The following is a 114,447-nucleotide window of genomic DNA, read 5'->3' as shown; positions in this document are numbered from 1 at the left end:
CGAACGACTGTCGCAAGGCGCCGGCCGCCGCTTCGCCGCCGCCGACGTCGAACACCGGCGAGCGGAACACCTGGATCGCGACGTAGCCGAGATAGAGCGCGCCGCCGTAGCGGATCACTTCGTACAGCCACGGCGCGCTGCGGATCAGCGCCGCGACGCCGCACGCGGACAGCGTCACGTGCGCGCTGCGCGACAGCGACAACCCGGCCGCCGCGGCGATCCCGGGCCGCACGCCGCGCCCGATGCTGGTCTGCAGCACGAGCGCCATGTCGGGCCCCGGCACCGCATAGATGGCCGCCAGCGCGGCGAGATAAATCAACAGCAAATGCGTGGAAATCATGGCTTGCCCCCGTCCGTCAACGACGATAGTTTGCCGCTGACGAACGAGGGATTATTGGCTATCTTCGACCCAAAACTGGCGATCGATAGCGGAATCCTCCACAATCACGCCATCAAAACATGGAATCCGCCAACATGACCGAGCTCGACAAAACCGACCGCGCGATCCTTGCCGCCGTGCAGCGCGACGGCCGCCTGCCGATCGCGCGCCTCGCCGACAGCGTCGGCCTGTCCGAAACGCCGTGCGCGCGGCGCCTGAAGCGCCTCGAGAACGACGGCTACATCGAGCGCTACCGCGCGCAGCTGTCGCGCCAGGCGCTCGGTTTTGGCGTCGTCGCGTTCGTGCTGGTGCGGTTCGCGACGCACGACCGCAAGGTCGCCGACCGCTTCGAGCGCGAGGTGCTCGGCATCGAGCGGATCCTGTCGTGCCACAACGTGGCCGGCACCGCCGACTATCTGCTGCAGGTCGTCGCGCGCGACCTCGACGACTACGGCACGTTCCTGCGCGATTCGCTGCGGATGCTGCCGGGCGTGACGTCGATCGAGTCGGCGCTGTCGCTGCGCGAGATCAAGCACGATGCGGGCCTGCCGGTGCCGTGAAGCGGCCCGCGCCCGAGCCGGCGGCCCACGGGCTGTCGCGCCCGCGCGTCACATCGTTGGCGGTCGATGCGTGACGCCGCTCCCCGCCGTGTGACAGTTGCTGACGCTGTCGGCCCTAGACGGCGTCGGGCGCCTGGTGCGCGTGTTCGAGATCCTCGAGGAACGCCTCGACGAGCGGATTGCCGCGCCCGTTGCGCGCGACGACCATGTGGAACGTCACGTCGTAGTGCAGCCGCTCGGGATTGAGCGGCGCGAGCAGCCCCTGCGCGACGTACGGCGCCGCGAAGTGCTGCGGCAGGTAGCCGAGGTGGTGACCGGACAGGATCAGCAGCGCGACGGCCTCCATGTTGTCGGCGGTCGCGGTCACGCGGTCGGGCGTGGTCGACATCTGCGCCTCCGGCAGCGGATACGAGCGCCACGCCCATTCGAAGCCGGCCACGTCGGCCGGCGTCAGCGCGCCGGCGCGCTCGAACAGCGGATGGCCGCGGCCGCAATACGCGACCTGCCGCTCGATGAAGAGCGGCGTGTAATGCAGCGACGGCACGCGATGCCAGAAATAGCCGACCGCAATCTGGATCTCGTCGCTCAGCAGCTTTTCCTCGAGATCGCCGGGCGCGCGCACCGAGATCGAGAAGCGCACCGCCTCGTCGCGCGTGCGGAACGCGGCGATCGCCTCGGCGATCCGCGCGTTCTGGCTGACCGGCGTGTGCCCGATCAGCCCGATATGCAGCGTGCCGACGAGCTGGCGGTCCATGTGCCGCGCGGCCATCCCGAATTCGTCGAGCGCGGCGAGCAGCTTGCGGCTCATCGCATGGAACCGCTCGCCCTTCGGCGTGAGCCGGAAGCCGCTGCGGCCGCGCTCGCAGAGCCGGTAGCCGAGCCGCGTCTCGAGCGACGACAGCTGCGCGCTGATCGTCGACTGGCCGACGTTCAGCACGGCCTGCGCGGCCGACACGCCGCCCGCGTCGGTGACCGCGAGAAACACGCGGATCAACCGCAGATCGAGGGTCGACAGATTCCCCAGCACGCTATTCCCCTTGCATACATCGATGGAAATCGATGTTTACGTCGATATCTTCGCATTCTTCTTTGCAGCCGGAGCGCGTAAAACTGTGCGCCACGCCGCGTCGAATGATACGGCAACCCCACATCGGAAGAGACACCCCATGAACGACACCCCCCGCTTCCAGCCGCTCGGCGGCAACGAAATGCCGCGCTGCGGCGGCATCGCCACGATGATGCGCCTGCCGCACGTGCCGAGCGCCGAAGGCCTCGACGCGTGCTTCGTCGGCGTGCCGTTCGACCTCGGCACCTCGAACCGCACCGGCGCGCGCTTCGGTCCGCGCCAGATCCGCACCGAGTCCGTGCTGCTGCGCCCGTACAACATGGCCACGCGCGCCGCGCCGTTCGACTCGCTGCAGGTCGCCGACATCGGCGACGTCGCGATCAACCCGTACAACCTGCACGATTCCATCGCGCGCATCGAGGACGCGTACGACGCGATCCTGAAGCACGACTGCAAGCCGATCACGCTCGGCGGCGACCACACGATCGCGCTGCCGATCCTGCGCGCGATCCACCGCAAGCACGGCAAGGTCGCATTGATCCACGTCGATGCACACGCCGACGTCAACGACACGATGATGGGCGAAAAGATCGCGCACGGCACGCCGTTCCGCCGCGCGGTCGAGGAAGGCCTGCTGCACGGCGACAAGGTCACGCAGATCGGCCTGCGCGGCACCGGCTACGCGGCCGAGGATTTCGACTGGTGCCGCGAGCAGGGCTTCCGCGTCGTGCAGGCCGAGGAATGCTGGAACCAGTCGCTCGCGCCGCTGATGGAGGAAGTGCGCGCCCGCGTCGGCGACACGCCGGTCTACATCAGCTTCGACATCGACGGCATCGACCCGGCCTACGCGCCGGGCACCGGCACGCCGGAAATCGCCGGCCTCACGGTGCCGCAGGCGCTCGAGATCATCCGCGGCGCGAAGGGGTTGAACATCGTCGGCTGCGACCTCGTCGAAGTCGCGCCGCCGTACGACCCGTTCGGCACCACCGCGCTGCTCGGCGCAAACCTCGCGTACGAGCTGCTGTGCGTGCTGCCGGGCGTCGCGTACCGCGACTGAGCCCGGCGCCGCCACCCATTCCAAATCAGAGGATTCCAGAGGAGCACACGCAAGATGGGGACTTCCGTCAAGCAACCGAAGCGCGCGGCGCTCGCGTCGTTCGTCGGCACCACGATCGAGTGGTACGACTTCTATAGCTACGCGACCGCCGCCGCCATCGTGTTCGGGCCGCTGTTCTTTCCCGGCGAAAACCGCTTCATCAGCCTGCTCGCGTCGTTCGGCTCGTTCGCGGTCGGCTTCTTCGCGCGGCCGCTCGGCGGCGTGATGTTCGGCTATCTCGGCGACCGCTTCGGCCGCAAGCGCTCGCTGCTCGCGACGCTGATGCTGATGGCCGTGTCGACGGTCGCGATCGGCCTGCTGCCGACCCACGCGCAGGCCGGCGTGATCGCGCCGATCCTGCTGGTGCTGATGCGCGTGCTGCAAGGCATCGCGGTCGGCGGCGAATGGGGCGGCGCGGTGCTGCTGGCGGGCGAGCATGCGCCCGAAGGCAAGCGCACCTTCTTCGCGTCGTTCGCACAGCTCGGCAGCGCTAGCGGCCTGATCCTGTCGATGCTCGCGTTCGGCGCGATCAGCACGCTGCCGAAGGAAGACCTGATGAGCTGGGGCTGGCGCCTGCCGTTCCTCGCGAGCGCGGTGCTGCTGGCGGTCGGCTTCGTGATCCGTGCCAGCGTGTCGGAATCGCCCGAGTTCGAGGAAGTGCGTGCGCGCGGCGACACCGCACGCAACCCGGTGCGCGAGGCGCTGAAGTACTGGCCGCTGCTGCTGCTCGCGATCGGCGCGAACGTGTACGGGATCGCCGGCGTGTATTTCAGCAACATCTTCATGATCAGCTACGCGACGCAGTTCCTGTCGCTCGACCGGTCGATGGTGCTGCAGTGCATGACGATCGTCGCCGTGCTGCAGTTCGTCGTGCAGCTCGCGGCCGCGTTCTTCGCGCAGCGCTTCGGCACGACGCGCGTGCTGCTGATCACCGGCGCGTGGGCCGCGATCGTTCCGTTCGTGATGCTGCCGCTCGTGCACATGGGCACGCCGCTGTCGATCACGGTCGGCGTCGGCCTCGCGACGCTCGCGGAATCGGGCTACTACTCGGTCGTCGCGGGCTTCGTCAGCGGCATCTTCGTCGCGCGCATCCGCTACACGGCGATCTCGATCGCCTACCAGGTGTGCGGCGCGCTCGCCGGCGGCCTCACGCCGCTCGTCGCGACCGTCATCGCGCAGAACACCGCGCCGCAATGGTGGCCGCTCGCGATCCAGTACACCAGCGCGGCGCTGCTGTCGTCGCTGTGCGTGTGGCTGATCTCGCGCCGCGTCGGCATCGACGACGCCGGTGCGCCGCGCGACACGTCCGACGCGCTGCCGCGCACCGCACGCACCGCGTAACACGCGGCGCCACGGGCAGGCAGCGCGCCTGCCCGGTCGCCCGGCGGCGCGCCGCGCCGCCCTTTTCGTCACCACACAAACATTCATCGCCTGCCGCGCGAGCATCGCGGCGGGCCGGCGCGCGCGGTCGCATCGGCGAACCGCGCGCGACCCAGGAGACATTGCGTCATGAACCGCCCCGACACCCTTGGTCTCGGCCACGCCGAATCGGCCGGCCTCGCGATCGAGCATCACTCGATCGACTACATCCCCGAAAACGAACGCCACGCGAAACTCGCGAGCCAGGGCCCGTTCTGGTTTCTCGGCAACTTCCATTTCTTCACGATCTCGATCGGCTTCGTCGGGCCCGGCATGGGGCTGTCCGCGGGCTGGACGACGCTCGCCGGCGCGCTCGGCATCATGTTCGGCACGATCTTCATGGCATTTCACGGATCGCAGGGGCCGGAGATGGGCCTGCCGCAGATGATCCAGTCGCGCGCACAGTTCGGCTATCGCGGCGTGATCGTCGCGCTGCTCGCGACGCTGTTCGTGTTCGTCGGCTTCAACGTCGTCAACGTGTCGCTGATGGTCGACGGCGTGCATAACGTATTCGGGATCGACGGCGGCTTCGTCGCGATCGCGGCCGTCGCGGTCGGCGCGCTGCTCGCGATCTATGGCCACGACCTGATGCATCGCACCTTCAAGTGGGCGCTGATCGCGACGCTGCCGCTCTATGCGCTCGTCACGCTCGCACTCGCGTTCGGCCATGCGGCGCCCGCGAGCGCCGCCGCCGCGCCCGCCGCTGCGCCGGGCTTCAACTGGATCGGCTTTGCGACGCAGTTCGCGATCGCCGCAAGCTACAACATTTCGTATGCGCCCTACGTGTCCGACTACTCGCGCTACCTGCCGAAGCATACGAGCCGCGCGAAACTGATCGCGGTGATCTTCGCCGGCGCGTCGCTGTCGGGCACGTGGATGATCGGACTCGGCGCATGGCTCGCGCAGAAGCTGCATGCGGCCGACGCGCTGGTCGCGATGAACGACGTCGGCGCGTCGCTGGTGCCGGGCCTCGGCAAGCTGATCGCGATCGTGTCGCTGGTCGGCTTCCTGCCGATCATCGCGCTCAACGCGTACAGCGCGATGCTGACCGTGCTGACCGGCATCGACTCGATCGTGCCCATCCAGCCGACGCGTCGTGCGCGCATTGCCTCGATCGTCGCGATCAGCGCGTTCGTGCTCGCCTGCGTGTTCGCGATCCGCGGCAACGGCATCGCGCTGCTGCAGACGTTCCTGACGCTGATGCTGTACTTCCTCGTGCCGTGGACCGCCGTCAACCTCGTCGACTATTTCTTCGTGCGACGCGGCCACTATGCGATCGCGCATTTCTTCACGCCCGACGGGCTCTACGGCGCATGGCAACCGCGCGGCATCGTCGCGTACCTGGTGGGCTTCGCGGCGATGGTGCCGTTCTTCTACATCTTCGATGCGGAAGCGAACCGCGAGGTGTTCGTCGGCCCGTTCGCGCGGATGCTCGGCGGCGTCGACCTCGCATGGCTCGTCGGGCTGATCGTCGCAGGCGCCGTGTATGCCCTGCTGTCGCGCTCGCTCGATCTCGAACGCGAGCGCCGCGTGATTGCGCAGACGCCGTCGCCGGAGGCCGCAGCCGGCATCGCGCGACCGGAACGCGTGTAACGCAGCGAATTCCCGCAATCGGCGCGGCGCGCCCGCGGCCGATTGCACGCACCTGTGCGGCGCGGCGCGCCTTTGCCGTTGCGGCAGTTCAGGCGCGCGGCGCCCGCGTTACTGCAGCTGGCTGCGCAGCGTCTTCGCAGCGGCGACCATGTTGGTCAGCGCCGGAATCACCTCCGCCCACTGGCGCGTCTTCAGCCCGCAGTCCGGGTTCACCCACAGACGTTCCGCCGGGATCCGTTCGGCCGCCTTCTTCATCAGCCCGACGATGTGATCCTGCGTCGGGATGTTCGGCGAGTGGATGTCGTACACGCCCGGCCCGATTTCGTTCGGATACCTGAAGTCGTCGAATGCGTCGAGCAGCTCCATGTCCGAGCGCGACGTCTCGATCGTGATCACGTCGGCATCCATGTCGGCGATCGACGCGATGATGTCGTTGAACTCCGAATAGCACATGTGCGTGTGGATCTGCGTATCGTCCTGCACGCCGTTCGCGGTGATGCGGAACGATTCGACCGCCCACTCCAGGTATTCGCCCCATTGTGCGCGGCGCAGCGGCAGCCCTTCGCGCAGCGCGGCCTCGTCGATCTGGATCACGCGCACGCCGGCCTTCTCGAGATCGAGCACTTCTTCGCGAATCGCGAGCGCGAGCTGGTAGCACGACACCGAGCGAGGCTGGTCGTCACGCACGAACGACCAGTTCAGGATCGTCACGGGGCCGGTCAGCATGCCCTTCATCGGCTTGTTCGTCAGCGACTGCGCGTACGTGATCCACTCGACCGTCATCGCCTTCGGACGGCTGATGTCGCCGAACAGGATCGGCGGCTTCACGCAGCGCGAACCGTACGACTGCACCCAGCCGAACTGGCTGAACGCGTAGCCGTCGAGCTGCTCGCCGAAGTATTCGACCATGTCGTTGCGCTCGGCTTCGCCGTGCACGAGCACGTCGAGCTCCAGCGCTTCCTGCTCGCGCACGCTGCGTTCGATCTCGGCCTGCATCGCGGCGCGGTAGCCCGCTTCGTCCAGCGCGCCGGCCTTGAACTGGCTGCGTGCGTGGCGGATTTCGCCGGTCTGCGGGAACGAGCCGATCGTCGTCGTCGGGAACGCGGGCAGGTTCAGGCGCGCCGACTGCTTGCGCGCGCGCTGCGGGTACGGGCTCACGCGCTTGCCGAGCCGCGCATCGATGCCGGCGAGCGCGGCCTTCACGGCCGGATTGTTGACGCGCGGCGAGCTGCGGCGCGACGCGATCGCCGCGGCATTCGCGGCGAGCGCGTCGGCCGCCTTGTCGCGGCCTTCGTTCAGCCCGGTCGCCAGCACCTTCAGCTCGTCGAGCTTCTGCAGCGCGAACGCCAGCCACGAGCGAATCTCCGCGTCGAGCTTCTGTTCGCTCGCGAGATCGACCGGTACGTGCAGCAGCGAGCACGACGGCGCAAGCCACAGACGATCGCCGAGCTGATTCGCGAGCGGCTCCAGCCAGTCGAGCGCGGCGCCCAGGTCGGTCTTCCAGATATTCCGGCCGTTGATCGCGCCGACCGACAGCACGCGCCCGGCCGGCAGCTCGCGAGCCAGCGCGTCGACCTCGTCGCGCGCGTTGATCGCGTCGACATGCAGGCCGTCGACCGACAGCGACGCGGCAAGCGCCAGATTGTCCTGAAGCTGGCCGAAGTACGTCGCCAGCAGCACCTTGATGCGGCGCGTCTCGAGCGCGGCGTACGCGGTCCTGAATGCCGCCTGCCATTCGGCATCGAGCTCGGTGACGAGGATCGGTTCATCGATCTGCACCCATTCGACACCCTGCGCGGTCAGCGTGTCGAGCAGCGCGCCGTATACCGGCAGCAGCTTCGGCAGCAGCGCGAGGCGGTCCGAGTCGTCCTTCGACTTGCCGAGCCATAGGTAGGTGACCGGCCCGATGATCACGGGCTTCGCGTTCACGCCCTGCGCCTGCGCTTCTGCCAGTTGCTGCAGCAGGCGCGACGGATCGAGCGAGAAGTTCGTGTCGGCATGGAATTCCGGGACGATGTAGTGATAGTTCGTGTCGAACCACTTCGTCATTTCGCCGGCCGCGACGCCGCCGCAGCAGCCGGCCTGCGCTTCGGCGGACTGCGCTTCGGCGGACTGCGCCGAGCGGCCGCGCGCCACGCGGAAATAGTTGTCGAGCGTGTCGCCGTGGAAGCCCTGCACGCGCTTCGGCAGGTTGCCGAGCGTGAAGCTCATGTCGAGCACCTGGTCGTAGAACGCGAAATCGCCGATCGGTGCGAGATCCAGGTCGCGCTGGTCGTGCCAGTGACGCCGGCGCAGCTCGGCGCCGAGCGCCTTCAGCTCGTCGCGCGACGACTCGCCCTTCCAGTAGCGTTCGAGACCGAACTTGAGTTCGCGCCGGGCGCCGATGCGCGGGAAGCCGAGATTGTGGGTCGTAACCATGAAGCTGCCGTCCAGAAGAATTGAATGAGTCGGCAGCCATGATAGGGATTTCAACCCATGAAATAAAATGGCATTATTTCATTCATCCATTAAATCTGTTCATATATCTGCGAAGCGGGCGAAATCCATGCTGGAGCGATTCCATCTCGTCGTGATCCGCGAAGTCGAGCGCCAGGGCTCGCTGACCGCGGCCGCCAATGCGCTGTGCGTGACGCAGTCGGCGCTCAGCCATACCGTGAAGAAGATCGAGCAGCAGCTCGGCACCGCCATCTGGGATCGCGAGGGGCGCGGGCTGCGACTCACGCAGGCCGGGCAATATCTGCTGAAGCTGGCGAACCGGCTGCTGCCGCAGTTCGAGCTGGCCGAGGAGCGGATGAAGCAGTATGCGAAGGGCGAGCGCGGCACGCTGCGCATCGGGATGGAATGCCATCCGTGCTACCAGTGGCTGCTGAAGGTCGTGTCGCCGTACCTGTCGCGCTGGCCGGACGTCGACGTGGACGTCAAGCAGCGCTTCCAGTTCGGCGGCATCGGCGCGCTGTTCGGCTACGACATCGACGTGCTCGTGACGCCCGATCCGCTGAACAAGCCGGGGCTGCGCTTCGATCCCGTGTTCGACTACGAGCAGGTGCTGGTGGTCGCGGACGCGCACCGGTTCGCGACGGCCGACTACGTGACGCCCGACCAGCTCGTCAACGAAATCCTGATCACCTATCCGGTCGAAACGGATCGGCTCGACATCTACAACCAGTTCCTGACGCCGGCCGGCATCGTGCCGAAGCGGCACAAGTCGATCGAGACGACCGACATCATGCTGCAGATGGTCGCGAGCGGGCGCGGCGTGGCCGCGCTGCCCAGATGGCTCGCCGACGAATATGCGGACCGGATGCCGGTCGTGCCGGTCAAGCTCGGCAGGAAGGGAATCGCGAAGCAGATCTTCCTCGGCATCCGAGAAGCGGACGCGTCGATCGACTACCTGGCCGCGTTCGTCGCGCTGGCGCGCGAATCGACGTGGAACGCGCCGCGCATGCTGCGATAGGCGCGCGCGGTCGGCCGAGGCGGCCCGGCGTCAGGCCGCGCGCACCGCGCTGCGTTCGCCGCGCTCGACCCATGCGCCGAACAGCAGGCCGATCGTCGTCCACAGGATCGCCTGCATGCCGATCGCCGCGACGCGGAACTTCCACAGCAGCACCGCCGGGAACGCCGCCGGCACTTCGTCGATCGACGGCAGGCCGAACTGCACGGCCGCGATGATCGCGACGAACACGAGCGCCGCGGCGATCGACGCGTTCCAGTGGCCCAGTTTCGCGAGCAGATGACGACGCACGCTGACCGAGAACACCATCGTCGCGATCGAGATCGCGATCATCAGGAAGAACAGGCCGGTGCGATAGCCGATCGTATCCGGGTCGCCGATCGACGGCGGATTGGCCGGGTACTTCAGGTTCGGCACGATCACGAGCGCGACGAACGCGCCGAGCGCGAGCCACGCGGCGAGCGGTCGCGCGGCGATGCGGCCGACGCGGCCGTATGCATACGCGAAGGTCAGCGCGAACAGTCCGCCGAAGGCCGCGCCGTACGTGACGACGCCCGTCAGCAGGCCGATGCCGGCCTGCGTGTCGCGGCTGACCAGTTCGGGTTCCGGCGCATCGCCGTGGGCGGCATCGAGTTTCTCTTCGAAGGCGATCGCCTGATCGACTTGCGGTTCGCCGACGATCTTCGCGAAACCGAACGTGAGGAGACCCGCGGCGATGCCTGCGAGCATCCCCCGCATGAGCAGCTTTCCAACCATCGTGAACTCCGCGTCAGTGGCAGGGAAAGCCGAGCAGATGGCGGCCGTCGTGCACGAACTCGTGCACGTACATGCCGGGCACGAGCGAGGTCGCGCCCTGTTCCGCGCCGACGAAGTAAAGCGCGAGCAACAGGATCAGGCCGACGAACACGGCCCACGGCAACAGTTCGCGGACGGGAATGGGCACCGGCGCGACGGCCGGCTTCAGGACTGCTTCGCTCATGGATGCACCTCAGGGGAATCGCGCCCCGGTCAATGAATGGACGGTCAACGAAGGCAGGTCTGACTTCCGGGATGCGGGATCCGCGGTTACAGTGGCGCGACCGCGCCGGATTCTCACCGGCTTCCGCGCTTCGTATCGGGCGCATTGTACGCGCGAACGTCCGGGCCATGAAGCCCATGCCCGCCCGCCGCGCCATCCGGAGACCGACACCGACATGCCCGCGCTGCTGCGCCTGATTGCACACGCATCGACCCGCGCGATGCGCACCGGCACGTTTCCCGACGACGAGCCGCTCGATGCGCGCGGCCTGGCCGAAGCGGCCGCGCACCGCGAGCGGCGCGCAGGCATCGCAGACGCGCGCGTGCTGTGCAGTCCCGCCCGCTGCGCGCGGCAGACCGCCGACGCACTCGGGCTGCATCCCGACATCGACGCGATGCTGCGCGAGGTCGACTATGGAGGCTGGCGCGGCAAGCGGCTGCAGGATCTCGGTCGCGATTGCCCGAACGAGCTTCGCGCATGGATCGGCGATCCGTCCGCATCGCCGCACGGCGGCGAATCGTTCGACGAGGCGATGCGACGGGCCGGCGCATGGTTGAACCGTCTGCCGCATGAGCGCGACATCGTCGCGATCACGCACGCGACGATCGTGCGGGCCGTGATCGCGAACGTACTGCGCGCCGATGCGAGGACCGTGTCGGGCATCGACATCGCGCCGCTGTCGTGCACGACGTTCGCGCACACGCCGGAGGGCTGGATGCCGATCGCGGACGACGACCGCTCCGATCGCCGTTCAGGGTGAGCTCGAACGCGACAACCGGCGGATTGCGTTCGACACGTCGCGGACGCCGTGTGCAAAGGCGTCGAAAGCGGGAAAAGCGCCTCATGCCAGTTCTTTCGTTTTGCCAACGAAATCTCTCGCACCGAAACCTTTCATTCGTGTAAAGAACGTGGTCGCGCGCCGCGGCTGTCATCAAAGTGACTGAATGCCGAGGCTAGGATCGGACGCGGTTCCCTTACGAGATGCCGTCATGAATCAGCCCGCTTCGTCCACCGCCCGTTCCGGCTCCCCCGAACGCACCCGGCAGCTCGGCTATGCCGTATTCCTGCTGGTGCTCGCGATCGGCGCCGTCTATATCGCCACTCACCTGTTCGCGGATCTCGCGCCGGTTCGCGAAGGCTCGCTGTTCCCGTACCTGATGCTCGGCGCCGCGCTGCTGATCGCGCTCGGCTTCGAGTTCGTCAACGGCTTTCACGACACCGCGAACGCAGTCGCGACCGTGATCTACACGCACTCGCTGACGCCGAACGTCGCGGTGATCTGGTCGGGGATGTGGAATTTCCTCGGCGTGATGATTTCGAGCGGCGCGGTCGCGTTCGGCATCCTGCAGCTGCTGCCGGTCGAACTGATCCTGCAGGTCGGCAGCGGCGCCGGCTTTGCGATGGTGTTCGCGCTGCTGATTGCCGCGATCGTCTGGAATCTCGCGACGTGGTATTTCGGACTGCCGTCGTCGAGCTCGCATACGCTGATCGGCTCGATCATCGGCGTCGGGCTGATGAACCAGCTGATGCACGGGCCGTCCGGCACGAGCGGTGTCGACTGGGGCCAGGCGCTCGGCGTCGGCAAGTCGCTGCTGTTCTCGCCGATCGTCGGCTTCCTGTGCGCGGCGCTGTTGCTGCTCGTGCTGAAGGCCGCGGTGCGGATCCCCGAACTGTACAAGGAGCCGCCGAAGGACCAGCCGCCGCCGTTCTGGATTCGCTGCCTGCTGATCCTGACCTGCACGGGCGTGTCGTTCGCGCACGGTTCGAACGACGGCCAGAAGGGCATGGGCCTGATCATGCTGATCCTGATCGGCACCGTGCCGACCGCCTATGCGCTGAACAAGGCCGTTACGCCGGCCGAGTCGCAGACCTTCGTCGCGGTGGCGAACCAGGCCGCCGCCACGTTCGGGAAGTACGCGAACGGCGTCGCACCGTCCGCGAATCCGCGCGCCGACGTCGAACGTTACGTCCAGCACCGCGAGCTGACGCCGGCCGTGATTCCCGCCGTCCAGCAACTGTCCACGTCGCTCGCGAGCGCGGTCGGCACCTCGGGTTCGATGGCGGCCGTGCCGCAGGGCGACGTCGACAACGTGCGCAACACGATGTACCTCGTATCCGAAGCGATTCGCCTGCTGGAGAAGGCCGGCCAACCGGCGTTCGCCGCCGACGACAAGCTCGCGATCGACAACTATCGCAAGCAGCTCGACCATGCGACGAAGTTCATTCCGACCTGGGTGAAGGTGGCGGTCGCGATCGCGCTGGGTCTCGGCACGATGGTCGGCTGGAAGCGGATCGTCGTGACCGTCGGCGAAAAAATCGGCAAGCAGCATCTGACATACGGACAAGGCGCATCGGCCGAACTCGTCGCGATGCTGACGATCGGCGCGGCCGATGCCTACGGCTTGCCGGTGTCGACGACGCACGTGCTGTCGTCGGGCGTGGCCGGCACGATGGCCGCGAACGGATCCGGGCTGCAATGGAGCACGGTGCGCAGTCTCGTGCTGGCGTGGGTGCTGACGCTGCCGGCCTCGATCGTGCTCGCCGGCGCGCTCTACTGGCTGTTCCGGTCGCTGGCCTGATCGCTGAGCGCGGCGGCTTCGCTGCGCCTCCGGCTCCGATGCGGCCTTCGCCGATTATGCCGGCGCGTATTTCGTGAAACCCTTGCGTTCACCGCTGGGCCGCCCGGACGCCTTTTACACGCGCGAACGCACGCCAGCTTACCCGCGCGCGGCGCTCGCCCGCAGCCGGTCCCCTGCGTTAGTCGCAAGCCGCGCGTAGCCCGGCAGCGTCAGCAACGCGAGCACGCCGGCGGCGACGAACGCCCAGCGAAAATCGTCGAGCACGTAGTGCACGCCCGTCGCATCGCCGCGCAACAATGCCGCCACGCGCAGCGACAGCGCACCGAACGCGATGCCCATCCCGATCGTCATCTGCTGCGCGGCGCTCCACAGCGTGCTGGCGGCGCTCGTCTGTTGCGCGGGGATGTCCGCATAGGCGAGCGTCGCCAGCGTCGTGAACTGCATCGAGCGCGTGAGTCCGTAGACGAATACGACGAGCAGCGTGATCGTCAGCGGCGTCGAAGCGGTCAGCCAGCCGCATGCGATCGTGAAAAGGCCGGCGATCGTGACGTCGACGAGCGCGACGCGCCGGAAGCCGAATCGATCGAGTATCCACGACGTCCCCGCCTTCATGCCGAGATTGCCGAGCGCGCTCGCGAGCAGCAGCAGGCCGGACTGGAACGGCGACAGGCCGAAGCCGATCTGGAACAGCAGCGGCAGCAGATACGGCACCGCGTTGATCGCGATCCGCGTGATCGAGCCGGTGATCACCGTGACCGAGAATGTCGGCACCTTCAGCGTCGTGAAGTCGAGCAACGGATGGTCGCAACGCCGCGCATGCAGCCACGCGGCAATGCCGAACAGCACGCTCGCGCCGACGAGCATGCCCGCGCGCGCGAACTGCGCGTCCTGTTGGCCCGCGGTTTCCGTGCCGATCAGCAGGCAGGTCAGTGCGCCTCCCGCCAGCACGAAGCCGCCCCAGTCGAGCGGCCGCTGCTCGTCGGCGCGTGTGTTCCGGACGATCAGCCACGTACAGACGAGCGCGGCGATGCCGAACGGCACGTTCAACAGGAAGATCCATCGCCATGACGCGTAGGTCGTGATGAAGCCGCCGATCGGCGGCCCGACGACAGGCGCGACGATCCCGGGCCACGTGATCGTCGCGATCGCGCGCATCAGCCGCGCCTTCTCGGTGCTGCGCACGACGATCATCCGCCCGACCGGCACCATCATCGCCCCGCCGACGCCCTGCAGCAGCCGCGCGGCCGTAAACGCGGTCACGCCGTTGGAGAGTCCGCACAGTACGGAAGCGCCGGTAAAGATGACGATCGCGCTACCGAACACCGTACGCGAGCCATATCGGTCCGCGACCCAGCCACTGATCGGGATGAATACCGCGAGCGCGAGCATGTAGGCCGTCATCCCGAGGCTCAGCGCATTCGGCCCGACGCCGAAGGTGTGGGCCATCTGCGGCAGCGCGGTCGCGATCACGGTCGTGTCGAGATACTCCATGAAGAAGGTCGCGGCGACGAGATACGGCAGGAAGTCGGTCGTCCGATCACCTGGGGCGGGACTGGCAGTCATGAACGGGGCAGTAGACGGAATGCAGGGACGCCGATCCGATCGCTGCGACAAAAGAGCGCGGGATCGGCACGAATCGCGATATTACCCCGAAGCGTCGATTCTTCGCTTTGCCGGCCTTCGTTGGGCGCAAGCGTGTCGCTGCGCGCGAAACTTCGTGCGGATGGATTCAATTCGGTAGTGCGCGGGCCGCGACTGCGAAGATAGCAGTAGATGCACGATGATCGCGCGCGTTGAAACTGAATTAAAAGCGGCGCTGCTGCGCCCTTTTCCGTCGCACAAATGCAAAAACCCCCGCCTGATCGGGCGGGGGTTTCTGGCTTAGGGAGCCTGACGATTACCTACTTTCACACGGGAATCCGCACTATCATCGGCGTGGAGTCGTTTCACGGTCCTGTTCGGGATGGGAAGGGGTGGGACCGACTCGCTATGGTCATCAGGCAAAGAGGGTTGTTGCGTTGCTTCGCAGCGCAACCAATCTTGGAAGAAGCAGTAATTTGGTTGGGTTGTGAGGTTGTATCTCACACATACGCGGTACTTCAACCGCAGTACGTCGAGTGCCTCGCACTCGACGCTCGATATCCGTAAGCGCTGAAGCGCTAACGGCTATCGAGACAGACTTGTTATAGGATCAAGCCTTACGGGCAATTAGTATCGGTTAGCTGAACGCATTACTGCGCTTACACACCCGACCTATCAACGTCCTGGTCTCGAACGACCCTTCAAGGAGGTCAAGCCTCCAGGGATATCTCATCTTAAGGCGAGTTTCCCGCTTAGATGCTTTCAGCGGTTATCTCTTCCGAACATAGCTACCCGGCGATGCGACTGGCGTCACAACCGGTACACCAGAGGTTCGTCCACTCCGGTCCTCTCGTACTAGGAGCAGCCCCCTTCAAATATCCAACGCCCACGGCAGATAGGGACCAAACTGTCTCACGACGTTTTAAACCCAGCTCACGTACCTCTTTAAATGGCGAACAGCCATACCCTTGGGACCGGCTACAGCCCCAGGATGAGATGAGCCGACATCGAGGTGCCAAACACCGCCGTCGATATGAACTCTTGGGCGGTATCAGCCTGTTATCCCCAGAGTACCTTTTATCCGTTGAGCGATGGCCCTTCCATACAGAACCACCGGATCACTATGACCTGCTTTCGCACCTGCTCGACTTGTCGGTCTCGCAGTTAAGCACGCTTATGCCATTGCACTATCAGCACGATTTCCGACCGTACCTAGCGTACCTTCGTACTCCTCCGTTACCCTTTGGGAGGAGACCGCCCCAGTCAAACTGCCTACCATGCACTGTCCCCGATCCGGATCACGGACCAAGGTTAGAACCTCAAACAAACCAGGGTGGTATTTCAAGGACGGCTCCACCGAAACTAGCGTTCCGGTTTCATAGCCTCCCACCTATCCTACACAGATCGGTTCAAAGTCCAATGCAAAGCTACAGTAAAGGTTCATGGGGTCTTTCCGTCTAGCCGCGGGTAGATTGCATCATCACAAACACTTCAACTTCGCTGAGTCTCGGGAGGAGACAGTGTGGCCATCGTTACGCCATTCGTGCAGGTCGGAACTTACCCGACAAGGAATTTCGCTACCTTAGGACCGTTATAGTTACGGCCGCCGTTTACCGGGACTTCAATCAAGAGCTTGCACCCCATCATTTAATCTTCCGGCACCGGGCAGGCGTCACACCCTATACGTCCACTTTCGTGTTTGCAGAGTGCTGTGTTTTTATTAAACAGTCGCAGCCACCAGTTTATTGCAACCCCTTCACCCTCCTGGCGCAGGCCAGTCAAGCTACAAGGGCGTACCTTATCCCGAAGTTACGGTACCAATTTGCCGAGTTCCTTCTCCCGAGTTCTCTCAAGCGCCTTAGAATACTCATCTCGCCCACCTGTGTCGGTTTGCGGTACGGTCATCGTTAGACTGAAGCTTAGAGGCTTTTCTTGGAACCACTTCCAATTGCTTCGCTCCCGAAGGAGCTCGCGCCACACCCTTGAATTCCGCGCCCGGATTTGCCTAAGCGCCTTCTCCAATGCAGCGACCGGGACTTCCAACACCCGGACAACCTTCCGCGATCCGTCCCCCCATCGCATCTAACGACGGTGCAGGAATATTGACCTGCTTCCCATCAGCTACGCATTTCTGCCTCGCCTTAGGGGCCGACTCACCCTACGCCGATGAACGTTGCGTAGGAAACCTTGGGCTTACGGCGAGGGGGCCTTTCACCCCCTTTATCGCTACTCATGTCAGCATTCGCACTTCCGATACCTCCAGCATCCTTTACAAGACACCTTCGCAGGCTTACGGAACGCTCTCCTACCATGCGTGCAAGCACGCATCCGCAGCTTCGGTATATGGCTTAGCCCCGTTACATCTTCCGCGCAGGACGACTCGATCAGTGAGCTATTACGCTTTCTTTAAAGGGTGGCTGCTTCTAAGCCAACCTCCTGACTGTTTTAGCCTTCCCACTTCGTTTCCCACTTAGCCATATTTGGGGACCTTAGCTGGCGGTCTGGGTTGTTTCCCTCTTGACACCGGACGTTAGCACCCGATGTCTGTCTCCCGTGATTGCACTCTTCGGTATTCGGAGTTTGCTATGGCGGGGTAATCTGCAATAGACCCCCCAACCATGACAGTGCTCTACCCCCGAAGGTGAGACACGAGGCACTACCTAAATAGTTTTCGGAGAGAACCAGCTATTTCCAGGTTTGTTTAGCCTTTCACCCCTATCCACAGCTCATCCCCTAACTTTTCAACGTTAGTGGGTTCGGACCTCCAGTACGTGTTACCGCACCTTCATCCTGGCCATGGATAGATCACCTGGTTTCGGGTCTACGCCCAGCAACTGAACGCCCTATTCGGACTCGCTTTCGCTACGCCTGCCCTATACGGTTAAGCTTGCTACTGAACGTAAGTCGCTGACCCATTATACAAAAGGTACGCCGTCACCCCTTGCGAGGCTCCGACTGTTTGTATGCATGCGGTTTCAGGATCTATTTCACTCCCCTCCCGGGGTTCTTTTCGCCTTTCCCTCACGGTACTGGTTCACTATCGGTCGATCACGAGTATTTAGCCTTGGAGGATGGTCCCCCCATCTTCAGACAGGATTTCACGTGTCCCGCCCTACTTGTCGTACACCTAGTTCTTTCATACTGTTTTCGCCTACAGGGCTATCACCTGCTATGGCCGCACTTTCCAGAGCGTTCGGCTAACAATACAAATAAAGAGTACAAGGCTCATCCCATTTCGCTCGCCACTACTTTGGGAATCTCGGTTGATTTCTTTTCCTGCGGTTACTTAGATGTTTCAGTTCACCGCGTTCGCTTCACATGGCCTATGTATTCAGCCATGGATACTCCATAAGGAGTGGGTTTCCCCATTCGGACATCCCCGGATCAAAGCTTGTTTGCCAGCTCCCCGGGGCTTTTCGCAGGCTACCGCGTCCTTCATCGCCTGTGATCGCCAAGGCATCCACCACATGCACTTGTTCGCTTGACCCTATAACGAGTCTGTCTCGTTACAGGTTGAGTTCTCGCGTTGTGCCGTATTCCAAATTGAGTCGAACAATGAAGTTCGAATCATCTTGAGATACATCGATACAATCACAACCCGGATAGTTTCCACGTCCATCTCAAAGACGCTTCCGCTATCCAAATTACTTACTTCTTCCAGATTGTTAAAGAACGACAGCCGATACAGTTTCCTGCATCACTCTGACTGGCTCAATCGCCAATGCCAAATCCTCGGTTCGCTTTCGAACCAAGCACTTCGCATTGAAGATTGTGGTGGAGGCAGACGGGATCGAACCGACGACCCCCTGCTTGCAAAGCAGGTGCTCTCCCAGCTGAGCTATGCCCCCATACAGAGACGCCCCAGGTTTCCTTACGCCAGACAACTTGGTGGGTCTGGTTGGATTCGAACCAACGACCCCCGCCTTATCAAGACGGTGCTCTAACCGACTGAGCTACAGACCCCTGAGTCTGTCTTGATTTACAGCCGATAAGCGTGAGCGCTCAACTTCGCGAGCTAGCTCTGGAAAGGAGGTGATCCAGCCGCACCTTCCGATACGGCTACCTTGTTACGACTTCACCCCAGTCATGAATCCTACCGTGGTGACCGTCCTCCTTGCGGTTAGACTAGCCACTTCTGGTAAAACCCACTCCCATGGTGTGACGGGCGGTGTGTACAAGACCCGGGAACGTATTCACCGCGGCATGCTGATCCGCGATTACTAGCGATTCCAGCTTCATGCACTCGAGTTGCAGAGTGCAATCCGGACTACGATCGGTTTTCTGGGATTAGCTCCCCCTCGCGGGTTGGCAACCCTCTGTTCCGACCATTGTATGACGTGTGAAGCCCTACCCATAAGGGCCATGAGGACTTGACGTCATCCCCACCTTCCTCCGGTTTGTCACCGGCAGTCTCCTTAGAGTGCTCTTGCGTAGCAACTAAGGACAAGGGTTGCGCTCGTTGCGGGACTTAACCCAACATCTCACGACACGAGCTGACGACAGCCATGCAGCACCTGTGCGCCGGTTCTCTTTCGAGCACTCCCGAATCTCTTCAGGATTCCGACCATGTCAAGGGTAGGTAAGGTTTTTCGCGTTGCATCGAATTAATCCACATCATCCACCGCTTGTGCGGGTCCCCGTCAATTCCTTTGAGTTTTAATCTTGCGACCGTACTCCCCAGGCGGTCAACTTCACGCGTTAGCTACGTTACTAAGGAAATGAATCCCCAACAACTAGTTGACATCGTTTAGGGCGTGGACTACCAGGGTATCTAATCCTGTTTGCTCCCCACGCTTTCGTGCATGAGCGTCAGTATTGGCCCAGGGGGCTGCCTTCGCCATCGGTATTCCTCCACATCTCTACGCATTTCACTGCTACACGTGGAATTCTACCCCCCTCTGCCATACTCTAGCCTGCCAGTCACAAATGCAGTTCCCAGGTTGAGCCCGGGGATTTCACATCTGTCTTAACAGACCGCCTGCGCACGCTTTACGCCCAGTAATTCCGATTAACGCTTGCACCCTACGTATTACCGCGGCTGCTGGCACGTAGTTAGCCGGTGCTTATTCTTCCGGTACCGTCATCCCCCGACTGTATTAGAGCCAAGGATTTCTTTCCGGACAAAAGTGCTTTACAACCCGAAGGCCTTCTTCACACACGCGGCATTGCTGGATCAGGCTTTCGCCCATTGTCCAAAATTCCCCACTGCTGCCTCCCGTAGGAGTCTGGGCCGTGTCTCAGTCCCAGTGTGGCTGGTCGTCCTCTCAGACCAGCTACTGATCGTCGCCTTGGTAGGCCTTTACCCCACCAACTAGCTAATCAGCCATCGGCCAACCCTATAGCGCGAGGCCCGAAGGTCCCCCGCTTTCATCCGTGGATCGTATGCGGTATTAATCCGGCTTTCGCCGGGCTATCCCCCACTACAGGACATGTTCCGATGTATTACTCACCCGTTCGCCACTCGCCACCAGGTGCAAGCACCCGTGCTGCCGTTCGACTTGCATGTGTAAGGCATGCCGCCAGCGTTCAATCTGAGCCAGGATCAAACTCTTCAGTTCAAACCTGTTACTGTTTTCGGTTCTTTCGAACCGGTCGCTCACTCAAAGCTGACAGGTTATGAATTACTTCATAAACCTGACTTACTTTAGTGTGAGACTCTTGATACTTTTGCTATCCCGATCCGAGGATCGGGTCTCGCTCACATCAAGCGCCCACACTTATCGGCTGTTAGTTTTTAAAGAGCATTCTGCGAGAGGCATCAGGCCTTCCAGCAGCGCTGCGTTTTCAGCAGCAGAGAAGCGAGATTATGAACCGTGTTTCGCAGCGCGTCAACTACTTTTTGCTACATCGTTGCGACTGCGGGGTTCTTCTTCCTTCGCCGGCCGCGCGCCCAAGACTGCTGCACACCACCGACTCCGCTTCCCCTCTCGCGCCGCGTTGCCGTCAGCGCGAAAGAGGCGTGATTCTAGGCACCCCACTCCAATCGCGCAAGGGGTTTCGGAAAAAATATATGACCCCGCACGCTGCTGCGTGCGGGGTCATATATGCAGAACCTGCCCGGAACGGAACCGTCAGGCCACGCGCACCTGGCGCGCCACGATCTCCATATAGTGATCGAGATCCGGCGTCAGCTTGCCCGCCTCCTTCGCCGTATCGTCCCAGCGGCGCAGGCGCAGCGCGTCCTCCGCGAACGGACGCTGCAGGAACGTCATCGCCTCGTCGTCGCTGAAGATGCCGCCCTGCAGCGCGAGACTGCGGATCGAATCGGGCGACAGGCTCTCGAAGTAGCCGGCGTCGGTCCGGCACAGGCAACGCTTCGCGTCGACGTGCAGCCTGATCGGCTCGAGCACCGCATCCGAAAACAGCGGCCGCAAGAACGGCAGCACGAAATACTGATGCAGATCGTCGATGCCGCGCGCGCTCGGCGTCTCACCCTGGCGATTCAGCAAATGCCCGAGGTCGTGCAAAAACGCCGCCGCGACCAGCGCCTCGTCGGCGCCGGCCTGTTCCGCCAGCAGCCCGCTCTGCAGCGCATGCTCGAGCTGCGTGACCGGCTCCCCGCTATAGGCCACATGGCCGTGCTCGCGATACAAGCCGTCGATCTGTTCCACCGTCAGCGCCATCCGTCACTCCCAGGGCAAAGAGAAGGTCTTCAGGTTCGTGAAGCTCTTCATCGCCTCCTGAACGCCTTCCTTGTAACCGAGCCCCGAATCCTTGATCCCGCCGAACGGCGTCAGTTCGATCCGGTATCCGGGCACTTCCCATACGTTCACCGTGCCGACCTTCAACTCGTTGACGAACCGCACGACCGCCGCCGTGCTGTCCGTACAGACCCCCGACGACAGTCCGAACGCCGTACCGTTGCTGATCCGGATCGCGTCGTCGATGGTGTCGAACCGGATCACGGGCGACACCGGGCCGAAGGTCTCCTCGCGCACCAGCGTCATCGACGGATCGACATTGTCGAGCACGGTCGGCGCATACAGCGCGCCGCGCCGCAGGTTGCCGGCCAGCAGCCGCGCACCCCGCGCGACCGCGTCGCCGACCCGCGCCTCGAACAGCCGCGCCGCCGCCTCGTCGATCACGGTGCCCATTTCATTGGCGGGATCGAACGGGTCGCCGTAGGTCCACGCACGCGTCTTTTCGACCAGCGCCTCGGTGAACGCCGGCGCGATCGCGCGCTGCACGAGGATCCGCTTGACGGCCGTGCAGCGCTGCCCCGAATTCCGGTACGAACCGAGCGCCGCGAGCGTCGCCGCGCGTTCGGGATCGGCGTCGTCGAGCACGATCAGCGGATCGTTGCCGCCGAGCTCCAGCACGATGCGCCGGTAGCCGGCCTTCGCCGCGATCGCCTTGCCGATCGCGACGCCGCCGGTAAAGGTGATCAGCGATGCATGCGGATGCGTGACGAGCTCGTCCGCGATCTCGCGCGGATCGCCGGTCAATACCTGCAGCATCGGCTCCGGCAGCCCGGCCTCGTAAAGCAGGTCCGCCAGATAGAACGCCGACAGCGGCACCTTCTCCGACGGCTTCACGATCACGCGGTTGTTGGTCGCGATCGCCGGCGCGATCTTGTGCGCGACCTGGTTCATCGGATGATTGAACGGCGTGATCGCGACGATAACGCCGTCGAGCGGCTGCCGCTGCGAGAACACGCGGCGCGCCTTGCCGTGGGGCGTCAGGTCGCACGAGAAGCTCTGCGCATCGTCGCGCAGCGTCTCGACCGACGCGAACTTCAGCACGTCGGCGACGCGGCCGATCTCGTAGCGCGAATCGCGCTTCGACAGCCCCGACTCGAGCGAGATCAGGTCGGACGCTTCCTCGGTGCGTGCGCGCAGCAGCGCGGCCGCGCGTTCGAGGATCTGCGAGCGCTCGTAGCGCGTGAGGGCCGGCCGGTAGGCCAGCGCGTAGTCGAACGCGGCGCGCACGTCGTCGACGCTCGCGAGCGGCGCCGTGCCGACGCGGGCGCCCGTGTACGGATCGACGATGTCGAAGCTGCGTTCCCGCGTCGCGCGCGTCCCGCACCAGCGCAGCGCCTCTGCGCGAAACGCCGGATGATCCTGTCGCGGATGGGCCATCATGCTGCGATCCGGTTCAGCACGAAATCGAACACGTCGAAGTTCCGCGGACGACGTTCCGCATCGGTCCGCTCGATACGACGGTTGAACAGCAGCGGCACTTCCTGCTCCGACACGCCGCCATGCGAGCGCAGCGGCACGGTCAGGCCCGACAGGTCGTGCTCGCGCTCGCGCGTGCCGAGCGTCATGTCGCGACGCGCAATCACGACCAGATCGCCGATCCGGTCGGCCGGCAACTCGAAGCGCGCAGCGGCTTCCGCGTTGTCGAGCACGAGCTCGACGCCGTCGAGGCCGCCGATGCGCCAGATCGCGTCCGTGCGATCGACGCCGGGCGCCAGATACACGGTCGCGAACGAACCGAGCGCGCCGTGGTGCACGACGTACGGATCGGTGATCGGCAGGATCACGCGCGCGGACTGCGCGCCGAACCAGCCGTCGAACGCGTCCTGCAGATAGATCACGTTCGGCCGGCCCGTCGCGGGATCGTGCTTCGCATTCATCCCGTGATCGGCCGTGAGCCCGATCGCCCAGCCGAGCGCGTCGAGCTGCGCGAGATAGCCGTCCATCATCGCGTAGAACGCGTTCGCGCCGTCGGTGCCGGGCGCGCACTTGTGCTGCACGTAGTCGGTCGTCGACAGGTACATCAGGTCGATCTGGCGCGTCTGCGCGAGCCGCACGCCGGCCGCGAGCACGAATTCGGACAGCGCCGCGCTGTACACGTCCGGCGACGGCAGGCCGACCCAGTCGAGCACGTCGACGATGCCGTTCTCCGCGAGATTCGCCTGCGCGGCCTTCTCCGCGGAAAAGCACACGCCGTCCAGCTGCCAGCCGAGCAGCCGGCGCAGCTTGTCCTTCGCCGTCACGACCGCGACCCGCGCACCGGCATCGGACGCCGCCGCGAGCAGCGTGCCGGCCCGCAGGTAGGCCGGGTCGTTCATCATCACCTCGGCGCCGCGCCCGCCGTCGGCCGACGGATCCCAGAAGTAATTGCCGCAGATCCCGTGGACGGCCGGCGGCACGCCGCAGACGATCGACAGGTTGTTCGGGTTGGTGAAGGTCGGCACGACGCAGTCGGCGCGCCATGCCGTGCCTTCGGCGATCATCCGGCCGATGAACGGCGCGACACCGGCTTCGACGGCCCGTTCGAGATAGTCGTACTCGCAGCCGTCGACGCAGACGACCACCGTCGGCTCGACCGGCAGCCGGTAGCGGCGGCCGTTGACCTCGACCCAGCGGCCGGCGAGATCGGGCGCCGCACCGGCCGCCGCCGGTTGGCCCGGAACGCGCAACGCGAACGCGGCGTTCATGATGCCGCCCGCTTGCCGCGCGGCACGCGCGCAGCGATCAGCAGCAGCGCCGCGAGCGACGCGCCGAGCATCAGCAGCGACAGCGCCGACGCGGGCAGGTAGTAGCCGCGCTCGACCTGGCCGATCACGACGATCGGCACGGTCGCGAACCCGGGCGGATAAACCGTCAGCGTCGCGCCGAGCTCGCCGAGCGACAGCGCGAAGCCGAGCGCCAGGCTCGCGCGCAGCGCCGGCACGAGCTGCGGCAGCAGCACGCGGCGCAACACCATCGCGGGCGGCGCGCCGAGGCTCGCCGCGGCTTCGCGCAGCACGGTCAGTTCCGGGCGCAGCGCGGCGGCCGCGCAGCGATAGCAGAACGGCAGGATCAGCGCGAGCTGCACGAGCACGACGATCGCCGCCGAGCTCGACAGGTCGAGCGGCTTCTGGTGATACGCGATCAGCACCGCGAGCCCGAGCACGACGCTCGGCACGCCGTTCGGCACCATCACCAGCGCGTCGACGAGCGCGCCGAGCCCGCGCCGGTCGCGCCCTTCGAGCGCGAGGGCGAGCCACAGCCCGAGCATCGTGCCGAGCGCGGACACGCCGAAGCCGATCTCGAGGCTCGTCAGCAGCGCGTCGTACTCCGGCGACCCGAGCCGCTCGAACCAGCGCAGGCTGTAGCCGGCCGGCAGGATCGTGCCCGACCACTGCGTCGACACGCTCGACAGCGCGACCACGATGACCGGCAGCACGAACAACCAGAAGCACGCGAACGCGGCCAGCGCGAGCGCGACCCGCGACGCCTGCCTGAGCACCGCGTCGCGCCAGTCGATCGGGTGGCGCGGCACGGCCTGCCCGATACGAAATTCAGCGGACATCGTTTCCTCCCGTCGCACGCCGGTTCACCCGGCGATAAACCGCATACAGCGCCAGCGACAACGCCAGCATCACGACCGCGCCGGCCGATGCGGTCGGCAGGTCGAGGTCGACGGTCGCGCTGCTGTAGATCGCGACCGGCAGCGTCACGAGCTTCGCGCTGCCGAGCACGAGCAGGATCCCGAATTCGTTCAGCGTCAGCAGGAAGCACAGCACGGTGCCGGCGGCGATGCCCGGCCACGCGATCGGCAGCACCACGCGCCGCGCGAGCATCCAGCCGGACGCGCCGAGGCTGCGCGCCGCCTCGATCAGGCGCAGGTCGAGCGTCGCGAACGACGCGAGCGTCGGGCGCACGACGAACGGCGTATAGAACACCGTCTGCGCAAGAATCACGCCGCCGATGCCGAACAGGAAGTTCAGCGGCGGCTCGTCGAGATGGAACAGGTGCTGCAGCGCGATGCTGACCGAGCCTTGCGAGCCGTACAGGAAGATCAGCGTGAACGCGACGAGGAACGACGGAAACGCGACGTACAGTTCCAGGAAGCGCGTGACGAGCGAGGCGCCCGGGAACGGCTTGAAGAACAGCAGCGCGGCGAGCATCACGCCGAGCAGCGACGCGGTGCCGGCGCTCGCGAACAGCACGCCGAGCGTCGTCATCAGCACGTTGCGCGTGTCGGGATTGCCGAAGAAGGTCCGGTACGCGGCGAAGCTGAGCCCGTGATCGCCCGACACGCTCAACAGCACCAGCCTGACCAGCGGATAGACGACCAGCGGCCCGAGCACGACGATCGCCAGCCCGAGCAGGTGCAGGTCGCCCATGCGCCTGCGGCGCCGCGCGGCAGCGGCATGCGCGGCGGCCGACGCGAGCGCTTGCGGCGACAGGCCGGCTTCAGGGCTCGATAAGGACGACATCGTCTGCCTCGCAATGCAGGGAAACACGCGCACCGCGCTCGGGCGCCGCGGCGCGGCCGCGTTGCATCGTCACGCGCACGATTTCGTTGGGCGCCGCATCGAGCACGACCGTGATCGACAGGTCCGCGCCCTGCCATTCGACCGACGAAACGGCGCCGTGCATGCCGCCGGCGGCCGGCGGCATCAGCGTCAGGCGCTCGGGGCGCACGCACGCGACCTTGTCGCGCACCTCGTGGCGCGGATCGCCGAGCGGGAAAATCACGCGCGGCGGCAGCAGGTTCGCCGGGCCGAGATAGCGCGCGACATAGCCGTCGTTCGGCGCGTCGTACAGCTGCTGCGGCGTGCCGAGCTGCGCGATGCGGCCGTCGCGCATCAGCAGCGCGCGATCGGACAGCACCAGCGCGTCGTCGCGGTCGTGCGTCACGCAGACCACGGTCAGGTTCGGCAGGCGCTCGTGCAGCGCCTTCAGTTCGGTGCGCACCGACGCCCGCAGGTTCGCGTCGAGCGCGGACAGCGGCTCGTCGAGCAGCAGCACGTCGGGCTCGATCACGAGCGCGCGGGCCAGCGCGACACGCTGCTGCATCCCGCCCGACAGTTGCGCCGGCAGATGATGGCCCGCATCGCCGAGCTGCACGAGCTTCAGCGCGTCGGCGACGCGCCGCGTGACTTCGGCCGACGCCATCCCGCGCGCGCGCAGGCCGAAAGCGACGTTCTCGAACACCGACAGGTGCGGGAACAGCGCGTAATTCTGGAACAGCAGACCGAGATTGCGCTTGTGCGGCGGCGCATAGGTCAGGTCGCGACCGGCCACGGTCAGCGTACCGGTCAGGCCGTCGGCCTTCACGAAACCGGCGATGAAGCGCAGCAGCGTGGTCTTGCCGCAGCCGCTCTTGCCGAGCACGGTCAGAAATTCACCGGCGCCGATCGACAGCGACAGATCTTCCAGCACCGTGCGTGCGCCGTAGCGCACGCTCAGATGCTCGATCTGCACGCCGCCCGGCGCGCCGGACCGCTGCATCGCGCGCGGCTCGGCGGCGCCGAAAGCGCCGGGATGGTTCAGGGCGGTATCCACCGGGTTCATCCTCTTGCTCACTCACTACGGGCGGCGTGCGCCGATCACTTCGGCTTGACGACTTCGAGCTGCTTGCCCGAGCTGCCGATCACGTCCTTCTTCCAGCGCTCGATCCATACCGGCTTCTTCGCCATCACCTGGTTCCAGTCGACCGGAATCAGCTTCACGCCGGCGATCGCCTTCTTCACGGCCTCGCCGTTCTTGCCCGCCAGCGGCACGTCGGTGCGGCCCGGGATGCCGTACATGTCCGGCACCTTCGACTGCACTTCCGTCGACATCAGGTAGTCGATCAGCTTCTTGCCGGCGTCCTGGTTCGGGCCGCCCTTGATCAGGCCGATGCCGTACGGCAGCTGGAACGTGGTCGGCTGGTCGCCGTCCTTCGCCGCGAGGAAGATCGGCTTGACCGACAGCGCGCCGTGCTCGGCGTCGTCGAGGTCCATCTGCAGGTCGCCGTTCGCGACCGAGATCTCGTTGCGCGACAGCAGCACGTTCAGGTAGCCCGTGCCCTTGGTGTGGAACTTCACGCTCTGCGACAGCTTCGCGAGATAGTCGAACGCCTTGTCCTCGCCCATCAGCGTGGTCGTCAGGATCAGCACGGCCATCCCGTCGCCAGCCGTTGCCGGGTTCGAGTACGCGACCTTGCCGGCATAGCTCGGCGACAGCAGGTCGGCGAACGTCTTCGGCTGGTTCTTCACGACGTCGGGATTGATCGCGAACGAGAAGTAGTTGTTCACGAAGGTCGCCCACGTGCCGTCCTCGGCCTTCGCGATCGCCGGCACGTTCTTGTAGTTCACGCTCTGGTACGGCTGCAGCAGGCTCATCTGGCCGGCTTGCTGGATGAACGGCGGCAGCGTGACGATCACGTCCGCCTTCGGGGAATTCTTCTCGATGTTCGCGCGGTTCACGACCTCGCCGCTGCCCGCCGTCACGATGTTGACCTTCACGCCTTCCTTCTTCTCGAAGGCCGGCAACACGTCGCGATAGAGATTCTCGAGGCCGTCCGCCGTGTACAGCACGACGGCGTTCGCCGCGTGCGCCGGCAACGCGGGGCCCAGCAGAGCGGCGGCGCCGGCGGCCAGCGCAAGCTTGCGGAACGCGCCGGCAGCGGCGCGCGAGGAATTCTGCAGTGTCATCTCACTTCTCCGTAGGCGGAACACCAAACGGCCGGGGCACGGTCCGGCATCTTTATCCGGGCGAGCCGACAGCCGGCCCGCCTCGCCGCCGCGCAGCGGGTGGTCTTGCGCGGCAACCGAAGGATCACAGCCTTCGATGACAAACCCGTGACGAATGCCACAATTTCCAAAAAATGACACATTTTGCCAATATCATGCAAGTCATTCAGAAAGGCCGTCCGGCGTTTCCCATCCGATCATTGCTGGAGAAAAACCATGCCCCATCCGATTCTGCTTACCCCGGGCCCGCTCACCACGTCCGCCACAACACGCCACGCAATGCAACAGGACTGGGGCTCATGGGACACCGCTTTCAACCGGTTGACGGCCACCGTCTGCGCGGATCTCGTCGACATCGCGCGCGGCGGCGACCAGTACGTGTGCGTGCCGATGCAGGGCAGCGGTACGTTCGCGGTCGAGGCCGCACTGGGCACGCTGGTGCCGCGCGACGGCGTCGTGCTGGTGCCCGATAACGGCGCGTACTGCGCGCGCATCCTGAAAATACTGGGCCGGCTCGGCATCGACGCGATCGCGCTGCCGTTCGGCGAAGACGCCGCCGTCGATCCGGCCGCGGTCGAGGCCGCGTTGGCGCGCGAGCCGCGCATCACGCACGTCGCGCTCGTGCATCTGGAAACGAGCGCCGGCATCCTGAATCCGCTCGACGCGATCGCGGCCGCCTGCCGGCGGCACGGCAAGCGGCTGATCGTCGACGCAATGAGCTCGTTCGGCGCGCTGCCGATCGTGCTGGCGGACAGCGGCATCGACGCGCTGGTCTCGGCCAGCGGCAAGTGCCTCGAAGGCGTGCCGGGAATGGGGTTCGCGATCGTGCGGCGCGACGCGCTGGAGGCGAGCGAAGGCCACGCGCGGTCGCTCGCGCTCGATCTGCACGACCAGTATGTGTATCTGCGCAAGACCGGCCAGTGGCGCTTCACGCCGCCGACGCACGTGATCGCCGCGCTGCGCGCCGCGCTCGACCAGTACCTCGCCGAAGGCGGCCAGCCCGCGCGCGGCGCGCGCTACGCGGAGAATTGCCGGACGCTCGTCGACGCGATGCGCGCGCTCGGCTTCACGCCGTTTCTCGACGCGCGCGTGCAGGCGCCCGTGATCGTCACGTTCCACGCGCCCGCTCATCCGGCCTACGATTTCCGCCGCTTCTACGACGCGGTGCGCGACGCGGGCTTCATCCTGTATCCGGGCAAGCTCACGCAGCTCGAGACATTCCGCGTCGGCTGCATCGGCGCGATCGATTCGAACGACATCCGGCGCGCGGTCGCCGCGATCGCGCAGGCGGTCGAATCGCTCGGCATCGGGCTGCAGCCCGCGTAATCGGGATAGGGGCGGTCAGTTAACCTGACCGATCCCCTCCCACACCACCCGGCATGCGGGTCCGCACCGGGCGGTTGGAATGGTTGAGGTTGCCGGGCTTGTGTTGCTCCCGACCCGACACCCAGGTTCGCTGTTGTCTGCTTCACCGAAACTGATTCCTCGCTGCCTGGGCCTGTCGGGCTTCACCCTATCCACCGTTCGGCGAGCTTCACTTACGCGAACATCTGAGGCTATTCACTTCCGAGAACCAGAGGGCTTGCCCTCCCATTCCTTCGGCCCTTCGCTGGCAGCTTTAGCCTTCCCGGCCACACCACCTCACTACTACGGCCTCTGCTGACTTCTCGCTCCGGTCTGCACCGTCGCCCTTTCAGGCACAAGGCGAGATCTCCCCAGGTAAGAACGCACTCCTTCATCGCACAACCGCCGTATTTACGCCGCTTCGCTTTGGTCACGAGAGCTTTGCGGTTTGTTGCCCGCTCGCCCTACTCGGCAGCGCCTTCTATACGGTTCTTGTCCATCGGCTCGCGATTTACGCTCCACGCTTCCTCCCCACACTCGGTCGCCCTCATGCAGTTGCGCTTCACTTCATTCGCCATGACCAGCTTATGGCGGGACTTTCACCCGCAGGAGTGCGCCCATGCTGGGCGCACAACAAAAATGCCCGGCGGTCGGCGACCGCCGGGCGAACGCACGCGACGTGCGTGGAGAAGAGACTTACAGTTCGATCCGCTTGATGTCGCCGACGACGAAGATGTACGACAGCGCGCCGACCAGCGCGATCGCGCCGATGAACACGAGCGCACCGACGAACGACCCGGTCGACGCGACGATGAAGCCGACGACGAGCGGCGTGACGATGCCCGCCAGGTTCGCCGCGAGGTTGAAGATGCCGCCCGTGACGCCGAGCAGGCCGTCCGGCGCGATGTCCGACACGAGCGTCCAGCCGAGCGCGGCCATCCCCTGCGCGAAGAATGCGACCGACATGATCGCGATCACGGCCTCGTTGCTCTGCACGTAGTTCGCGAGAATGATCGTCGACGCGAGCAGCAGGCCTGCGATGATCGGCAGCTTGCGCGCGAGGTTCGCGGACTTGCCGCGACGCAGCAGCCAGTCCGAGAAGATCCCGCCGAACATCACGCCGATCGACGCCGCGATGAACGGCATCACCGCGAAGAAACCGATCTTCAGCCAGCCCATGTGGCGCTCGGTCGCGAGATAGGTCGGGAACCAGGTCAGGAAGAACACGAGCGTCGAGTTGCCGGCGAACTGGCCGAGGCAGATGCCCGCGAGCTGGCGCTTCTTCAGCAGCCGGCCGGCCATCGCCCAGCTGAACGGCTTGGGCGCGGGCCGGTCGTCCTTGCGCACGCCGTGCACGAGGCCGCCGCCCGCCTCGATGTAGGCGAGTTCCTCGGTATTTGCGCCCGGGTGGTTGCGCGGCTCGTGATAGAACTTCCACCAGACCAGGCCGAACGCGATGCCGATTGCGCCGACCACCCAGAACAGCGAGCGCCAGCCGAACGCGCCCATCAGTGCGAACAGCACGGGGCTGAAGAACGCGAGGCCGATGTATTCGCCGACGGTGTAGGTGCCGGTCGCCATCGCGCGTTCGTTCTGCGGGAACCACGTCGCGACGACGCGGCTGTTGGTCGGGAAGCACGGCGCTTCCGCGACGCCGAGGCCGAGACGGCACGCGAGCAGCGTCGCGACGCCGGGCACGAAGCCTTGCAGGAACGTGCACAGCGACCACAGCGTCATCGACCAGTAATAGGTCACCTTGCTGCCGAAACGGTCGAGAAAGAGGCCGCCGGGCACCTGCGCGACGACGTACGTCCACGAGAACGCCGAGAACATGATGCCCATCACGGCCGCGTTGATGCCCAGTTCCTTGGTGAGCTGCGGCGCAGCCACCCCGAGCACCGTGCGGTCGAGATAGTTGATCATCGTGCCGATCGCGAGCAGCGCGAGGATCTTGTAGCGCGCCGACGTGCGCCGGAGCGTGCCGGCCGCCTGCGCCGGCGCGGCGCTCGTGTGGGTGGTGTGCTGCATGGTCGTCTCCTGGTCTCTTTCTCGAATGGGTCAGCGCGCGATCAGCGACTGAAAGTGCTCGAACATCCGTTCGGCGTCGGGCGTGCGGCCGGTGAAGATCTCGAACGCATCGACGGCCTGGTAGACGGCCATCCCGCCGCCCGGCAGCGTCGCGCAGCCCGCCGCGCGGGCCGCACGGATCAGTTCGGTTTCGAGCGGGAAATACACGATGTCGGCCACCCACATGCCCGCGTGCAGCAGGTCGGCCGGCAGCGGCAGGCCCGGATGCTTGATCATGCCGGTCGGCGTCGCGTGGATCAGGCCCGTCGCGGCGCGCGTCGCGGCCGCGAGATCGCCGCCCGCCGCGACGCGCGCGGCCGGGAAGCGCTGCTGCAATTCATCGGCGAGTGCCGTGGCGCGCGTGCCGTCGACGTCGAAGATCGTCAGTTCGGCCGCGCCCATCTGCAGCGCCGCGTGTGCGACGGCCGCGCCGGCGCCGCCTGCGCCGAGCTGGACCACGCTTGCGAGCGACGCGCCGGGCAGCCCGCGGCGGAACGATTTCGCGAAGCCCGACCAGTCGGTGTTGTGGCCGGTGCGCTTGCCATCCTTGAACAGCACGGTGTTGACCGCGCCGAGCGCGCGCGCGTCGTCGGACAGCGCGTCGAGATGCTCGATCACGCGCTGCTTGCACGGATGCGTGATGTTCAGCCCGTTGAAGCCCATCCGCTGCGCGGCATCGAGCAGTTGCGGCAGCGCGTCGACGCCCACGCCGAGCACGTCGAGATCGATGCGCCGGTATACGTAGCCGAAGCCCTGCCGGAAACCCTCTTCCTCATGCATCGCCGGCGACAGCGAACCGCCGATGCCCTGGCCGATCAGGCCGATCAGAAACGACGGACGGCTCATCGCGCGGCTCCTTGCGCAAACAGGGTCGACAGGCGCTGCAGCGCGAATACGTAGCCTTCGGTGCCGCAGCCGCAGATCACGGCTTCGGCGATCGCCGATACATACGAATGGTGACGGAACGCCTCGCGGCGATGCACGTTCGAGATATGGACCTCGATCACCGGCTTCGCGATCGCCGACAGCGCGTCGGCCAGCGCGACCGACGTATGCGTATACGCGGCCGGGTTGATCACGATGCCGTGCGTGTCGTGGCGCGCGGCATGCAGCCAGTCGATCAGCTCGTGCTCGGCGTTGGACTGGCGGAACTCGACCTCCAGCCCGAGCGCTTCTCCGGCCGCGCGGCAGCGCTGCTCGACGTCGGCGAGCGTTTCCGCGCCGTAGATATGGGGCTCGCGCGTCCCCAGCAGATTCAGGTTGGGGCCGTTCAGCACCAGCACCTTGCGCTTGCTCATCGTGATTCCGCTCCAGAAACGAGGGGCGGATCGCTGCGTGCACCGCCCCGTGATAGTGGGATTCGGCGCTAGTGTGCGCCTGCACAACAACCTTGTCTTTTCGGGTTTTCGCTTATTTGTACCATCTAGTTAGTTTGTATAATTCCGCTTACCCACCCAGTAAACTCGGGATATCGCGCGTCCGATGAACTCAATGACTGGTTCATTTCGGGCCAAACCGGCCGGCGCCGCGCCCGCTTACCCGCAGGATTCGCTCATGCAGCGCTCGATCGCCACCGTGTCCCTGTCCGGCACGCTCGCCGAGAAACTCGCCGCCATCCAGGCGGCGGGCTTCGACGGCGTCGAAATCTTCGAGAACGACCTCGTCTACTTCGACGGCTCGCCCGCCGACGTCCGGCGCATGGCCGCCGATCTCGGCCTCGACATCGTGCTGTTCCAGCCGTTTCGCGACTTCGAGGGCGTGAGCGCCGCGCAACTGGCGCGCAATCTCGACCGCGTGCGCCGCAAGTTCGACGTGATGCACGCGCTCGGCACCGACCGCATCCTGGTCTGCAGCAACGTGTCGCCCGACACGATCGCGGACGATGCGCTGCTGATCGACCAGCTCGGCGCGCTCGCGGAGGCGGCCCGACAGGCCGGCGTCGTCGTCGCGTACGAAGCGCTCGCGTGGGGGCGCATCGTGAACCGGTACGGTCATGCGTGGCGACTCGTCGACGCGGTGAACAGCCCGCACCTCGGCCTCGCGCTCGACAGCTTCCACACGCTGTCGCTCGACGATTCGCCGGACGCGATCGCCGACATCCCCGGCGACCGGATCGCATTCGTGCAGATCGCCGACGCGCCGAAGCTCGCGATGGACGTGCTCGAATGGAGCCGCCATTACCGCTCGTTCCCCGGCCAGGGCGACTTCGACCTCGCCCGCTTCACCGCGCGCGTGATCGAGTCCGGCTATACGGGGCCGCTGTCGCTGGAAATCTTCAACGACGGCTTCCGCGCGGCGCCGACCGCGATCACGGCCGCCGACGGCCACCGCTCGCTGCTGTATCTGGAAGAACTGACGCGCGCCCGGCTCGCGCAGGACGGCCGCGCGCCGGGCGCCGACCAGCCGCTGTTCGCGCCGCCGGCGCCGCCCGCGCACGTCGGGTTCCAGTTCATCGAATTCGCGGTCGACGCGCAGGCGGCGGCCACCGTCGGCGAATGGCTGGGCCGGATGCGCTTCCGGCTCGCCGGCCGCCATCGGTCGAAGGACGTCACGCTGTTCCAGCACGGCGCCGCGTCGATCGTTCTGAACGCGGAGCGCGACTCGTTCGCCGATGCGTTCTTCCAGCAGCACGGGCTGTCGCTGTGCGCGTCGGCGTTCCGCGTCGACGACGCGAAAGTCGCGTTCGAACGCGCGGCCGGCTTCGGCTACGCGCCGTTCTCGGGCCGCGTCGGGCCGAACGAGCGCGTGCTGCCGAGCGTGCAGGCGCCGGACGGCAGCCTCGAATATTTCGTCGACGAGGCGCCGAACGCGCCGACGCTGTATGAATCGGATTTCGTGCTGACCGATATCGACGGTCCGGTCGAAGTCGGTCCGCTGACCGGTATCGACCACGTCTGCCTCGCGCTGCCGGCCGACGCGCTCGATACGTGGATCCTGTTCTTCAAGACGGCGTTCGGCTTCGAAGCCGAGCGCAGCTGGCTGGTGCCCGATCCGTACGGGCTGATGCGCAGCCGCGCGGTGCGCAGCGCGGACGGCTCGGTACGGATCGCGCTGAATGCGTCGGTCGACCGGCACACGGCCGTGGCCGAATCGCTCGACCGCTACCACGGCACGGGGCTGAACCATGTCGCGTTCCGCACCGACGACATCGTGAAGACGGTCGCCGCGTTCGCGGCCGACGGCGTGCCGTTCCTGCGCATCCCGGCCAACTACTACGACGACCTCGCCGCGCGCTATGCGCTGCCGGACGCGCTGATCGACACGCTGAGCGCCCACCATCTGCTGTACGACCGCGACGAGCGCGGCGGCGAATTCCTGCACGCGTATACGGAACTGGTCGACAACCGCTTTTCGCTCGAAATCGTCGAGCGGCGCGGCGGTTATGACGGGTACGGCGCCGCGAACGCGGCCGTGCGGCTGGCCGCGCAGGCGCAGCGCAGGAAATAGGGGAAGAACGGGAACTCCGAAGCGGAGCGGGGCCGGATCGTATCAACCGTCGCGACCGCGCGTTAAGGCCGGTGTTCGAACCGACGCTCCGGCTCCCTTCGGCTGTGCGCCCCGACCGCCGTCCCGGCCATCGAATCGAGGAGAATCGGGCCGCCGCGCCCCCGCCGACGCCCCAAACCGCAACAAAACTTCTTTCGGCCTTCCGTACGACGTTACATGCCGTAACTCGCCCGACGCCGCAGCATCGCGGGGCACCCCGCGGTTTTAAGAATCGCTTAAGTCTTGCTCGGCACCATCCGTCTCCAAACCCGAAGAATCTCTCGAAAACGGAGGATAGCGATGAGCGCCGTAGAAGCACCCGCGGGCCGCCCGGCCGCACCCCCAGTGAAAAAGACGATGCTGCGCCGCCTGCTCAGTCATCACGAAATCGCGACACTGCTCGTCCTGCTGCACGCGCCGATCGGCGCGAACGCCAAACCCGAGCTGCCGGCGCTGCAGGAAGCCGGTCTCGTCGAAATGGTCAAGCTCGACGCCGATACCGCACCGAGCTTCCGCCTGACCGAAAACGGCACGGCCGTCCTGAAGGGGCTCGGCTACCGCTGAGCGGCCGCCTTCTCCCTAGCATTTCCGCACTTCCCTACTTGCGCCGCGTCGGCTTCGCCGGCGCGGCATCCTACCCCGCCCGCTCCTGCAGCATCATCCGGTATTCCGTCGGCGTGACGCCGACCGTCGCCTTGAACTGGCGCGTAAACGCGCTGTGATCCGTGTAGCCGCATAGCGCCGCGACGTCGGTCACCTTGTCGTGCGTGACGAGCAGCGCGGTCGCCGCGTCGAGCCGCGTCTTCAGCAGCACCTGCCGCGGCGTCAGGTGAAACACCTTGTGGAAATAGCGCTCGAGCTGCGCGACCGACATCCCGGCCATCTGCGCGAGCTGCTTCAGGTTCAGCGGCTGCACGTAGTGATCCTGGATGTGCTGGACCACGTCCGCGAGCCGGCTGTATGCCGGATGCGACCCTTCGTGCGCGCGCAGGTCGCGCGAAATGCCCGCGAGGCCGACCACCTTGCCGGCCGCGTCGCGCAACGGCTCCTTGCAGGTCAGGCACCAGCCCGGCAGCCGCCCCGGATACAGGTGCAGTTCGAGCTGGTCGGTCAGTTGCTGGCCGGCGTTGATCGTCGCCATGTCCTGCTCGAAATAGCTGCGGCCGAAGCGGCGCGGAAACACTTCGTCGGTCGTCTTGCCGAGCAGCTCGCGCTTGTCCTTGTAGCCGCAGCGCATCGCGAGCGTGCGATTGACGAGCGCGTAGCGGCCGTCGGCGTCCTTCACGAAGAACGCGACGTCGGGCAGCGCGTCGAATACCGGCTCGAGCAGGCGGAAGTGCGCGAGCATCGCGTCGAGGTCGGCGTTGCCGGACGGGTGGCGCAGCGTGTCGGACAGGCTCATGGAAGGTGCGGCAAGCGTGGTCGTCATCCCGGCATCCGCGAAGCGAGTGGCTGATGGCGTCGATTATAGGGGCGCCGCGCCACCGCGCCGGTCGCGCACGCGCGCAGTGCCGTCGCGAATCCCGAAATCGCCATCGTAGAAACAGCACCGCATCGCGTCTTGGCCCGACTGCGCATTCGCGATGACGATTTCAGCATATACAGGGTTATCGACGATATGCCGATATCGTCGCCGCGCGCGCATCGAACGCGCAAGACGCGCGCATTTTCGCTACCTAGACTTCGCTCCACGGTCACGAGACGACATTCGGCCACCGCCGCAGCCGCGGCACCCGGCATCCAGCCGCAACCGCGGCGCAAGCCGATTCCGGCACAACCGGACAAGGCCCGCAAGCCGCGGCGCGCGGCCCCGCTGCACGGCTGTCGCGCCGGGCCGCCGCACGACGCGTCTCGCCCCGCTTACCGCCGCCGGCCGCAACCGGCGAGCCCAACCACGCCATCAAGGGGAAGTGAAAGTGAAGCTGAAGGTATCGCACGTCGCGCTGGCCGCTGCCTGCGCGTTCTCGGGCGCGCACGCCATCGCCGCCGAGGTCGTCAAGATCGGTTTTGCCGCGCCGCTCACGGGCCCGCAGTCGAACTACGGCACGGACATGCAGAAAGGCGTGCAGCTCGCGATCGCCGATTTCAACGCGACCGGGCCGACGATCGGCGGCAAGCCCGTCACGTTCCAGCTCGACTCGCAGGACGACCAGGCCGATCCGCGCACCGGCACGACGGTCGCGCAGCGCCTGATCGACGACAACGTACGCGGCATCGTCGGCCACTTCAACTCGGGCACCAGCATTCCGGCGTCCGACCTGTACGATCGCGCGGGCCTGCCGCAGGTGTCGATGGCGACGTCGCCGCAATACACGGCGCGCGGCTACAAGACGACCTACCGCCTGCTGACGAGCGACGCGCAGGCGGGCCGCATCGTCGGCACGTACGCGGTGAAGAACCTGCACTTCAAGCGCATCGCGATCATCGACGACCGCACGGCCTACGGCCAGGGCATCGCCGACGAATTCGCGAAGGCCGTGCAGGCCGCGGGCGGCACGATCGTCAAGCGCGACTTCACGAACGACAAGGCGCTCGACTTCTCGGCGATCCTGACCAACCTGAAGGGCATCAACCCGGATGCGATCTTCTACGGCGGCGGCGATGCACAGTCGTCGCCGATGATCCGCAAGATGCGCCAGCTCGGGATGAAGTCCGCATTCGTGACGGGCGAGATGTCGCGCTCGCCGACCTTCCTGAAGGTCGGCGGCGAAGCGGCCGAAGGCGCGATCGTCTACATGGGCGGGCTGCCGAAGGAAAAGATGCCCGGTTTCGCGGGCTACGCGGCGCGCTACAAGGCGCGTTTCAACGAAGACGTGATCACCTACTCGCCGTACGCCTACGACGGCACGATCGCGCTGCTCACCGCGATGAAGAACGCGAATTCGACCGATCCGAAGGTGTACACGCCGTATCTCGGCAAGGTGTCGATCAAGGGCGTGTCGGCGCCCAGCATCGCGTACGACGCGAAGGGCGACCTGAAGGACGCACCCGTGACGATCTACCGCGTCGAGCACGGCGCGTTCAAGCCGGTCGACACGATCGCCGGCAACTGAGCGCCGGCGGCGCGCACACGGCACGCCCGGCGCGCGCCTCTCCATGTGCCGCTTCCCGCCGAAGTCGAAGCCGCCCTCGACCTGCGCCGTCCGCGCGCATTTCGCGCTCCTGTAGAATCCCCCCACCCGCTTTGACGCTTCGTCTCCGCCGCGCCCCATCCCGGTGCGGCGGCGCGTGTGTCGCACGTCCATCCGACGCGCGACGCGCCTTCCGACGACGCAGGTTGCGCCCTCGCCAGTCCACGTCGATAGCGGGCCCCGGAGACGCAGCACCGACAACAACATTCGAAAACCGATCGTCCTGACCATGCAAGCTTCCGAATTGAGCGGCGTGCCTCGCGCCGCCGAACGCGCGCTCACGCGCAGCGACTACAAGACCCTCGGCCTCGCCGCACTCGGCGGCGCCCTCGAGTTCTACGACTTCATCATCTTCGTGTTCTTCGCGCCCGCGATCGGGCAGCTGTTCTTCCCGCACGACATTCCCGACTGGCTGCGCCAGCTGCAGACGTTCGGCATCTTCGCGGCCGGCTATCTCGCGCGTCCGCTCGGCGGCGTGATCATGGCGCACTTCGGCGACCTCGTCGGCCGCAAGCGGATGTTCACGCTGAGCGTGCTGATGATGTCCGTGCCGACGCTGCTGATGGGCCTGCTGCCGACCTACGACACGATCGGCATCCTCGCGCCGGTGTTGCTGCTGCTGTTCCGCATCCTGCAGGGCGCGGCGGTCGGCGGCGAAGTGCCAGGCGCATGGGTGTTCGTCTCCGAACACGTGCCGTCGCGGCACATCGGCTACGCGTGCGGCACGCTGACCTCGGGCCTGACGGCCGGCATCCTGCTCGGCTCGCTCGTCGCCGCCGGCATCAACAGCCGCTACTCGACAGCCGAAGTCGCCGCGTTCGCGTGGCGCATCCCGTTCCTGCTCGGCGGCGTATTCGGGCTGTTCTCGGTGTACCTGCGCCGCTGGCTGCACGAGACGCCGGTGTTCGCCGAGATGAAGGCGAAGAAGGCGCTCGCCGCCGAGATTCCGCTGAAGGCCGTGCTGCGCGACCACGGCCGCGCGGTGATCGTGTCGATGCTGCTCACGTGGATGCTGTCGGCCGCGATCGTCGTCGTGATCCTGATGACGCCCGCGCTGCTGCAGAAGCAGTTTCACCTGACGCCCGCGACGACGCTGTTCGCGAACAGCATCGCGACGCTGTGCCTGACGGCCGGCTGCATCTGCGCGGGTTCGCTCGCGGGCTGGATCGGCGCGAAGCGCGTGCTCGGCATCGGCGGCCTCGTGCTGGCCGCGTGCTACTACCTGCTGTTCGTGCAGGTCGCGGCCGACGCGTCGACGCTGCCGCTCTACTACGGCATCGCGGGCTTCATGGTCGGCACGATCGGCGCGGTGCCGTTCGTGATGGTCAAGAGCTTCCCGGCCGTCGTGCGCTTCTCGGGCATCTCGTTCTCGTACAACGTCGCCTATGCGATCTTCGGCGGCCTCACGCCGGTGATCGTGTCGCTGATGATGAAGTCGAATCCGCTGGCGCCGGTCGTGTACGTCGCGGCGATCTGCGTACTCGGCGCGATTGCCGCGCAGTTCGCGAAGGATGCGAAGGCGGATGCGCCGCACTGAGCGGCAGCACACCGGCCGTCCATGAACGAAGGGCCGAATCCCGCGGCGTGCGGGATTCGGCCCTTCTGCTTTATCCGGTGTGCCGACTCGGCGAGCGGCGTCGCGCGCTCAGCGCAGGCTGCCGTACGACGAGCTCGGCCGGCGCAGCGCATCGATGCTCGCGCCGCCCGCGCCCGTGACGAACAACAGCAGGAAGCCGCCGGCAATCGCGATGTTCTTCCAGAAGTGAATCACCATGTCGTGCTGGACCGCGGCGTCCGTCGCGTCCCAGAAATTGTGCCCGACCATCGCGGTCGCGACCGTGTAGAGCGCCATCAGCAGCGCGAGCGGCTTCACCTTGTAGCCGACGATCAGCAGCAGGCCGCCGAGCGCCTCGATCGCGACGACGACCGGCGCCAGGTACTGCGCAAACGGCACGTTCAGGCCACGCAGATAGCCGACGAAATCGCCATAGCCGAGCAGCTTCATCACGCCGCCCCACAAAAACAACGCCGCCAGCGCCAGGCGTGCGAAAAAAATGACGCCGGAATCGACGGAACGCGTCATGCCTCTCTCCTCGTAGGTCGTTCATCCGGCCGTCCGGGTGCGCCGGGACGGCCCGGGGGCCTGCGGGCCCCGGCAAATGGGCCAGAATAGAGGCTCTTTCCGCCGCATCCAAGCAAAAGGTTGTAGCAAATCTTTACACGATAGCGGCCGCGCGAACGACGCTGGCCGCCCGCGCGTTTAGTTCGCGTCGCTCAACAACACGCCTTTTTTGAAGATGAAACAGCCGTAGCCGCGCAGCTCGCCGGTGACGATCACCGCATACGCCTGCTGCGCGCGCTCGTAGAACGCGAAGCGATCGATGCCCGCCAGCGGCACCGCGCGTCCTTCCGCGCGGTCGATCTCGGCCTGCACTTCGCGCTGCACGGGCGGCACCGCCGCCGGATCGCCGACCACTCCCATCCGCCATGCGGGCGTATCGACGAAGGTGTCGAGCGGCAGCACCGACAGCACCGCGCGCACGACGCGCGCCGAATCGGCGCCGTCGATCCGCAGCGCGCGACCGACCACCGTATGCTGCGCGACGGATTCGGCCGGGAAGTTCGCGTCGCAGATCACCACTTCGTCTCCGTGGCCCATCGCGCGCAGCGCGTGGAGGATGTCGGCGTGCAGCAGCGGATCGAGATGCTTGAGCATGGGGGTAAGCCTCCGGTATCGGGAACGAACCGCGTAACGTTACCCGATCCCGGTCGCCGCGCCTACTTCGTGCGCGTCACGCCGCCGCGGCCGGCATTTCGTCGATGAAGCCCGTCACCGACTTCAGGCGGCCCGCCGCGTCGACGGTGCCGAAGTCCGAGCCTTTCACGATCGCCGCGCCGTCCGGCGATACCAGCGCCCACGAAAAGCGCAGGTGCTGGCCGAACGCATCGACGTCGGTCGTGCGGCGAAAGCGATACGCGGGAAAACGCGCCTGCACGGCCGCGATCATCGTGTCGATGCCCGCGTGGCCGTCGCCGGTCATCAGCGGATCGCGATACGTCGCGTCGCTTGCGTAGGTCGCGTCGATCAGCGCGCGCCGCCGCACGACGTCGGATTCGTTCCACGCGTCGAAGTAGCGGTCGATCAGGTCGGTGTGGGTGGACTGGACGGTGTTCATGCGAGGCTCCTGTGAGTGGATGACGGGACGACGTTGTCGCGAACGTTGCGAATCGCGTAACGTCATCGTCGCCGGCCTCGCGGCGGTGGTCGATTACGTCGCAGGTAAGCAATGTGCGGCGATGGGGGCGTCGCCGCGCGGGGTCGATGGTCTTGATGTCGCGCGTCAAGGTCGGGCTGTCGCTGCCGCTGGAATCCGCCTGACCGGCGCGCCGCCCGACACAGGCAAAACGGGCGCCCGCAGGCGCCCGTTCGCTCGCGCGTTGCGCCGGAACCGAACCGGCGACGCCGCGCGCGTCAGGTCACCGGCGCCGGATTGAACAACACGAGCGCATTCGCGAGCTTCCATTGCTCGGCCCACGTGCGACGCTTGCCGCTTGCGACGTCGAGCATCAGCCGGAACAGCTCCCAGCCGACGTCCTCGATCGTCGCGGCGCCGGTCGCGATCTGCCCCGCGTCGAGATCCATCAGGTCGTGCCAGCGGCGCGCGAGATCGCTGCGCGTCGCGACCTTGATCACCGGCACCTGCGCGAGCCCGTACGGCGTGCCGCGCCCCGTCGTGAACACGTGCAGGTTCATCCCGGCCGCGAGCTGCAGCGTGCCGCAGATGAAATCGCTCGCGGGCGTCGCCGTGTAGAGCAGCCCCTTTTGCCGGGCGCGCTCGCCCGGCCGCACGACGCCGGCGATCGGCGCGCTGCCCGACTTCACGATCGAGCCCATCGCCTTCTCGACGATGTTCGACAGCCCGCCCTTCTTGTTGCCGGGCGTCGTGTTCGCGCTGCGGTCGACACGGCCGCGCTGCAGATAGCGGTCGTACCAGTCCATCTCGCGGACGATCTCGCGCGCGACCTCCTCGCTCGCCGCGCGCGACGTCAGCTGCGCAACGCCGTCGCGCACTTCGGTCACCTCGGAGAACATGATCGTCGCGCCGGCGCGCACGAGCAGGTCGGCCGCGAAGCCGACCGCCGGATTGGCCGTCAATCCGGAGAACGCATCGCTGCCGCCGCACTGCACGCCGACCACCAGATCCGACGCGGGACACGTCTCGCGACGCCGGCGGTTCAGCCGTTCGAGATGCGATTCGGCCATCGTCATGATCGAATCGATCATCGACTGGAAGCCGACGTGCGCGGCGTCCTGCAGGCAGACGACGCCGCCGTTGTCCGGCTCGCCTTCGGCCGCGACGACCGGAATCGCGCCCGGCGGCAGCAGGCGGTCCGGCTGCAGCTTCTCGCAGCCGAGGCTGACCGTCATCACCTCGCCGCCGAAGTTCGGGTTCAGGCTGATGTTGCGCAGCGTGCGGATCGGGATGTCGGCGTCGGGTGCGTCGATCGCGACGCCGCAGCCGTACGTGTGCTCGAGCCCGACCACGTCGTCGACGTTCGGGTAGCGCGGCAGCAGTTCGGCCTTGATCCGCTTCACCGCGTGCTCGACGACGCCCGCCACGCACTGCACCGTCGTCGTGATCGCGAGGATGTTGCGCGTGCCGACCGAGCCGTCCGGATTGCGGAAACCTTCGAACGTAGAGCCTTCGAGCGGCGGCAGCGGCGGCGCGCGACGCGTCGCGAGCGGCAGGTTGTCGAGCCCCGGCGGCTCGGGCATCCGCATCGTGCGCTCGTTGACCCAGCTGCCGCGCCGCAGCTCGGTCAGCGCGTAGCCGATCACCACGTTGTAGCGGATAACCGGATCGCCGGCCGCGAGATCGGCGAGCGCGACCTTGTGCCCCTGCGGCACGCCTTCGCGCAGCGTCAGCCCGTCGGCGAACGTCGCGCCTTCGGGCAGGCCGCCGTCGTTGACTACGATCGCGACGTTGTCGTCCGGATGCACGCGGATATAGAGCGGGGAAGCAGTCATCGTCATTCCTGAAAGCACGTTTCGAATCGTTAGTCATCATACAACACAGCACGCGTACGACGCACAGTTCGTAAACCCTTATCCGGAAAGACCCTACCCATTTCCATCAAGCAAATCGCTTGCATGCGCTGTTTCCGTTGTTGTACGATGACATACAACGACATCGCCACCAAGGCTCGTATGCCGTTCCCGACGAACCCAGCACTCGCGCTAGACGGACGACCCAACCATGACTTCTCCGCAAGAACTCAAACAGATCATTTCCCACGGCCTGCTGTCGTTTCCGCTGACGGATTTCGACGCCGACGGCAACTTCCGCCCGACCACCTATGCCGAGCGCCTCGAATGGCTCGCGCCGTACGGCGCAAGCGCGCTGTTCGCCGCGGGCGGCACCGGTGAATTCTTCTCGCTCACGCAGCGCGAGTATTCGGACGTGATCCGCGTCGCGACCGAAACCTGCAAGGGCAAGGTGCCGATCCTCGCCGGCGCGGGCGGCGCAACGCGCGTCGCAATCGAATACGCGCAGGAAGCCGAGCGCCTCGGCGCGAGCGGCGTGCTGCTGATGCCGCACTACCTGACCGAGGCGAGCCAGGAAGGGATTGCCGAGCACGTCGAGCAGGTGTGCCGCGCGCTGAAGATCGGCGTGGTGGTCTACAACCGCGCGAACTCGAAGCTGAACGCCGACATGCTCGAACGCCTCGCCGACCGTTGCCCGAACCTAATCGGCTTCAAGGACGGCGTCGGCGACATCGAGAGCATGGTCACGATCCGCCGCCGCCTCGGCGACCGCTTCGCGTACCTCGGCGGGCTGCCGACCGCCGAAGTCTACGCGGCCGCCTACAAGGCGCTCGGCGTGCCGGTCTATTCGTCGGCCGTGTTCAACTTCATCCCGAAGACGGCGATGGCGTTCTACGAAGCGATCGCGAAGGACGACCACGCCACGGTCGGCCGCCTGATCGACGAATTCTTCCTGCCGTACCTGAACATCCGCAACCGCCGCGCGGGCTATGCGGTCAGCATCGTGAAGGCCGGCGCGAAGCTGGTCGGCCACGACGCGGGCCCGGTGCGCGCGCCGCTCGTCGATCTGACCGAAGAAGAAGTCGCGCAGCTCGATGTGCTGATCAGGAAGATGGGGCCGCAGTAAGCACGACGCGGCCGGTCGCGGCGCCATCGCGGCGCAGCGGCCGGCCTGCTTGCATCACCCGATGCCGCGCGGCTCGACGAGCCGGCGCGGCCGTCACATCCGCGCGATCGCGCCGATGATCCGGTAACGCGTATCGCGGAGCTTGTGCTCGGCGTCGTCGATTCCCTTTTGGTCCGACGGCGCGCGCCCGCGCATCGCCGGTCTCGCATCGAGAATCTGCTTCAGCACGTCGCGGTCGACGACCGCATCGAAGAGTCGGCCGACCGTGACCATCGCGTACTGCTTCGCGGTCGCGAGATGCGTGTTCGCCTGCGTGAGCGCTTCGGTGCGCTGCGCCGCGTCGCGCGCGTCGATGCTGCGGCGGTGCTTCAGCGCGAACACGACTGCCTGCATGTCGAGCCGGAAGCGCTCGACGACGACGCCGAAGACCAGCGAGTGTGCGTCGTGGCCCACGACGGGCCGCCCGCGATTGATCGTCAATTCGAATTCACTGCCGCCCAGTACGCGCTGCATCGCGAACAGCTCGTCGGCCAGCACGCGCCCTTCGCTGTATTCGCCGATCTGGGTGCGGACCAGTTTGGCGACGTCGCCGATCGTTTTCGGCAGCCCGGCCGCGAACAGGTGGTCGCCGCGTTTGCTGATGTTCATGAGTTCGGTTCCCTCGTTGTCATTTTGTCGATCTCTCAGGTTCGCCGGCGCGGTTTCGAATCGCGCGGCTTCGGTAATGTAGGGGAAAGTCGGCGCGCGGGGAAGATGGACGGTGCGATGGGGCCCGGGGGTGCCGCCTGCGAGGCATGGGCGTGGGGCGGCGTTGCACTGCGCCGGCGTGTGAGAGCGGGAGTTTCGGAGAGGGGTAACGGGTGTCGTTTATCGGCCCCGAGCGGCCGGTCGGCAAAGCGTCATGCAAGGCGCCTTCCAACGTGCACCGGCCGTTCGCGCGAGGCCTGCAGCGTAGCGGAATAGCCCGCATTCTCGTGCAAACGGATTTCATCGAGCCTTCGTGTCGTCGCTGAAAGCGCAATCCCGGCGCGGAGCGGGCTTCTTGAGCCGCGCCAAGGTGATCGATGTCAGGCCGAGGCCGCCGATGCATTGCGCCGCGCACCGCGCCGGTACAGTCCGAGCGTCGCGCAAAAACCGCAGAACGCTGCAAAACCCAGCCAGTAGCCGGGCGCCGCCCTGTCGTGGGTGACCTGGATCAAATACGTCGATACCGCGGGCGTGAAGCCGCCGAACAGCGCCGTTGCGAGACTGAACGCGAGCGAGAATCCGGCGACGCGCACTTCGACCGGCATCACTTCGGTGAGCGCGGCGACCATCGCGCCGTTGTACATGCCGAAGAAGAAAGAGAACCACAGCAGCACGATCAGCATGCGTGCGAAGCTCGGTGCATCGGTGAGCCATGAAAGCGCCGGATACGCCGTGAAAATCGCGAGCACGGTAATGCCGAGCAGCAGCGGCTTGCGGCCGACACGGTCGGAAATCGTGCCGCCGATCGGCAGCCACACGAAGTTCGACACCGCGACGAGCAGCGTCACCATCAGGCTGTCGGCGGTCGACAGCTTGAGCACCGATTTGCCGAACGTCGGCGTGTAGACGGTGATGAGATAGAACGTGGTGGTCGTCATCGCCGTGAGCAGCGCGCCGGCAACGACGACGCGCCAGTTGCGAAGCAGCATGCTGAACACCTCGCGCGCCTGCGGACGGTGACGACGCGCCTGGAATGCGGCGGTTTCCTGCAGAGAACGGCGCAGCAGGAACAGGAACGGCACGATCGCGCAGCCGATGAAAAACGGCACCCGCCAGCCCCATGCGCCGATCTGCTGCGCGGTGAGCCATTGGTTCAGGCCATAGCCGATGGCCGCCGCCATGAGGATGGCCACCTGCTGGCTGGCGGACTGCCAGCTCGTATAAAAGCCCTTTCTGCCGGGCGTCGCCATCTCGGCGAGATAGACCGACACGCCGCCCAGTTCCGCGCCGGCCGAAAAGCCCTGCAGCAAGCGCCCGACCAGCACGAGTACGGGCGCGAGCAGGCCGATCGTCGCGTAGCCCGGCACACCGGCGATCAGGATCGTGCCGCTCGCCATGATGGACAGCGTGACGATCAGCCCGGTGCGCCGCCCCACCTTGTCGATGTAGGCGCCCAGGAAGATCGCGCCGAGCGGACGCATCAGGAAGCCCGCGCCGAACACGGCGAAGGTAAGCATCAGCGACGCGAACTCGCTCGTCGACGGGAAGAAGACCTTCGAGATCGATGTCGCGTAGAAGCCGAACAGAAAGAAATCGAACTGTTCGAGGAAATTGCCGCTCGTGACGCGCAACACGGCGGCGGCGCGGGTCATGGGCGAGCCGCCGGACGTGCCGGCAATCGGTTCCGTGGGGATCATGCTGTCGTCTCCTGCTTGTCGTGTAATGAGGGGCGCACTCGGCGCCCTGTCGTTGCTAGTCGGAACCGAGGTTCAATGAATGGCGTTGCCGCTTGTCGATCGACGACTTGAGCAGCGCGGCCGAACGGAAAACGCCGTGCGCGAACTTGCCGTAGGGAAGCGTGGCAAAGAGCGCCATGACGATGCCCAGGTGGACTGCGAGCAATGACGGCATCGCGGCCGTCGCACGCAACGCGAGCAGCGCGAGACCGGATGCGCTCGTCAGCAGCAGCAGCGCGATGAAGCCGCGATCCATGGGACGCTGGCGCGTATCGCCGCGCTCGGGATTGCGCGTCAGATTCAGCCACAGGAGGCCTGCCGGCCCGACTATCAGCCCGATACCGCCCGCTGTACCCAGCAACACCGGCGCGCTCACGAACGGATACGGCGCTTCGCGCCCGAACAGGTAGTGATAGAGGGTTGCGACCGCCGTCGCCGCGAAGCAGAGCATGAAGCCGTAAAACGTCAGGTGATGAAAACGGCGCCGCGCGAGCGTGAACGCGTCGCTTGCTTCATTGCAGCCGTCGCCGTGGCCGCCATCGAGATATTTGAGCGTCAGCGCATGCTTCGCGGCCTCCCTGACGGCAGGCGCGCTCGCGCTCGCCGTTCCCGCCGCCGCGTCGCGCCAGAAGCGCGTGACGCCGACGCCGAGCGCGAGAATCGCGAACAGGAAGACCGCACCAAACATCGTCGCGAGCAGATTGTGCGGGAAGATCGCATAGAAGCTGCCCGACGGGACTTCCGCCGAAAGGCCGCCACGCAGCGCCGTGCCGAGCAGCAGAAAGAGTGCGAGCCCCGCCGCCAGTGCCACGGATAGCGTCAGCCCGTTGCGCTTGTACAGCGCGCCGAACGCGCGGGGAAACGCGTATTCCGTGTAGGTTTCGAGCCGCACTTGCGCCATTGCCTTCGGCACGTTCACGGCGAATTCGTGCGGCGGCGCGTACTGGCATGCGTGATAGCACGCGCCGCAGTTGTGGCAAAGATTCGCGAGATAGTGGACGTCCGCCTTGCCGAATTCGAGCCGGCGCGTCATCGCCGGAAACACGGCGCAGAAGCCTTCGCAATAGCGACACGCGTTGCAGATCTGCATCTGCCGCGCGACTTCGCTTTCGCTGTCGCTCATCGGCAGGATCGGGATCACGCGCGGGCTCGTGGCCGGCGCCGTTCGTTCCGCCTCGATCGACGCCGCCGTGCGCGTGCGTTCGGATACGAGCGCATCAAGCCGCTGCATGGCAAGCCTCCGTTGTATTGAGTGCGGCGCGTGCGGCTTCTGTACCGGCGATACGCCCGAACGCCGTGCCGATCGACATGCCCACGCCTGCCGTATAGCCCTTGCCGAGCACGTTGCCCGCCATCATTTCGCCGGCAACGAAAAGGTTCTCGCTCGGCTCGCCGCCGAAGTGAACCTGCGCGCGGTCGTTGGTCCTGAGACCGAGATAGGTGAAGGTGATGCCCGGTCGCAGCGCGTAACCGTAAAACGGCGGCGTATCGATGCGGCGCGCCCAATGGGTCTTGGGGGGCGCGAGGCCTTCGGTATGGCAGTCGTCGAGCGCCGTGTGATCGAAGGTGCCGACCCGGCATGCGTCGTTATAGCGTGTGAGGGTTTCCATGAAGCGCGCTTCGGGCAGCTTCAGCCTGCGCGCCAGTTCCGGCAGGCTGTCAGCCTTTTCGCCCGGAAACACCGGCGGCATGAAGCGGCCAATCGCTTTGGCGTCGATGATCGAATAGCCGATCTGCCCCGGCTGATGCGCGACGAGCCGGCCCCAGATCGCATAGCGCTTGGGCCAGAAATCCTCGCCTTCGTCGTAGAAACGCTCCGCCTCTCGATTGACCACGACACCGAGCGACACGCAGTCGATACGCGTGCAGATGCCGCCGTCATACAACGGCGCGCGCGCGTCGATGGCGACGCAATGCGACTGCGACGGATCACCGATCATGTCTGCGCCCGCGTCGATCATGTGCTTGATGAGCACGCCCGTATTGAAGCGCGTGCCACGAATCAGGAAGTTGTCGGCGGGCCATTCGCCCCGCTCGTTTTGCCCCCACGCCTGCCGCAACCATTCGCGGTTCGATTCGAAGCCGCCCGCCGCCAGTACGCAGGCGCGCGCTTCGAAACGCTGGCGGCCGCTGCGCGCCGCGATGAAACGTCCGCCGTCGAGTTCCAGCTTATCGACGGGCGTGTCGTAGCGGATGTCGACGCCGAGCGCTTCGGCGCTGCGGTAGTACGCGTTGACGAGCGCCTTGCCGCCGCCCATGAAGAATGCGTTCGTTCGGGCGACATGCAGCGCGCCGGACAGCGGCGGCTGAAAGCGCACGCCGTGCTTGTGCATCCACGGCCGGCAAGTGGACGACGCGCGAATCGTCAGCCGAGCCAGATGCTCGTTGGTGATGCCGCCGGTGACCTTCAGCAGGTCCTGCCAGAATTCCTCCTCCGGATAAGCGTCCACGAGGACATCCTGCGGCGCGTCGTGCATGCAGCGCAGATTGCGCGTGTGTTGCGAGTTGCCGCCGCGCCATTCGCGCGGCGCGGCTTCGAGAAGCAGGACCGACGCGCCCGCCTCGCGCGCCATCAATGCGGCGCATAGCGCGGCATTGCCTCCTCCGATTACGAGCACATCGACCATTAGAGCTGTCTCCTTTCGGATGCATCCTAAGGATCTCGTGCCCGTCGCGCCATCAGCGCGCCGTCAAGTGGTCTTCAGTTTTTGTGAACCCTGTGGCATGTGCAGCCGCGCGCCGGGCCAGCGGCCTTCGCTCACCAGTTGCCGGGCGACGTCGGCAAGCACCACGCGCGCGGCGAGACCGGCGGGAGACAGTTCGTCGTCGGAGATGCTGGCAATCATGTTGGGGCGCGTGGCGTATTTCTCCGCGACGGGCACGCTCTTGAGCATCGCGTTCTCGGCCCGCGCGAGTGCCGCGCCCGGCTGTATCGTGGCGCCGATTCCCTTGCGCACCGCATCCATCAGCAGTGCCAGCCCGTCCACTTCGGCGACGATGTTCGGCTCGTATGCGGCACGTGTGAACGCGGATGACAGCAGCGAGCGAAGCCCGTGCGTGCCGCTCGGGAGAATGAGCGGAAGCTTGCCGAGATTTTTCAGCCGGACGGACGCGCTTGTCGGCATCCCCTCGAGGTCGCCCGCACCGATGATGAACAGCCGCTCGTCCAGCAGCGACATCACACTCCAGCGTTGCGCGGGTTCGGCGCGAAACAGGACGGCGAGATCGATCTGGCGTGCGCTCAGCATGGAGGCGAGGTAACCCGAAAGACTTTCAACCAGGTGCAGCCGTACATCGGGATAACGCGCGCGCATCGCCTGCATGAACGCGACACCCAGCACGCTCGCCGTGCTCGGCGCCATGCCGACGCTCACATGGCCCGACAGACGGGCGGAGCGCGCAGCGAGCGCGGCCGCGTCGATATGACGTAGCGCCAGTTGCGCCTGGCGCCAGAAAGCGAGACCGGCGTCGGTCGGCACGACGCCGGCGGACGTACGTTGCAGCAGGCGTGTGGACAATTCGCCTTCGAGACGGCTGATCTGCTGGCTCAACGCCGAAGTGACCAGGCCGAGTTCCAGCGCGGCCTTGCCCATGCTTCCGTGTTCCACGACACTGAGGAAATAGCGTAGTTGTCTGAGTTCCATCCGACGATCGGCCAGGGAGAATCGGCAGCCATTTTCGCAGATCAGCCCTCGCAACGTCCTGGATCAAACGCGGATAAGCCCGGCGCGCTGACGATGGCGCCGCCGAAACCCCGCCGGTCAACGCCCTCCCGACCGCCGCGAGTCGGGCACGAAGTGCGCGAACGATCCGTCTCCATACGCTCGCTCGACCTTCGATACGACGACGTGATATCCGCCGTACCACTTACGGAATTGTCGCTTCGCGTCGAGATGCTGCGGCGCGGTCGCAAATGCCTTCAGCGATGCTTCGTCGCGCCAGTAGTAGCTGGCATTCACGAGCCGCCCGTCGGCCGACCGCCAGGATTCCGCGCCGACAAAGCCCGGCAGACTCGCCGCCACGCCGTCGATGATGGCGCTGAGGCGATGGAACTCCTCGTCGACTTCGCCGGGCTTGTAGATGAACGCTGCGATGTACATCCAGGATTCTCCATACGTTGGGAGTACGACTCGCCGTCTGCCGCTCAGACGGGACGAGACATCACCGCCAGCCGAACGGCCAGCAGCACGAGCAGCGCGGCCAGTCCGCGAGACTGCAGCTTCGCCGCGCGCGCATGGCGGCCGAGGAAGCGGCGCACCGTGCCGCCGACACTGCCGAGCAGCGCGTGAAACACCGTGCTGATCGCAGTCAGCACACAGCCGAGCACGATCAGCTGATGCCCGACCGCGCCCTTGCCGGGATCCGCGAACTGCGGCAGAAAAACCATGAAGAACAGCAACGCCTTCGGATTCAGCAGGCTGTTCAGCATGGCGCGCACGAACACCGCGCGCAGCGTCGCCTGGGAAGCAGCGACACGACCCAGTTCACCCGGTCGACGCATCGCCTTGTAGGCCATCCACAGCAGATAGGCCGCGCCCGCATAGCGGATCAGGTCGAACGACGGCGGCCATGCGGCGACCATCGCCGTCACGCCGGTCGCCGTCAGCAGCGTGAGGACCAGATCGGCGAGGCCGATACCGAGCGCCGCCGCCGCGCCGCCGCGAAGTCCGTAGGCCATGCCGTGCGCCATCACGAAGGCCATGTTGGGGCCCGGAGACAGCAGCAGCGCCATGACCGCGCCCGCGAAGATCAACAAGGTGGATGTCTCGATCATGCTGACAGGTATTTGCGTGAGTGGAAGTCGCAGCGTAATCTCTGCCAGCGATACAAACAAAAAATTGTTCTAGATACATGCCATGGCCGAGCCTCGATACAAATCCATCGTCGACGATATGGTCGGCCGCATTCGGGCCGGCGCACTGCCGCCCGGCACGCAGCTGCCCACCGTCCGCGCACTGATGAAGCAGCACGGCGTCGCGTTGGCCACCGCGTCGCGCGTGTATGGCGAACTCGAAGCGATGGGACTGGTGGTTGGCGAAGTGGGGAGAGGCACGTTCGTGCGCGACACCTCGCTGCCGCGCGGACTCGGGCTGGAGCAGAATCCCGCGCGATCCGGCGCAATCGACCTGACCTTCAACTACCCGTCGCTGCCCGGTCAGGTCGAACTGCTGCGCACGGGGCTGCGCGGTCTCGCCGCGTCCGGCGATCTCGATGCGCTGCTGCATTCCGCGCCGCAAGGTGGACGCAGGCACGAACGGCAAACCGTTGCGAAACATTTGCGCAACCGCGACATCCGCGTCCCCGGCGAACAGGTGCTGATCGTCAACGGAGCGCAACAGGGGCTGGCCGTGACGGTCATGGCGCTTCTCGAACCCGGCGACATTCTCGCCATCGACGCGCTGACCTACCCCGGCATGAAAGCGCTGGCGCAACTGCACCGGCTCGACCTGGCGCCGCTGCCGTCACGCGCGGGAGGCGGCCTGGATCTCGACCGGCTCGATGCACTCTGCCGGAGGCGCCCCGTGCGCGCGCTCTACACGATGCCCACGCTGCACAATCCGCTCGGCTGGGTGATGAGCGAGCCGGACCGGCTTCGCCTCGCCGAACTCGCCGAACGTCACGACTTTCTCGTCATCGAGGACGGCGCCTACGCATTCCTGGCCGAACCCGCGCCGAAGCCGGTCTTCACGCATGCGCCGGAGCGCACGGTCTACGTATCGGGGCTGTCGAAAAGCGTCGCGTCGGGCTTGAGAGTGGGCTTCGTTGCGGCGCCGGCGCGCCTGATACCGCAACTCGAGCGGGCGATCCGCGTGTCGACATGGAACACGCCGTCGCTCACCGTTGCCCTGGCGTGCCAGTGGATCGAAAGCGGAGTCGTCGACACGCTCGAGGACCGAAAGCGCAAGGATGCGCGGCGCAGACAGACGCTGGCGCGCCGCATTCTGCGCGGCGGATCGATCGTCGCGCACCCGACGTCCTACTACTTGTGGCTCGAAATGCCCGACGACCTGCGCGCCGACCGTGTCGCGGCCGATCTCGAGCGGGACGGTGTCCTCGTGACGACAGCCGAGCCGTTCTCGACGACGCCGAATACGCGTCACGCCCTTCGACTGGCGCTCGGCTCGCTGTCGCTCGATGCGCTCGGCGATGCGCTGCATAAAGTGCGCCGGGCCGTGATCGGCTGACAAGCGGAACCGACCACCCGGTCGATCCCGCCTCGTCGTTTCCAGCGCTCGTTTCGGCGCCCGACCGGCGCGCCGAAACGTCCCTTCATCGCATCACTCCGCCTTGCCGTCCCGCAGCCGCGGAATCGCAAGCGGATTGTCCTGCTGCAGCGCTTCCGGCAGCAGCTCGTCCGGGAAGTCCTGATAGCACACCGGCCGCAGGAACCGGTCGATCGCGGTCGCGCCGACCGACGTGACGGCCGGGTTCGACGTCGCCGGGAACGGGCCGCCGTGCACCATCGCGTCGCAGACCTCGACGCCGGTCGGGAAACCGTTGACGAGCAGACGCCCGGCCTTGCGCTCCAGGACCGGCAGCAGCCGGCGCGCAAGCGCCGTGTCGCCGGCATCCATCTGCAGCGTGGCCGTCAGCTGGCCTTCGAGCGCATCGAGCACGCGCGCGACTTCGTCGAGATCGCGGCAGCGCACGATCAGCGACGCCGGCCCGAACACCTCGTGGCCGAACGCAGGCTCGGCGAGGAACGCCTGCGCACCGACTTCGTACAGCGCGCCGCCCGCCTGACACTCGGTCTGCGCGGCTTCTCCCGCGCCGATTTCACGCACGCCCGGCAGTTCGGCCAGCTTGCCGCGACCGTTGCGGTACGCATCGGCGATGCCGCGCGTCAGCATCACGCCAGCCGGCTTCTTCGCGAGCGCCTGCGCCGCGGCCGCCTCGAAGCGATCGAGATCAGGGCCGTCGATCGCGAGCACGAGGCCCGGATTCGTGCAGAACTGGCCGACGCCGAGCGTCAGCGATTCGACGAAGCCGGTCGCGATCGCGTCGCCGCGCGCAGCCAGCGCGGCCGGGAACAGCACGACCGGGTTGATGCTGCTCATTTCCGCATAGACGGGAATCGGCTGCGGCCGCGCGTTCGCGAGCTGCACGAGCGCCATTCCGCCCTGCCGCGAACCGGTGAAGCCGACCGCCTGGATGGCCGGATGGCTGACGAGCGCCGCGCCGATCACGCGGCCGGGGCCGATCAGCAGCGAGAACACGCCCGCCGGCATCCCGCATTTCGCGACCGCGGCGCGGATCGCGCGGCCGACCAGTTCGGACGTGCCGAGGTGCGCTTCGTGCGCCTTCACGATCACCGGACAGCCGGCCGCGAGCGCCGACGCCGTGTCGCCGCCGGCCACCGAGAACGCGAGCGGGAAATTGCTCGCGCCGAACACGGCGACGGGCCCGAGCGCAATCTTCTGCAGCCGCAGGTCCGCGCGCGGCAACGGCGTGCGCGTCGGCTGCGCAGGGTCGATCGACGCGGCAAGGAAGCGGCCGTCGCGCACGACGCGTGCAAAAAGGCGCAACTGGCCGACGGTGCGCGCGCGCTCGCCCTGCAGCCGCGCGACGGGCAGGCCGGTTTCGGCATGCGCGCGCTCGATCAGCGCGTCGCCGAGCGCGACGATCTCGTCGGCGATCGTCTCCAGCAGCGCCGCGCGCGCCGCGAGCGGCTGCGAGCGGTAGGCATCGAACGCGTCGCGCGCGAGCGTGCACGCACGATCGACGTCGGCCTGCGTCGCGACGCCGAATGCCGGCGCATCGATCTGCGCGCCCTTCGACGGATCGAACGCGTACAAGGTACCGGCCGAGCCGGCCACCGCGTCGGCGCCGATCAGCATCTCTCCTGTCAGTTGCATGGGTGTGCTCCGTGGTTCGGGTAAGGTTCGGACATTGTAGCCCAACAGATACGATGTCTGCCGACATCATTTTACTCGGCCCGGGCGAGGCCAGCCGCCCCGGCCATCGTCTTGAAATCCTTATCGGGTCAATAATTTCACGGAATTCTTACCGTCTTGCGTCACCGGCCCAGAGGGAAAACCCGAGTTCCCCGTCGTCGACGGACACCCATAAACTTCGCCCATGTCATACGACGACGTACCTTAAAGTGTCCAATCAGTCCTCCTCTCGAGATCTTCCGGCCGATCTCGCGGCCACCGCGCGCCGAACCGCCGTCCGCTACTGGATCCTGGCGATGCTGTTCATCGTCACAACGCTCAACTACGCGGATCGCGCGACGCTGTCGATCACCGGCACGCCGATCCGCAAGGCGTTCGGCATCGATCCCGTGACGATGGGCTATATCTTCTCGGCGTTCAGCTGGGCCTACGTGCTCGCGCAATTGCCGAGCGGCTGGCTGCTCGACCGCTTCGGCGCGCGGCGCGTCTATGCGGCCAGCATCTTCCTGTGGTCGGCGTTCACGCTGCTGCAGAGCACGATCGGCCTCGGCGGCAGCGCCGCGTTCGCGGTGGCCGCGCTGTTCGCGATGCGCTTCGCGGTCGGCATCGCCGAGGCGCCTGCGTTCCCGGCCAACGCGAAGGTCGTCGCGAGCTGGTTCCCGACCGCCGAGCGCGGCACGGCGTCGGCGATCTTCAACGCCGCGCAGTATTTCGCGGCGGTCGTGTTCTCGCCGCTGATGGCGTGGCTCACGCACGCGTACGGCTGGCACCACGTCTACCTGTGGCTCGGGCTCGCCGGCATCGCGCTCGCGCTCCTGTGGCTGCGCGTCGTCCGGGATCCGGCCGATCATCCGGCCGTCAATCGCGCGGAACTCGAGCATATCGAACAGGGCGGCGGCCTCGTCCGGTCGGCGCCGCGCGGCCGCGGCGCGAAGCTGGAAGGCAATCGCGTCGCGGGCTGGTACTACGTGCGCCAGCTGCTGTCGAACCGGATGCTGATCGGCGTCTACCTCGGCCAGTACTGCGTGAACGTGCTCACCTACTTCTTCCTCACGTGGTTCCCGATCTATCTCGTGCAGGCGCGCGGCATGTCGCTGCTGAAGGCCGGCTTCATGACCTCGCTGCCCGCGATCTGCGGCTTCCTCGGCGGCGTGCTCGGCGGGATGCTGTCGGACGCGCTGATCCGCCGCGGCGTGTCGCTGACGCTTGCGCGCAAGATCCCGATCGTCGGCGGGATGCTGCTGTCGATGGTCATCATCGGCTGCAATTACGTCGACAGCGAAGCGCTGGTGATCGTGCTGATGGCCGTGTCGTTCTTCGGCAAGGGGATCGGCTCGCTCGGCTGGGCCGTCGTCGCGGACACCGCGCCGAAGGAAGCGATCGGCCTGTCGGGCAGCCTGTTCAACATGTTCGGCAACACGGCCGGCATCGTCGCGCCGATCGCGATCGGCTATCTGGTCGGCGCAAGCGGCTCGTTCAACGGCGCGCTCGTGTTCGTCGGGCTCAACGCGCTCGTGACCGTGTTCAGCTATCTCGTGATCGTGAAGGACATCCGGCGCGTCGAATTGCGCCATCGGGCGGGCTGAACGCGCGTCGCGCCAGGCGGCAGGCCGGCTGGCCGGCTGGCGCCAAACCATCGTTCGGCCGTCGCCCGCACGCCACCGCACCACACTGCGCCGCAACGCTTACCTCGCAGGTAATGCCCGACGCGCGCCGGATTGCTTATCATCCGGAGCATGAACTCGACTGCCGCCCTCCATGCGATTCCCCCGTCCGCCGGCCGCGCGTCCGGCGTCGGCCCGTTGCTGCGCACCTGGCGTCAGCGCCGGCGCCTGAGCCAGATGGCGCTCGCGCTCGACGCGGAGGTGTCCGCGCGCCATCTGAGCTTCGTCGAATCGGGCCGCGCGCAGCCGAGCCGCGAGATGGTGCTGCATCTGGCCGAGCGCCTCGACGTGCCGCTGCGCGAACGCAACGCGCTGCTCGTCGCGGCCGGCTATGCGCCGCTGTTTCGCGAGCGGCCGTTCTCCGATCCGCAGCTCGACGCCGCGCGCCACGCGGTCGAAGCCGTGCTGCGAGGTCACGAGCCCTATCCGGCGCTCGCGGTCGATCGACACTGGACGCTGCTCGCCGCCAACCGGATGCTCGGCGCGCTGGTCGCGCAGGCCGACCCGGCGCTGCTGCAACCGCCCGTCAACGTGCTGCGGCTGAGCCTTCATCCGGAAGGGCTCGCATCGCAGATCGTCAACTGGCACGAATGGCGCGCGCACATCCTGCATCGTCTGCAACGGCAGATCGACGCGAGCGGCGACCGCACGCTGCATGCGCTGCGCGACGAACTCGCCGCGTATCCGGCGCCGGCCGGCCAGCCCGACGACACGCACGCGCGCACCGACCACGCGGATATCGCGGTGCCGCTGCGACTGCGCACCGCCGCCGGCGAGCTGACGTTCTTCAGTACGACGACGGTGTTCGGCACGCCGGTCGACGTCACGCTGTCGGAACTGGCGATCGAGGCGTTTTTCCCGGCGAATCCGGAGACGGCGGAAGCGATGCGGGCGCTGGCGGACGCGCAGCAGGCGTAATAGCGGGCGCATATAGAGCGTGCGGAACGTCCGCCGAGACGAGCGCGAGGCAAGAGCAAACCGGCGCTAACGCGTCGCGTCCAGAAACGCGATCGCCTGCCCGCACGGGCGGCCGTTCAGCGCGCCATCGCGCACGACGACCTCGCCGCGTACGACCGTATGTATCGGCCACCCCATCACCGCGCAGCCGTCGTAAGGCGTCCAGCCGCTGACGCTCGCGATCCATTCGTCGCGGATGATGCGGCGCGCCTTCAGATCGACGATGCTGAAATCGGCATCGTAGCCCGCTGCGATACGCCCCTTGCCTTCGATGCCGAACACGCGCGCCGGCCCGCCGCTGGTCAGGTCGACCAGCCGCGCGAGGCTCAGCCGCCCCGCATGCACGTGATCGAGCATCAGCGGCAGCAGCGTCTGCACGCCCGTCATGCCGCTCGGCGACTGCGGATAGGGCCGCGCCTTCTCTTCCCGCGTATGCGGCGCATGATCGCTGCCGAGCACGTCGACCACCCCGTCGCGGATGGCCTGCCACAGCGCGTCGCGATGACGCCGCTCGCGCACCGGCGGATTCATCTGCGCGAACGTGCGCAGGCGCTCGTAGCATTCGGGCGCAACGAGGCTCAGGTGATGCGGCGTGACCTCGACCGTCACGCGCCGCCGGTGCTGCGCGAGCAGCGCCATTTCCTCCGCGGTGGACACGTGCAGCAGATGCAGCCGGCGGCCGGCGTCGGCGGCCAGCTTCACGATGCGCCGCGTCGCCGCGAGCGCGCTCTCCTCGTCACGCCAGCGCGGATGATCGCGTACGTCGCCGCTGGCTTCCACCAGCGCCCGGCGCGCGCGCAGCCGCGCTTCGTCCTCCGCATGCACGGCCATGCGCCGCCGCCCGTGCCGCAGGATGCGACGCAAGACGGTTTCGTCGTCGGCCAGCAGGTCGCCGAACGAACTGCCCATGAACACCTTGACGCCCGCGCAGCCGGGCAGGTTCTCCAGCATCGCCAGCCGTTCCGCGTTCACCGCCGAGCCGCCGACGTAGAACGCGTAGTCGCACCATGCGCGATCGCGCGCCCGCTCCAGCTTCGCGCGCAGATCGTGCTCGTCCAGCGTCAGCGGATCCGTATTCGGCATCTCGAAGATCGCCGTGACGCCGCCGAGCACCGCGCCGCGCGTGCCGGCCTCGAACGTTTCCTTGTGGGTCAGGCCCGGTTCGCGAAAATGCACCTGGCTGTCGATCACGCCCGGCAACACGTGCAACCCCGTCGCGTCGAGCACGACGTCGGCGCTCCACGTCGCGCGCAGCGCTCCCAACGCGACGACACGGCCGTCCGTGCACGCGACGTCGATGCGCTCCGCGCCGCCGGGCGTGATCACCGTGCCGCCGTGCACGAGCAGGCGTGCATGGCGCCGGGCCGCTGCCGCGATGCCGTCGCGTGACGGCCGGTCGTGCGCTTCCATCGTTCAGAACTCGTTCTGGATATGCTTGTAGCCGAGCACCAGCGCGTTGTTCGTGCGTGCGACGTCTTCGGAGAACTCGCTCGCATCGGTCGTCACCTGCGGCAACGCGGCGAGATCGGTTTCCGGCCCGATGCGCTCGGTCGACCGGACATGGAAGCCCGGCGGCAGATGGCAGCCGTCGACCACCGCGTTGTAGCGCACGACGCAGCCGTCGTCGATCGTGCAGTTGAACAGCACGCTGTTGAAGCCGACGAACACGCCGTCGCCGACCTTGCACGGCCCGTGCACGATCGCGCGATGGGCGATCGAGGTATGCCGGCCGATGGTGACGCGTGCGCCCGACTTCGAATGGATCACGACGCCATCCTGAATGTTCGAGTGCGCGCCGATCACAATCGGTGCGATGTGGCCGTCGCGATCCGTCTCGTCGGCGCGAATCACCGCGTACGGACCGATGAACACGTTCTCCTCGACGATCACGTTGCCGCACAGAATCGCGGTCGGATCGACGAACGCATCGGGATGAATCTGCGGCAGGTCGCCGCGCGGGTTCTTTCGGATCATCAGGGTTCTAGCAGGAAAGGAAGCGTGCCGCGCGCGAGCCGCTCGAACAGGCGCGGGTCCCGCCACTGCGCGACGACGGCCGGCGCAAACTCGATTGCGTGCATATCGATGCGGCCCATGCGCGGATTGAAGGCGTCGTCGCGAAAACACTGCGCATAACCGGTGTCGGTCTCGTGCACGACGACCGAATGCAGCCGCACGTCGGCTTCGCCGTTGCTCATCTCGGCTTGCGACAGCGCGGCGTCGACGAGCCGGAACAACACGCGCGAGAACTGCTCCGCGCTCGGCGAGACGGGAAGCATCACCCATCGCTCCGAATGCCGGCGCAGCGCTTCCAGATAGTCGGGATCGTCGCCCGACCACAGCGTCACCGCATGGCCGAATGCGTCGATCAGGTCGCGCACGTCGCCCTTGAGCAGGCCGAAGTCGTAGACCATCTGCCCGTGGTCGAGCGCATGCGCTTCGAGCAGCAGTTCGACCTTGTACGAGTGGCCGTGGATCGAATGCGAACAGCGCCGCGTGCTGCAGCCGCGCACGATGTGCGCATTCTCGAACCGGAACAGTTTGCGGATCAGCATGCCGTGCGCTCCGCGACCGATCGCGCGCCCTGCGTCGACACGCGCGTCATGCGGCAACCCCAGCGGGCCGCGACGCGGCCCATGCCACCGCATCGTGCGGATGCAGGCTTTCCAGATGACGCACCTGGACGCGCGCATCCGCGTGAACGCGGTCGAGCGCCGCCTGGACGCGGCGCGCAGCATCCTCGACGAACATCAGGTTCCGGCCGTTCAGCACCGCGAACGCCTGTTCGTCCGCGCGCTTGACGGCGGTCTGCACCGGCGTGCCGAGCGCATGTTCGACGCGATCGATCAGCTCGAGCAACCCGAGCGTCGCGCGATCGTCGGCGATACCGACCTCGACCACCGCTTCGCTGCGCTGGCTGTGCGGCGTGGCGTCCGTCGCATGCCGCCGCAGCCAGGCGGCGACGGCCGCCGGCTCCACGCGATCCTCTGCGCCGAAGGCCGCGACGAACGCCTGCTCGATCCAGTGCCGCGACAATGCGGCCGAACACGGACACGTCGACGAATAAACGATCGTGACCTGCGCACGCAGCGTGAATACGTCGCCGGCCAGCATCGCGTCGAGCCGGACCGGATACGACTTCCATCCGGCCAGCCCGTCGGTTACCAGCGCCGGACGGCGCGCGAGCAGATCGAAATGCAGCCGCAACCGCGCGCTGCGCGTGTCGCAATCGCGATGACTGTCGATCATCGCCTGCAGCGCTTGCCGCAAGCCGGCCGGCGACAGCGCGTCGCCATCGCCGAGCGCATCGAGCAGCCGGTACAGCCGCGACATGTGGATGCCCTTCACGTGCGCCGCCGGCAGATCGACCTGCACGTCGGCGCGCGCATGCACGTTGCGCGCGCAACCTTGTTCGGCTACGACGACGGGCAGGTCGATGCCCTGCATGCCGACCCATTCGAGCGGGCCACCGGCCGGCGCGACATCGGCAATCGAAATATCGGGAAGTGCTGCGGTCATGCGAGGGTCTGCTTTGCGTATGGATCGATCGATGCGGGCGGTGCGGGTGTCAGGTCAGGACCAGTCGCGAAACGGGTTGTCCCAGGTGGTCCACTGTTCGGGGCCGGCGGCCATTTCGCCGTCGGTCAGCAGACACGCATCGAAGCGCGCGCGCAGCGCGGCTTCGTCCATGTCCATGCCGATCAGCACCAGTTCCTGGCGCGCATCGCCGACGCGCTCGTCCCATCGCGCGCGGATCTGCGCGACGGCGTCCGGATCCTCTGGCCAGCGCTCGGGCGGCACGGCGGCCCACCAGTAGCCGGCCGGACCGTGCCGCGCGACCGCGCCGGCCTGCGACCACGACCCGGCCACGGTCGGATGGGTGGCCAGCCAGAAGAAGCCTTTCGAGCGCACCACGCCCGGCCACTCGCTTTCGACGAGTGCGAAAAAGCGCTGCGGATGGAACGGCCGCCGCGCGCGATACACGAAGCTGCGAATCCCGTATTCGTCGGTCTCGGGCGTATGCGTGCCGCGCATCTCCTGCAGCCAGCCCGGCGCACGCGACGCCGCTTCGAAATCGAACAACCCCGTATCGAGCACGCGGTCGAGCGGAACCTTGCCGAACTCGGCGATCTCGATCCGCGCGCGCGGATTCAGCCCGCGCAGCAGCGCGACGAGGCGCTCGCGTTCGTCGTCGCCGATCAGGTCGATCTTGTTGATCACGATCACGTCGCAGAACTCGATCTGGTCGATCAGCAGGTCGACCACCGTGCGCGCGTCTTCTTCGCCCATCGATTCGCCGCACGCCTGAAGGCTGTCGCGCGACGCGTAGTCGCGCAGGAAATTGAACGCGTCGACTACCGTCACCATCGTGTCGAGCCGCGCGACTTCACCGAGGCTGCGGCCGTCCTCGCCTTCGAACGTGAAGGTCTCGGCCACCGGCAGCGGCTCGGAAATGCCGGTCGATTCGATCACGAGCTGGTCGAATCGGCCTTCCCGCGCGAGCCGGTCGACCTCGATCAGCAGATCCTCGCGCAGCGTGCAGCAGATGCAGCCGTTGCTCATCTCGACCAGCTTCTCGTCGGTGCGCGACAGCCCCGCGCCGCCTTCGCGCACGAGCGCCGCATCGATGTTGACCTCGGACATGTCGTTGACGATGACCGCGACGCGCCGGCCTTCGCGATTGTTGAGGATATGGTTCAGCAGCGTCGTCTTGCCGGCGCCGAGAAAGCCGGACAGGACGGTCACGGGAAGCCGCGTGGACGGCGGGAGTGAGGTGCTCATCGGGCGATTCCGGAAGAGGAAGGGGAAGACAGGACGATATATGGTATCGCAACGATATAACATATCATTTTGTCTGTCCAGCTAGCCGGTTAGAAATCGGCCGATCAGCGGCAGGCGGTAAAACCAGGGATGTCGCGCGCGGCCCGCGATGGGCGAACCGCGCGCTGCGTCGTCACGTATAGAGCGATGCCTGCGGCAACACGCCCGTCAGCGCGAACCGTCCGACGTCGCGCTGCCGATAGTCGAGCGGATCGTGCAGCGTATGCGTACGCGCATTGCGCCAGAAGCGGTCGAGCCCGAGCGAGGCGGCCGTCGCGCGCGCGCCGCAGGCGTCGAACAGCGCTTCGCCGTTCGCCAGCGCCGCGCGCTGCGCGACGATCTTCGCCTCCGACACGGCCAGCGCCGCTTCGGCGCGCCCGTCGGCCGTCAGCGCGTCGTGCTGCGTCCACGCGCGCTGCAGCGCGGCGGCCGCGCGATCGGCGAGCGCCGCGGCCGCCACCGCCTGGATGCGCATGTCGCCGAAGCGCTGCAGCGTATAAGGATCGTCACTCGCACGCTCGACGTCCGCCTGAATCCACGGACGCCCGTGCTTCAGCACGTAGTCGCGCGCCTCGCTGAGCGCGCCTTCGGCGAGCCCGACGAACAGGTTCGTCAGCACCAGCTGCGATACCAGCGTGCGCAGCGTCGCGCGCGGCGTCGGCGGCGTTTCCGAACGATGCAGCACCTCGTCCGGCGCCAGCGTCACGCGGTCGAAGCGCACGCTGCCGCTGTCGGTCTGGCGCTGGCCGATCGGATCCCAGTCGTCGTTGACGGTGATCCCGTCGCGATCGGTCGGCACCACGCCGAACACGGTGCGGCCCGTGTCCGGATCGTGCGCGGACACCGTCATCCGCTGCGAGCCGCGCGTGCCCGAGCAAAAGCCTTTCACGCCGTCGAGACGGTAGCCGCCGTCCGGCGTCGCGGTCGCGACGAGCCGCGTGTCGAGCGGATTGACCGCATTGCCCCACCACCAGCGCTGCTCGACCGTGCCGCGCAGATAGCGTTCGCGCTGCGCCGGATTGCCCCACACGTCGACGCTGACGACCTGCAGGCACTGGAAGCCGACCAGATGCGCGAGCGCGCTGTCGACGCGCGCGATCTGGCGGATCGCATCGTAGATCGCCGGCCATTCGGCTTCCTGCCCGCCGAACGCGCGCGGCACCGCGAGCGTCAGCAGGCCCGCCTCGGCGAGCCACCGCTTTTCCTGCGCCGCATGGCCGCCGGTGCGGTCGCGTGCCGCGGCGCTCGCGCGCAGCGCGTCGATCGCGCGCGCGAGCGCATCGCGATCGAACGCCGAGGCCTCGGTATCCGGCGCGAGCGTCGCCGGGCCGCGCGGATCGTTCATGCGACGGCTTCCTGTGCGACGGTCTCGCCGGACAGCGGCACGAGCGCAGCGAGCGGGCGGCCGGTCAGCCGCGACAGGATCTCGCGCCGCCAGTCGTCGTAGATCGCGCGATAGTCGGCGATGTCCGCGCCGAACACGTGCGCGGTGTGCGCATATTCGTCGTGCAGATAGCCGTCGAGTCGCGCCTGCATTTCCTCGTCCGCCGCGATCACGCAATCGATCAGCGCATCGCGCTCGGCGGGCGGCAGCTTCGTGAGCGTGTCGAACCACCACTGCACGATCTGCACGCGATGCCATTCCTCATCGGGCCGGATCCGGTTCTCGCCATACTCGCGCATCGCGCCGTCGGCGATGCGGCCGGTCTTTCGCTGGATCCACAGCTTCGCGAGGATATGCAGCTCGTAGTGCCATTCGAACGCGAGAAAACCCGCGACGTCGCGCACCGCGATATCGCCGATGCGCGCCCAGTGCGCGCCGACGAGCCGCTCGACTTCCGGCAGCGGATCGCGCCCGGTCAGTTCGGCCACGCGTTCGCGGCCGATCACCGCATGCGCGCCGTCGTCGCCGAGCTGGCGCGACAGGATCAGCTGGAAATGCGGATCGTCGCGGAACAGCGTGTCGATCGCCTTCGCGACGACCTGCACGATGAACAGGTCGTGCGACGCCATCTTCGTGTAGTAGTCGGCGACGGCGGCCAGTTCGGCCGCGCCGCGCGGCTCGCGCGGCGGCGTCGCGAGCTTGTCGGGAAAGTCGGGACGATGGCGTCGCGCCACGTCGATAAACAGCGCTTCCTCGAATTGTCCGTTCCACGCGCGCGGCGCGCCGATGGGTAGAGTCATGATGTTCGGTTCCAGGATCGTTGATGAGGCGAGCAGACGCTCGTGACGTCGCTCAGGCACGCCGGGTCACGCGTCGGACCAGGCGGTCGCCCGTGATTTGCACGGCCGAGACGAGCGCGATCAGGATCACGATCACGGTCGCCATGACGGTGGTGTCGAAACGCTGGTAGCCGTAGCGGATCGCGAGATCGCCGAGGCCGCCCGCGCCGACGGCGCCCGCCATCGCGGTCGAGCCGATCAGCGCGACGACCGTGATCGTGAAGCCGCCGAGCATGCCGGGCAGCGCCTCGGGCAGCAGCACGTGCCACACGATATGGCGGCGCTTCGCGCCCATCGCGAGCGCGGCCTCGATCAGCCCGCGGTCGACTTCGCGCAGGCTCACTTCGGCGATCCGCGCGAAGAACGGGATCGCGGCGATCGACAGCGGCACGACGGCGGCCCATACGCCGATCGTCGTGCCGATCAGCACGCGCGTAAACGGCAGCAGCGCGACCAGCAGGATGATGAAGGGCGTCGAGCGGAACACGTTGACGAGCGCGCCGAGCACCGCGTTCAGGCCGCGCCGCTCGTAGATGCCGCCGGGCGCGGTCGTCACGAGGATCACCGCGAGCGGAACGCCGATCAGCGCGGCGATCGCGGCCGACGCGGCGACCATCGACAGCGTGTCGCGGATCGCGTCGAGCAGTTCGGGCCACCACAGCTCAAACATAGCCGAGCACCTCCGCATGATTCGCGTGGCGGCGCGCGCGTTCGAGCAGCACGGCGACCGCGCCGCGTGCGGGCGCGACGCCGGCATCGTCCGCGCGCGGCGGCGCCGCCGCGATCACGAGGCGCCCTTGCGCATGGCCCTGGATGCGCTCGATGCCGCCATGCAGGAACCGCACCGAGCCGCCGAGCGCGGCCGCGAGCGCGCCGACGTCCGGCTCGCCGCCGCTCTCGCCCGTGTAGCGCACGTCGAGCACGACCTGCGCGCCGTCGGGCAGCGCGGCCTGCCCGGACAGCGGCTGCACGCGCGCGGCGAGTTCGGCCGGCAGGTCGTGCACGAGCGTGCTGAGCAGCGCGCGCGTCGCGCCGTGCTGCGGATTGCCGAACACGCGCCATACGGGGCCCGTTTCGACGACCTCGCCCTGCTCGATCACCGCGACCGTGTCGCACACCGCGCGGATCACTTCCATTTCATGCGTGATCAGCACGATCGTCAGCCCGAGACGGCGATTGATGTCGGCGAGCAGCGCGAGGATCGACTGCGTCGTCTCGGGATCGAGCGCCGAGGTCGCCTCGTCGCACAGCAGCACCTCGGGATCGTGCACGAGCGCGCGCGCAATGCCGACGCGCTGCTTCTGGCCGCCCGACAGGCTGGCCGGATACGCGTCGCGCTTCGCGGTCAGCCCGACGAGTTCGAGCAAGGCGTCGACCTTGCGCGCCCGCTCGGGCTTCGGCACGCCGGCGATCTTCAGCGGCAGCGCGACGTTGTCGAACACCGTCTTCGCGGACAGCAGGTTGAAGTGCTGGAACACCATGCCGGTGCGGCGCCGCAGCGCGACGAGCCCGTTCTCGTCGAGCGCGCCGACATCGACGCCCTGCACGCGCACGCGGCCCGAACTCGGGCGTTCGAGCCCGTTGACGAGCCGCAGCAGCGTCGACTTCCCGGCGCCGCTGCGGCCGATGATGCCGAACACCTCGCCGCGCCGCACCTCGAGCGTCACGTCGCGCAGCGCGGCGGCCTGGCCGCGCGGCGACGCGAACACCTTGCCGACGTGTTCGAACGACACCGCCGCAGCGCCGTCCGGCGCCACGCGATGCGCGTCATCCACGTCGCGCGCTGCAGCGGCCGATGCCTCGACGAAACCCAGCGTATCGAACAATTGCGTCATCGCCTGCTCCGTCACGTTCATGCATGCGCGGGTTGCGCGGATTCGGCCGCGGCCGGCCGATGCTGCGCGCCCGTATGCCAGGCCGGCAGGCGCGCGCCCGCGCCGAACAGCTTCTCGCGCAGCGTCGGCGCGGGATCGTAGTCTTCCTTGTAGACGCCGCGGTTCTGCAGCTCGGGCACGACCCAGTCGACGAAATCCTCGAACGACTCGGGCATCACGGTACGCGTCAGGTTGAAGCCGTCGATGCCGGTCTCGTCGATCCACGACTGCAGCTCGTCCGCGACCTGCGACGGCGAGCCGACGATCGGCGCATAGCGGCCGCCGAGCGACATCTGTTCGAGCATCCGCCGCACGGTCCACGTGCCGCTCGTGCTCTTGCGCGAGATTGCGTCCACGGCCGACTGGATCGAGTCGGTCTTCACGTAGGAGATCGGCTCGTCGAGGCCGTACTTCGCGAAGTCGATGCCGGTCGAGCTCGCGAAATGCGCGAGCCCCGCTTCCGGGCTCGCGTAGCGCCGGTACTCGTCGAACTTCTCGCGCGCGAGCCGTTCGGTCTCGGCCGTCACGACGCTCACGCCGGCAAAGATCCTGATCGACGCCGGATCGCGCCCCTGCCGCGCCGCCGCCGCACGAATGTCGAGTGCGGCCGCGCGCGCGGCCGCCTTGCTCTGGCCGTTCACGAACACGCATTCCGCATGCCGGCCCGCGAACTCGACGCCGCGCGCCGACGAACCGGCCTGGTACAGCACCGGCGTGCGCTGCGGCGACGGCTCGCTCAGATGGATCGCATCGACCGAATAGAACGGCCCGTCGTGCTTCACGCGCCGCACCTTGCCCGGCTGCGCAAACACGCGCGCCCGCGCGTCGCGGATCACCGCGTCGTCGTCCCAGCTCTGCTCCCACAGCTTGTAGACGACGTCCATGTAGTCGTCCGCGCGCTCGTAGCGGTCGTCGTGACCGATCTGCTGCGCGAGTCCCATCCCGCGTGCAGCGCTGTCGAGATAGCCGGTGACGATGTTCCAGCCGACGCGCCCCTTGGTCAGGTGATCGAGCGTCGACATGCGGCGCGCGAACAGGTACGGCGGCTCGTAGGTCAGGTTCGCGGTCACGCCGAAGCCGAGATGCCGCGTGACCTGCGCCATCGCCGGCACCAGCAGCAGCGGATCGTTGACGGGCACCTGCACCGATTCGCGCAGCGCGGTATCGGGGCCGCCGCCGAACACGTCGTACACGCCGACGATGTCCGCGAGAAAGATGCCGTCGAACTTGCCGCGTTCGAGCGTCTTCGCGAGATCGGTCCAGTAGTCGAGATCGGTGTAGTGCGCGGAGCGGTCGCGCGGATGCGTCCACAGACCGTGATTGATGTGCCCGACGCAGTTCATGTTGAACGCGTTGAGCAGGATCTTCTTCGGGTTGGCCATGCTCGCCTCCTTCACCACGCGATCGCGTACAGCGAGCCGAACGCGTTGTCGAGCGCCTTGCGCACCGCCGGCGAATGCTGGTAGATCGCGATGAACTTGCGGATGCGCGGATCGTTCACGCTGTCGGGCCGCACGACCCACTGGATCGCGAAGCTCTTGTTCTCCGTGCCGTCGAACAGCAGCGCGCTGTTCGGGTCGGTGGTGCCGGCGAGCTTGATGAAGCTCGGATAGCCCTGCGCGAGGTCGACGTCGTCGAGCGAGCGCGCGAGTTGCGACGCTTCGAGCGCGATGATCTTCAGGTGCTTCGGGTTCGCGACGATGTCGCGCGTCGTCGCGCGATAGTCGACGCCCGGCTTCAGCGTGATCAGGCCGGCGCGCTGCAGCAGCAGCAAACCGCGGTCGCCGTTGACCGGATCGTTCGCGATCGCGACCTTCGCGCCGTCCTTCAGCTCGCCGAAGCTTTTCACCTTCTTCGAATAGAGGCCGATCTTCATGATCGTGCCGGGCGCGATCGCGACGAAGTCGTAGCCGCCCTGCTTCTTCGCGTTCTGAAGAAACGGGATGTGCTGGAAGTAGTTGACGTCGATGTCCTTGTTCGCGAGCGCCGCATTCGGCGTGTTCCAGTCGGTGAACTCGATGATCTTCACGTCGAGCCCCTGCGCCTTCGCCTCCTTTGCGGCGATTTTCAGCGCATCGATCTGCGGGCTCGTCGCGATGCCGACCTTCAGCGGCGCGGTGTCGGCCCGCGCGCCGTTCAGCAGCGCGACGCCGAGCAGCGCGGCCGCGAACAGCCGGACGGAACGGGCGAACCGCCCGGAAAAGACGCGGGCGGAAAAAACGGCGTGCAGCATGGAAACCACTCTCCTGTCCAAAGACGGTGGCGATGGATGAGCGGCGCCGCGGCGAACGCGCGGGCGTTCTCCGGACGGTCGTCGTCGCATCGGAAACGGATCAGCCGATGATAGAGAGCGGCGCGGGGACGGTCTACGAAGCGATTGTGCGAAGAAAATCGCGTCCGGCGATATGGCGCGATATGGGCGCGCCGGAGCCGCGGCCGCGCGCGTGGCCGAGATCTCGGCCTGCCCGCCGGCCGAATTCCGAAATCTCGGAACGGCGCCCGCGCGACCCTTTCGGCAGACGAAATGAATTCCTTTTAAATCAAAGGCTTGCGAGGCAAACCAGAAAGCCGCTCCTGGCACGGACGTTGCGTAATAGTCGGCACACGATGCCGCGACGCACTGCCGGCATTCCAACATCAGGAGACACGTCTTGCAGACCTCTATCCACACCCCGGCTCATCCGGAGCCGATTTCCGACGCCCGCCCCGCCGCGCGCGAGCGCTTCTGGCCGGAAGGCTGGTGGAAGCTGATGGAAATCCGCATCGGCATCATTCCGCTGCCCGTCTACTTCATCCTGCTCGCGCTGATCGTCGGCTTCTCGGTGACGGGCAAGGTGCCCGGCGAGATCTCGATGGCGATCGCGGTGCTCGCGTTCTTCGGCTTCACGTGCGCGGAACTCGGCAAGCGCCTGCCGCTGCTGCGCAACATCGGCGCGGCCGCGATCTTCGCGACCTTCGTGCCGTCGGCGCTCACGTACTACCACGTGCTGCCGAAGCCGGTGCTGAACCTCACCGTCGAGTTCACGAAGTCGACCAATTTCCTGTACCTGTTCATCGCATCGATCATCGTCGGCAGCATCCTGAGCATGGATCGCCGCGTGCTGATCCAGGGCTTCCTGAAGATCTTCGTGCCGCTCGCGGCGGGCTCGGTCGCCGCGGCGATCGTCGGCACGGCCGTCGGTACCGCGCTCGGCCTCGGCGCGCGCCACACGCTGCTGTACATCGTCGTGCCGATCATGGCCGGCGGCGTCGGCGAAGGCGCGATTCCGCTGTCGATCGGCTATTCGGAACTGATGCACCTGCCGCAGGGCGAGATGTTCGCGATGGTGCTGCCGCCGGTGATGCTCGGCAGCCTGACCGCGATCATCCTGTCCGGCGCGCTCGACATGCTCGGCAAGCGCCTGCCGCACCTGACCGGCAACGGCCGCCTGCAGGTCGGCGAAAGCGGCGACATGACGCCGGAAAGCGAAGAACTCCGCGGCCACGTCGACGTGTCGCACATCGCGGGCGCCGGCATCACGGCGATCACGCTCTACCTCGTCGGCCTGATGGCGCACAAGCTGTTCGGGCTGCCGGCGCCGGTCGCGATGCTGTTCCTCGCGGTGCTCGTGAAGCTCGCGCGCGCCGTGTCGCCGCCGCTGCAGGAAGGCGCGTTCGTCGTCTACAAGTTCTTCTCGACCGCCGTCACCTATCCGCTGCTGTTCGCGATCGGCGTCGCGATGACGCCGTGGGACAAGCTGACCGCCGCGTTCACGCTCGTCAACGTCGTGACGATCGTGGCGACGGTCGCGACGCTGATGGGCACCGGTTTCGTGGTCGGCCGCCTGATGAAGATGTACCCTATCGACACCGCAATCGTGAACGCCTGCCACAGCGGCCAGGGCGGCACCGGCGACGTCGCGATCCTGACCGCCGCGAACCGGATGCAGCTGATGCCGTTCGCGCAGATCGCGACGCGCATCGGCGGCGCGATCGTCGTCACGGTCACGCTGATCCTGGTCGCCCACTTCGGATGAGGCGCCGCCGCGCGCACCGTCGCGCCGGCCGCCCCGCACGCGCCGCCGCCGGTCCTGCCGGCGCGCGGCGCGCGTCGTTGGGGCCCGCCGGCGCCGGTTCACGCGGATGCGGGCTTCGATGAGGGCGAACGTGCAGAAGAGCTTCAAGGGAATTCCGTGGTGGGGCTGGGCGTCGGCCGCCGTGCTGTATGTCGGCGTGGCGGGCGCGGCCGTCGATATCGCGTGGGAGCGCGCGATCGACGCGCTCGAGGAGAACGGCGCGCACCGGCTCGACCTGTATGCGTCGAGCCTGAAGAGCGAGCTCGGCCGCTTCGAGATCCTGCCCGCGCTGGTCGCGCGGCAGGACGGCGTGCGCGCGCTGCTGAAGGCGTCCCCGCACGGTTCGCCCGAACTCGTGCACACGGTGAACACCTATCTCGAGGCCGTGAACCGCGACGCGGGCAGCGGTGCGGTCGACGTGATCGACCTGCGCGGCGAGGTGATCGCCGCCAGCAACTGGAACGAGACGCTCAGCTTCGTCGGCACGAACGTGTCGTACCGGCCATACTTCAAGGACGCGCTCGCGCGCGGCAGCGGCCGCTTCTTCGGCATCGGCACCAATACCGGCGTGCCGGGCGTCTACTTCGCGAGCGCGGTGCGCGACGACGGCGTGCCGATCGGCGCGGCGGCCGTCAAGGTCAGCGTCGATCCGCTCGAATCGGCGTGGCGCGCGCCGGGCGTCGCGGCGATGGTCGTCGACAGCAACGGCGTGGTCGTGATCTCCACCGAACCCGCATGGAAATTCACCGCGCTGCGCCCGATCACCGCGCAGCAGCAGCGCGACATCCAGGCCTCGCGCCAGTACGCGGGACGCACCGTCGACGCGCTGCCGTACCGCCGCATCGGCGACCGCAGCGCCGCCGCGTGGTTCGGCACCTTCCCCGATCCGCACCACGCGGGGCGGGCGACGCGCTATCTGGTCATGTCGCGTCCCGCGCCGCAGGCGGGCGATTCGCTGATGGTGCTGCTCGACATCGCGGGTGCGCGGCGCCAGCAGCAGACGGCGTTCGTGTTCGTCACCGGCGCGTTCCTGATCGCCGCACTGCTGGCCGGCTATGCGATCCAGCGCCGCCGCGCGATCGCGGCACGGCTGAGCGCGCAGGACGCGCTGCGCCGCGCGAACGACCGGCTCGAACTGACCGTCGCGCAGCGCACGGCCGCGCTGACGGCCGCGAACGAACGGATGCAGCGCGAGATCGTCGAGCGCGAGCGCACCGAGCAGCGGCTGCGCGATTCGCAGCAGGAAGTCGTGCACGCGGGCAAGCTGGCGGTGCTCGGACAGATGGCCGCAGGCCTCACGCACGAGCTGAACCAGCCGCTGGTCGCGATCCGCACGCTGTGCGACAACGCGCGCACCTTCTTCGAGCGCGGCCAGCCGGCGCCGGCCTATGCGAATCTCGAGCGGATCGGCAAGCTCGTCGACAGCATGGCCGTGCTCACCGGCGAACTGAAGACCTTCGCGCGCAAGCCCGACGTCGAGCGCGTCGCGGTATCGCTCGCGGAGGCCGTCGCGCATGCGCGGCTGATCTACGACGCGCGGATCCGCGACGAAGGCGTGCAGCTCGACGTGAACATTCCGCCCGGCACGACGGTCTCCGCCGAATCGAGCCAGTTGCAGCAGGTGATCGTGAACCTGCTCGGCAACGCGCTCGACGCGGTGCACGACGCGCCGGTGCGCCGCATCGCCATCGCCGCCGACGCGCCGGACGCGCACGGGCGCGTGCGCTTCACCGTGACGGATTCCGGCGCCGGCATCGCGCCCGACGTGCTGCCGCACCTGTTCGAGCCGTTCGTCACGACCAAGCCGCGCGGCCAGGGCCTTGGGCTCGGCCTCGCGATCACGTCGCGGATCGTCGAAGGGTTCGGCGCGAAGATCGCCGCGACGAACCGCGACGGCGGTGGCGCGCAGTTCAGTATCGAATTCGCGGCGGCCACGCCGCAAAGGACAGAACATGGAAGATGAAATCCGCGTGCTGGTCGTCGAGGACGATGAAAACGTCCGGATCGGCGTCGAGCAGGCTGTCGCGCTCGCCGGGTTTCCGGTCGACGCATTCGCATCGGCCGCCGACGCGCTCGCGCAGGTCGCGCCCGGCGCGCCGGTCGTGATCGTGTCGGACGTGCGGATGCCCGGCATCGACGGGCTGCAGCTGCTCGAACGCGTGATGGCCGTCGATCCGCAGATCCCGGTCGTGCTGATCAGCGGCCACGCGGACATCTCGACGGCCGTCGGCGCGATGCACGACGGCGCCTACGACTTCATCGAGAAGCCGTTTTCGTCGGACCTGATCGCGGGGCGCGTCGCGCGCGCGGTCGAGAAGCGCCGCCTCACGCTCGAAGTGCAGGGGCTGCGCGCGGTGCTGAACAACTGGCAGGGCATCGAGGCGTTCGTGCTCGGCAAGTCGCCCGCGATGGCCGACGTGCGCAAGAAGATCCTGCGCCTCGCCGATACGTCGGTGTCGGTGCTGATCACCGGCGAGACGGGCACCGGCAAGGAATTGATCGCGCGCAGCCTGCACGATTTCGGCGGGCGCCGCGATGCGCATTTCGTCGCGCTGAACTGCGGCGGCCTGCCCGAGCAGATCTTCGAGAGCGAGCTGTTCGGCCACGAGGCCGGCGCGTTTACGGGCGCGATCAAGAAGCGGATCGGCAAGATCGAATGGGCGCACGGCGGCACGCTGTTTCTCGACGAGATCGAGACGATGCCGATTCCGCTGCAGATCAAGATGCTGCGCGTCCTGCAGGAGCGCGTGGTCGAACGGCTCGGCGCGAACGAATTGATTCCGGTCGATTGCCGCGTGATCGCCGCGTCGAAGGCCGATCTCGCCGAACTCGCGGCCGAGGGCCGGTTCCGCGCCGACCTGCTGTACCGCCTGAACGTCGCGCAGATCGAATTGCCGCCGCTGCGCGAGCGGCGCGAGGACGTGCCGCTGCTGTTCGAGCATTTCGTGCTCGCGGCCGCGCGGCGCTTCGGCCAGCCGGCGCCGGTCGTGTCCGCTGCGCAGGTGTCCGAACTGATGACGCACGCGTGGCCCGGCAACGTGCGCGAGCTGCAGAACGTCGCGGATCGCTTCGTGCTCGGCCTGACCGGCGACAGCCTGCTGTCGGCCGGCGGCCCGGGCGCGGCGGGAAGCACGCTCGCGGAGCAGCTCGCGTATTTCGAGCGGATGCTGATCGAGGACATGCTGCGGCGTCACCACGGCAACGTCGCGGACGCGAGCGTCGCGCTCGGGATGCCGAAGAAAACGCTCTATCACAAGCTGCGCCACCTGCGGATTCCGACGCGCGGCGACGCGGCGGCCGATGGCGGCGAATGAAGCGAACGAGGACCGCACCGGCATGGATCGCATCGAAATCACCGAGCAGGACCGCATCGACGGCTACCTGATCCGCGGCGTCACGCGCGCCCAGAAAACCTTCCGCCCGAGCGACTGGCCCGAGCGCCTCGCGGGCGTCATCACGCTGTTCGTCGGCGAACGGCGGCCCGGCCATCCGGGTGCGCTCACGCGGCTGGCGATGCCCGTCGTCGCGGGCGGCATCAAATGCCTGTTCGTGTCGGGCGAGCTGCGCGACGTGTGCGCGGACGCGTTCGACTTCGCGATGCAGTTCGCGGCGGACAACGATCTGCCTGTCGAGGTTCGGACGGCGCCGGTGTTGGCGGTGCGGTGATTCATGCGAAACGCGGCATAACGATCGCGCGGTATTTCATCCGTTATCGGTAGGACCGATTGGTCAGGTCACGTAGGTGGCGAGATGAAACAGAATCGCCAACAGGGTCACGACGACGAACGTGATGCACCATTTGCGTAATGACCAACGTCTGTAGGCGATAGCATTGAGCACTGCACACGCGATCGATGGCCATAGAAGAATGAAGAGCATCGTTGCGACCAAGCCAGCGTGGGATGCGCAGGATTCGCCGCAACCGACTGCCGGGCGTGACGGCTTGGCCCAGTCCTGGCGGTTGAAAACATAGAACGATGCGCCCGTCACGAGAAGTCCCCATACGAAGCCTAGAACGGCGAAAGCCATACGCTTCATCTCACTTCCCAAAACAAAATCTCTTTGGATGCCGCCAAGTCTGATATCCAGTTCTCGTTGCCGCCGGGACGAAACCAGGACCGTAGGTCCGGCATCGTTCGTCTACCCACACGAAACCGCCAGAACGACGCAAAGGACGGCGTAAGCGTGTCTTTGTTCCATAGGTCAATATGACCGCCGCTCAGTGCATCGCGGGAATCTCCCTCCTGACGCCAATATCCGAAGAAATAGATGATACCGGTTCGGCCGTCGATTTTTTCCTGCCAATCCTGACCAGTAATGTTTTCAGGTTTGCCAAGCCCAAGGAACGGGCGAAGCTTGAGCCACTCAGCCAGTTCGTAAGCGCGCGTCGCAGTCGCTTTTCCGCCGAGTATCAGGCGGCCCAATGTCCTCTTGCCGGGCATCGGCTTCAGCACGTTTTGAGAAAACGACTTCATGTCGCTTCCGATGCGATGAAAGGTGACGCTCATGCGAATGGCGCATTGATTCTTATATTCTCCGGTGGGGTCATCGTAGGGGTCATTCTTCGGGTACGCGTCCCAAAGCGCTTGAAAGGACAGGGCTTGTAGTTGTACGGATCGCTTTGAATTTGGTGTGTCATTTGTGCGAACCTTCGTAGGACGATTAGACACGGTTTACTCCGCTATGCTCTTTAGCGATGACTTCGTCACCCCAGTAAACGGTGTAGTTGTGTGATTCGTCGCCAGTGTTGACACGCGGTAACGTGCCTCGTGCATCGAGTACGCCAGAATAGACGCGACCGTCTACCGTCTCAATGTAATAGGGGTAATTCTCCCAGCCGCCGCAAATACTATCGCGAGTCGCCGCTTCGATTTGTTCGTCAAATGCACCTTTCTTCAACGACACGACTCCGTCCGTTGACGTGCGGCTCGAAACGACCTCGCCGAGACCCTCGAGCCGATCGTCGCACCACGCTTCACCAGCAAGTACCGCGACGATGCTCGGCGGAGTCGAGCAGCCGCACAGGACAATATCGTGCTCCAGGGCGACCTCTCCCTGAAACCTGAGCCGATACGGACCACCGGCCTTCGCAATGATGCCGGTGGTTTTACACGCGGCGCAGAACGCTTGACCACCAATCAACACCGCTTGATGGCCATGTACCAGAAGCCGTGGTCCGCCGTATGGAGCAATCGTTCCGCCACTGGAAAGACCATCGCCAACAACCGCAATTCTTCTATTCATTGCCGCCCCCGTGGAAAGCCGTAATCGTAACGCGGCTGCGCGACTGTATATCTCAATAATATTCGGATGTCTTAATTATCAAAACTTGGTCGCCGTCAATTTTCTGGCGGGAAGCGACCGTCTGCTTCATTGACGTGCGGTGCTGTATTGCCCCATGCGTCCATCAACGCAACGCGCGATCGATCATGCGATCGGCGCGCCCTCGGAAAGCAAAGCGCTCCTGACGCTTGGCCCAGCAATGATCCCCTTTGTGCTCACTTGGCCGCGTTAAATGACAGGCCCACGTCGTGCCGATCTCTGGAGCACCACGACGCCCGCCCGATCAAATTCCACGTCCGCACTGTCGCCGTTGCGGCTGGCCATCCGGTCGACGCCGCCTTTACATGGAACAGATGAACGTCGGCACGCCGATGGCCGTAAGCCGATCGCCTGCCCTCTTGCTCCGACAAGGCTTTCCGCCCGATCCATCAATAAAATTGATCGCGACGATGAAAATTATGCGTTTTGCTTGCAGCTCGCCCTGAGGCATAGTTGCGTCGTGTTGACGCACCTTTGAGTCTTTCAGTCATGAACATGCGAATCGAGCCTTCGGTGCTCGCGAATCCGGACCTGCAATTTGCGACGTTGTCGTCGGGCATCAGCCTGCCGTATGTCGAGCGGGGCGGCGGCGCGCCGATGGTGTTCGTTCATGGTTCGCTGTGCGATTACCGCTACTGGGATCCGCAGCTCGCCGCACTGTCGGCCCACTACCGCTGCATCGCGCCGAGCCTCAGCCACTACTGGCCGGCCATCGAAGCGGGCATCCAGGACGAGTTCGGCTGGCAGAACCACGTCGACGAGCTCGCCGAATTCATCGACGCGCTCGATCTCGGCCCCGTCCATCTCGTCGGCCATTCGCGCGGCGGCAGCGTGGCCTTCAATGTCGCGCGCCAGCATCCGCACCTCGTCGAATCGCTGACGCTCGCCGATCCGGGCGGCCCGCTGCAACGCGACGGCGTGCGCGAGGAGGCGAAGCTGCCGGCCGCCGCGATGGCGCTGCGCACCCGGGCGGTGGACCTGATCGACAGCGGCAGCGTCGAGGCGGGCCTCGAAATGTTCGTCGATTCGGTCAGCCTGCCCGGCGCGTGGAAGAAGAGCACGTCGCGCTTCCGCACGATGGCGATCGACAACGCCAGCACGCTGCCGAAGCAGCTGCGCGATCCGCTGCCCGCGTATACGCAGCACACGGCCGCCGCGATCGCGTGCCCGACGCTGCTGATCGACGGCCAGCGCAGCCCGAAGATGTTCCGCAACAACGTCGAGACGCTTGCGCAGTGGATCGGCAACGCGCAACGGCAGACCGTCGCCGGCGCATCGCACGGGATGAACGCGGCAAGCCCCGCCGTGTTCAATCGCTACGTGCACGAGTTCGTCGCGGCGTAAGCGCCGTCGCGCGACGCGGCTTCAGGGCCGCCGTCGCCGTCATCTGTCCGGTCACGATGCGGGCGCCGCCCGCATCGCCGGCACATCCGCTCCGTCACGCACGCCGCGCGCCGCATCAGGCCGCCGGCTTCGCGTTGCGCGTCACCGCATCCGGCAGGCCGAACACGCAATCGAACGACCAGTTGTACACGAACGTGAAGATCGGGAAGAACACGATCAGCACCGCGTCGAACAGGAACGCCTGCAGCAGCGATACGTCGAGCCACCACGCGATCAGCGGAATCAGGAAGGTCACGAGCGCGACCTGGAATCCGATCGCATGCGCGACGCGGCGGCCGACCGTGCGCGTCGTCGCCGCGCGGCGCCGCTCCCACGCCTCGAACGCGAGGTTGTACAGGAAATTGACGGTGACGCCCGTCGTCGAGATCATCACGCCGAGCAGGCCGCTCGTCTCTGCGCTCGCGCCGCTCAGCGCGCCGAGCACCGTCGACGCGATCAGGATGCCGAGCGCCTCGAACATCACGACGTAAACTACGCGTCTCTTCCAGCCCTGCATGAATCGCTCCCTTCGAATCGAACAAGGTGGCGAGACTAGCAGCGGGCCCCGTGCCCGCAAAAGTCAGGTGCTTTCAATTTTTCTGACAGGAGGCATCGCATGCTGACCAGCGACCATATCGACATGCTGCTGACCGTCATCGACAAGGGCTCGTTCTCGGCGGCCGCGCGCGCGCTCGGGCGCACGCCGTCGGCAATCAGCATGGCCATCGCGAACCTCGAGGCCGAACTCGACCTCGTGCTGTTCGACCGCGGCACGCGCGAACCGACGCCGACCGCCGCGATGGCCGCACTGCTGCCCGACGCGCGCGCGATCGCCGAGCGGCTGCACGCGCTGCGCGCGCATGCGCAGCACCTGTCGGAGGGCGTCGAGGACACGCTGCGGCTCGGCCTCGCCGCGGAGATCGACGGCGCGCCCGTCGCGCGCGCGCTCGCGGCCGTCGCCGCGAAGTATCCGGCGCTCGCGATCGGCATCGTCACCGCGCCGCAGGATGCGATCGTCGACGCGCTGCATCGCGGCGCCGTCGATCTGTGCGTCGCGTACGGCGGGCTCGATCTTCATCCGCAGGAACAGATCCACGCGCTGTGGACCGAGACGCTCGTCGCGGTCGCGGCGCCGAGTCATCCGCTGATCGCCGAAGCCGCGCATCCCGAAGGAATCGAGCGACTGTCGGGGTTCCGGCAAATCGTGATCGCCGATCCCGACCGGCCGCTGACCGACGTGCGGCCCGTGATCGGCAACCGCACATGGAAAGTGACCGACATGGCGACCGCGATCGCGCTCGTGACGGCCGGCCACGGCTGGGCGAACCTGCCGGCGTCGGTGATCGGCCGCTACGTGGCCGCCGGCGAACTCGCGCCGCTCGCGTTCGCGAACATCCGCAACGGGCTGCCGCTGCCCGTGTATCTGCGCAGGCCGAAGCATACGGGGCTCGGCAAGGCCGCGAAGGAGCTGGTGCGGGCGCTGCGGGCGGGCGGCGACGCAGCGTAACCGCAACAGGCGCTACCGCGCGCGTTTGGCCGCCCGCTTCCGCGCGGCGCCCCCGGTCCGGCCGCCGCCATTCGCCGCCGCGAACATCTTCATGTCGCTCAGCAGGCAATTCAGCAGCGTGTCGGCCGCCACACCGAGCGGCCGCCCCGTCTTCACCAGCAGGCGCGCCTTCGCGGAATCGAACAACGGATGTTCGATCGGCAGCGCGACGAGCTCGCCGCTGTCCAGTTCGCGATAAGCCGCGAACGCGCCGATCAGCGTGATGCCTCGATGGCGCTTGACGAAATGCCGCAGCACCGCGAGCGAATTGGTCGTCAGCGTCGGGCGGATCGGCAGGTTCTCCGTGTAGGCGAGCATCTGCGCCACCTGACCGAGACCGAAGGCCGGCGGCATCAGCGCGAGCGGATATTCGCCGAGTTCGTGCGCGCGGACCGGGCCGCCGCGCACCGCGAGCGGATGGCCCGCGTGGACGAGCGCCACCACCGGCTGCGACGAGGTCGCGAGATAGCGAATCTCCGGATGCGCGGGCGGGTTGTACGCGAGCCCGATATGCGCGCGGCTCTCGGCCACCTCCTGCAGCACGTTGTTGACCGGCAGCACGTCGACGATCACGTCGAGTTTCGGATAGCGCATGCAGAAGTCGGTCAGCACCTCGTCCATCAGCACGTCGACATAGCCTTCGCTGGTCACGATCCGCACCTGGCCGGACTGAAGCCGCTGCAGCGCCTGCAGCCGCTCCTCGAACAGTTCCTGCTGCGAGCGGCAACCGCGCCAGTATTCGAGCAGATGCGCGGCGGCCTCGGTCGGCCGCACGCCGCGCGCCTGGCGCTCGAACAGCACGACGCCGATTTCCGCCTCGAGCAGGCGGATCTGCCGCGTGATCACGGACGGCGCGGTATTGATGCTGTCGGCCGCGCCGCGGATCGAACCATGGGTCAGGACTTCATGAAAGTAGCGCAGGCGGCGCTGGTTCAGTTCGCGCATGGGGATTCCGGTGTGTCGTAACGTGTTGCCTCTGGAGCAACATTAGTGCACGGAAGTTGCTCTTGCTCTGCTTTTTCGTCTCTCCGACGATGCAGCAATCGCGATCAATGTTGCAAGACGCTCACGTCACTGGAGACCGATATGTCCGCCGTACCCTCCTCGCGCCATCCGACGGCCCAGGACAGCGCCCCCGTGCAGGCGCTGTATCGCAAGCTGAACTGGCGCCTGCTGCCGCTCCTGCTGCTGTGCTACACGTTCGCGTATCTCGATCGCGTGAACATCGGCTTCGCGAAGCTCCACATGCAAAGCGCGCTCGGCTTCTCCGATGCGGCATACGGCCTCGGCGCGGGCATCTTCTTTCTCGGCTACGTGCTGTTCGAGATCCCGAGCAACCTGTTGCTGCCGAAGATCGGCGCGCGCAAGACCATCAGCCGGATCATGGTGCTGTGGGGCCTGACGTCGGCCGGCATGATGTTCGTGCGCGGCGAGACCTCGTTCTACGTGCTGCGCTTCCTGCTCGGCGTGTTCGAGGCCGGCTTCGCGCCGGGGATGATCTTCTACCTGACCTACTGGTATGGCGCGCGGCGCATGGCCGGCGTGATGGCCGTCGTGATGCTTGCTGGCCCGATCGGCGGCATCGTCGGCTCGCCGCTGTCGACCTGGCTGATGACCGCACTCGACGGCGCGCACGGCCTCGCCGGCTGGCAATGGATGTTCGTCGTCGAAGGGCTGCCGTGCGCGTTGCTCGGCCTGCTGGTCCTCAAGGTGCTGGCCGACCGGCCTGCCGATGCGGCGTGGCTGACCGACCGCGAAAAAAGCCTGCTCGCGTCCGAACTGCAGACGCCCGCCGCCGGCCATCATGCGTTCGGGCAGGCGGCGCGCGACCCGCGCGTCTACCTGCTGGCCTTCGCGTACTTCACGATGATCTGCGGGATCTACGCGGTCAGCTTCTGGCTGCCGTCGATCCTCAAGGCCAACGGCGTGACCGACACGATGCAGATCGGCTTCTATTCGATGATTCCGTACATCGCGGCCGCCGGCGCGATGCTCGCGATCGGCCGACGCTCCGACCGCCGCGGCGAACGCCGGCTGCACAGCGCGGTATCGGCGCTGGTCGGCGCGGCCGCGCTGGCCGCCGCGACCTTCGCCGACGGCCAGCTCGCGGTATCGCTCGTCTGCATGACGATCGCCACGGCGCTGACGTGGGCGGCCTATACCGTGTTCTGGGCGATCCCGTCGCAGTACCTGACGGGCAACGCGGCCGCGGGCGGCATCGCGCTCATCAACACGATCGGCCTGATCGGCGGCTTCCTCAGCCCGACCGTCATCGGCGAGATCCGCACCGCGACCGGCAGCATGCAGGCCGGGCTGCTGGTGATCGTCGCGCTGATGGTCGCGGGCGCGGCGGCGCTGATCATGAATCGCCTTCCCGTCGCGACGCGCTGATACGACGCGCCGCTTCACGCTCTTCGCGCGGCGCCGTCCGGCAGGATCGGGCACCGGACGCACGTCGCGCACACCGACCGTTCTTCCTGGATTCAGTCTCATGACCACACGCATCCTGATTGCCGGTTTCCAGCATGAAACCAACACCTTCGCACCGACCCGGGCCGCCTATGCGAATTTCGAGCGCGGCGAAGGATTTCCGGCCATGGTGCGCGGCGCCGACCTGCTCGCGCTGCGCGACGTCAACATTCCGGCGGGCGGCTTCATCCACGCGGCGCAGCGGCGTGGCTGGGCGTTGCAGCCGGTGATCTGGGCAGGCGCGAGCCCGTCGGCGCATGTCACCGAGGATGCGTTCGAGCGGATCGCCGGCGAGATCGTCGACGCGGCACGGCACGGCGGCTTCGACGCGGTCTATCTCGACCTGCACGGCGCGATGGTCGCCGAACATACCGACGACGGCGAAGGAACGCTGCTGGAACGCATCCGCGATGCGGTCGGCCCGGCCGTGCCGGTGGTCGCGTCGCTCGACCTGCACGCGAACGTGACCGAGCGGATGCTGAGCCGTGCCGACGCGCTGGTGGCCTATCGCACGTACCCGCACGTGGACATGGCCGAGACCGGTGAACGCGCGGCCGCGCTGCTCGAACGCCTGCTCGCGGGCGGCGGTCCGCTGCATCGCGCTGCACGGCGGCTGCCGTTCCTGATTCCGATCAACGGCATGTGCACGCTGCTCGATCCCGCGCGCGACATGTATGCACGGCTTGCGGCGCTGGAGACGGACGGCGTGGCTTCGCTGTCGTTCGCGCCGGGCTTTCCGGCGGCGGACTTCCCCGAATGCGGGCCGGTCGTCTGGGGCTACGGCGACGCCGATGCGGTCGACGCGGCCGTGCAGGCGCTGTACGACAAGATGCTGAGCGACGAAGCGAAATGGCAGGTGCCGTTCCTGTCGCCCGACGACGCGGTGCGCGAGGCGATGCGACTCGCGGAACGCGCGAGCAAGCCCGTCGTGATCGCCGACACGCAGGACAACCCCGGCGCGGGCGGCGACTCCAACACGACGGGCCTGCTGCGCGCGTTGCTGCGCAACGGCGCGCGCGACGCGGCGCTCGGCCTGCTGTGGGATCCGGCCGCGGCGGCGGCGGCCGCACGGGCGGGCGTCGGCACCTGCATCGAGTTGTCGCTCGGCGGCTCCGGCGTACCGGGCGACGAGCCGTTTCACGGACGCTTCGAGATCGTCGCGGTATCGGACGGCGTGTGCCGCTACGACGGGCCGATGATGAACGGCATGCTCGCCGACGTCGGGCCGGTCGCCTGCCTGAAGATCGACGGCGTGCGGATCGTCGTGAGCGGCGGCAAGGCGCAGATGCTCGACCGCAATCTGTATCGCGTGGGGGGCGTCGAGCCGGAGGCGATGAAAATCCTCGTCAACAAGAGTTCGGTGCATTTCCGCGCCGACTTCCAGCACATCGCGCACGCGGTGCTGGTCGCCAAGGCGCCCGGGCCGATGCAGGCCGACCCGGCCGACCTGCCGTGGACGCGGCTCGCGCACGGCATGCGGACGAAGCCGATGGGCGACGCGTTCAAGGGCGCGTGACGCGTTCGCGTCGAAACGGCTGGATGAGGATTTGGCGGCAGTTCGGGATCGGGCAAGATTTTCTACGGACCCGTCGTGCGCTGCGCGCTGCAGGCGACGAGGCGTGACCGGGGCGGGTGGCGGCACGCCAGCCGCCCCGTCGGGCGAGGCTCGCGCGGTCTGACCGTTAGTTGCAGTACGGAGGTGCCCCGTGTCACGCCAATCGCCGCCGCGACGCGATAGCCGTGTGAAAGCCCCCAAACGTATCTTCATTGTAGATACAAATAACTTGCAATCCGCGCGATGCGTTTCTACAATGGATAAACATTTGGAGGTTGCCATGGAACTCAAGATTCAAAAATGGGGCAATAGCGCGGCGGTTCGTTTGCCCAGCGTTCTGCTCGAACAGATCAACGCGACGGTCGGCAGTTCGCTGAGCGCGGACGTGCGCCCGGATGGCGTGTTGTTGACGCCGGCCCGCCGCAAGTATTCGCTCGATGATCTCGTTGCCCAATGCGACACGAAAGCGCCTTTCCCTGCCGACATGGCTGCATGGGGCGAGGTCAAGCCGGTGGGGCGTGAGGCATGGTGAAGCGCGTCAAGTTCGAGCGAGGCGATATCGTGCGCGTGAGCCTGAATCCGACTCTCGGTCGTGAGCAGCAGGGCGACTTTCGTCCGGCGCTGGTGCTCTCCCCGGCAGCGTTCAACGCTTTGGGCGTTGCGCTGGTCGCACCGATCACCCAGGGTGGCGAATTTGCCCGGTTCGCAGGGTTCGCGGTCCCGCTGTCCGGTGCAGGAACCGAGACGCAGGGCGTCGCACTGGTGAACATGGTTCGCATGCTCGACCTGGAGGCGCGCGGCGCTCGCAAGGTCGAACGCGCGCCTGTCGAGGTCGTGGAAGATGCACTCGCCCGGCTTCAGACGATCATCGAATAATGAAAGGGCTTTTCCGCCAGGCGGATAGTCTCTCTGCTGGACGACCCGAGGTTTACACGGCGGAAGCGGTATAACGCGTGCGGGAAGTTGCAATCCCGATCCGCGTCACCGCGGATCGGGGCTGGCTGAACTTCATGTGGCGCAGCGGCCCGCCACCCGCGTCGACGCGTCAACGCCCCGCGATCTCCGCCTTGGCCGTCGCCGCATCGCCGACCGCCGTCGGCGCACCACCCCACCCACCGCCCAGCGCACGGATGAGGTTCACGGTCGACACCGCCTGCGCCCCGGTCAGCTGATTCGCCTGCAACTGCGACTGCAGCACCGACCGTTCGCTGTCGATCACGTCGAGATACGCGACTTCACCTTCCTGATACTGCGTGCGCGACAGCGTCGCCGCGCGGCGCGACGCATTGACGGCCGCGTCCTGCGCGCGGATCTGGTCGTCGAGCAGGCGCAGGTCGGCGAGATTGTCCTCGACCTCGCGGAACGCGACCAGCACCTGCTGCCGGTAGTTCGCGACCTGCTCGTCGTACTGCGCGCGCGCCTGCTGCACGCCGGCCGCGCGTCGCCCGCCGTCGAACAACGGCAGCGTCAGCGCGGTTCCCGCGAACGGCCCGAGCAGGAACGTGCGGCTCGACCACAGGAACAGGTTGCCGAGCGTCGACGCCTCGTAGCCGAACGAACCCGTGATGTCGAGCTTCGGAAAGTACGCGGACTTCGCGAGACCGATCCGGGCGTTCGCGGCTGCCATCGCGCGCTCGGCCGCGGCCACGTCCGGGCGGCGTTCGAGCAGCGCGGAGGGCAGCCCTGGCGGCACCTTCACCGCGACCGGCACGATCGGTGCTTCCTTGAACGAGAAATCCGCGGGCGCCTTGCCGAGCAGGATCGCGAGCGCATGCTCGGACGCCGCGCGCCGGCGCGCGACGCCGACGGCATCGGCCTGCGCGGTCGCGAGTTCGTTCTTCGCGCGCGACACGTCGAGCTCGCTGATGTCGCCCTCGTTGAAGCGGCGCTGCACGAGCTTCAGCGCCTGCTCGCGCAGCTCGACCGTGCGGCGGTACAGGTCCTGGTCCGAATCGAGCTGACGCAGTTCGAAGTAGTTCTGCGCGACGTCGGCCTGCAGCGCGAGCTGCACCGAACGGAACAGCGCCTCGCTCTGCGCCTGGTCCGCGCGCGACGCCTCGACGTTGCGGCCGACACGGCCGAACAGGTCAGCTTCATACGACACCGTGCCCTGCGCCCGCCACAGCGTCGCGGTGGTCGGCCCCGTGCCCTGCGGCTGGAACTGCGACGCCGACGACAGCCCTTCGCGCGTCGGCCCGAAGCCCGCGCCGATCTGCGGGAACCACTGCGAGCGCGCGCTGCGCGTCGCCGCGCGCGCTTCCTCGACGCGCGCGGCCGCGGCCTTCAGGTTCTGGTTCGCGGCGAGCGCCTGCGCCTCGAGCGAATCGAGCACCGGGTCGCCGAACACCTTCCACCATTCGCCGCGATGCGCGCCATCCGACGGCTCGGCCGTCTTCCACGTGCCGGCCTGCTCGCCCGGCGCCAGCGTCGGCGCTTCCTTGAATGCGGCCGGCGTCGACACGTCCGGACGCTTGTAGTCCGGGCCCACCGCGCACGCGGCCAGCAGCGTCGCGAGCAGCGTGCTCGCGGCCGCCGCCTTGGCGATGCGCATCAGGCCATTCGGGTTGTGCATGTTGTCCATCTGTCTATCCTCAAGCATCCGAAGCCGGCACACCCTGGGCCGGTACGCCATAGCCGGCCGAGTCCTTGCCGGCGACGTGAATCTTGCCGCCCGCGAGCGTGCGCAGCACCACGTAGAACACCGGCGTCAGCATCAGCCCGAACAGCGTCACGCCGAGCATCCCGAAGAACACCGCGACGCCCATCGCATGACGCATTTCCGCACCCGCGCCGGTCGACGTGACGAGCGGCACGACGCCCATGATGAAAGCGATCGACGTCATCAGGATCGGGCGCAGCCGCAGCCGGCTCGCCTCGATCGCGGCCTCGAGCGGCGTCCTGCCGTCGTGTTCGAGCTCGCGCGCGAACTCGACGATCAGGATCGCGTTCTTCGCCGACAAGCCGACCAGCACCATCAGGCCGATCTGCGTGAAGATGTTGTTGTCGCCCTGCGTGAGCCATACGCCGGTCAGCGCCGACAGAATGCTCATCGGCACGATCAGGATCACCGCAAGCGGCAGCGTCAGGCTCTCGTACAGCGCAGCAAGCACGAGGAACACGAGCAGCACGCTGATCGGGAACACCCACATCGCCGAATCGCCCGCGAGGATCTGCTGGTACGTGAGGTCGGTCCACTCGAAGCGCACGCCGCGCGGCAGCGTTTCGTGCGCGATCCGCTCGATCGCGGCCTGCGCCTGGCCCGACGAGAAGCCCGGCGCCGGGCCGCCGTTGATGTCGGCCGCCGTGTAGCCGTTGTAGCGCACGACCATTTCAGGGCCGAACGTCGGCGTCACCGTCACGAGCGACGACAGCGGGACCATCTCGCCGGCAGCGTTGCGCGTCTTCAGCTGCAGGATGTCGTCCGCGCGCTGGCGGAACGGCGCATCGGCCTGCACGCGCACCTGGTACACGCGTCCGAAGCGGTTGAAGTCGTTCACGTACAGCGAGCCGAGATACACCTGCATCGTGTTGAACACGTCGGTGACCGACACGCCGAGCTGCTTCGCCTTCACGCGATCGAGATCGACGTTGAGCTGCGGCACGTTGATCTGGTAGCTCGTAAACAACGGGCCGAGTTCCGGCGCCTGCTGCGCGCGCTTGATGAAGTCGTTGGTCGCATCCGCAAGCCGCGCATAGCCGACCGCGCCGCGATCCTCCACCTGCATCTTGAAGCCGCCGAGCGTGCCGAGGCCGAGCACCGGCGGCGGCGGGAACACCGCGACGAACGAGTCCTTGATCGCACCGTACTTCTGGTTCAGCGCACCCGCGATCGCACCGGCCGACAGCGCCTTGCCGTGCCGCTGCGCGAACGGCTTCAGCGTGACGAACACGATGCCCGCGCTCGAGCTGTTCGTGAAGCCGTTCACCGACAGCCCCGGGAACGCGACCGCGCTCTCGACGCCCGGCTGCTTCAGCGCGATCGAACCCATGTCGCGGATCACCTTCTCGGTGCGGTCGAGCGACGCGCCGTTCGGCAGCTGCGCGAACGCGATCAGGTATTCCTTGTCCTGCGCGGGCACGAAGCCGCCCGGCACGACCTTCGACACCAGCACCGTCGCGCCGACCAGCACCAGATACACGCCGAGCATCACGGCCTTGCGCGACAGCACGCCGCGCACGCCGCGGCCGTAGTGCTCCGCACCGCGATGGAACACCTTGTTGAAGCGCCGGAAGAAACCGCCGAGCACGCGGTTCATCACGCGCGTGAGCCAGTCCTCCTTGTCGCCGTGACCCTTCAGCAGGATCGCGGACAATGCCGGCGACAGCGTCAGCGAGTTGAACGCCGAGATCACCGTCGAGATCGCGATCGTCATCGCGAACTGCTTGTAGAACTGGCCGGTCAGGCCCGACATGAAGGCGAGCGGCACGAACACGGCGACCAGCGTCAGCGCGATCGCGATGATCGGCCCGCTCACTTCCTGCATCGCCTTGTAGGTCGCCTGCCTTGCGCTCATCCCGCTCTCGATGTTGCGCTCGACGTTCTCGACCACGACGATCGCATCGTCGACCACGATCCCGATCGCGAGCACCATCCCGAACAGCGACAGCGCATTGATCGAATAGCCGAAACCGAGCAGCAGCGAGAACGTGCCGACGATCGACACCGGCACCGCGATCAGCGGAATGATCGACGCGCGCCAGGTCTGCAGGAACACGATCACGACGATCACGACCAGCGCGATCGCTTCGAGCAGCGTGTGCACGACGGCCTTGATCGACGAACGCACGAACTGCGTCGGGTCGTAGACGATCTTGTAGTCGACGCCCGCCGGCATGTCCTGCTTCAGCTCGGCCATCGTCTTGCGCACTTCGTCCGAGATCTGCAGCGAGTTCGCGCCCGGCGACTGGTTGATCGCCATCGCGACGGCCGGCTTGTTGTCGAGCAGCGAGCGCAGCCCGTATTCGGACGCGTCGAGCTGGATCCGCGCGATGTCGCGCAGATGCGTGACGCCGCCGTCCGGCGTCGTCTTCACGACGATGTCGCCGAACTCGTCTTCCGTCTGCAGGCGGCCGCGCGCGTTGACCGACAGCTGCAGCGGCGTGCCCGGCAGCGACGGCGACGCGCCGATCACGCCGGCCGCGACCTGCACGTTCTGCTCGCGGATCGCCTGCACGACGTCCTCGGCGGCGAGCCCGCGCTGCGCGACCTTCTGCGGATCGAGCCACACGCGCATCGCGTAGTCGCCCGAGCCCCACAGCTGCACCTGGCCGACGCCCTGGATCCGCGACAGGCGATCCTTCACGTTGATCAGCGCGTAGTTGCGCAGATACGTCATGTCGTAGCGGTTGTCCGGCGAGATCAGGTGCACGACCATGGTCAGCGTCGGCGAGCTCTTCACGGTCGTGATGCCGAGCCGCTGCACGTCTTCCGGCAGACGCGGCAGCGCCTGGTTCACGCGGTTCTGCACGAGCTGCGTGGCCTTGTCCGGATCGGTGCCGAGCTTGAACGTGACGGTGATCGTCATGTTGCCGTCGCTGTTCGCCTGCGACTGCATGTAGAGCATGTCCTCGACGCCGTTGATCTGCTCTTCGAGCGGCGACGCGACCGTCTCGGCGATCACCTTCGGGTTCGCGCCGGGATACTGCGCCTTCACGATCACCGATGGCGGCACGACCTCCGGATATTCCGAAATCGGCAGCAGGAACATCGCGATCACCCCGCCGAGCAGGATGATCACCGATAGGACTCCTGCGAAGATGGGCCGGTCGATAAAGAATTTGGAAATGTTCATGGATGGCTCTGTCTGGTTGAACGCGAATGCGTAGCGGCGGGCCGCTTACGAATCCGCCTTCGCCGTTGCGGCCGGCTTCGCGTTGTCCGCGAGCGGCGCGGACGGCGCATCGCCGCCCGACATCGGGACCATGTGCGGCTTCACCTGCTCGCCGGGCCGCACGCGCTGCGTGCCGTTGACGATCACGCGGTCGCCGGCGGCCAGCCCGCTCACGATCACGCGCTGGTTGCCGTGCTGCATGCCCTGCTGCACTTCGCGATACGACACGCGGCCCTGCGCATCGACGACGAACACGAACTTCTTGTCCTGGTCGGTGTTGATCGCCGCGTCGTCGACCAGCAGCGCCTGGTGCGGCGCGCTGCCGCCGACCTTCACGCGCGCATACAGGCCCGGGACCAGCGTGCCGTCCGCATTGTCGAAACGCGCGCGCACGCGGATCGTGCCCGACGACGTGTCGAGCCGGTTGTCGACCGAGTCGATCACGCCGCTGCGCGAATAGCCGGTCTCGTTCGCGAGCCCGAGCTCGACCGGCACCTTGCGGCCGTCGCGCGCGCCGTTGATGTATTGCAGGTAGGTCTGCTCGTCCGCATCGAACGACGCGTAGATCGGCGACACCGATACCAGCGTCGTGAGCGGCGCGGCCGAGGCGCCGGCCGACACGACGTTGCCGACCGTGATTTCGGCGCGCGACACGCGCCCCGACACCGGCGCGGTGATCCGCGTGTAGCCGAGGTTGATGCGCGCGGTTTCGAGCGCGGCTTCGGCGGCCTTCAGGTTCGCGGTCGCCTCGCGCGCCGCGTTCTGCTTCTCGTCGAAATCGCGCTTCGCGATCGCGTTGTCGCCGATCAGCCGCTGCGCGCGCTGCCAGTCGGTCTGCGCGTAGCCGTTGCGCGCCTGCGCGGCCGCGAGCTGAGCGGCGGCGCGGTCGACTTCCGCCTGATACGGGCGCGGATCGATCACGAACAGCACGTCGCCCTTCTTCACGAGCGCGCCGTCCTTGAAGTTCACCGCGACGATCGTGCCCGACACCTGCGGGCGCACGTCGACTTTCTCGACCGCTTCGAGGCGGCCCGAATAGCTTTGCCAGTCGGTCACGGTCTGCGGCACGACGGCCGCGACGTCGACTTCCGGCAGCGGGGCGACGGCCTTCTCGGGTGCGTTCGCGTTGACGCGCATCGCGCCGAACGTCCCGAGGCCGACGACGGCGAGCGTCACGATCGCCGCTGTCGCGATGCGTGAACGGGAGGTGCGTAGGATGGCCATTTGGATCTCCAGTAAGCGTGGATTGGATTGGTTATTCGTTGCGGTTCGGCTGGCGTGCCTGGAAGCGGCACTGGAAGAAGCGCACGGCCTCTTCGAACGCGGCTTCGTGCGTCGCTAGCGCGGCGTGCGTGACGTCCGGGTAGCGGATCACCTGCGTCAGCACGCCCGACGAGATCAGGCAGCCCGCATATTTCTCCGCTTCCACATGCAGCACGTCGTTCTGGGCGGTGACGACGAGCGTCGGCGGCAAGCCCGCGAGGCGCGACGATTCGAGCGGCGCCGCATACGGATGCATGCGCTGCGCCGCCTCGGGCAGATACGCGCGATAGCATGCCGCGCATTCGCGCGGCGTGATGTCGGAGGCGAGGCGGTCGGCATCGCCGATGCGCGTCATGCTCGGATCGAGCATCGGCCCGAACAGCGCCTGCGCGACGATCGACACTTCGCCGCGGTCGCGCGCGATGAACGCGAGACAGTTGGCGAGCTGTCCGCCCGCGTCGTGTCCGGCGACGCCGATCTTCTTCGGGTTGCCGCCGAACGCACGGGCGCGCGTCGCGGCCCACACCGCCGCGCGATACGCATCTTCCGGCGCGGCCGGAAACGGGAACGCCGGCGCGAGCGAATAATCGACCGAGACTACGAGCGCTGGTAAGCGTTCTGCTAAAAAGCGCGCGGCGAAGTCGGCGTCCTCGAGCGTGCCGCGCACGAAGCCGCCGCCGTGGAAGTAAAGCACTACTGGCAACCCGGTCTTGTCCGCGCGGCGATAAACGCGCAGCGCGATGTCCTGCGCGTAGCCGGGGATTTCCACCTCGGCGACCGTCAGCGCCGCGCCGGGCCTGGCTTCGGCGGGCAGCGCCGCCTGCAGGAATTTGCTGAATTCGGAAGCGTCCATGACGATGCAGCATCCATTTCGAGATGGAACGAATTCTGGGTCCGGCAGACATTGGGATAAATGCCTATAATCCGGCAACACAATTCAACGCCCCCGAACAATCAGAGGCTGCGTCGCCTACGAGGCCGCGCAGCCTCTTTGTTCCGGCGGCTCATTAGATTGCGGAGGTTGTGATGGACCGGCTTCAGGCCATGCAGGTGTTTACTCGCGTCGTCGATACAAGCAGCTTTACCAAAGCAGCAGAAACGCTCAGCCTGCCGCGGGCGTCCGTCACGACGATCATCCAGAATCTCGAAGCATTCCTCGGCGTGCGGCTGATGCACCGGACCACGCGCCGGCTGTCGCTGACGCCCGACGGCGCCGCGTACTACGAACGCTGCGTGCGGATCCTCGCGGACGTCGAGGAAACCGAGGCGAGCTTCCAGAACAACAACCGGAAGCCGCACGGAAAGTTGCGTATCGACATGCCCGGCTCGATCGGACGGCTGCTCGTCATTCCTTCGCTGTGCGAATTCCATACGCGCTATCCGGACATCGATCTGCAGCTGGGCCTGTCCGATCGACCGGTCGACCTGCTGCAGGAAGGCGTCGACTGCGTGATCCGCGTCGGTGCGCTGCAGGATTCGTCGCTCGTCGCGCGCCGCGTCGGCCTGTTCGAAGGCGTGACGGTTGCGTCGCCCGAGTATCTCGAACGGCACGGCGAGCCGCAGACCATCGAGGACCTGAGCGACCACAAGGCCGTCAACTATTTCTCGAGCCGCACGGGCCGCACGATCGACTGGTCGTTCCTGATCGACGGCAAGGAAACCGAGGTCAAGATGAACGGCATCGTGTCGGTCAACGACGCGGACGCGTACGTGACCTGCGGGCTCGAAGGCTTCGGGCTGATCCAGCCGCCGCTGTTCATGGTGCTGCCGCACCTGCGCGAGGGCCGGCTCAAGGAAGTGCTGCCCGGCATCAAGCCGCTGCCGATGCCGATCTCGGTCGTGTATCCGCACAGCCGCCACCTGTCGCCGAAGGTGCGCGTGTTCGTCGACTGGATCGCCGAAGTGTTCGATCGCTGCCCGCTGCTGAGCGGCAAGGGCTGCCTCGACGCGACGTGCAGCAAGCGCACGTTCGAGGAAGCCGAACGCGCGCCGGCACTCGACACGCCGGTGATCAACGAGTGGGTCGCCTGATCTGATCCGCTGATCCGCGCGTCCCGCGCGCGGAACAGCAGCGCGGCGCACGGGCTGTCCGGTCCGTGCGCCGCGTCGCTTTCGCACGGCCGGGCGCGCCGTCGCGCCCGGATCCTTCCTGAATCCGCAGCACACCTTTGTGTCGCACGCGGCCAATCGCGCAACGCGCGCCGCGCAGCCGGCCCGACATCGGCGCGAGCCCCGCCCGAAGCGGCTTCCGACCGTTTGCGAATACCCGCGCCGGCCGTGCGGATGACGATTGTTCCTCTGACACGACAATTCAATTCGCGTCCACGGCATTTATCGCGTCGGATCGGACACCTAGAGTAAACCCTGTAGCGCACCCGTTGCGCATCCAACGCGTCCCGTCCGACGACGGGACCGGAGCCGGCGCCGCAGCGCCGGCTCCGCCGATACAGGAGTGATGTCATGAACCGCCGCAACCTTCTTTCCGCCGTCGCCCTGGCACTCGCCGTGTCGGCGCCGGCCTTCGCCGATACGTCCGCACCGCATGCCGGCGACTACGGCAACACGTCGTGGTACTCGCAGCACAACGGCCCGCGCACGCGCGCCGAGGTCAACGCGGAAGTCGAGCAGGCACGCCGCGACGGCACGCTTGCGTACCTGCGCAAGGCGACGTCGTATCCGCAAGGGCTCGAACTCGCTCAAGGTCCGTATCGCCCGACGCCGGAAGGCAACCAGCTCGCAGGCGCGGGCCGGTAAACGAATCACGCCGCGCAGCCAGCGAACCCGCTGCGCGGCGTGGCGACGACGACTCAATCAGTTAGTTGCTGGAGCAGATGATGAACGATCAACTTCCTTCGCCGCTCGACCATTGGGACGACAGCACGCCGGTCTGGACGCCGTTCCGCTCGGCCCCGCGATCGCATTGACCGGCGCGGCCGGACGCCCGGCCATCAGCGGCGCGGCACGCCGTCGCGCCACTCGCCCCAGTGCGTGACGATCTCCTGCACCAGCGGATTGCCCGCACGGTACAGGTTTTCGGTGGCCGGCGCGAAGCCGCCCTGGTCCGCATAGTTCAGCAGGTTGTCGGCGCTCGTCTGCCCGTCGTACGGCCGGTCGAAATCCGAACCGGTGCGCAGCACCGCGACGCGCGACAGGTCGACCCGCTTCACGCTCGCCGCGCGCTTGAGCGCTTCGTAGGTTGCGTTGTCTTCCTGCGCGGTCATGCAGTACGTGCCCTTGCCGTCCGTCAGGATCTTGGTCCACTGACGCGCACGCTCGCCGATCAGCGTGCCGGAGAACCACGTGTTGCCGGATGACGTATCGCACTGGATCACCGTCGGCGGCCGGTTCGCCGGCGCGTAGGTGAATTTCGCGCGCGCGGCCTGCGCCTGTGCGCTGTCGGCGAGCATGACGTTGCGCGACAGCGCATACGCGGCGTCGGCCAGCTTCGGATTGAGCTGGAACACCTCGGTGCGATAGTCGAGCGGCGGCTTGTCGTTCGGGCTCTTCGTGTTGATGCCGAGATAGCCGGTGTTCCAGCCGGCGGGAATCTCGCGCGCGTCGAGCTCCCATTGCAGGCTGAAATCGACGAGATACTTCGACCACGCGGCGGAGCCGACCGTGCCTTGCGCGGGGTCGACGCCCGCGATGCCGGAGATCAGGAAGTAGGTGCGCCGCAGGTCGAAGCGCTGCGAGAACGTCAGCGCCATGATCGTCGACGCGGCATTCGCATAGCCCATGCCGGTCGTCACCACGCAGACGTCCTGCCGGTTGCAGTGGACGTTCGGGTAGTCGGGCGACAGGCCCGGCACGGCGACGTCGCGCCACGGGCCGATCCGGTCGAGCCAGGCCTGCCCTTCCGGCCCGAACATCGTGATGATCATGACCTTGACCGGGCGGCCCTGTGCGCCGGCCTCGGCGAAGGCATTGCCCTCGTTGCCCTGGTTGTCCTGCGCAATCGACGGCGCGGTCGCACAGGCCGCAAGCGAGAAGGCGGCGGCGGAAAGTATCGAGCGAGTCAGCATCGGCGTTCCTTGTTTCGGTGATGTTGGGTGAGAACGGCTCTCGGAGACTGCGCGACCGAGTATAGAACGCGCGTGCGCGACACGGAACCCGACTACGAAACGCCGGCGCGGGTTTCGACGCGCTCGGTGCGGCATCGCACATGAAGGAACGCGAGGCAGTCTGCGCCTGTATCGCACGGCGCATCGAACGACAACATCAGGAATGCTATTCGATCTGCCGACGCCTCGAACCGGCGCAACCGGCGGGCCACGGCCCGCGCATCGCAAAGCCGCCGCTACAACCGCGCGAGCGCCGCGACGCCGTAACCGAGCACGACCAGCGCCGCGACCACATGGCTCGCGGCCAGCAGCGCCGGCGACTTCACGACGCGGCCGATCGCGCTGCCGCCGAACGCGAACACCAGCTGCCCCGTGAGGCTGCCGACGAACACGCACGCGGCGCCGGTCAGCCAGTGCCGGTGCGTGGCCGCGGCGGCCGTTGCGTAACCGTAGAACAGCAGGATCGTCAGCGGGTTCGCAAGCGTGACGAAGAACATCGACATGAACGGACGATCGCCCGGCGGCCGCGCATCGCCGTCGAGCGTGCGGCGGCGATCGCGCAGCGCGTGCCACAGCATCCGCGCGCCCATCGCGAGCAGCACGAGCGCGCCGACGAGGCGAAACAGCGACAGGTGCGCGGCCAGCGTGCTCGCCAGCACCGCGCCGATCGTAAACGCGACCACCGCGTAGCAGCCGTCGGCGGTCGCGACGCCGACGGCCGCGCGCACGCCGCTCGCAGTGCCGGCGCGCATCCCGTAGTTCGCGATCATCAGCGCGACGGGCCCGACCGACAGCGCGATCATCAGCCCGAACAGGTAATCGTTCATCGGTCGTCGATGCCCTCGAGGGAAGGCATCGATTCTAGCGGCCGCCAAAAAGCGCGCGTGAAAATTCGCGTCAGGCCACGTCGACGCGCGCGGGGCCGTCCGTCATCTCGCCGATCACGGCCGCGCGGTCGAAGCCGTCCGCGCGGAAGCAGGCCAGCACGTCGTCGACCGCGTCGGGCGTGCACGCGACGAGCAGGCCGCCCGAGGTCTGCGGGTCGGTCAGCAGCGCCTGCGCGACGGGCGGCAAACCGTCCGCCAGCCGCACGTCCGCGCCGTACGCGGCCCAGTTGCGCCCCGACGCGCCGGTGAACACGCCATCGGCAACGAACGTCTCGACGCCCGCGAGCCACGGCAGCGATGCGTAGTGCACGCGCGCGGTCAGCCCTGCGCCGCGCGCCAGTTCGAGCGTATGGCCGAGCAGCCCGAAGCCCGTCACGTCGGTCAGCGCATGCACGCCCGGCAGTGCGGCAAGCTCGGCGCCCGGCCGGTTCAGCTTGGTGGTCGTCGCGACCATCTGTGCGTAGCCGGCGTCGTCGAGCTGGTTCTTCTTCAGCGCCGCCGACAGCACGCCGACGCCGAGCGGCTTGCCGAGCACGAGCACGTCGCCCGCGCGCGCGGCCGCGTTGCGCTTCACGCGCGACGGGTGCACGACGCCGATCGCCGCCAGCCCGTAGATCGGTTCGACCGAGTCGATCGAATGACCGCCCGCGACCGGAATGCCGGCGTCCGCGCACACCGCTTCGCCGCCGCGCAGCACGGCCGCGATCGTCTCGTGCGGCAGCACGTTGATCGGCATCCCGACCAGCGCGAGCGCGAGGATCGGCTTGCCGCCCATCGCATAGACGTCGGACAGCGCATTGGTCGCCGCAATGCGGCCGAAGTCGTACGGATCGTCGACGATCGGCATGAAGAAATCGGTCGTCGCGACGATCGCCTGCTCGTCGTTCAGACGGTACACGGCCGCATCGTCGGACGTCTCGGTGCCGACCAGCAGGTCCGGAAACAGCGCGGGCGGCGTCGCGCGCTTCAGCAACTCGGACAGCACGCCCGGCGCGATCTTGCAGCCGCAGCCGCCGCCATGCGACAGGCTCGTGAGGCGCGGAACGGCGGGCGGGGCTTGGGTGGCTTCGGTCATGGTCTGCATCCGGTGAATAACAACACGCCATTATCGACAATTCCGTGCGAGCGCGCCCGATACCCGCATAATGGCCGCGCGCCTCCTCTCCCGCCCCCGTCCACCCGTTCCCATGGACCACCTCTTCATCGGCCTCGTGCTGGGTTCCGCGTTGCTGCACGCGATCTGGAATGCGTTCCTGCACGTCAGCGAAGACCGGCTCGTCCAGCTCGGCACGATGTCGCTGCCGTATCTCGCGTTCGGCGCGGCCGGCGCCGCGCTGCTGCCCGCGCCGGCGCGAGCCGCGTGGCCGTATATCGCCGCGTCGGCGGCGCTCGAGGTCGCGTACTGCTTCACGCTCGCACGCGCCTACCGCAGCGGCGAGTTCGGGCAGATCTATCCGATCGCGCGCGGCATCTCGCCGCTGCTCGTCTCGGTGCTGGCGCTCGCGATACTGCACGAGCGGCCGACGCCGCTCGGCTTCGTCGGCATCGCGCTGGTGTCGTTCGGCATCATGTCGCTCGCGCTGCGGCGCGGATTGCGGTTTTCCGGCGAAGGCGTGCCGTTTGCGCTGCTCACGGGCGTGTTCATCGCCGCGTATTCGATCTGCGACGGCATCGGCGCGCGCGTGTCCGGCAGCGCGCTCGGCTATATCGCATGGGTGTACGTGCTGTGGAGCGTGCCGCAATTCGTCCTGGTCGGTGCGCTGCGCGGCGGGCCGCGCGCGGTGCTCGGCTCGCGCACCGCGCTGCGGCAAGGCGCGATCGCCGGCACGATCTCGCTCGCCGCGTACGGGATCGTGATCCTCGCGTACCGGCACCTGCCGGTCGGCACGGTATCGGCGCTGCGCGAGACCAGCTCGATCTTCGCCGTCGCGATCGGCTGGCTCGTGATGCGCGAGCGGCCCGGCGCGCAGCGGCTCGTCGCATGCGCGCTGGTGGTGGCGGGTGCGGCGCTGATCCGGCTGTAGCCGGCGCGCGCGCCGCGACACGCTGCATCAGAACTTGTGGCGGATGCCCGTCACCGCGACGATCTGCGTGCGCGTGCTCGACGGATTCGAGATCCCTTCGATCGCGGCCACCGTGTTCGACGACGCGCGCTGGTAGAACGCGTTCACGTAGACGTCGGTGCGCTTCGACAGGAAGTACTGCACGCCCGCGCTCGTCTGCAGGTAGTGCGCGCTCGGCTTCGGTCCCTGCGACGCGAGCACCTGCGTGTAGGTCTCGCCGAGCGCCAGTTGCAGCGCTGGCGTCACGAGGTAGCGCACGCTGCCCTCGTAGTTGTTGAAGCGCGTCGAGCCGCCCGTCTGCAGGTTGAACAGCGAACTCGTGTACAACAGCCCGAAGGTCGCGGCGCCCCACGCGTACGCGCCGCCCGCACCCCAGATCTGCTGGCGCGTCACGCCCTTGATGAACGTGTAGTAGTTGTCGGACGCGGCCGCGCCAGTCGTGTCGATGGCCGGATGATCGACGCGCACGTAGGCCGCGCCGAGTTGCAGCGGCCCGTTCTCGTAGCTCGTGCCGATGCTCCACACGCGGTTCTGCGCAAACGATGCCGAGTTCGAGAACCCGTACAGGCCGATCGCGCGCAGACCGTACCAGGCGGGCGTCTGGTACTGCACCGAGTTGTTGGTGCGGAACGTGTTGTTCAGGTCGTCGGTGTCGAACGGATGCAGCGCGTACTGCGTGAGCGCGGTGGTCGCGCCGATCTGCAGCGGCTCCAGCACTTCCTGCGCCGCGTTGTACTGGCGGCCCATCGTCACCGTGCCCCAGCGGTCGTCCTCCAGCCCCACGTATGCGCGGCGTCCGAACAGCCGCCCGCCCTGGCTCGCCGCGCCCGACTCGATGTTGAAGCCGTTCTCGAGCCGGAACACCGCGCGCGTGCCGCCGCCGAGGTCTTCCTTGCCGAGCAGCCCGAAGCGCGTGCCCTGCTCGTTGCCGCCGGTCGCCTGCCACGCGGCGTGGCCGTTCTGGTTGTTCGTGTAGGTGATCCCCGAATCGACGACGCCGTACAGCGTCACGCTCGATTGCGCCTGCGCGTGCGCGGCCACCATCCCGATCGCGATGCCTGCCAGCGCGATTGCCTTGTCCGTCCGTTTCATCTCCGACCCCTTTGTCGACTGGATTATGGAGAGCGATTCGTTTCGCTCGAACGTGTTTTATTGAATAAAACATCGTCTTATTAATTGTCGATTTACGGAGTTTTATGCGTCAAGGCGCGACAAAAATACCCGCAGACTGATGAAACCAGCGTGTTTCGCCGCCGTTTCGGTGAATGAAACAAACCCAATATATACAAGGGTTAGCGGCCGATCTTGCGACTCAATCGCGACGCCGAAAAAATCCCTTGACCGCGATTTTCTGCCGTTGTGAAATATTGATACGATGTTTTAATGATTAAAACGACCGGACGAGACACGTCGAGAAACTAGGTAAAGAACCTGATCCCTATGCTGACGTTTAATTGCAACAACGCGAGCGGCGGCGCACTGCCTGCCTGTTTCGTCGCCGCGCCGAGCGCGCCCGCGCTGCCGATCGTCGTCGACTCGCCGCACAGCGGCATCGCGTATCCGCCCGATTTCGCCCCGGTCGCGCCGGACGGCGCGATCCGCACGAGCTGGGACGCGTTCGTCGACGCGCTGTGGGCCGGCGCGCCCGCGCGCGGCGCCACGCTGATCGGCGCGACGTTTCCGCGCGCCTACATCGACCCGAACCGCGCGGCGACCGACATCGATGCGACGCTGCTGGCCGAGCCGTGGCCCGAGCCGCTGGCGCCGCAGCCGTACACGCTGCGCGGGATGGGGCTGATCCGGCGCGACGCGCTGCCGGGCGTGCCGCTCTACGACCGCAAGCTGTCGCTCGCCGAAGTGCGCCACCGCATCGACGCGTACTACCTGCCCTACCGTCGCGCGCTCGCCGGCGCGGCCGAGCCGCTGCATGCGGCGCACGGCGCGCTGTGGCACATCGACTGCCATTCGATGAAATCGCGCGGCAACGCGATGAACGTCGACGCGGGCGCGCTGCGGCCGGACGTCGTCGTCAGCGACCGGCGCGGCACGAGCGCCGATCCCGCGTTCACCGCGTGGACCGCGCAGTGGTTCGCACGCGCCGGCTATCGCGTGCAGGTCAACGATCCGTACCAGGGCGGCGACCTGCTGACCGCGCTCGCCGATCCGGCGCGGCAGCGGCACAGCATCCAGATCGAATTCAATCGCGCGCTCTACATGGACGAAGCCGCCTTCACGCAGCACGCGGGCTTCGCCACGCTGAAGCGCTCGGTCGACGCGTACCTCGACGCGCTCGCCGACTACGTGCGCGCGCGCATCGCGCCGCAGGGAGACCTCGCATGACGACCTACATCGTCGACGCCGTCGACAGCGCGCTCAAACTGCTGACCTACGTGGCCGAGCATCCGAATCTCGGCGTCACCGAACTCGCGTCGCAACTCGGCATCAACAAGTCGCGCACGTACCGGATGCTGTGCACGCTCGAGCTGCATCGCTTCGTCGTGCAGGACCCGCGCACGTCCACCTATGCGCTCGGCCCGCAGGCGTTCGTGATCGGCGTGGCCGCCTCGCAGCAGAATGCGCTCGTGCGCGCCGCGCATCGGCACATGCTCGCGCTCAACCAGGCGATCAACGAGACCATCGTGCTGCGCGTGCGCGAAGGGCTCGAATCGGTGTGCGTCGCGCGCTGCGAGACGACGCACGCGGTGCGCACGGTCGGCGCGGTCGGTAACCGCCGGCCGATCCACTTCGGCGCATCGGGCAAGGTGCTGCTCGCGTTCGCGCCCGACGCGGTGCGCGACGACTATCTCGCGCAGCTGCGCAAGACCGGGCGCGCGGACGACGCACCGAAGCTCGCCGGCGAGCTCGACGCGGTCGCGCGCAAAGGCTATGCGGTGAGCAGCGGCGAGGTGACGCCCGGCGCGGTCGGGATCGCGGTGCCGGTGCGCGACCTGACGGGTGCGACGGTCGCGTCGGTCAGCGTGACGGGCCCCGAAGTGCGCGTGAGCCACGCCGACATCCCCGACTATCTCGAACGCCTCCAGGCGTGCAGTCACGCGATTTCCGCCGAACTCGGCTACGTCCCGGCGCGCGCCGCGCTGCAACCGGCCTGACGGCCCGCTTCCTTCACCGACGAGGACCCGATGTCCGCCGCTTCCCCGAACCCGACCGGCGCACGCGCCGCCGACGCCGCCGCGCCCGCAGCCCCGGCCGATGCATCGCCCCGCGACGCGAGCGACGCCGCAACCGACCACGCAATCGGCCGCGCGCCGCATCCACACGGCAGGATGCTGCACCCGGTCGTGATGATGCTGTGGGTGCTCGCCGTCGCGATCGCGCTCACGTGGATCGTCGACTCCGGCCGCTTCGAGCGCAACGGCCGGCTCGTCGTGCCGGGCACCTATCACGTGGTACCGAAAACTGCCGCGCTCGCGACGCTCGTCGCGCCGGCCGTCAGCCACAGCACGCCCGCGCGGGCGATGCCCGCGAGCCTCGTGTCGGCGTTCGTCGCGATTCCGGAAGGATTGCTGAAGAACGCGCCGCTGATCGTGATGGTGATGTTCGTCGGCGGGATGTTCGGCGTGATGCGCCGCACCGGCGTGGTCGACGCGGGCATCGACCGGCTGCTGCAGCTCACCGGCAACAACGCGTATCTGCTCACGCCGCTGCTGATGATCCTGATCGGGCTCGGCAGCACGCTGCTCGGCTTCATCTCCGAGTACCTCGTGATCATTCCGATGGTCGTCGTGATCGCGCGGCGCCTCGGCCTGTCCGACCTGTTCGCGGTCGCGCTGGTCGCGCTCGCCGCGAAGATCGGCTATATCGCGTCGGTCACGAACCCGCTTGCGCTGGCCGTCGCGCAGCCGCTCGTCGGCGTGCCGCTGTTCAGCGGCGTCGCGCTGCGCGCGGCCGTGTTCGTCGTGTTCCTGACGATCGGCATCCTGTACCTGCTGCGCTACGTGCGCCGCACCGGCTATCGCGCCGGGCAGACCGCCGTCGGCCACGCTGCGCCCGCGGTCGCGAAACTGTCGCTGCGCCACAAGGCGACGCTGGCCGTATTCGCGGCGGCCGTCGCGATGCTGATCTATGGCACGCGCGAGCTGAAGTGGGGCAACATCGAGCTGGCGGCGTTCTATGCGTTCGTGAGCATCGTGACGGCCGTGATCGGCAGGCTCGACTCGCGCAGCGCGGCCGATGCGTTCGTCGACGGGATGAAGAACATGATCCTCGCGGCGCTGCTGATGGGGCTCGCGGCGTCGGTCGAACTGCTGCTGCAGAACAGCCTCGTGCTCGACACGCTGATCCACTTCTTCACGCGCCTCGCGGACGGCCAGTCGCCCGTGTGGGTCGCAAACGGGCTGATGGGCGTGCAGATGGTGCTCGACGTGTTCATTCCGTCGGTCTCGGGCAAGGCCGCGGTCAGCATGCCGATCATCGGGCCGATCGCGCAGCTGTCGGGCGTGAGCGGCCAGACGTCGGTGCTCGCGTTCGTGCTCGGCGGCGGCCTGACGAACCTCGTCACGCCGACGTCGGGGATGCTGCTCGCGTATCTCGCGACCGCGCGCGTCGATTTCGGCGCGTGGATCCGCTTCGTACTGCCGCTGTTCCTGACGCTGTTCGCGCTGTCGTGCGCCGTGCTGACGTTCGCGGTGTGGATCGGGTATTGAGCTTCGCGGGACGGCGGGACGCGCACGCCCGGCAGCGCGCATCGCAGCGCGATGCCGCCACCCGCTCCACCGTTCAGGCCGCCTCGACCGCCGCGCCGAACGCCCGCTCGTCGATGGCCTCGGCGAGCGTCGCGAACGCCGTCGGGATCTCGTCCTCCGGCACGCACGCATAACCGAGCAGCAGCCCCGACGCCGCGCGCTCGCGCTCCGCGTAGTAACCGGACAGCGGCCGCACGACGATATTGCGCTCGAGCGCGGCCTGCGCGACGGCGCGATCGTCGACGCCGTCCGGCAGCCGCGTGACGAGATGCAGCCCCGCATCGCTGCCGAGCGCGTGCAGCGCATCGCCGTAGCGGCGCGCGACCGCATCGAGCAGCACCTCGCGGCGCTGCCCGTACAGCGTGCGCATCTTGCGGATATGCGACACGAAATGCCCTTCCGCGATGAATTCCGCGAGCACCGCCTGCTGCAGCAGCTGCCCTTCGCGATACAGCTCGGCGCTCGCGGTCGCGAAGCTTTCCGCGAGCGGTTCCGGCGCGACCAGGTAGCCGACCCGCAGCCCCGGAAACAGCGTCTTGCCGAAACTGCCGACGTAGATCACCTGCCCCGACGTGTCGAGGCCCTGCAGCGACGCGAGCGGCCGGCTGCCGTAGCGGAACTCGCTGTCGTAATCGTCCTCGATGATCCAGCAGCCGTGCTGGCGCGCATATTCGAGCAGCATCCGCCGCCGCGCGAGGCTCATCACCATCCCGAGCGGATACTGGTGCGACGGCGTGACGAGCATCAGCTTCGGCGGCTCGGCGAGATCGGCGGCCGACGGCGCGATTCCCTCCTCGTCGACCGGGATCGGCCGCGTCGTCAGGCCCGACACGTTCAGCACGCTGCGCACGCCCCAATAGCACGGGTCCTCGGTCCAGATCGCATCGCCCGGATCGGTCAGCAGCCGCACCGCGAGGTCGATCGACTGATGGATCCCGGTCGTGATCACGATCTGCTCGGGCGTGCAGCGCACCGAGCGCGACGTGCGCAGGTAGTCGGCCAGCGCCTCGCGCAGCAGCGCGAGGCCGCCGCCCGGCGCATAGGTCAGCAGGTCGGGACGCAGCCGGCGCCAGTACTTGTTGTGCAGCCGCGTCCAGACGCGCGCCGGAAACCGCGACACGTCGGGCACGCCCGGCATGAACGCGCCGCCCTGCCGCTTCGACACGCCCGCCCCCTCGACGAGCCGCGTGCCGCGCGCGGACAGCGGCCGCGCGGCCGGCGTCACGGCCGCCGCCGGCCGCAGGGCCGCGTCGGGCGGCGCGCCGACGATCTCGTCCGGCGCGCTGTCGGCGACGAAGGTGCCGCGCCCGGTCGCCGAGTGCACGTAGCCCTCGAGCGCAAGCTGTTCGTAAACCTGCGTCACCGTGTTGCGCGCGATCCCGAGCTCGGCCGCCAGCAGCCGCGACGACGGCACGCGCGTGCCGGCCGGCAGCTCGCGCGACAGGATCGCCTGCTGCAGCAGCCGGTGAAGCTGCCGGTAGATCGGCTGCGCGCCGCCGCGCACGAGGCGCTGCGCCAGCCAGTCCGACAACACGCTTGCGCGCATGATTGGCTCCTGATTATTTATTGAAATGGCTCTGATTGTCAGAGCCAAATGTGATTATAGTCGCCTCCATGGGCTGCCGAGGCGCCCGAATCCCTACTCACCGGAAAGAACATCAAGGAGATGACCGTGAAGAATGCCGACCTGCTGGCCCGCAAGAACGCCGCCACCCCGCGCGGCGTCGGAGTGATGTGCGACTTCTACGCCGCCCGCGCCGAGAACGCGGAGCTGTGGGACGTCGAAGGCCGCCGCTTCATCGATTTCGCCGCCGGCATCGCGGTGTTGAACACCGGCCACCGCCACCCGAAGATCGTCAAGGCGATCTCGGAGCAACTGAACAACTTCACGCACACCGCCTACCAGATCGTCCCGTACGCGTCGTACGTCGAGCTGGCCGAGAAGATCAACGAACGCGCGCCGGGCGACTTCCCGAAAAAGACCGCGTTCTTCACGACCGGCGCCGAAGCCGTCGAAAACGCGATCAAGATCGCGCGCGCGGCAACCGGCCGTCCGGGCGTCATCGCGTTCTCGGGCGGCTTCCACGGCCGCACGATGATGGGCATGGCGCTGACCGGCAAGGTCGCGCCGTACAAGCTGAACTTCGGCCCGTTCCCGGGCGACGTGTTCCACGCGCCGTACCCGAACGCCGTGCACGGCGTGACGACCGCCGACTCGATCAAGGCGATCGAGATGCTGTTCAAGGCCGACATCGATCCGAAGCGCGTCGCCGCGATCATCTTCGAACCGGTGCAGGGCGAAGGCGGCTTCAACCCGGCGCCGGCCGAGTTCGTGCGTGCGCTGCGCAAGATCTGTAACGAGCACGGCATCCTGCTGATCGCCGACGAAGTGCAGACGGGCTTCGCGCGTACCGGCAAGCTGTTCGCGATGCAGCACTACGACGTGCTGGCCGACCTGATCACGATGGCGAAGAGCCTCGCGGGCGGCATGCCGCTGTCGGGCGTCGTCGGCCGTGCGGACGTGATGGACGCGGCCGCGCCCGGCGGTCTCGGCGGCACCTACGCGGGCAACCCGCTGGCGGTCGCGTCGGCGCACGCGGTGCTCGACATCATCGACGAAGAGAAGCTGTGCGAGCGCGCGACGCAGCTCGGCGACGTGCTGAAGGCGAAGCTGAACGCGCTGCAGGCCGACGTGCCGCAGATCGCCGACGTGCGCGGCCCGGGCGCGATGATCGCGGTCGAGTTCATGAAGCCGGGCACCGGCGAGCCGGACGCCGAATTCACGAAGCGCGTGCAGGCGCGTGCGCTCGAGCGCGGCCTGCTGCTGCTGGTCTGCGGCGTGTACTCGAACGTCGTGCGCTTCCTGTTCCCGCTGACGATCCCGCAAGCCGTGTTCGACGAAGCGCTCGCGATCCTCGAGGAAGTGCTGAAGGAAACGGTCGGCGTGCCGGCCTGAGTTCCCCGTCAACCGAATGCGCCGCCGCCGTCGTGAAGACGGCGGCGGCCGTTTCATCTTCACAGCAGGTACCGGAATGAGCACTGTTCAAGAAACCCTGGCACTGAAAGATCCTTCGCTGTTCCGCCAGCAGGCGTACGTCAACGGCGAATGGCAAGGCGCGGCGAACGGCGAGACGTTCGAGGTCCGCAACCCGGCGACGGGCGGCCTGCTCGGCACCGTGCCGGCGATGGGCGCGGCCGAGACGCGCCACGCGATCGAAGCCGCGAACGCCGCGTGGCCGGCGTGGCGCAAGAAGACCGCGAAGGAACGCGCGGTCATCCTGCGCAAGTGGCACGACCTGATGATGGAAAACGCCGACGACCTCGCGCTGATCCTCACGACCGAGCAGGGCAAGTCGCTCGCCGAGGCGAAGGGCGAGATCGGCTATGCCGCGTCGTTCCTCGAGTGGTTCGCCGAGGAAGGCAAGCGCGTGTACGGCGACACGATCCCGACTCCGGCGAGCGACAAGCGCATCGTCGTGACGAAGGAAGCGATCGGCGTGTGCGCGGCGATCACGCCGTGGAACTTCCCGGCGGCAATGATCACGCGCAAGGTCGGCCCCGCGCTCGCGGCAGGCTGCCCGATCGTCGTGAAGCCGGCCGAGGCGACGCCGTTCTCGGCGCTCGCGATGGCCGTACTGGCCGAACGCGCGGGCGTGCCGGCCGGCGTGTTCAGCGTCGTCACCGGCGACCCGAAGGCGATCGGCGGCGAGCTGACGTCGAACCCGATCGTGCGCAAGCTGTCGTTCACCGGCTCGACGCCGGTCGGCCGCCTGCTGATGTCGCAATGCGCGGCGACGGTCAAGAAGGTGTCGCTGGAACTCGGCGGCAACGCGCCGTTCATCGTGTTCGACGATGCCGACCTCGACGCGGCCGTGCAGGGCGCGATCGCATCGAAGTACCGCAACAGCGGCCAGACCTGCGTGTGCACGAACCGCTTCTACGTGCACGAAGCCGTGTACGACCAGTTCGCGCAGAAGCTCGCGGCGGCGGTCGGCCAGCTGAAGGTCGGGCGCGGCACCGAGCCGGGCGTCACGCAGGGTCCGCTGATCAACGAGGCGGCCGTGCTGAAGGTCGAGGCGCACATCGAGGACGCGCTCGCGAAGGGCGCGACCGTCGTCACCGGCGGCAAGCGCCACGCGCTCGGCCACGGTTTCTTCGAGCCGACCGTGCTGACCGGCGTCACGCCGGCGATGAAGGTCGCCAAGGAAGAGACGTTCGGCCCGCTCGCGCCGCTGTTCAAGTTCAGCAGCGACGACGAGGTGATCCGCCTCGCGAACGACACCGAGTTCGGCCTCGCCGCGTACTTCTACAGCCGCGACATCGGCCGCGTGTGGAAGGTCGCCGAAGCACTCGAATACGGGATGGTCGGCGTGAACACGGGCCTGATCTCGAACGAAGTCGCGCCGTTCGGCGGCGTCAAGCAGTCGGGCCTGGGCCGCGAAGGCTCGCACTACGGCATCGACGACTACGTCGTGATCAAGTACCTCTGCCTCGCCGTCTGACGGTTCGGGATGCGTGAACCGCCCGCCGGGCGCGTTCACGGACCCTGCCGCCCGGCCGGAACCGGGCGGCACCGACGCGGGGCGGCGCCCCTCTCCGTCGCGCCCGCGTCACCTTCCTGCCGCGTTCAGCGGAACACGTTCACCGCATCGACCAGCCGCGTCGCCTGCTGCTTCAGGCTCTCCGACGCCGCCGCGCTCTGCTCGACGAGCGCCGCATTCTGCTGCGTGATGTTGTCCAGGTGCACGACCGCCTGGTCGACCTGCGCGACGCCGGTACTCTGCTCGGCCGTCGACGAGCTGATTTCCGCGATCAGATCCGATACGCGCTTCACCTGCGCGACGATGTCCTCCATCGTGCGGCCGGCCTCGTCGACGCGCCGCGCGCCCGACTCGACCCGCTCGACGCTCGCGCCGATCAGCGTCTTGATCTCCTTCGCCGCGTTCGCGCTGCGCTGCGCCAGCGCGCGCACCTCGCCGGCGACGACCGCGAACCCGCGCCCCTGATCGCCCGCCCGCGCGGCCTCGACCGCCGCGTTCAGCGCGAGGATGTTGGTCTGGAACGCGATGCCGTCGATCACGCCGATGATGTCGGCGATCTTGCGCGAGCTCTCGGTGATGTCGGTCATCGTCGCGACGACTTCGGATACCGCCTGCCCGCCGCGCTGCGCCGCATCGCTCGCCGACACCGACAGCTGGTTCGCCTGCTGCGCCGTCTCCGCATTGCTCGACACGGTGGCCGTCATCTGCGCCATCGACGCGGCCGTCTGCTGCACGCTGCTCGCGGCCTGCTCGGTGCGCGCGCTCAGGTCGTTGTTGCCCTGCGCGATCTCGTTGCTCGCGCGCTGCACGTTGAGCACCTGTTCGCTGACGTCGTCGACGAGCCAGCGGAACATCAGTCCGAGCTGGTTGAGCGTGCGCAGCGTCATGCCGATCTCGTCGACGCGGTTCATCCGCACGCCGCGCCGGCTCTCGCCGGTCGCGACGTTCAGCGCCTGGTCGTGCAGCTGGCGCAGCGGCCGCGCGATCTGCACGTCGAGCCAGAACCCGGCCGCAATCGACACGCCGAGCGTCGCCGCCGCGAACGCGGCGAGCGCGCCGCCGCCGAGACCGCAGGCCCAGCCCGCGCCGATCACGACCGGCGCGAGCACGCATAGCGTCGAGTTCAGCCGTGCGCGCACCGACATCGTCTGGAACAGCGACACGACGCCCGCCACGCCCGTGCGGACGATCAGCCCCTTGTGGAAGCGGCGGCGGCCGGCCTTGCCTTCGCGGAAATCGCGATACAGCGCGTCGGCGGCCGCGATCTCGTCGCGCGCCGGCTTCGTGCGCACCGACATGTAGCCTTGCGGCTGGCCGTTGCGCATCACCGGCACCGCGTTCGCGCGCACCCAGTAGTGATCGCCGTTCTTGCGGCGGTTCTTCACGAGCGCGGACCACGGCTCGCCGCCCTTCAGCGTCCTCCACATGTCGGCGAACGCTTCCTTCGGCATGTCCGGATGACGCACGATGTTGTGCGGCTGACCTTCGAGTTCCTCGCCGGCATATCCGCTGACCTGGATAAAGGCCGCATTCGCGTACGTGACGTAGCCGTCCGCGTCGGTGGTGGACATCAGCGTCGCGTCGTCGGGCAAATCGAACTCGCGTTGCGTGACGGGCTGGTTGTTGCGCATGTGCAGGGCTCCGGTGGACGGGTGTTGCGCCCGTTTCTCGATAAAAGGCTTTCGACCGGCGGCCGCCGGCATGCGGCAAGCCATCGATCGGACCCCTGCTCTTGTCGGCAGATTTCCGGAAAACATTACCCGCTCAACGGAAAATCGCGCGATTTAACCGTCGACTCTGATATTCGTCAAACAAGATGTTCATGGATAAAACCAAACCCAGGCGGGACAAGGCTTCGGCCGTATTCTCGATTATTCCGGCGCGCCACGAATTACGGTGCGATTAATCGGAGGGAATCGCATCTATCGTAATGCGAATATTTCTCTTTACGCGATTCAGGATGCCATGCGCGGCATGCCGCGTCGGGCTGCCGATATGCGCAAAAAAACCGCCCGGTTCCGCGCATCACGCGCGCCAACCGGGCGGTTGCGGACGCGGCCGAAGGCCGCGCAGGCTGCGTCAGACGCGTTCGATCGCGATCGCGATGCCCTGACCGACGCCGATGCACATCGTGCACAGCGCGAAGCGGCCGTTCGTGCGGTGAAGCTGGTACATCGCGGTCGTCACGAGCCGTGCGCCCGATGCGCCGAGCGGGTGGCCGAGCGCGATCGCGCCGCCGTTCGGGTTCACGCGCGGATCGTCGTCGGCGACGCCGAGCATGCGCAGCACCGCGAGGCCCTGCGACGCGAACGCCTCGTTCAGCTCGATCACGTCGAACTGGTCGATCGTCATCCCGAGTCGCGCCAGCAGCTTCTGCGTAGCCGGCGCCGGGCCGATGCCCATCACGCGCGGGGCGACGCCGGCGGTCGCGATGCCCAGCACGCGGGCGCGCGGCGTGAGGCCGAAGCGCTTCGCGCTGGCTTCGTTCGCGAGCAGCAGCGCCGCCGCGCCGTCGTTGACGCCCGACGCATTGCCGGCCGTCACCGAGCCGTCCGGGCGTACCACGCCCTTCAGCTTCGCCAGCGCTTCGAGCGACGTCTCGCGCGGATGTTCGTCGCGCGACACGACGACCGGGTCGCCCTTCTTCTGCGGAATCGTCACCGACACGATTTCCTGGGCGAGCGTGCCGTCCTGCTGCGCGCGCGCGGCCTTCTGCTGGCTGCGCAGCGCGAACAGATCCTGGTCGGCGCGGCTGACGTTGTAGTCGACCGCGACGTTCTCCGCCGTTTCCGGCATCGAGTCGACGCCATACAGCTGCTTCATCAGCGGGTTGACGAAGCGCCAGCCGATCGTCGTATCGTGGATGTCGGCCTGACGCGCGAACGCGCTCGCGGCCTTGCCCATCACGAACGGTGCGCGCGTCATGCTCTCGACGCCGCCGGCAACCATCAGCGCGGCTTCGCCCGACTTGATCGCGCGTGCGGCCACGCCGACCGCGTCCATGCCGGAACCGCACAGGCGGTTGATCGTCGAACCGGGCACGCCTTCCGGCAGGCCCGCGAGCAGCAGCGACATGCGCGCGACGTTGCGGTTGTCTTCGCCGGCCTGGTTCGCGCAGCCGTAGATCACGTCGTCGACGGCCGTCCAGTCGACGTCGCGGTTGCGCTCGACGAGCGCCTTGAGCGGCACCGCGCCCAGATCGTCGGCGCGCACGCCGGACAACGCACCGCCGTAACGGCCGATCGGCGTACGGATCGCATCACACAGAAAAGCTTCGGTCATCAGTGTCTCCTGTCGACCGGGGCGCGCGCTTCAACGCGGGCTCCGGTCCCATGCAAGGCTGGGAAATGAACGGGGCGCGCCCCTTGCATTACCCGCCGGGATGCGCTTAAATGTTCTATATACGAACATAAGATCGTGTATCGAACGTCCAACGCATCATAGGGAGTGCGGGGACGACCTGTCAAGCGCCCGGTCCGCCGCGCGGTTGGCGCGTTCGTCCCCATGCGCTATCTTCTCGGCTGCACGATATTCCTCCTGTTCATGACGACCGAAGACATCCAGACGAAACCCGGCGACTCCTACGTCCAGTCGTTTGCCCGCGGGCTCGCGGTGATCCGCGCGTTCGACGCGGAGCGCCCCGAACAGACGCTCACCGAGGTCGCGTCGGCCACCGGCCTGACGCGCGCGGGCGCGCGCCGCATCCTGCTCACGCTGCAGACGCTCGGTTATGTCGAGGCCGACGGCCGGCTGTTCCGGCTCACGCCGAAGATCCTCGAACTCGGGTTCGCGTATCTGACGTCGATGCCGTTCTGGAATCTCGCGGAACCGGTGATGGAGCAGCTGTCCGCGCAGATCCACGAGAGCTGTTCGGCCGCCGTGCTCGATCGCACCGAGATCGTCTACGTGCTGCGCGTGCCGACGCACAAGATCATGACGATCAACCTGTCGATCGGCAGCCGGCTGCCCGCGTACTGCACGTCGATGGGCCGCGTGCTGCTGTCCGCGCTCGACGACGCGGCGCTCGACGAAACGCTCACGCAGAGCAGCATCCGCGCGCACACGGCGCGCACGATCACGGACCTTGCCGAACTGAAGGCGACGATCGCGCAGGTGCGCGAGCAAGGCTGGGCCGTCGTCGACCAGGAGCTCGAAGTGGGCCTGATGTCGATTTCCGCGCCGATCCGCAACCGGCGCGGGCAGATCATCGCGGCAATGAACGTCAGCGGCAACGCGCAGCGGCATACCGCCAAGCAGATGGTGAAGGAGTTTCTCGGGCCGCTGCAGGAAGCGGCGCAGCGCGTCTCGGCGCTGGTGGCGCGGCGCGGGTAGTCGATCGGAAGCGGCTAGCGTTGCGGGGGCTTGACGCGCGATTCCAGCATGCGCCGCGTGTTCTCGAGCTCCCTTTGCAGCAGCTCGGCATCGGGCAGCACGGTGCGATAGTTGGCGGCCATGACCTGGTTGGGCAGTCCCTCCAGGGCATAGCGCGCCATCGCGTGCCCCTTGTCGGCGCAGAGGATCAGGCCCACCGGCGGGTTCTCGTCGGGAAGCGTCCAGTGCGCCTTCGCATAGTTGCAATACAGGTGCATCTGGCCCACATCGGCGGGGGTCAGGCTGCCGAGCTTCAGGTCGACGATCACGAGACAGCGCAGCCGGCGGTGGAAGAACAGCAGGTCCACGCGATACCAGGTCTGGTCGATGCGCAAGCGGCGCTGCCGTCCGACGAAGGTAAACCCGTCGCCGAGCTCGATCAGAAGCTCCTGAAGCCGCTCGATCAGCGCGCCCTCGAGGTCGGACTCCGAGTATTCGTCCTTGAGGTTCAGAAACTCGAGCACGTACGGGTCCTTGATCGCATCGTCGGGCGTGACGGCATCCGCCGGCCGGGGCGCCGCCGCCTTGGCCAGCATGGCGGCCTTGTCCCTCGACAGCGCCGTGCGCTCGTAGAACTGGCTGCCGATCTGCCGGTCGAGCTGGCGCACGCTCCATCCGCCGCGTAGCGCTTCGGCTTCATAGAAACGGCGAGCGTGGTCGTCCTTCACCGACAGCAGCCGCACGTAGGCGGACCACGGGAGCGTAAAGATCTGCGCCAGTTCGGCCAGGGTCAATTTCCCAGACACTGTCTGGGAAATTTCGGCACCACGGTATGTAAGGAAAAAGCGCCGCATGTTCTCCAGGTTGTTGACGCCGAACCCCCGCCCGAACCGCGCAGTCAGATCGCCCGACAGCCTTTCGATCAACTGCTCGCCATATCCCGCCCGCCGCTTCCCCCGCTGCTCGGCCTCGACGATGCGGCGGCCGATCTCCCAATAGCTCGCCGTCATCAGCGCATTGACGCTGCGCGCGGCGGCCCGGCGCGCCTCGTCGAGCAATTCGACAATGCTGCCGTGGATGCCGGCATAGTCGGCCGGCACGACATCCTTTTTCCCGTTCGTCATGGAATGCGTCCTGTTGCTCGCGCTCGAGCGCATCACAAAAAAACGGGCAGCGCAGGCTGCCCGTTAACCCCAGACTCTGTTGCAACGTTCTTCTCACGGAACACGGAGCAAGCTCCGCACAACGAATTTAGTGACGGCGCAAAACACGGTCAATCTGACAAGAACGAAATTGCGCGACTGCCGTCGGACAGCCCGCCGCGCCGCCATGCGCGACGTGCGGCCTTCACGCGCCGAGCAGCATCCCCGTGCGCACGGGCACCGTGCCCGTCACGCGGCCGAGCGGCGCGCCCGCCGTCACGAAGCGGATCGCGCGACGCATATAGAACACGCCGTCGGTCCCGCTGACGACCGTCGTGATCGCGTCGGTCAGCGGATCGACGATATCGAACAGCGGATCGCCGGCGCGGATCGTCGCGCCGATCGCCGCGCGGTGCACGAGAATCCCGCTCGCCGGCGCGTAGAACTGCTCGCTGCCCGCCAGCGGCGTGGCCGGCGCGGCGAGCGGCGGCAGCGGCGCACGCGCGCCGCGCACCGCGCCGAGCCACCCGAGATAGTCGAGCAGCGCGCCGGCGTCGCGCTCGGCGAGTTCGTAGGTCACGTCGCGCTGGCCGCGACACTCGACCGTCACGGCCACCGTGCCGGCCGCCATCGGCGTGCCTTCCGGCAGATGCTCGCGCAGCTGCGACCACAGCAGGTGATGCGCATCGTCGAACGCATGGCCGCCCGAATCCTCGGCCAGCAGCGACACCTGCGCGCCGAGGTAGCGTGCGAGCGGCTCGACGTCCGGCCATGCGCTGTCGCTCGTATAAACGTGCATCACGGCTTCCAGCGAGCAATGCAGGTCGAGCACGACGTCGGCGTCGTGCGACAGCTTCAGCAACGCGCATTGCAGCGCGTCGAATTCGGTGCGCGGCGCGATGCCGTCGAGCGCCGCGCCGACGCATTCGCGCACGATCGCACGATTGCGCACCGGGTCCGCGCCGAGCCGCTCGCGCGCCCGCGCGGCGATCGCCGCGAGCGGCAGGAAGCCGCGATTGAAATTGCGGCCGCTCGCGAGATCGAAGCGGCCGATGAACTGGCCGAGCAGATGATGATTGAGGCCGATCGGGTTCGCGACCGGCACGAGCACGATTTCGGCCGCGAGCCGACCGTCGGCGTCGAGTTGCGCGAGCCGCTGCTTGAGGATGTACGCCGCCAGCATCGCGGGCGTCTCGTCCGCATGCAGCGCGGCCTGCAGGTAGATCTTGCGGCCGGCGTCGGCCGGCCCGAAATGAAAGCTCGTCAGCGTGCGCTGGGTGCCGATCGACGGCGACAACAGCGGCGTATGGCGGATCTGCATCGAGGATCTCGAACGAATGAAGGCGGATGGACGGAAACGGACGGCGCTCAGTCGCCGTAGGGATTGAAATCGAAATAGCGCTTCGCGATCCGGTCGTACGTGCCGTCCTTCAGCATCGACGCGATCGCGCCGTCGATCGACGCCTTGAGCGCCGTGTCGGACTGCCGCATGCCGATGCCGACACCGCGGTCGCCCATGTCGAGCGGCGCACCGACGAAGGCGAAGCCCTTGCCCTTCGGCGTGCGCAGGAAGCCGTAGTCGGCCTCCACCGCGCCGAGCAGCGCCGCGTCGAGGCGGCCGTTGACGAGATCGGCGAACACGTCGTCCTGGCTCTTGTACGGCACCACGCCGACGCCGGCCGGCGCCCAGTGCGCGAGCGCCCACGACTCGAACTGCGTGCCCGACTGCACGCCGACGCGCTTGCCCGCGAGCGATGCGGCGGTGCTGCCGAGCCCGCTCGCGGGCCGCGCGACGAGCCGCGACTTGAAGCGGAACAGCTTCGACGAGAACAGGATCTGCTTTTCGCGCTTCTCGGTGATCGCCATCGAGGACAGGATCGCGTCGATCTTGCGCGCCTGCAGCGCGGGAATCATCCCGGAGAATTCGAGCTCGACCCACTGGCAATGCAGCTGTGCGCGGCGGCAGATCTCGTTGCCGAGATCGACGTCGAAGCCCTGCAGGCTGCCGTCGGGCGCCTTCGAATCCATCGGCGGATAGGTCGGGTCGATGCCGAGACGCACGGTGTGCGCGTCGGCGGCATGCGCGGGTAGCGCCGCGAGCGCGACGCACAGCGAAACGAGCGGGACGAGGATGCGTTTCATGTTCGACAGGAGCAGGACGGTGGACAACCGGCACGAACCGGACTGCCTGCGATCGTAGAGCGCGCCGCGCGCGGCCGGAATGCGCGGCTGACTTATCATGATCACTCTTTCCGATCACCGACCCGGCGCTTGCTCATGGCGTTCACGCTGTCCCAGCTTCGCATCTTCCAGGCCGTCGTCGAGCACGGCAGCCTGCGCGCCGCGGCGCGCGCGCTCGATCTCGCGCAAAGCGGCGTCACGCAGCAACTGCAAAGCCTCGAAGCGACGCTCGGCGCGACGCTGTTGACGCGCACCAATCGCGGCATCGTGCCGACCGCCGTCGGCCAGCGGCTGCTTGCGCGCTCCGGCGCGATCCTCGGCGAATGCGAGCAGGTCGAGGCGGAAATCCGGCAGCTGAGCGGCGCGTACGAAGGCACCGTCACGCTCGGCCTGGTGGCCGAGCCGCTGATCGATGCGTTCGCGCCGGTGCTGAGCGCGTTCCGCGCGCGCTTCGACAAGGTCGACGTGCATCTGCGCACCGGCACGTCGCGGATGATGATCGGCTGGCTGCGCGAAAGCGCGGTCGATTTCGCGATCGCGCTCGTCGCGAAGCAGACCGATACGACCGATCTCGCGGTCACGCCGCTGCGCGCATCCGCGCCGGTGGTCGTCTGTCGCGCCGGGCATCCGAAGAGGCACGCGCAATCGCTCGCCGAACTGGCCGATCATGCGTGGGTGTCGACGCGTTCGCCGAACCTGAGCGCGGATCCGGTCGTGAACCGCCTGCTCGCCTACTTCGACGCGCACGGCCTGCCGCCGCCGAAGATCCTGGCCACCGTCGAAGGGATGTTCGAGACGCTGCAGCTCGTCACGCAGACCGATTGCCTCTCGCTCGAAACCGAAGCCGTCACGCGGCACGGGCCGTTCGCCGGCGCGCTCGTGAAGGTGCCGGTTCGCGAGCGCGCCGAGGCGCAGGACATCTGCCTGCTGCAGCGCGCCGC

At 67.1% G+C, this 114,447-nt stretch carries 94 protein-coding genes, 2 tRNA genes, 3 rRNA genes, 1 pseudogene and 1 riboswitch (2 of these 101 running past the window's edge); of the genes and pseudogenes, 36 read left to right on the top strand and 64 right to left on the bottom strand.

Annotated features, from left to right (window positions below; genetic code table 11):
* A protein-coding gene (locus tag WS57_RS01750) for a LysE family translocator (protein ID WP_040130991.1) crosses the window boundary here: on the bottom strand, nt 1-340 show its 5' portion. It extends 281 nt beyond the left edge of the window; the window shows 340 of its 621 coding nt (coding positions 1-340); the start codon lies at nt 338-340; the stop codon falls past the left edge of the window.
* A 134-nt stretch (nt 341-474) separates the two neighbouring features.
* Here WS57_RS01750 and WS57_RS01745 point away from each other — a divergent pair, with 134 nt between their 5' ends.
* Complete coding sequence (locus WS57_RS01745) at nt 475-939, top strand: Lrp/AsnC family transcriptional regulator (protein ID WP_009691519.1); 465 nt, start codon at nt 475-477, stop codon at nt 937-939.
* Nucleotides 940-1,054: 115 nt separating this feature from the next.
* Here the strand turns inward: WS57_RS01745 and WS57_RS01740 are convergent, their stop codons facing one another.
* On the bottom strand, nt 1,055-1,966 hold the full coding sequence (locus WS57_RS01740; protein WP_009691520.1) for a LysR family transcriptional regulator: 912 nt from the start codon (nt 1,964-1,966) through the stop codon (nt 1,055-1,057).
* 139 nt (nt 1,967-2,105) lie between these two features.
* Between WS57_RS01740 and speB the strand changes: the two genes are divergently transcribed.
* From speB to WS57_RS01725, 3 genes are all read left to right on the top strand, one after another.
* Entirely contained in the window at nt 2,106-3,062 is a 957-nt protein-coding gene (speB, locus tag WS57_RS01735; RefSeq protein WP_040130989.1) for an agmatinase, read from the top strand.
* 54 nt (nt 3,063-3,116) lie between these two features.
* The gene (locus WS57_RS01730) at nt 3,117-4,442 is read left to right on the top strand and encodes an MFS transporter (RefSeq protein ID WP_009691522.1); all 1,326 of its coding nucleotides are present in this window, start codon (nt 3,117-3,119) and stop codon (nt 4,440-4,442) included.
* A gap of 168 nt (nt 4,443-4,610) precedes the next feature.
* Nucleotides 4,611-6,113 carry a purine-cytosine permease family protein gene (locus WS57_RS01725; protein ID WP_059518204.1) on the top strand — a complete coding sequence of 501 codons (1,503 nt, stop codon included), beginning with the start codon at nt 4,611-4,613 and terminating at the stop codon, nt 6,111-6,113.
* A 108-nt stretch (nt 6,114-6,221) separates the two neighbouring features.
* On the opposite strand, the gene metE is transcribed toward WS57_RS01725, so the two are convergent.
* Entirely contained in the window at nt 6,222-8,531 is a 2,310-nt protein-coding gene (metE, locus tag WS57_RS01720) for a 5-methyltetrahydropteroyltriglutamate--homocysteine S-methyltransferase (protein WP_069243661.1), read from the bottom strand.
* 127 nt (nt 8,532-8,658) lie between these two features.
* Here metE and WS57_RS01715 point away from each other — a divergent pair, with 127 nt between their 5' ends.
* Entirely contained in the window at nt 8,659-9,567 is a 909-nt protein-coding gene (locus tag WS57_RS01715) for a LysR family transcriptional regulator (protein ID WP_009691526.1), read from the top strand.
* Nucleotides 9,568-9,597: 30 nt separating this feature from the next.
* Here WS57_RS01715 and WS57_RS01710 read toward each other — a convergent pair whose 3' ends face one another.
* Together WS57_RS01710 and WS57_RS01705 are read right to left on the bottom strand one after the other, a co-directional pair.
* Nucleotides 9,598-10,320, bottom strand: a complete 723-nt coding sequence (locus tag WS57_RS01710; RefSeq protein ID WP_009691527.1) for a CbtA family protein — start codon at nt 10,318-10,320, stop codon at nt 9,598-9,600.
* Between the two features lie 13 nt (nt 10,321-10,333).
* A complete protein-coding gene (locus WS57_RS01705; RefSeq protein ID WP_009691528.1) occupies nt 10,334-10,543 on the bottom strand; it encodes a CbtB domain-containing protein in 210 nt (69 codons plus the stop codon).
* A gap of 34 nt (nt 10,544-10,577) precedes the next feature.
* A riboswitch (cobalamin riboswitch) is annotated at nt 10,578-10,720 on the bottom strand.
* Between the two features lie 37 nt (nt 10,721-10,757).
* On the opposite strand from WS57_RS01705, the gene WS57_RS01700 reads away from it, so the two are divergent.
* Nucleotides 10,758-11,342 (top strand): histidine phosphatase family protein, encoded by a 585-nt coding sequence (locus WS57_RS01700; protein WP_059518200.1) that lies wholly within the window; start codon nt 10,758-10,760, stop codon nt 11,340-11,342.
* Between the two features lie 229 nt (nt 11,343-11,571).
* Nucleotides 11,572-13,161 (top strand): inorganic phosphate transporter, encoded by a 1,590-nt coding sequence (locus WS57_RS01695; RefSeq protein ID WP_009691530.1) that lies wholly within the window; start codon nt 11,572-11,574, stop codon nt 13,159-13,161.
* A 138-nt stretch (nt 13,162-13,299) separates the two neighbouring features.
* Here the strand turns inward: WS57_RS01695 and WS57_RS01690 are convergent, their stop codons facing one another.
* From WS57_RS01690 to phnS, 13 genes are all read right to left on the bottom strand, one after another.
* The gene (locus WS57_RS01690) at nt 13,300-14,724 is read right to left on the bottom strand and encodes a DHA2 family efflux MFS transporter permease subunit (protein WP_009691531.1); all 1,425 of its coding nucleotides are present in this window, start codon (nt 14,722-14,724) and stop codon (nt 13,300-13,302) included.
* Nucleotides 14,725-15,049: 325 nt separating this feature from the next.
* A 5S ribosomal RNA gene (rrf, locus tag WS57_RS01685) occupies nt 15,050-15,162 on the bottom strand.
* 186 nt (nt 15,163-15,348) lie between these two features.
* Nucleotides 15,349-18,229, bottom strand: a 23S ribosomal RNA gene (locus WS57_RS01675).
* Between the two features lie 285 nt (nt 18,230-18,514).
* Nucleotides 18,515-18,590, bottom strand: a tRNA-Ala gene (locus WS57_RS01670).
* 38 nt (nt 18,591-18,628) lie between these two features.
* Nucleotides 18,629-18,705: transfer RNA gene (locus WS57_RS01665), tRNA-Ile, on the bottom strand.
* Nucleotides 18,706-18,767: 62 nt separating this feature from the next.
* Nucleotides 18,768-20,300 (bottom strand): 16S ribosomal RNA (locus WS57_RS01660).
* The 16S, 23S and 5S rRNA genes sit together here with 2 tRNA genes alongside, the layout of an rRNA operon.
* A gap of 513 nt (nt 20,301-20,813) precedes the next feature.
* Entirely contained in the window at nt 20,814-21,365 is a 552-nt protein-coding gene (locus WS57_RS01655) for a phosphonate degradation HD-domain oxygenase (protein WP_069243659.1), read from the bottom strand.
* A 3-nt stretch (nt 21,366-21,368) separates the two neighbouring features.
* A complete protein-coding gene (phnY, locus tag WS57_RS01650; protein WP_069243658.1) occupies nt 21,369-22,823 on the bottom strand; it encodes a phosphonoacetaldehyde dehydrogenase in 1,455 nt (484 codons plus the stop codon).
* Nucleotides 22,820-24,127, bottom strand: coding sequence for a phosphonoacetate hydrolase (phnA, locus tag WS57_RS01645; RefSeq protein ID WP_059515389.1), 1,308 nt, complete (start codon nt 24,125-24,127; stop codon nt 22,820-22,822). The genes phnY and phnA overlap by 4 nt, the downstream gene beginning before the upstream one ends.
* Nucleotides 24,124-24,984, bottom strand: a complete 861-nt coding sequence (gene phnV / locus WS57_RS01640) for a 2-aminoethylphosphonate ABC transport system, membrane component PhnV (protein ID WP_040130979.1) — start codon at nt 24,982-24,984, stop codon at nt 24,124-24,126. Before phnV ends, phnA begins: the two co-directional genes overlap by 4 nt.
* The gene (locus tag WS57_RS01635; protein ID WP_059515390.1) at nt 24,974-25,894 is read right to left on the bottom strand and encodes a 2-aminoethylphosphonate ABC transporter permease subunit; all 921 of its coding nucleotides are present in this window, start codon (nt 25,892-25,894) and stop codon (nt 24,974-24,976) included. The genes phnV and WS57_RS01635 overlap by 11 nt, the downstream gene beginning before the upstream one ends.
* Nucleotides 25,872-26,975, bottom strand: a complete 1,104-nt coding sequence (phnT, locus tag WS57_RS01630) for a 2-aminoethylphosphonate ABC transport system ATP-binding subunit PhnT (protein ID WP_059515391.1) — start codon at nt 26,973-26,975, stop codon at nt 25,872-25,874. Before phnT ends, WS57_RS01635 begins: the two co-directional genes overlap by 23 nt.
* Before the next feature lie 35 nt (nt 26,976-27,010).
* The gene (gene phnS, locus WS57_RS01625; RefSeq protein ID WP_009691533.1) at nt 27,011-28,099 is read right to left on the bottom strand and encodes a 2-aminoethylphosphonate ABC transporter substrate-binding protein; all 1,089 of its coding nucleotides are present in this window, start codon (nt 28,097-28,099) and stop codon (nt 27,011-27,013) included.
* A 255-nt stretch (nt 28,100-28,354) separates the two neighbouring features.
* Here phnS and WS57_RS01620 point away from each other — a divergent pair, with 255 nt between their 5' ends.
* Complete coding sequence (locus WS57_RS01620) at nt 28,355-29,464, top strand: 2-aminoethylphosphonate--pyruvate transaminase (protein WP_069243657.1); 1,110 nt, start codon at nt 28,355-28,357, stop codon at nt 29,462-29,464.
* Between the two features lie 714 nt (nt 29,465-30,178).
* Here WS57_RS01620 and WS57_RS01615 read toward each other — a convergent pair.
* From WS57_RS01615 to aroQ, 3 genes are read right to left on the bottom strand one after another with little or no spacing between them, the layout of a single operon-like run.
* Nucleotides 30,179-31,510 carry an MFS transporter gene (locus tag WS57_RS01615; protein WP_059516097.1) on the bottom strand — a complete coding sequence of 444 codons (1,332 nt, stop codon included), beginning with the start codon at nt 31,508-31,510 and terminating at the stop codon, nt 30,179-30,181.
* 30 nt (nt 31,511-31,540) lie between these two features.
* The gene (locus WS57_RS01610) at nt 31,541-32,395 is read right to left on the bottom strand and encodes a shikimate dehydrogenase (RefSeq protein WP_059482243.1); all 855 of its coding nucleotides are present in this window, start codon (nt 32,393-32,395) and stop codon (nt 31,541-31,543) included.
* A complete protein-coding gene (gene aroQ, locus WS57_RS01605; protein WP_009690003.1) occupies nt 32,392-32,847 on the bottom strand; it encodes a type II 3-dehydroquinate dehydratase in 456 nt (151 codons plus the stop codon). The genes WS57_RS01610 and aroQ overlap by 4 nt, the downstream gene beginning before the upstream one ends.
* Before the next feature lie 256 nt (nt 32,848-33,103).
* On the opposite strand from aroQ, the gene WS57_RS01600 reads away from it, so the two are divergent.
* Nucleotides 33,104-34,996: a bifunctional sugar phosphate isomerase/epimerase/4-hydroxyphenylpyruvate dioxygenase family protein gene (locus tag WS57_RS01600; RefSeq protein WP_060300994.1), complete on the top strand. Its 1,893-nt coding sequence runs from the start codon at nt 33,104-33,106 to the stop codon at nt 34,994-34,996.
* A gap of 339 nt (nt 34,997-35,335) precedes the next feature.
* Nucleotides 35,336-35,599 (top strand): hypothetical protein, encoded by a 264-nt coding sequence (locus WS57_RS01595; RefSeq protein ID WP_040130971.1) that lies wholly within the window; start codon nt 35,336-35,338, stop codon nt 35,597-35,599.
* Between the two features lie 70 nt (nt 35,600-35,669).
* Here WS57_RS01595 and WS57_RS01590 read toward each other — a convergent pair whose 3' ends face one another.
* The gene (locus WS57_RS01590; protein ID WP_009690008.1) at nt 35,670-36,464 is read right to left on the bottom strand and encodes an AraC family transcriptional regulator; all 795 of its coding nucleotides are present in this window, start codon (nt 36,462-36,464) and stop codon (nt 35,670-35,672) included.
* A gap of 487 nt (nt 36,465-36,951) precedes the next feature.
* Between WS57_RS01590 and WS57_RS01585 the strand changes: the two genes are divergently transcribed.
* A complete protein-coding gene (locus WS57_RS01585; protein ID WP_040130970.1) occupies nt 36,952-38,088 on the top strand; it encodes a branched-chain amino acid ABC transporter substrate-binding protein in 1,137 nt (378 codons plus the stop codon).
* A 307-nt stretch (nt 38,089-38,395) separates the two neighbouring features.
* Nucleotides 38,396-39,703, top strand: a complete 1,308-nt coding sequence (locus tag WS57_RS01580; RefSeq protein ID WP_040130969.1) for an MFS transporter — start codon at nt 38,396-38,398, stop codon at nt 39,701-39,703.
* A 108-nt stretch (nt 39,704-39,811) separates the two neighbouring features.
* Here the strand turns inward: WS57_RS01580 and WS57_RS01575 are convergent, their stop codons facing one another.
* The 4 genes from WS57_RS01575 to garD all read right to left on the bottom strand — a co-directional run bounded on the left by WS57_RS01575 (nt 39,812) and on the right by garD (nt 43,195).
* Entirely contained in the window at nt 39,812-40,249 is a 438-nt protein-coding gene (locus WS57_RS01575; RefSeq protein ID WP_009690012.1) for a DoxX family protein, read from the bottom strand.
* Nucleotides 40,250-40,426: 177 nt separating this feature from the next.
* Nucleotides 40,427-40,882, bottom strand: a complete 456-nt coding sequence (locus tag WS57_RS01570; protein WP_069243656.1) for an RbsD/FucU family protein — start codon at nt 40,880-40,882, stop codon at nt 40,427-40,429.
* A 76-nt stretch (nt 40,883-40,958) separates the two neighbouring features.
* Nucleotides 40,959-41,342 carry a nuclear transport factor 2 family protein gene (locus tag WS57_RS01565; RefSeq protein ID WP_069243655.1) on the bottom strand — a complete coding sequence of 128 codons (384 nt, stop codon included), beginning with the start codon at nt 41,340-41,342 and terminating at the stop codon, nt 40,959-40,961.
* A 296-nt stretch (nt 41,343-41,638) separates the two neighbouring features.
* A complete protein-coding gene (garD, locus tag WS57_RS01560; RefSeq protein ID WP_069244324.1) occupies nt 41,639-43,195 on the bottom strand; it encodes a galactarate dehydratase in 1,557 nt (518 codons plus the stop codon).
* A 229-nt stretch (nt 43,196-43,424) separates the two neighbouring features.
* Here garD and kdgD point away from each other — a divergent pair, with 229 nt between their 5' ends.
* The gene (gene kdgD / locus WS57_RS01555; RefSeq protein WP_040130964.1) at nt 43,425-44,339 is read left to right on the top strand and encodes a 5-dehydro-4-deoxyglucarate dehydratase; all 915 of its coding nucleotides are present in this window, start codon (nt 43,425-43,427) and stop codon (nt 44,337-44,339) included.
* Between the two features lie 93 nt (nt 44,340-44,432).
* Here kdgD and WS57_RS01550 read toward each other — a convergent pair whose 3' ends face one another.
* The 7 genes from WS57_RS01550 to WS57_RS01520 form a co-directional block, all read right to left on the bottom strand.
* Complete coding sequence (locus tag WS57_RS01550; RefSeq protein WP_040130963.1) at nt 44,433-44,987, bottom strand: hypothetical protein; 555 nt, start codon at nt 44,985-44,987, stop codon at nt 44,433-44,435.
* A 419-nt stretch (nt 44,988-45,406) separates the two neighbouring features.
* The gene (locus WS57_RS01545) at nt 45,407-46,723 is read right to left on the bottom strand and encodes an MFS transporter (RefSeq protein ID WP_069243654.1); all 1,317 of its coding nucleotides are present in this window, start codon (nt 46,721-46,723) and stop codon (nt 45,407-45,409) included.
* A 55-nt stretch (nt 46,724-46,778) separates the two neighbouring features.
* A complete protein-coding gene (gene tcuB, locus WS57_RS01540) occupies nt 46,779-47,993 on the bottom strand; it encodes a tricarballylate utilization 4Fe-4S protein TcuB (protein ID WP_069243653.1) in 1,215 nt (404 codons plus the stop codon).
* Nucleotides 47,980-49,389, bottom strand: coding sequence for an FAD-dependent tricarballylate dehydrogenase TcuA (gene tcuA, locus WS57_RS01535; RefSeq protein WP_059516093.1), 1,410 nt, complete (start codon nt 49,387-49,389; stop codon nt 47,980-47,982). Before tcuA ends, tcuB begins: the two co-directional genes overlap by 14 nt.
* A 63-nt stretch (nt 49,390-49,452) precedes the next feature.
* A complete protein-coding gene (locus WS57_RS01530; protein ID WP_059516092.1) occupies nt 49,453-50,406 on the bottom strand; it encodes a LysR family transcriptional regulator in 954 nt (317 codons plus the stop codon).
* 117 nt (nt 50,407-50,523) lie between these two features.
* Entirely contained in the window at nt 50,524-50,862 is a 339-nt protein-coding gene (locus WS57_RS01525; RefSeq protein WP_009690025.1) for an antibiotic biosynthesis monooxygenase family protein, read from the bottom strand.
* 44 nt (nt 50,863-50,906) lie between these two features.
* Nucleotides 50,907-51,536, bottom strand: coding sequence for a LysE family translocator (locus WS57_RS01520; RefSeq protein ID WP_059606205.1), 630 nt, complete (start codon nt 51,534-51,536; stop codon nt 50,907-50,909).
* Nucleotides 51,537-51,618: 82 nt separating this feature from the next.
* Here WS57_RS01520 and WS57_RS01515 point away from each other — a divergent pair, with 82 nt between their 5' ends.
* Complete coding sequence (locus tag WS57_RS01515; RefSeq protein ID WP_059516091.1) at nt 51,619-52,947, top strand: PLP-dependent aminotransferase family protein; 1,329 nt, start codon at nt 51,619-51,621, stop codon at nt 52,945-52,947.
* Between the two features lie 93 nt (nt 52,948-53,040).
* Here WS57_RS01515 and WS57_RS01510 read toward each other — a convergent pair whose 3' ends face one another.
* Entirely contained in the window at nt 53,041-54,618 is a 1,578-nt protein-coding gene (locus WS57_RS01510; RefSeq protein WP_040130955.1) for an aldehyde dehydrogenase (NADP(+)), read from the bottom strand.
* A gap of 248 nt (nt 54,619-54,866) precedes the next feature.
* Here WS57_RS01510 and WS57_RS01505 point away from each other — a divergent pair, with 248 nt between their 5' ends.
* Together WS57_RS01505 and WS57_RS01500 are read left to right on the top strand one after the other, a co-directional pair.
* Nucleotides 54,867-56,243, top strand: coding sequence for an MFS transporter (locus WS57_RS01505; RefSeq protein ID WP_069243652.1), 1,377 nt, complete (start codon nt 54,867-54,869; stop codon nt 56,241-56,243).
* Nucleotides 56,244-56,393: 150 nt separating this feature from the next.
* Nucleotides 56,394-57,239 (top strand): helix-turn-helix domain-containing protein, encoded by an 846-nt coding sequence (locus WS57_RS01500; RefSeq protein WP_009690031.1) that lies wholly within the window; start codon nt 56,394-56,396, stop codon nt 57,237-57,239.
* A gap of 66 nt (nt 57,240-57,305) precedes the next feature.
* Here the strand turns inward: WS57_RS01500 and WS57_RS01495 are convergent, their stop codons facing one another.
* From WS57_RS01495 to WS57_RS01445, 11 genes are all read right to left on the bottom strand, one after another.
* Nucleotides 57,306-58,688 carry a dihydroorotase gene (locus WS57_RS01495; protein ID WP_059606200.1) on the bottom strand — a complete coding sequence of 461 codons (1,383 nt, stop codon included), beginning with the start codon at nt 58,686-58,688 and terminating at the stop codon, nt 57,306-57,308.
* Nucleotides 58,689-58,691: 3 nt separating this feature from the next.
* Nucleotides 58,692-59,252 carry a putative hexapeptide repeat protein gene (locus WS57_RS01490; RefSeq protein WP_009690034.1) on the bottom strand — a complete coding sequence of 187 codons (561 nt, stop codon included), beginning with the start codon at nt 59,250-59,252 and terminating at the stop codon, nt 58,692-58,694.
* On the bottom strand, nt 59,252-59,830 hold the full coding sequence (locus tag WS57_RS01485) for a 6-pyruvoyl trahydropterin synthase family protein (protein ID WP_069243651.1): 579 nt from the start codon (nt 59,828-59,830) through the stop codon (nt 59,252-59,254). The genes WS57_RS01490 and WS57_RS01485 overlap by 1 nt, the downstream gene beginning before the upstream one ends.
* Nucleotides 59,831-59,876: 46 nt before the next feature.
* Nucleotides 59,877-60,794: a GTP cyclohydrolase FolE2 gene (folE2, locus tag WS57_RS01480; protein ID WP_069243650.1), complete on the bottom strand. Its 918-nt coding sequence runs from the start codon at nt 60,792-60,794 to the stop codon at nt 59,877-59,879.
* 54 nt (nt 60,795-60,848) lie between these two features.
* A complete protein-coding gene (zigA, locus tag WS57_RS01475; protein ID WP_208610297.1) occupies nt 60,849-62,057 on the bottom strand; it encodes a zinc metallochaperone GTPase ZigA in 1,209 nt (402 codons plus the stop codon).
* Nucleotides 62,058-62,229: 172 nt separating this feature from the next.
* Nucleotides 62,230-63,441: an acyl-CoA dehydrogenase family protein gene (locus WS57_RS01470; RefSeq protein WP_069243648.1), complete on the bottom strand. Its 1,212-nt coding sequence runs from the start codon at nt 63,439-63,441 to the stop codon at nt 62,230-62,232.
* On the bottom strand, nt 63,438-64,280 hold the full coding sequence (locus tag WS57_RS01465) for a hypothetical protein (protein WP_069243647.1): 843 nt from the start codon (nt 64,278-64,280) through the stop codon (nt 63,438-63,440). Before WS57_RS01465 ends, WS57_RS01470 begins: the two co-directional genes overlap by 4 nt.
* A 52-nt stretch (nt 64,281-64,332) precedes the next feature.
* Nucleotides 64,333-64,989: a methionine ABC transporter permease gene (locus WS57_RS01460; RefSeq protein WP_009690187.1), complete on the bottom strand. Its 657-nt coding sequence runs from the start codon at nt 64,987-64,989 to the stop codon at nt 64,333-64,335.
* Nucleotides 64,982-66,154 carry a methionine ABC transporter ATP-binding protein gene (locus WS57_RS01455; RefSeq protein ID WP_059516099.1) on the bottom strand — a complete coding sequence of 391 codons (1,173 nt, stop codon included), beginning with the start codon at nt 66,152-66,154 and terminating at the stop codon, nt 64,982-64,984. The genes WS57_RS01460 and WS57_RS01455 overlap by 8 nt, the downstream gene beginning before the upstream one ends.
* A gap of 17 nt (nt 66,155-66,171) precedes the next feature.
* The gene (locus WS57_RS01450; RefSeq protein WP_059516081.1) at nt 66,172-67,575 is read right to left on the bottom strand and encodes an LLM class flavin-dependent oxidoreductase; all 1,404 of its coding nucleotides are present in this window, start codon (nt 67,573-67,575) and stop codon (nt 66,172-66,174) included.
* 11 nt (nt 67,576-67,586) lie between these two features.
* Nucleotides 67,587-68,426 carry a MetQ/NlpA family ABC transporter substrate-binding protein gene (locus tag WS57_RS01445; protein WP_069243646.1) on the bottom strand — a complete coding sequence of 280 codons (840 nt, stop codon included), beginning with the start codon at nt 68,424-68,426 and terminating at the stop codon, nt 67,587-67,589.
* Nucleotides 68,427-68,844: 418 nt separating this feature from the next.
* Between WS57_RS01445 and WS57_RS01440 the strand changes: the two genes are divergently transcribed.
* The 4 genes from WS57_RS01440 to WS57_RS01425 all read left to right on the top strand — a co-directional run bounded on the left by WS57_RS01440 (nt 68,845) and on the right by WS57_RS01425 (nt 73,914).
* Nucleotides 68,845-70,209: a 2-hydroxycarboxylate transporter family protein gene (locus WS57_RS01440; RefSeq protein WP_059516080.1), complete on the top strand. Its 1,365-nt coding sequence runs from the start codon at nt 68,845-68,847 to the stop codon at nt 70,207-70,209.
* A 118-nt stretch (nt 70,210-70,327) separates the two neighbouring features.
* Complete coding sequence (locus WS57_RS01435) at nt 70,328-72,211, top strand: sensor histidine kinase (RefSeq protein ID WP_059482212.1); 1,884 nt, start codon at nt 70,328-70,330, stop codon at nt 72,209-72,211.
* Nucleotides 72,201-73,562 (top strand): sigma-54-dependent transcriptional regulator, encoded by a 1,362-nt coding sequence (locus WS57_RS01430; RefSeq protein ID WP_069243645.1) that lies wholly within the window; start codon nt 72,201-72,203, stop codon nt 73,560-73,562. The genes WS57_RS01435 and WS57_RS01430 overlap by 11 nt, the downstream gene beginning before the upstream one ends.
* Before the next feature lie 22 nt (nt 73,563-73,584).
* Complete coding sequence (locus WS57_RS01425; RefSeq protein WP_009695439.1) at nt 73,585-73,914, top strand: DUF3579 domain-containing protein; 330 nt, start codon at nt 73,585-73,587, stop codon at nt 73,912-73,914.
* A gap of 63 nt (nt 73,915-73,977) precedes the next feature.
* Here the strand turns inward: WS57_RS01425 and WS57_RS01420 are convergent, their stop codons facing one another.
* The 3 genes from WS57_RS01420 to WS57_RS35270 are packed head-to-tail and all read right to left on the bottom strand — an operon-like array spanning nt 73,978 to nt 75,492.
* Complete coding sequence (locus tag WS57_RS01420) at nt 73,978-74,286, bottom strand: hypothetical protein (RefSeq protein WP_059606189.1); 309 nt, start codon at nt 74,284-74,286, stop codon at nt 73,978-73,980.
* Nucleotides 74,283-74,918 carry a type VI secretion system amidase effector protein Tae4 gene (locus tag WS57_RS01415; RefSeq protein ID WP_059606186.1) on the bottom strand — a complete coding sequence of 212 codons (636 nt, stop codon included), beginning with the start codon at nt 74,916-74,918 and terminating at the stop codon, nt 74,283-74,285. The genes WS57_RS01420 and WS57_RS01415 overlap by 4 nt, the downstream gene beginning before the upstream one ends.
* Entirely contained in the window at nt 74,911-75,492 is a 582-nt protein-coding gene (locus WS57_RS35270) for a PAAR domain-containing protein (protein ID WP_081337572.1), read from the bottom strand. Before WS57_RS35270 ends, WS57_RS01415 begins: the two co-directional genes overlap by 8 nt.
* 567 nt (nt 75,493-76,059) lie before the next feature.
* On the opposite strand from WS57_RS35270, the gene WS57_RS01410 reads away from it, so the two are divergent.
* The gene (locus WS57_RS01410) at nt 76,060-76,914 is read left to right on the top strand and encodes an alpha/beta fold hydrolase (RefSeq protein WP_069243644.1); all 855 of its coding nucleotides are present in this window, start codon (nt 76,060-76,062) and stop codon (nt 76,912-76,914) included.
* A gap of 115 nt (nt 76,915-77,029) precedes the next feature.
* Here the strand turns inward: WS57_RS01410 and WS57_RS01405 are convergent, their stop codons facing one another.
* The gene (locus tag WS57_RS01405) at nt 77,030-77,470 is read right to left on the bottom strand and encodes a PACE efflux transporter (protein WP_059519282.1); all 441 of its coding nucleotides are present in this window, start codon (nt 77,468-77,470) and stop codon (nt 77,030-77,032) included.
* 99 nt (nt 77,471-77,569) lie between these two features.
* Here WS57_RS01405 and WS57_RS01400 point away from each other — a divergent pair, with 99 nt between their 5' ends.
* Nucleotides 77,570-78,460: a LysR family transcriptional regulator gene (locus tag WS57_RS01400; RefSeq protein WP_059519280.1), complete on the top strand. Its 891-nt coding sequence runs from the start codon at nt 77,570-77,572 to the stop codon at nt 78,458-78,460.
* A gap of 12 nt (nt 78,461-78,472) precedes the next feature.
* On the opposite strand, the gene WS57_RS01395 is transcribed toward WS57_RS01400, so the two are convergent.
* On the bottom strand, nt 78,473-79,444 hold the full coding sequence (locus WS57_RS01395; RefSeq protein ID WP_059519278.1) for a LysR family transcriptional regulator: 972 nt from the start codon (nt 79,442-79,444) through the stop codon (nt 78,473-78,475).
* A gap of 141 nt (nt 79,445-79,585) precedes the next feature.
* Between WS57_RS01395 and WS57_RS01390 the strand changes: the two genes are divergently transcribed.
* The 4 genes from WS57_RS01390 (at nt 79,586) to WS57_RS01375 (ending at nt 83,399) form a co-directional block, all read left to right on the top strand.
* A complete protein-coding gene (locus tag WS57_RS01390; RefSeq protein ID WP_059519276.1) occupies nt 79,586-80,890 on the top strand; it encodes an MFS transporter in 1,305 nt (434 codons plus the stop codon).
* A 100-nt stretch (nt 80,891-80,990) separates the two neighbouring features.
* Nucleotides 80,991-82,484 carry a M81 family metallopeptidase gene (locus WS57_RS01385; protein WP_069243643.1) on the top strand — a complete coding sequence of 498 codons (1,494 nt, stop codon included), beginning with the start codon at nt 80,991-80,993 and terminating at the stop codon, nt 82,482-82,484.
* 319 nt (nt 82,485-82,803) lie between these two features.
* The gene (locus tag WS57_RS01380; protein WP_006397258.1) at nt 82,804-83,055 is read left to right on the top strand and encodes an AbrB/MazE/SpoVT family DNA-binding domain-containing protein; all 252 of its coding nucleotides are present in this window, start codon (nt 82,804-82,806) and stop codon (nt 83,053-83,055) included.
* A complete protein-coding gene (locus WS57_RS01375) occupies nt 83,049-83,399 on the top strand; it encodes a type II toxin-antitoxin system ChpB family toxin (RefSeq protein WP_009693107.1) in 351 nt (116 codons plus the stop codon). Before WS57_RS01380 ends, WS57_RS01375 begins: the two co-directional genes overlap by 7 nt.
* A gap of 169 nt (nt 83,400-83,568) precedes the next feature.
* On the opposite strand, the gene opcM is transcribed toward WS57_RS01375, so the two are convergent.
* The 4 genes from opcM to WS57_RS01355 are packed head-to-tail and all read right to left on the bottom strand — an operon-like array spanning nt 83,569 to nt 90,470.
* A complete protein-coding gene (opcM, locus tag WS57_RS01370; protein WP_059519271.1) occupies nt 83,569-85,104 on the bottom strand; it encodes a multidrug efflux transporter outer membrane subunit OpcM in 1,536 nt (511 codons plus the stop codon).
* Nucleotides 85,105-85,114: 10 nt separating this feature from the next.
* Entirely contained in the window at nt 85,115-88,315 is a 3,201-nt protein-coding gene (gene ceoB / locus WS57_RS01365) for a multidrug efflux RND transporter permease subunit CeoB (protein ID WP_060300970.1), read from the bottom strand.
* 45 nt (nt 88,316-88,360) lie between these two features.
* Nucleotides 88,361-89,578 carry a multidrug efflux RND transporter periplasmic adaptor subunit CeoA gene (gene ceoA, locus WS57_RS01360; RefSeq protein ID WP_069243642.1) on the bottom strand — a complete coding sequence of 406 codons (1,218 nt, stop codon included), beginning with the start codon at nt 89,576-89,578 and terminating at the stop codon, nt 88,361-88,363.
* Nucleotides 89,579-89,609: 31 nt separating this feature from the next.
* The gene (locus WS57_RS01355; RefSeq protein WP_009693102.1) at nt 89,610-90,470 is read right to left on the bottom strand and encodes an alpha/beta hydrolase; all 861 of its coding nucleotides are present in this window, start codon (nt 90,468-90,470) and stop codon (nt 89,610-89,612) included.
* A gap of 173 nt (nt 90,471-90,643) precedes the next feature.
* On the opposite strand from WS57_RS01355, the gene ceoR reads away from it, so the two are divergent.
* Both ceoR and WS57_RS01345 read left to right on the top strand, forming a co-directional pair.
* A complete protein-coding gene (gene ceoR, locus WS57_RS01350; RefSeq protein WP_009693101.1) occupies nt 90,644-91,648 on the top strand; it encodes a putative multidrug efflux transcriptional regulator CeoR in 1,005 nt (334 codons plus the stop codon).
* A 429-nt stretch (nt 91,649-92,077) separates the two neighbouring features.
* The gene (locus WS57_RS01345; protein ID WP_009693100.1) at nt 92,078-92,371 is read left to right on the top strand and encodes a DUF4148 domain-containing protein; all 294 of its coding nucleotides are present in this window, start codon (nt 92,078-92,080) and stop codon (nt 92,369-92,371) included.
* A gap of 194 nt (nt 92,372-92,565) precedes the next feature.
* On the opposite strand, the gene WS57_RS01340 is transcribed toward WS57_RS01345, so the two are convergent.
* The 3 genes from WS57_RS01340 to selD form a co-directional block, all read right to left on the bottom strand.
* Nucleotides 92,566-93,639, bottom strand: coding sequence for a purine-nucleoside phosphorylase (locus WS57_RS01340; RefSeq protein ID WP_069243641.1), 1,074 nt, complete (start codon nt 93,637-93,639; stop codon nt 92,566-92,568).
* Nucleotides 93,640-93,914: 275 nt separating this feature from the next.
* Nucleotides 93,915-94,505, bottom strand: a complete 591-nt coding sequence (locus WS57_RS01335; RefSeq protein WP_060249160.1) for a LysE family translocator — start codon at nt 94,503-94,505, stop codon at nt 93,915-93,917.
* Between the two features lie 70 nt (nt 94,506-94,575).
* Nucleotides 94,576-95,640, bottom strand: coding sequence for a selenide, water dikinase SelD (gene selD / locus WS57_RS01330; protein WP_040132019.1), 1,065 nt, complete (start codon nt 95,638-95,640; stop codon nt 94,576-94,578).
* 112 nt (nt 95,641-95,752) lie between these two features.
* On the opposite strand from selD, the gene WS57_RS01325 reads away from it, so the two are divergent.
* A complete protein-coding gene (locus WS57_RS01325; protein WP_009694128.1) occupies nt 95,753-96,589 on the top strand; it encodes a DMT family transporter in 837 nt (278 codons plus the stop codon).
* Between the two features lie 27 nt (nt 96,590-96,616).
* Here WS57_RS01325 and WS57_RS01320 read toward each other — a convergent pair whose 3' ends face one another.
* The gene (locus tag WS57_RS01320) at nt 96,617-97,720 is read right to left on the bottom strand and encodes a porin (protein WP_059519263.1); all 1,104 of its coding nucleotides are present in this window, start codon (nt 97,718-97,720) and stop codon (nt 96,617-96,619) included.
* Between the two features lie 348 nt (nt 97,721-98,068).
* Here WS57_RS01320 and WS57_RS01315 point away from each other — a divergent pair, with 348 nt between their 5' ends.
* The 3 genes and pseudogenes from WS57_RS01315 to WS57_RS01305 all read left to right on the top strand — a co-directional run bounded on the left by WS57_RS01315 (nt 98,069) and on the right by WS57_RS01305 (nt 101,292).
* Nucleotides 98,069-98,968: an N-formylglutamate amidohydrolase gene (locus WS57_RS01315; protein WP_069243640.1), complete on the top strand. Its 900-nt coding sequence runs from the start codon at nt 98,069-98,071 to the stop codon at nt 98,966-98,968.
* Nucleotides 98,965-99,738, top strand: coding sequence for an IclR family transcriptional regulator (locus WS57_RS01310; protein WP_009694132.1), 774 nt, complete (start codon nt 98,965-98,967; stop codon nt 99,736-99,738). Before WS57_RS01315 ends, WS57_RS01310 begins: the two co-directional genes overlap by 4 nt.
* Nucleotides 99,739-99,838: 100 nt before the next feature.
* A pseudogene (locus WS57_RS01305) lies at nt 99,839-101,292 on the top strand (YfcC family protein).
* Between the two features lie 73 nt (nt 101,293-101,365).
* Here WS57_RS01305 and WS57_RS01300 read toward each other — a convergent pair.
* On the bottom strand, nt 101,366-102,877 hold the full coding sequence (locus tag WS57_RS01300) for a PLP-dependent aminotransferase family protein (protein WP_059519259.1): 1,512 nt from the start codon (nt 102,875-102,877) through the stop codon (nt 101,366-101,368).
* A gap of 120 nt (nt 102,878-102,997) precedes the next feature.
* Here WS57_RS01300 and WS57_RS01295 point away from each other — a divergent pair, with 120 nt between their 5' ends.
* Together WS57_RS01295 and gabD are read left to right on the top strand one after the other, a co-directional pair.
* Nucleotides 102,998-104,287, top strand: a complete 1,290-nt coding sequence (locus WS57_RS01295; RefSeq protein WP_069243639.1) for a 4-aminobutyrate--2-oxoglutarate transaminase — start codon at nt 102,998-103,000, stop codon at nt 104,285-104,287.
* A 76-nt stretch (nt 104,288-104,363) separates the two neighbouring features.
* On the top strand, nt 104,364-105,833 hold the full coding sequence (gabD, locus tag WS57_RS01290; protein ID WP_059519255.1) for an NADP-dependent succinate-semialdehyde dehydrogenase: 1,470 nt from the start codon (nt 104,364-104,366) through the stop codon (nt 105,831-105,833).
* A 125-nt stretch (nt 105,834-105,958) separates the two neighbouring features.
* Here gabD and WS57_RS01285 read toward each other — a convergent pair whose 3' ends face one another.
* Nucleotides 105,959-107,503: a PAS domain-containing methyl-accepting chemotaxis protein gene (locus tag WS57_RS01285; protein WP_040130925.1), complete on the bottom strand. Its 1,545-nt coding sequence runs from the start codon at nt 107,501-107,503 to the stop codon at nt 105,959-105,961.
* 448 nt (nt 107,504-107,951) lie between these two features.
* Nucleotides 107,952-109,154, bottom strand: coding sequence for a 3-oxoadipyl-CoA thiolase (pcaF, locus tag WS57_RS01280; RefSeq protein ID WP_059482182.1), 1,203 nt, complete (start codon nt 109,152-109,154; stop codon nt 107,952-107,954).
* A gap of 261 nt (nt 109,155-109,415) precedes the next feature.
* On the opposite strand from pcaF, the gene WS57_RS01275 reads away from it, so the two are divergent.
* Entirely contained in the window at nt 109,416-110,204 is a 789-nt protein-coding gene (locus tag WS57_RS01275) for an IclR family transcriptional regulator (protein WP_009688807.1), read from the top strand.
* A gap of 14 nt (nt 110,205-110,218) precedes the next feature.
* Here the strand turns inward: WS57_RS01275 and WS57_RS01270 are convergent, their stop codons facing one another.
* The 3 genes from WS57_RS01270 to WS57_RS01260 form a co-directional block, all read right to left on the bottom strand.
* Nucleotides 110,219-111,307 carry a PDDEXK nuclease domain-containing protein gene (locus WS57_RS01270; protein ID WP_040132013.1) on the bottom strand — a complete coding sequence of 363 codons (1,089 nt, stop codon included), beginning with the start codon at nt 111,305-111,307 and terminating at the stop codon, nt 110,219-110,221.
* Between the two features lie 223 nt (nt 111,308-111,530).
* Nucleotides 111,531-112,646, bottom strand: a complete 1,116-nt coding sequence (locus WS57_RS01265; RefSeq protein WP_069243638.1) for a succinylglutamate desuccinylase/aspartoacylase family protein — start codon at nt 112,644-112,646, stop codon at nt 111,531-111,533.
* A gap of 47 nt (nt 112,647-112,693) precedes the next feature.
* On the bottom strand, nt 112,694-113,467 hold the full coding sequence (locus WS57_RS01260; RefSeq protein ID WP_069244322.1) for a transporter substrate-binding domain-containing protein: 774 nt from the start codon (nt 113,465-113,467) through the stop codon (nt 112,694-112,696).
* A 135-nt stretch (nt 113,468-113,602) separates the two neighbouring features.
* On the opposite strand from WS57_RS01260, the gene WS57_RS01255 reads away from it, so the two are divergent.
* Nucleotides 113,603-114,447: the 5' portion of a LysR family transcriptional regulator gene (locus tag WS57_RS01255; protein ID WP_059519245.1), read on the top strand. The gene runs 76 nt beyond the window's last position; only the first 845 of its 921 coding nucleotides appear in the window; the start codon lies at nt 113,603-113,605; its stop codon lies off the right edge, out of view.

Source organism: Burkholderia pseudomultivorans, assembly GCF_001718415.1.
GTDB classification, from domain to species: domain Bacteria; phylum Pseudomonadota; class Gammaproteobacteria; order Burkholderiales; family Burkholderiaceae; genus Burkholderia; species Burkholderia pseudomultivorans_A.
This window is presented reverse-complemented; position numbering and strand designations above follow the sequence as displayed.

Excerpts from the sequence above, each read along its gene's own strand:
- WS57_RS01610 (WP_059482243.1), bottom strand. The coding sequence starts at position 32,395 with ATGAGCCGTCCGTCGTTTCTGATCGGCCTGATCGGCCAGGGCATCGGC.
- WS57_RS01575 (WP_009690012.1), bottom strand. The coding sequence starts at position 40,249 with ATGACGCGTTCCGTCGATTCCGGCGTCATTTTTTTCGCACGCCTGGCG.
- WS57_RS01620 (WP_069243657.1), top strand. The coding sequence starts at position 28,355 with ATGCCCCATCCGATTCTGCTTACCCCGGGCCCGCTCACCACGTCCGCC.
- WS57_RS01710 (WP_009691527.1), bottom strand. The coding sequence starts at position 10,320 with ATGGTTGGAAAGCTGCTCATGCGGGGGATGCTCGCAGGCATCGCCGCG.
- zigA (WP_208610297.1), bottom strand. The coding sequence starts at position 62,057 with ATGAGCACCTCACTCCCGCCGTCCACGCGGCTTCCCGTGACCGTCCTG.
- WS57_RS01265 (WP_069243638.1), bottom strand. The coding sequence starts at position 112,646 with ATGCAGATCCGCCATACGCCGCTGTTGTCGCCGTCGATCGGCACCCAG.
- WS57_RS01345 (WP_009693100.1), top strand. The coding sequence starts at position 92,078 with ATGAACCGCCGCAACCTTCTTTCCGCCGTCGCCCTGGCACTCGCCGTG.
- WS57_RS01355 (WP_009693102.1), bottom strand. The coding sequence starts at position 90,470 with ATGGACGCTTCCGAATTCAGCAAATTCCTGCAGGCGGCGCTGCCCGCC.
- WS57_RS01430 (WP_069243645.1), top strand. The coding sequence starts at position 72,201 with ATGGAAGATGAAATCCGCGTGCTGGTCGTCGAGGACGATGAAAACGTC.
- ceoB (WP_060300970.1), bottom strand. The coding sequence starts at position 88,315 with ATGAACATTTCCAAATTCTTTATCGACCGGCCCATCTTCGCAGGAGTC.
- WS57_RS01385 (WP_069243643.1), top strand. The coding sequence starts at position 80,991 with ATGACCACACGCATCCTGATTGCCGGTTTCCAGCATGAAACCAACACC.
- phnV (WP_040130979.1), bottom strand. The coding sequence starts at position 24,984 with ATGTCCGCTGAATTTCGTATCGGGCAGGCCGTGCCGCGCCACCCGATC.
- WS57_RS01400 (WP_059519280.1), top strand. The coding sequence starts at position 77,570 with ATGCTGACCAGCGACCATATCGACATGCTGCTGACCGTCATCGACAAG.
- tcuB (WP_069243653.1), bottom strand. The coding sequence starts at position 47,993 with ATGCAGCGGCTTGATGCGCTCGTATCCGAACGCACGCGCACGGCGGCG.
- WS57_RS01530 (WP_059516092.1), bottom strand. The coding sequence starts at position 50,406 with ATGGAACTCAGACAACTACGCTATTTCCTCAGTGTCGTGGAACACGGA.
- WS57_RS01730 (WP_009691522.1), top strand. The coding sequence starts at position 3,117 with ATGGGGACTTCCGTCAAGCAACCGAAGCGCGCGGCGCTCGCGTCGTTC.
- aroQ (WP_009690003.1), bottom strand. The coding sequence starts at position 32,847 with ATGAGCAAGCGCAAGGTGCTGGTGCTGAACGGCCCCAACCTGAATCTG.
- WS57_RS01260 (WP_069244322.1), bottom strand. The coding sequence starts at position 113,467 with ATGAAACGCATCCTCGTCCCGCTCGTTTCGCTGTGCGTCGCGCTCGCG.
- WS57_RS01325 (WP_009694128.1), top strand. The coding sequence starts at position 95,753 with ATGGACCACCTCTTCATCGGCCTCGTGCTGGGTTCCGCGTTGCTGCAC.
- WS57_RS01590 (WP_009690008.1), bottom strand. The coding sequence starts at position 36,464 with ATGACGACCACGCTTGCCGCACCTTCCATGAGCCTGTCCGACACGCTG.
- phnY (WP_069243658.1), bottom strand. The coding sequence starts at position 22,823 with ATGATGGCCCATCCGCGACAGGATCATCCGGCGTTTCGCGCAGAGGCG.
- WS57_RS01725 (WP_059518204.1), top strand. The coding sequence starts at position 4,611 with ATGAACCGCCCCGACACCCTTGGTCTCGGCCACGCCGAATCGGCCGGC.
- WS57_RS35270 (WP_081337572.1), bottom strand. The coding sequence starts at position 75,492 with ATGAATAGAAGAATTGCGGTTGTTGGCGATGGTCTTTCCAGTGGCGGA.
- WS57_RS01395 (WP_059519278.1), bottom strand. The coding sequence starts at position 79,444 with ATGCGCGAACTGAACCAGCGCCGCCTGCGCTACTTTCATGAAGTCCTG.
- tcuA (WP_059516093.1), bottom strand. The coding sequence starts at position 49,389 with ATGGTCGATGTGCTCGTAATCGGAGGAGGCAATGCCGCGCTATGCGCC.
- phnT (WP_059515391.1), bottom strand. The coding sequence starts at position 26,975 with ATGAACCCGGTGGATACCGCCCTGAACCATCCCGGCGCTTTCGGCGCC.
- WS57_RS01300 (WP_059519259.1), bottom strand. The coding sequence starts at position 102,877 with ATGCGCGCAAGCGTGTTGTCGGACTGGCTGGCGCAGCGCCTCGTGCGC.
- WS57_RS01615 (WP_059516097.1), bottom strand. The coding sequence starts at position 31,510 with ATGCAGCACACCACCCACACGAGCGCCGCGCCGGCGCAGGCGGCCGGC.
- WS57_RS01450 (WP_059516081.1), bottom strand. The coding sequence starts at position 67,575 with ATGGCCAACCCGAAGAAGATCCTGCTCAACGCGTTCAACATGAACTGC.
- WS57_RS01285 (WP_040130925.1), bottom strand. The coding sequence starts at position 107,503 with ATGCGCAACAACCAGCCCGTCACGCAACGCGAGTTCGATTTGCCCGAC.
- WS57_RS01515 (WP_059516091.1), top strand. The coding sequence starts at position 51,619 with ATGGCCGAGCCTCGATACAAATCCATCGTCGACGATATGGTCGGCCGC.
- WS57_RS01550 (WP_040130963.1), bottom strand. The coding sequence starts at position 44,987 with ATGAACATCAGCAAACGCGGCGACCACCTGTTCGCGGCCGGGCTGCCG.
- WS57_RS01455 (WP_059516099.1), bottom strand. The coding sequence starts at position 66,154 with ATGACGCAATTGTTCGATACGCTGGGTTTCGTCGAGGCATCGGCCGCT.
- WS57_RS01510 (WP_040130955.1), bottom strand. The coding sequence starts at position 54,618 with ATGCAACTGACAGGAGAGATGCTGATCGGCGCCGACGCGGTGGCCGGC.
- garD (WP_069244324.1), bottom strand. The coding sequence starts at position 43,195 with ATGACTGCTTCCCCGCTCTATATCCGCGTGCATCCGGACGACAACGTC.
- WS57_RS01500 (WP_009690031.1), top strand. The coding sequence starts at position 56,394 with ATGAACTCGACTGCCGCCCTCCATGCGATTCCCCCGTCCGCCGGCCGC.
- WS57_RS01425 (WP_009695439.1), top strand. The coding sequence starts at position 73,585 with ATGGATCGCATCGAAATCACCGAGCAGGACCGCATCGACGGCTACCTG.
- WS57_RS01340 (WP_069243641.1), bottom strand. The coding sequence starts at position 93,639 with ATGCTGACTCGCTCGATACTTTCCGCCGCCGCCTTCTCGCTTGCGGCC.
- WS57_RS01295 (WP_069243639.1), top strand. The coding sequence starts at position 102,998 with ATGACCGTGAAGAATGCCGACCTGCTGGCCCGCAAGAACGCCGCCACC.
- metE (WP_069243661.1), bottom strand. The coding sequence starts at position 8,531 with ATGGTTACGACCCACAATCTCGGCTTCCCGCGCATCGGCGCCCGGCGC.
- ceoR (WP_009693101.1), top strand. The coding sequence starts at position 90,644 with ATGGACCGGCTTCAGGCCATGCAGGTGTTTACTCGCGTCGTCGATACA.
- WS57_RS01595 (WP_040130971.1), top strand. The coding sequence starts at position 35,336 with ATGAGCGCCGTAGAAGCACCCGCGGGCCGCCCGGCCGCACCCCCAGTG.
- WS57_RS01705 (WP_009691528.1), bottom strand. The coding sequence starts at position 10,543 with ATGAGCGAAGCAGTCCTGAAGCCGGCCGTCGCGCCGGTGCCCATTCCC.
- WS57_RS01545 (WP_069243654.1), bottom strand. The coding sequence starts at position 46,723 with ATGATCCCCACGGAACCGATTGCCGGCACGTCCGGCGGCTCGCCCATG.
- WS57_RS01390 (WP_059519276.1), top strand. The coding sequence starts at position 79,586 with ATGTCCGCCGTACCCTCCTCGCGCCATCCGACGGCCCAGGACAGCGCC.
- WS57_RS01320 (WP_059519263.1), bottom strand. The coding sequence starts at position 97,720 with ATGAAACGGACGGACAAGGCAATCGCGCTGGCAGGCATCGCGATCGGG.
- WS57_RS01655 (WP_069243659.1), bottom strand. The coding sequence starts at position 21,365 with ATGGCGCTGACGGTGGAACAGATCGACGGCTTGTATCGCGAGCACGGC.
- opcM (WP_059519271.1), bottom strand. The coding sequence starts at position 85,104 with ATGGACAACATGCACAACCCGAATGGCCTGATGCGCATCGCCAAGGCG.
- selD (WP_040132019.1), bottom strand. The coding sequence starts at position 95,640 with ATGACCGAAGCCACCCAAGCCCCGCCCGCCGTTCCGCGCCTCACGAGC.
- ceoA (WP_069243642.1), bottom strand. The coding sequence starts at position 89,578 with ATGGCCATCCTACGCACCTCCCGTTCACGCATCGCGACAGCGGCGATC.
- WS57_RS01410 (WP_069243644.1), top strand. The coding sequence starts at position 76,060 with ATGAACATGCGAATCGAGCCTTCGGTGCTCGCGAATCCGGACCTGCAA.
- speB (WP_040130989.1), top strand. The coding sequence starts at position 2,106 with ATGAACGACACCCCCCGCTTCCAGCCGCTCGGCGGCAACGAAATGCCG.
- WS57_RS01485 (WP_069243651.1), bottom strand. The coding sequence starts at position 59,830 with ATGCTGATCCGCAAACTGTTCCGGTTCGAGAATGCGCACATCGTGCGC.
- WS57_RS01495 (WP_059606200.1), bottom strand. The coding sequence starts at position 58,688 with ATGGAAGCGCACGACCGGCCGTCACGCGACGGCATCGCGGCAGCGGCC.
- gabD (WP_059519255.1), top strand. The coding sequence starts at position 104,364 with ATGAGCACTGTTCAAGAAACCCTGGCACTGAAAGATCCTTCGCTGTTC.
- WS57_RS01690 (WP_009691531.1), bottom strand. The coding sequence starts at position 14,724 with ATGACTGCCAGTCCCGCCCCAGGTGATCGGACGACCGACTTCCTGCCG.
- WS57_RS01570 (WP_069243656.1), bottom strand. The coding sequence starts at position 40,882 with ATGCTCAAGCATCTCGATCCGCTGCTGCACGCCGACATCCTCCACGCG.
- WS57_RS01460 (WP_009690187.1), bottom strand. The coding sequence starts at position 64,989 with ATGTTTGAGCTGTGGTGGCCCGAACTGCTCGACGCGATCCGCGACACG.
- WS57_RS01315 (WP_069243640.1), top strand. The coding sequence starts at position 98,069 with ATGCTGACGTTTAATTGCAACAACGCGAGCGGCGGCGCACTGCCTGCC.
- WS57_RS01310 (WP_009694132.1), top strand. The coding sequence starts at position 98,965 with ATGACGACCTACATCGTCGACGCCGTCGACAGCGCGCTCAAACTGCTG.
- WS57_RS01375 (WP_009693107.1), top strand. The coding sequence starts at position 83,049 with ATGGTGAAGCGCGTCAAGTTCGAGCGAGGCGATATCGTGCGCGTGAGC.
- phnA (WP_059515389.1), bottom strand. The coding sequence starts at position 24,127 with ATGAACGCCGCGTTCGCGTTGCGCGTTCCGGGCCAACCGGCGGCGGCC.
- WS57_RS01270 (WP_040132013.1), bottom strand. The coding sequence starts at position 111,307 with ATGACGAACGGGAAAAAGGATGTCGTGCCGGCCGACTATGCCGGCATC.
- WS57_RS01490 (WP_009690034.1), bottom strand. The coding sequence starts at position 59,252 with ATGATCCGAAAGAACCCGCGCGGCGACCTGCCGCAGATTCATCCCGAT.
- WS57_RS01580 (WP_040130969.1), top strand. The coding sequence starts at position 38,396 with ATGCAAGCTTCCGAATTGAGCGGCGTGCCTCGCGCCGCCGAACGCGCG.
- WS57_RS01405 (WP_059519282.1), bottom strand. The coding sequence starts at position 77,470 with ATGCAGGGCTGGAAGAGACGCGTAGTTTACGTCGTGATGTTCGAGGCG.
- phnS (WP_009691533.1), bottom strand. The coding sequence starts at position 28,099 with ATGACACTGCAGAATTCCTCGCGCGCCGCTGCCGGCGCGTTCCGCAAG.
- WS57_RS01465 (WP_069243647.1), bottom strand. The coding sequence starts at position 64,280 with ATGACTCTACCCATCGGCGCGCCGCGCGCGTGGAACGGACAATTCGAG.
- WS57_RS01700 (WP_059518200.1), top strand. The coding sequence starts at position 10,758 with ATGCCCGCGCTGCTGCGCCTGATTGCACACGCATCGACCCGCGCGATG.
- WS57_RS01335 (WP_060249160.1), bottom strand. The coding sequence starts at position 94,505 with ATGAACGATTACCTGTTCGGGCTGATGATCGCGCTGTCGGTCGGGCCC.
- WS57_RS01420 (WP_059606189.1), bottom strand. The coding sequence starts at position 74,286 with ATGAAGCGTATGGCTTTCGCCGTTCTAGGCTTCGTATGGGGACTTCTC.
- WS57_RS01520 (WP_059606205.1), bottom strand. The coding sequence starts at position 51,536 with ATGATCGAGACATCCACCTTGTTGATCTTCGCGGGCGCGGTCATGGCG.
- WS57_RS01435 (WP_059482212.1), top strand. The coding sequence starts at position 70,328 with ATGAGGGCGAACGTGCAGAAGAGCTTCAAGGGAATTCCGTGGTGGGGC.
- WS57_RS01275 (WP_009688807.1), top strand. The coding sequence starts at position 109,416 with ATGACGACCGAAGACATCCAGACGAAACCCGGCGACTCCTACGTCCAG.
- WS57_RS01695 (WP_009691530.1), top strand. The coding sequence starts at position 11,572 with ATGAATCAGCCCGCTTCGTCCACCGCCCGTTCCGGCTCCCCCGAACGC.
- WS57_RS01600 (WP_060300994.1), top strand. The coding sequence starts at position 33,104 with ATGCAGCGCTCGATCGCCACCGTGTCCCTGTCCGGCACGCTCGCCGAG.
- kdgD (WP_040130964.1), top strand. The coding sequence starts at position 43,425 with ATGACTTCTCCGCAAGAACTCAAACAGATCATTTCCCACGGCCTGCTG.
- WS57_RS01525 (WP_009690025.1), bottom strand. The coding sequence starts at position 50,862 with ATGTACATCGCAGCGTTCATCTACAAGCCCGGCGAAGTCGACGAGGAG.
- folE2 (WP_069243650.1), bottom strand. The coding sequence starts at position 60,794 with ATGACCGCAGCACTTCCCGATATTTCGATTGCCGATGTCGCGCCGGCC.
- WS57_RS01635 (WP_059515390.1), bottom strand. The coding sequence starts at position 25,894 with ATGTCGTCCTTATCGAGCCCTGAAGCCGGCCTGTCGCCGCAAGCGCTC.
- WS57_RS01445 (WP_069243646.1), bottom strand. The coding sequence starts at position 68,426 with ATGCTGCACGCCGTTTTTTCCGCCCGCGTCTTTTCCGGGCGGTTCGCC.
- WS57_RS01715 (WP_009691526.1), top strand. The coding sequence starts at position 8,659 with ATGCTGGAGCGATTCCATCTCGTCGTGATCCGCGAAGTCGAGCGCCAG.
- pcaF (WP_059482182.1), bottom strand. The coding sequence starts at position 109,154 with ATGACCGAAGCTTTTCTGTGTGATGCGATCCGTACGCCGATCGGCCGT.
- WS57_RS01745 (WP_009691519.1), top strand. The coding sequence starts at position 475 with ATGACCGAGCTCGACAAAACCGACCGCGCGATCCTTGCCGCCGTGCAG.
- WS57_RS01565 (WP_069243655.1), bottom strand. The coding sequence starts at position 41,342 with ATGAACACCGTCCAGTCCACCCACACCGACCTGATCGACCGCTACTTC.
- WS57_RS01470 (WP_069243648.1), bottom strand. The coding sequence starts at position 63,441 with ATGAACGATCCGCGCGGCCCGGCGACGCTCGCGCCGGATACCGAGGCC.
- WS57_RS01380 (WP_006397258.1), top strand. The coding sequence starts at position 82,804 with ATGGAACTCAAGATTCAAAAATGGGGCAATAGCGCGGCGGTTCGTTTG.